This is a genomic window from Brevundimonas sp. UBA4553, from assembly GCF_002387245.1.
GTDB lineage: Bacteria > Pseudomonadota > Alphaproteobacteria > Caulobacterales > Caulobacteraceae > Brevundimonas.
Map to the genome: position 1 here is coordinate 1 of NZ_DGLD01000014.1, position 111,769 is coordinate 111,769.

At 66.7% G+C, this 111,769-nt stretch carries 107 protein-coding genes and 1 tRNA gene (1 of these 108 cut by a window edge); 57 read left to right on the forward strand and 51 right to left on the reverse strand.

What is annotated here, in order from left to right:
- The 10 genes from B4A39_RS09490 to B4A39_RS09535 form a co-directional block, all read left to right on the forward strand.
- Positions 1 to 523 (forward strand): flagellin (locus B4A39_RS09490; protein ID WP_292035873.1); only part of this gene is annotated, 523 nt, incomplete at its 5' end.
- An 86-nt stretch (positions 524 to 609) separates the two neighbouring features.
- On the forward strand, positions 610 to 876 hold the full coding sequence (locus B4A39_RS09495) for a hypothetical protein (RefSeq protein ID WP_292035875.1): 267 nt from the start codon (positions 610 to 612) through the stop codon (positions 874 to 876).
- Positions 877 to 1,009: 133 nt separating this feature from the next.
- On the forward strand, positions 1,010 to 1,891 hold the full coding sequence (locus tag B4A39_RS09500; protein ID WP_292035877.1) for a flagellin: 882 nt from the start codon (positions 1,010 to 1,012) through the stop codon (positions 1,889 to 1,891).
- A 247-nt stretch (positions 1,892 to 2,138) separates the two neighbouring features.
- Positions 2,139 to 4,832: a transcriptional regulator gene (locus B4A39_RS09505; RefSeq protein WP_292035879.1), complete on the forward strand. Its 2,694-nt coding sequence runs from the start codon at positions 2,139 to 2,141 to the stop codon at positions 4,830 to 4,832.
- A gap of 78 nt (positions 4,833 to 4,910) precedes the next feature.
- Positions 4,911 to 5,588 (forward strand): hypothetical protein, encoded by a 678-nt coding sequence (locus B4A39_RS09510; protein WP_292035881.1) that lies wholly within the window; start codon positions 4,911 to 4,913, stop codon positions 5,586 to 5,588.
- Positions 5,585 to 6,013, forward strand: a complete 429-nt coding sequence (locus B4A39_RS09515; protein WP_292035883.1) for a hypothetical protein — start codon at positions 5,585 to 5,587, stop codon at positions 6,011 to 6,013. The genes B4A39_RS09510 and B4A39_RS09515 overlap by 4 nt, the downstream gene beginning before the upstream one ends.
- 90 nt (positions 6,014 to 6,103) lie before the next feature.
- On the forward strand, positions 6,104 to 6,604 hold the full coding sequence (ssb, locus tag B4A39_RS09520) for a single-stranded DNA-binding protein (RefSeq protein ID WP_292035885.1): 501 nt from the start codon (positions 6,104 to 6,106) through the stop codon (positions 6,602 to 6,604).
- A 54-nt stretch (positions 6,605 to 6,658) separates the two neighbouring features.
- Entirely contained in the window at positions 6,659 to 7,069 is a 411-nt protein-coding gene (locus tag B4A39_RS09525; RefSeq protein WP_292035887.1) for a thiol-disulfide oxidoreductase DCC family protein, read from the forward strand.
- A gap of 4 nt (positions 7,070 to 7,073) precedes the next feature.
- Positions 7,074 to 8,381 carry an SDR family oxidoreductase gene (locus tag B4A39_RS09530; RefSeq protein WP_292035889.1) on the forward strand — a complete coding sequence of 436 codons (1,308 nt, stop codon included), beginning with the start codon at positions 7,074 to 7,076 and terminating at the stop codon, positions 8,379 to 8,381.
- Positions 8,381 to 8,848: a DUF2269 family protein gene (locus B4A39_RS09535; protein WP_292035891.1), complete on the forward strand. Its 468-nt coding sequence runs from the start codon at positions 8,381 to 8,383 to the stop codon at positions 8,846 to 8,848. The genes B4A39_RS09530 and B4A39_RS09535 overlap by 1 nt, the downstream gene beginning before the upstream one ends.
- A gap of 10 nt (positions 8,849 to 8,858) precedes the next feature.
- On the opposite strand, the gene B4A39_RS09540 is transcribed toward B4A39_RS09535, so the two are convergent.
- The gene (locus B4A39_RS09540) at positions 8,859 to 9,431 is read right to left on the reverse strand and encodes a nucleoside 2-deoxyribosyltransferase domain-containing protein (RefSeq protein WP_292035894.1); all 573 of its coding nucleotides are present in this window, start codon (positions 9,429 to 9,431) and stop codon (positions 8,859 to 8,861) included.
- A gap of 131 nt (positions 9,432 to 9,562) precedes the next feature.
- On the opposite strand from B4A39_RS09540, the gene B4A39_RS09545 reads away from it, so the two are divergent.
- Positions 9,563 to 10,465: a DMT family transporter gene (locus B4A39_RS09545; protein WP_292035896.1), complete on the forward strand. Its 903-nt coding sequence runs from the start codon at positions 9,563 to 9,565 to the stop codon at positions 10,463 to 10,465.
- Between the two features lie 3 nt (positions 10,466 to 10,468).
- Here B4A39_RS09545 and B4A39_RS09550 read toward each other — a convergent pair whose 3' ends face one another.
- Positions 10,469 to 10,999: a superoxide dismutase family protein gene (locus B4A39_RS09550; protein ID WP_409449571.1), complete on the reverse strand. Its 531-nt coding sequence runs from the start codon at positions 10,997 to 10,999 to the stop codon at positions 10,469 to 10,471.
- 213 nt (positions 11,000 to 11,212) lie between these two features.
- Between B4A39_RS09550 and gyrA the strand changes: the two genes are divergently transcribed.
- The 5 genes from gyrA to B4A39_RS09575 are packed head-to-tail and all read left to right on the forward strand — an operon-like array spanning position 11,213 to position 17,091.
- A complete protein-coding gene (gene gyrA / locus B4A39_RS09555) occupies positions 11,213 to 13,981 on the forward strand; it encodes a DNA gyrase subunit A (protein WP_292035900.1) in 2,769 nt (922 codons plus the stop codon).
- 6 nt (positions 13,982 to 13,987) lie between these two features.
- Positions 13,988 to 14,791, forward strand: a complete 804-nt coding sequence (locus tag B4A39_RS09560; RefSeq protein WP_292035902.1) for an aminotransferase class IV — start codon at positions 13,988 to 13,990, stop codon at positions 14,789 to 14,791.
- A 52-nt stretch (positions 14,792 to 14,843) separates the two neighbouring features.
- Positions 14,844 to 15,326: a pantetheine-phosphate adenylyltransferase gene (gene coaD / locus B4A39_RS09565; protein WP_292035904.1), complete on the forward strand. Its 483-nt coding sequence runs from the start codon at positions 14,844 to 14,846 to the stop codon at positions 15,324 to 15,326.
- A gap of 15 nt (positions 15,327 to 15,341) precedes the next feature.
- On the forward strand, positions 15,342 to 16,184 hold the full coding sequence (locus B4A39_RS09570) for a peptidylprolyl isomerase (protein ID WP_292035906.1): 843 nt from the start codon (positions 15,342 to 15,344) through the stop codon (positions 16,182 to 16,184).
- 25 nt (positions 16,185 to 16,209) lie between these two features.
- Complete coding sequence (locus B4A39_RS09575; RefSeq protein ID WP_292035908.1) at positions 16,210 to 17,091, forward strand: peptidylprolyl isomerase; 882 nt, start codon at positions 16,210 to 16,212, stop codon at positions 17,089 to 17,091.
- Here B4A39_RS09575 and B4A39_RS09580 read toward each other — a convergent pair.
- Positions 17,064 to 18,191, reverse strand: a complete 1,128-nt coding sequence (locus tag B4A39_RS09580; RefSeq protein ID WP_292036325.1) for a Ppx/GppA phosphatase family protein — start codon at positions 18,189 to 18,191, stop codon at positions 17,064 to 17,066. The genes B4A39_RS09575 and B4A39_RS09580 overlap by 28 nt on opposite strands.
- Positions 18,192 to 18,298: 107 nt before the next feature.
- Here B4A39_RS09580 and hspQ point away from each other — a divergent pair, with 107 nt between their 5' ends.
- Together hspQ and phhA are read left to right on the forward strand one after the other, a co-directional pair.
- Positions 18,299 to 18,652 (forward strand): heat shock protein HspQ, encoded by a 354-nt coding sequence (gene hspQ / locus B4A39_RS09585; protein ID WP_292035910.1) that lies wholly within the window; start codon positions 18,299 to 18,301, stop codon positions 18,650 to 18,652.
- Positions 18,653 to 18,724: 72 nt separating this feature from the next.
- Positions 18,725 to 19,600 carry a phenylalanine 4-monooxygenase gene (phhA, locus tag B4A39_RS09590; RefSeq protein ID WP_292035912.1) on the forward strand — a complete coding sequence of 292 codons (876 nt, stop codon included), beginning with the start codon at positions 18,725 to 18,727 and terminating at the stop codon, positions 19,598 to 19,600.
- On the opposite strand, the gene B4A39_RS09595 is transcribed toward phhA, so the two are convergent.
- Genes B4A39_RS09595 through B4A39_RS09615 form a run of 5 tightly spaced genes read right to left on the reverse strand, consistent with a single transcriptional unit; the run spans position 19,597 to position 25,496 of the window.
- Complete coding sequence (locus B4A39_RS09595) at positions 19,597 to 20,427, reverse strand: prolyl hydroxylase family protein (RefSeq protein ID WP_292035915.1); 831 nt, start codon at positions 20,425 to 20,427, stop codon at positions 19,597 to 19,599. The two genes, phhA and B4A39_RS09595, sit on opposite strands and share 4 nt — an antisense overlap.
- 33 nt (positions 20,428 to 20,460) lie before the next feature.
- Positions 20,461 to 21,804: an N-succinylarginine dihydrolase gene (gene astB / locus B4A39_RS09600; RefSeq protein WP_292035916.1), complete on the reverse strand. Its 1,344-nt coding sequence runs from the start codon at positions 21,802 to 21,804 to the stop codon at positions 20,461 to 20,463.
- Positions 21,801 to 23,219, reverse strand: coding sequence for a succinylglutamate-semialdehyde dehydrogenase (astD, locus tag B4A39_RS09605; RefSeq protein WP_292035917.1), 1,419 nt, complete (start codon positions 23,217 to 23,219; stop codon positions 21,801 to 21,803). Before astD ends, astB begins: the two co-directional genes overlap by 4 nt.
- Before the next feature lie 14 nt (positions 23,220 to 23,233).
- Positions 23,234 to 24,241, reverse strand: coding sequence for an arginine N-succinyltransferase (locus tag B4A39_RS09610; RefSeq protein ID WP_292035919.1), 1,008 nt, complete (start codon positions 24,239 to 24,241; stop codon positions 23,234 to 23,236).
- Positions 24,242 to 24,245: 4 nt separating this feature from the next.
- Complete coding sequence (locus B4A39_RS09615) at positions 24,246 to 25,496, reverse strand: hydrolase (protein ID WP_292035921.1); 1,251 nt, start codon at positions 25,494 to 25,496, stop codon at positions 24,246 to 24,248.
- Between the two features lie 170 nt (positions 25,497 to 25,666).
- On the opposite strand from B4A39_RS09615, the gene B4A39_RS09620 reads away from it, so the two are divergent.
- Genes B4A39_RS09620 through arsC form a run of 3 tightly spaced genes read left to right on the forward strand, consistent with a single transcriptional unit; the run spans position 25,667 to position 27,030 of the window.
- Positions 25,667 to 26,134, forward strand: coding sequence for a hypothetical protein (locus B4A39_RS09620; protein ID WP_292035924.1), 468 nt, complete (start codon positions 25,667 to 25,669; stop codon positions 26,132 to 26,134).
- Positions 26,135 to 26,157: 23 nt separating this feature from the next.
- Positions 26,158 to 26,688, forward strand: coding sequence for a hypothetical protein (locus tag B4A39_RS09625; protein ID WP_292035927.1), 531 nt, complete (start codon positions 26,158 to 26,160; stop codon positions 26,686 to 26,688).
- Entirely contained in the window at positions 26,689 to 27,030 is a 342-nt protein-coding gene (arsC, locus tag B4A39_RS09630; protein WP_292035929.1) for an arsenate reductase (glutaredoxin), read from the forward strand.
- Between the two features lie 3 nt (positions 27,031 to 27,033).
- On the opposite strand, the gene B4A39_RS09635 is transcribed toward arsC, so the two are convergent.
- The 4 genes from B4A39_RS09635 to B4A39_RS09650 all read right to left on the reverse strand — a co-directional run bounded on the left by B4A39_RS09635 (position 27,034) and on the right by B4A39_RS09650 (position 34,590).
- Positions 27,034 to 31,266, reverse strand: a complete 4,233-nt coding sequence (locus B4A39_RS09635; protein WP_292035931.1) for a translocation/assembly module TamB domain-containing protein — start codon at positions 31,264 to 31,266, stop codon at positions 27,034 to 27,036.
- On the reverse strand, positions 31,263 to 33,056 hold the full coding sequence (locus B4A39_RS09640) for an autotransporter assembly complex protein TamA (protein ID WP_292035933.1): 1,794 nt from the start codon (positions 33,054 to 33,056) through the stop codon (positions 31,263 to 31,265). The genes B4A39_RS09635 and B4A39_RS09640 overlap by 4 nt, the downstream gene beginning before the upstream one ends.
- A gap of 56 nt (positions 33,057 to 33,112) precedes the next feature.
- A complete protein-coding gene (locus tag B4A39_RS09645) occupies positions 33,113 to 33,388 on the reverse strand; it encodes a hypothetical protein (protein ID WP_292035935.1) in 276 nt (91 codons plus the stop codon).
- A gap of 116 nt (positions 33,389 to 33,504) precedes the next feature.
- A complete protein-coding gene (locus B4A39_RS09650; RefSeq protein WP_292035937.1) occupies positions 33,505 to 34,590 on the reverse strand; it encodes a CaiB/BaiF CoA transferase family protein in 1,086 nt (361 codons plus the stop codon).
- A gap of 260 nt (positions 34,591 to 34,850) precedes the next feature.
- Between B4A39_RS09650 and B4A39_RS09655 the strand changes: the two genes are divergently transcribed.
- The 3 genes from B4A39_RS09655 to B4A39_RS09665 all read left to right on the forward strand — a co-directional run bounded on the left by B4A39_RS09655 (position 34,851) and on the right by B4A39_RS09665 (position 37,743).
- A tRNA-Lys gene (locus B4A39_RS09655) sits at positions 34,851 to 34,927 on the forward strand.
- A 135-nt stretch (positions 34,928 to 35,062) separates the two neighbouring features.
- Entirely contained in the window at positions 35,063 to 36,304 is a 1,242-nt protein-coding gene (locus tag B4A39_RS09660) for a putative DNA modification/repair radical SAM protein (protein WP_292035939.1), read from the forward strand.
- Positions 36,304 to 37,743 carry a UdgX family uracil-DNA binding protein gene (locus B4A39_RS09665; RefSeq protein WP_292035940.1) on the forward strand — a complete coding sequence of 480 codons (1,440 nt, stop codon included), beginning with the start codon at positions 36,304 to 36,306 and terminating at the stop codon, positions 37,741 to 37,743. The genes B4A39_RS09660 and B4A39_RS09665 overlap by 1 nt, the downstream gene beginning before the upstream one ends.
- Before the next feature lie 4 nt (positions 37,744 to 37,747).
- Here the strand turns inward: B4A39_RS09665 and B4A39_RS09670 are convergent, their stop codons facing one another.
- The 7 genes from B4A39_RS09670 to B4A39_RS09700 form a co-directional block, all read right to left on the reverse strand.
- On the reverse strand, positions 37,748 to 37,993 hold the full coding sequence (locus B4A39_RS09670) for a hypothetical protein (RefSeq protein WP_292035942.1): 246 nt from the start codon (positions 37,991 to 37,993) through the stop codon (positions 37,748 to 37,750).
- An 80-nt stretch (positions 37,994 to 38,073) separates the two neighbouring features.
- Entirely contained in the window at positions 38,074 to 38,412 is a 339-nt protein-coding gene (gene mnhG / locus B4A39_RS09675; protein ID WP_292035944.1) for a monovalent cation/H(+) antiporter subunit G, read from the reverse strand.
- On the reverse strand, positions 38,409 to 38,693 hold the full coding sequence (locus B4A39_RS09680) for a K+/H+ antiporter subunit F (protein WP_292035947.1): 285 nt from the start codon (positions 38,691 to 38,693) through the stop codon (positions 38,409 to 38,411). Before B4A39_RS09680 ends, mnhG begins: the two co-directional genes overlap by 4 nt.
- Positions 38,690 to 39,181 carry a Na+/H+ antiporter subunit E gene (locus B4A39_RS09685; protein ID WP_292035949.1) on the reverse strand — a complete coding sequence of 164 codons (492 nt, stop codon included), beginning with the start codon at positions 39,179 to 39,181 and terminating at the stop codon, positions 38,690 to 38,692. Before B4A39_RS09685 ends, B4A39_RS09680 begins: the two co-directional genes overlap by 4 nt.
- Positions 39,178 to 40,776: a monovalent cation/H+ antiporter subunit D gene (locus B4A39_RS09690; RefSeq protein ID WP_292035952.1), complete on the reverse strand. Its 1,599-nt coding sequence runs from the start codon at positions 40,774 to 40,776 to the stop codon at positions 39,178 to 39,180. Before B4A39_RS09690 ends, B4A39_RS09685 begins: the two co-directional genes overlap by 4 nt.
- Complete coding sequence (locus B4A39_RS09695; protein WP_292035954.1) at positions 40,773 to 41,117, reverse strand: Na+/H+ antiporter subunit C; 345 nt, start codon at positions 41,115 to 41,117, stop codon at positions 40,773 to 40,775. The genes B4A39_RS09690 and B4A39_RS09695 overlap by 4 nt, the downstream gene beginning before the upstream one ends.
- The gene (locus B4A39_RS09700; protein WP_292035956.1) at positions 41,117 to 44,032 is read right to left on the reverse strand and encodes a monovalent cation/H+ antiporter subunit A; all 2,916 of its coding nucleotides are present in this window, start codon (positions 44,030 to 44,032) and stop codon (positions 41,117 to 41,119) included. The genes B4A39_RS09695 and B4A39_RS09700 overlap by 1 nt, the downstream gene beginning before the upstream one ends.
- A 249-nt stretch (positions 44,033 to 44,281) precedes the next feature.
- Here B4A39_RS09700 and B4A39_RS09705 point away from each other — a divergent pair, with 249 nt between their 5' ends.
- From B4A39_RS09705 to trhA, 7 genes are read left to right on the forward strand one after another with little or no spacing between them, the layout of a single operon-like run.
- Positions 44,282 to 47,707 carry a response regulator gene (locus B4A39_RS09705; protein ID WP_312217475.1) on the forward strand — a complete coding sequence of 1,142 codons (3,426 nt, stop codon included), beginning with the start codon at positions 44,282 to 44,284 and terminating at the stop codon, positions 47,705 to 47,707.
- Positions 47,708 to 47,715: 8 nt separating this feature from the next.
- On the forward strand, positions 47,716 to 48,540 hold the full coding sequence (locus B4A39_RS09710; RefSeq protein WP_292035958.1) for a CheR family methyltransferase: 825 nt from the start codon (positions 47,716 to 47,718) through the stop codon (positions 48,538 to 48,540).
- Positions 48,537 to 49,112 (forward strand): chemotaxis protein CheB, encoded by a 576-nt coding sequence (locus B4A39_RS09715; protein ID WP_292035959.1) that lies wholly within the window; start codon positions 48,537 to 48,539, stop codon positions 49,110 to 49,112. The genes B4A39_RS09710 and B4A39_RS09715 overlap by 4 nt, the downstream gene beginning before the upstream one ends.
- The gene (locus B4A39_RS09720) at positions 49,109 to 50,248 is read left to right on the forward strand and encodes a hybrid sensor histidine kinase/response regulator (protein WP_292035961.1); all 1,140 of its coding nucleotides are present in this window, start codon (positions 49,109 to 49,111) and stop codon (positions 50,246 to 50,248) included. Before B4A39_RS09715 ends, B4A39_RS09720 begins: the two co-directional genes overlap by 4 nt.
- A 60-nt stretch (positions 50,249 to 50,308) precedes the next feature.
- Complete coding sequence (locus B4A39_RS09725) at positions 50,309 to 50,719, forward strand: MbcA/ParS/Xre antitoxin family protein (RefSeq protein ID WP_292035963.1); 411 nt, start codon at positions 50,309 to 50,311, stop codon at positions 50,717 to 50,719.
- Complete coding sequence (locus B4A39_RS09730; protein ID WP_292036330.1) at positions 50,719 to 51,444, forward strand: RES family NAD+ phosphorylase; 726 nt, start codon at positions 50,719 to 50,721, stop codon at positions 51,442 to 51,444. The genes B4A39_RS09725 and B4A39_RS09730 overlap by 1 nt, the downstream gene beginning before the upstream one ends.
- A gap of 60 nt (positions 51,445 to 51,504) precedes the next feature.
- Positions 51,505 to 52,167 carry a PAQR family membrane homeostasis protein TrhA gene (gene trhA / locus B4A39_RS09735; RefSeq protein ID WP_292035965.1) on the forward strand — a complete coding sequence of 221 codons (663 nt, stop codon included), beginning with the start codon at positions 51,505 to 51,507 and terminating at the stop codon, positions 52,165 to 52,167.
- A gap of 27 nt (positions 52,168 to 52,194) precedes the next feature.
- On the opposite strand, the gene B4A39_RS09740 is transcribed toward trhA, so the two are convergent.
- The gene (locus B4A39_RS09740; RefSeq protein WP_292035967.1) at positions 52,195 to 52,812 is read right to left on the reverse strand and encodes a TetR/AcrR family transcriptional regulator; all 618 of its coding nucleotides are present in this window, start codon (positions 52,810 to 52,812) and stop codon (positions 52,195 to 52,197) included.
- 62 nt (positions 52,813 to 52,874) lie between these two features.
- On the opposite strand from B4A39_RS09740, the gene B4A39_RS09745 reads away from it, so the two are divergent.
- The 7 genes from B4A39_RS09745 (at position 52,875) to B4A39_RS09775 (ending at position 61,890) form a co-directional block, all read left to right on the forward strand.
- The gene (locus tag B4A39_RS09745; RefSeq protein ID WP_292035969.1) at positions 52,875 to 53,669 is read left to right on the forward strand and encodes a Coq4 family protein; all 795 of its coding nucleotides are present in this window, start codon (positions 52,875 to 52,877) and stop codon (positions 53,667 to 53,669) included.
- Entirely contained in the window at positions 53,666 to 54,094 is a 429-nt protein-coding gene (locus B4A39_RS09750; protein WP_292035971.1) for a DUF2147 domain-containing protein, read from the forward strand. The genes B4A39_RS09745 and B4A39_RS09750 overlap by 4 nt, the downstream gene beginning before the upstream one ends.
- A 78-nt stretch (positions 54,095 to 54,172) precedes the next feature.
- Positions 54,173 to 56,668, forward strand: a complete 2,496-nt coding sequence (locus B4A39_RS09755) for an acyl-CoA dehydrogenase (RefSeq protein ID WP_292035973.1) — start codon at positions 54,173 to 54,175, stop codon at positions 56,666 to 56,668.
- Complete coding sequence (locus tag B4A39_RS09760; protein WP_292035975.1) at positions 56,668 to 57,993, forward strand: 3-oxoacyl-ACP reductase; 1,326 nt, start codon at positions 56,668 to 56,670, stop codon at positions 57,991 to 57,993. The genes B4A39_RS09755 and B4A39_RS09760 overlap by 1 nt, the downstream gene beginning before the upstream one ends.
- Positions 57,990 to 58,877: a MaoC family dehydratase gene (locus tag B4A39_RS09765; RefSeq protein WP_292035977.1), complete on the forward strand. Its 888-nt coding sequence runs from the start codon at positions 57,990 to 57,992 to the stop codon at positions 58,875 to 58,877. The genes B4A39_RS09760 and B4A39_RS09765 overlap by 4 nt, the downstream gene beginning before the upstream one ends.
- Entirely contained in the window at positions 58,871 to 60,157 is a 1,287-nt protein-coding gene (locus B4A39_RS09770; RefSeq protein ID WP_292035979.1) for an acetyl-CoA C-acetyltransferase, read from the forward strand. Before B4A39_RS09765 ends, B4A39_RS09770 begins: the two co-directional genes overlap by 7 nt.
- On the forward strand, positions 60,154 to 61,890 hold the full coding sequence (locus B4A39_RS09775) for an AMP-binding protein (RefSeq protein WP_292035981.1): 1,737 nt from the start codon (positions 60,154 to 60,156) through the stop codon (positions 61,888 to 61,890). Before B4A39_RS09770 ends, B4A39_RS09775 begins: the two co-directional genes overlap by 4 nt.
- A 12-nt stretch (positions 61,891 to 61,902) precedes the next feature.
- Here B4A39_RS09775 and B4A39_RS09780 read toward each other — a convergent pair whose 3' ends face one another.
- Positions 61,903 to 62,772 carry a bile acid:sodium symporter family protein gene (locus tag B4A39_RS09780; protein ID WP_292035983.1) on the reverse strand — a complete coding sequence of 290 codons (870 nt, stop codon included), beginning with the start codon at positions 62,770 to 62,772 and terminating at the stop codon, positions 61,903 to 61,905.
- Positions 62,773 to 62,796: 24 nt separating this feature from the next.
- Entirely contained in the window at positions 62,797 to 64,473 is a 1,677-nt protein-coding gene (locus tag B4A39_RS09785) for an FAD-binding dehydrogenase (RefSeq protein ID WP_292035985.1), read from the reverse strand.
- A gap of 223 nt (positions 64,474 to 64,696) precedes the next feature.
- Between B4A39_RS09785 and B4A39_RS09790 the strand changes: the two genes are divergently transcribed.
- From B4A39_RS09790 to B4A39_RS09800, 3 genes are all read left to right on the forward strand, one after another.
- Positions 64,697 to 67,690 carry a TonB-dependent receptor gene (locus B4A39_RS09790; protein WP_292035987.1) on the forward strand — a complete coding sequence of 998 codons (2,994 nt, stop codon included), beginning with the start codon at positions 64,697 to 64,699 and terminating at the stop codon, positions 67,688 to 67,690.
- Positions 67,691 to 67,804: 114 nt separating this feature from the next.
- Entirely contained in the window at positions 67,805 to 68,281 is a 477-nt protein-coding gene (locus B4A39_RS09795) for a hypothetical protein (protein ID WP_292035989.1), read from the forward strand.
- Positions 68,282 to 68,615: 334 nt separating this feature from the next.
- Complete coding sequence (locus B4A39_RS09800) at positions 68,616 to 70,799, forward strand: TonB-dependent receptor (protein ID WP_292035992.1); 2,184 nt, start codon at positions 68,616 to 68,618, stop codon at positions 70,797 to 70,799.
- A gap of 6 nt (positions 70,800 to 70,805) precedes the next feature.
- Here B4A39_RS09800 and B4A39_RS09805 read toward each other — a convergent pair whose 3' ends face one another.
- Positions 70,806 to 71,054: a hypothetical protein gene (locus B4A39_RS09805; RefSeq protein ID WP_292035995.1), complete on the reverse strand. Its 249-nt coding sequence runs from the start codon at positions 71,052 to 71,054 to the stop codon at positions 70,806 to 70,808.
- Positions 71,055 to 71,195: 141 nt separating this feature from the next.
- Between B4A39_RS09805 and B4A39_RS09810 the strand changes: the two genes are divergently transcribed.
- Entirely contained in the window at positions 71,196 to 71,756 is a 561-nt protein-coding gene (locus tag B4A39_RS09810) for a hypothetical protein (RefSeq protein ID WP_292035998.1), read from the forward strand.
- Here B4A39_RS09810 and tgt read toward each other — a convergent pair.
- The 3 genes from tgt to queA form a co-directional block, all read right to left on the reverse strand.
- The gene (gene tgt, locus B4A39_RS09815) at positions 71,753 to 72,868 is read right to left on the reverse strand and encodes a tRNA guanosine(34) transglycosylase Tgt (protein WP_292036332.1); all 1,116 of its coding nucleotides are present in this window, start codon (positions 72,866 to 72,868) and stop codon (positions 71,753 to 71,755) included. The two genes, B4A39_RS09810 and tgt, sit on opposite strands and share 4 nt — an antisense overlap.
- 145 nt (positions 72,869 to 73,013) lie before the next feature.
- Complete coding sequence (locus B4A39_RS09820) at positions 73,014 to 73,481, reverse strand: hypothetical protein (protein ID WP_292036002.1); 468 nt, start codon at positions 73,479 to 73,481, stop codon at positions 73,014 to 73,016.
- Complete coding sequence (gene queA / locus B4A39_RS09825) at positions 73,478 to 74,569, reverse strand: tRNA preQ1(34) S-adenosylmethionine ribosyltransferase-isomerase QueA (protein WP_292036005.1); 1,092 nt, start codon at positions 74,567 to 74,569, stop codon at positions 73,478 to 73,480. Before queA ends, B4A39_RS09820 begins: the two co-directional genes overlap by 4 nt.
- Before the next feature lie 116 nt (positions 74,570 to 74,685).
- On the opposite strand from queA, the gene B4A39_RS09830 reads away from it, so the two are divergent.
- The 5 genes from B4A39_RS09830 to B4A39_RS09850 all read left to right on the forward strand — a co-directional run bounded on the left by B4A39_RS09830 (position 74,686) and on the right by B4A39_RS09850 (position 78,552).
- Positions 74,686 to 75,096 (forward strand): hypothetical protein, encoded by a 411-nt coding sequence (locus B4A39_RS09830; protein WP_292036008.1) that lies wholly within the window; start codon positions 74,686 to 74,688, stop codon positions 75,094 to 75,096.
- A gap of 30 nt (positions 75,097 to 75,126) precedes the next feature.
- Positions 75,127 to 75,597, forward strand: a complete 471-nt coding sequence (locus B4A39_RS09835) for a hypothetical protein (RefSeq protein WP_292036011.1) — start codon at positions 75,127 to 75,129, stop codon at positions 75,595 to 75,597.
- A gap of 109 nt (positions 75,598 to 75,706) precedes the next feature.
- Positions 75,707 to 76,165 carry a MaoC family dehydratase gene (locus tag B4A39_RS09840; RefSeq protein WP_292036014.1) on the forward strand — a complete coding sequence of 153 codons (459 nt, stop codon included), beginning with the start codon at positions 75,707 to 75,709 and terminating at the stop codon, positions 76,163 to 76,165.
- A 49-nt stretch (positions 76,166 to 76,214) separates the two neighbouring features.
- Entirely contained in the window at positions 76,215 to 77,897 is a 1,683-nt protein-coding gene (locus B4A39_RS09845; RefSeq protein ID WP_292036016.1) for a lysine--tRNA ligase, read from the forward strand.
- A gap of 175 nt (positions 77,898 to 78,072) precedes the next feature.
- Positions 78,073 to 78,552 carry an SH3 domain-containing protein gene (locus B4A39_RS09850; RefSeq protein ID WP_292036017.1) on the forward strand — a complete coding sequence of 160 codons (480 nt, stop codon included), beginning with the start codon at positions 78,073 to 78,075 and terminating at the stop codon, positions 78,550 to 78,552.
- A gap of 89 nt (positions 78,553 to 78,641) precedes the next feature.
- Here B4A39_RS09850 and B4A39_RS09855 read toward each other — a convergent pair whose 3' ends face one another.
- The 6 genes from B4A39_RS09855 to B4A39_RS09880 form a co-directional block, all read right to left on the reverse strand.
- The gene (locus B4A39_RS09855) at positions 78,642 to 79,277 is read right to left on the reverse strand and encodes a S24 family peptidase (RefSeq protein WP_292036021.1); all 636 of its coding nucleotides are present in this window, start codon (positions 79,275 to 79,277) and stop codon (positions 78,642 to 78,644) included.
- A 58-nt stretch (positions 79,278 to 79,335) separates the two neighbouring features.
- A complete protein-coding gene (locus B4A39_RS09860) occupies positions 79,336 to 79,770 on the reverse strand; it encodes a hypothetical protein (RefSeq protein WP_292036024.1) in 435 nt (144 codons plus the stop codon).
- 90 nt (positions 79,771 to 79,860) lie between these two features.
- Entirely contained in the window at positions 79,861 to 80,208 is a 348-nt protein-coding gene (locus B4A39_RS09865; RefSeq protein WP_292036027.1) for a hypothetical protein, read from the reverse strand.
- A gap of 115 nt (positions 80,209 to 80,323) precedes the next feature.
- The gene (locus B4A39_RS09870; RefSeq protein ID WP_292036031.1) at positions 80,324 to 80,731 is read right to left on the reverse strand and encodes a PaaI family thioesterase; all 408 of its coding nucleotides are present in this window, start codon (positions 80,729 to 80,731) and stop codon (positions 80,324 to 80,326) included.
- Positions 80,728 to 81,213, reverse strand: a complete 486-nt coding sequence (locus B4A39_RS09875; protein ID WP_292036034.1) for a PaaI family thioesterase — start codon at positions 81,211 to 81,213, stop codon at positions 80,728 to 80,730. The genes B4A39_RS09870 and B4A39_RS09875 overlap by 4 nt, the downstream gene beginning before the upstream one ends.
- 142 nt (positions 81,214 to 81,355) lie before the next feature.
- Entirely contained in the window at positions 81,356 to 82,975 is a 1,620-nt protein-coding gene (locus B4A39_RS09880) for a response regulator (protein WP_292036036.1), read from the reverse strand.
- 208 nt (positions 82,976 to 83,183) lie between these two features.
- On the opposite strand from B4A39_RS09880, the gene queC reads away from it, so the two are divergent.
- The 3 genes from queC to B4A39_RS09895 all read left to right on the forward strand — a co-directional run bounded on the left by queC (position 83,184) and on the right by B4A39_RS09895 (position 85,903).
- The gene (queC, locus tag B4A39_RS09885; RefSeq protein WP_292036039.1) at positions 83,184 to 83,903 is read left to right on the forward strand and encodes a 7-cyano-7-deazaguanine synthase QueC; all 720 of its coding nucleotides are present in this window, start codon (positions 83,184 to 83,186) and stop codon (positions 83,901 to 83,903) included.
- Positions 83,900 to 84,535: a 7-carboxy-7-deazaguanine synthase gene (queE, locus tag B4A39_RS09890; protein WP_292036043.1), complete on the forward strand. Its 636-nt coding sequence runs from the start codon at positions 83,900 to 83,902 to the stop codon at positions 84,533 to 84,535. The genes queC and queE overlap by 4 nt, the downstream gene beginning before the upstream one ends.
- 99 nt (positions 84,536 to 84,634) lie before the next feature.
- Complete coding sequence (locus B4A39_RS09895) at positions 84,635 to 85,903, forward strand: hypothetical protein (protein ID WP_292036047.1); 1,269 nt, start codon at positions 84,635 to 84,637, stop codon at positions 85,901 to 85,903.
- 3 nt (positions 85,904 to 85,906) lie between these two features.
- Here B4A39_RS09895 and B4A39_RS09900 read toward each other — a convergent pair whose 3' ends face one another.
- The 4 genes from B4A39_RS09900 to B4A39_RS09915 all read right to left on the reverse strand — a co-directional run bounded on the left by B4A39_RS09900 (position 85,907) and on the right by B4A39_RS09915 (position 88,998).
- A complete protein-coding gene (locus tag B4A39_RS09900; RefSeq protein WP_292036050.1) occupies positions 85,907 to 86,179 on the reverse strand; it encodes a hypothetical protein in 273 nt (90 codons plus the stop codon).
- 213 nt (positions 86,180 to 86,392) lie between these two features.
- On the reverse strand, positions 86,393 to 87,088 hold the full coding sequence (locus B4A39_RS09905; protein ID WP_292036053.1) for a pirin family protein: 696 nt from the start codon (positions 87,086 to 87,088) through the stop codon (positions 86,393 to 86,395).
- Positions 87,089 to 87,173: 85 nt separating this feature from the next.
- Positions 87,174 to 88,259, reverse strand: a complete 1,086-nt coding sequence (aroC, locus tag B4A39_RS09910) for a chorismate synthase (protein WP_292036056.1) — start codon at positions 88,257 to 88,259, stop codon at positions 87,174 to 87,176.
- A gap of 10 nt (positions 88,260 to 88,269) precedes the next feature.
- Positions 88,270 to 88,998, reverse strand: coding sequence for a DnaJ C-terminal domain-containing protein (locus tag B4A39_RS09915; protein WP_292036061.1), 729 nt, complete (start codon positions 88,996 to 88,998; stop codon positions 88,270 to 88,272).
- A gap of 155 nt (positions 88,999 to 89,153) precedes the next feature.
- Here B4A39_RS09915 and pdxH point away from each other — a divergent pair, with 155 nt between their 5' ends.
- Positions 89,154 to 89,816: a pyridoxamine 5'-phosphate oxidase gene (pdxH, locus tag B4A39_RS09920; RefSeq protein WP_292036064.1), complete on the forward strand. Its 663-nt coding sequence runs from the start codon at positions 89,154 to 89,156 to the stop codon at positions 89,814 to 89,816.
- Here pdxH and B4A39_RS09925 read toward each other — a convergent pair whose 3' ends face one another.
- Together B4A39_RS09925 and udk are read right to left on the reverse strand one after the other, a co-directional pair.
- Positions 89,817 to 90,431: a TetR/AcrR family transcriptional regulator gene (locus B4A39_RS09925; protein ID WP_292036067.1), complete on the reverse strand. Its 615-nt coding sequence runs from the start codon at positions 90,429 to 90,431 to the stop codon at positions 89,817 to 89,819.
- A gap of 87 nt (positions 90,432 to 90,518) precedes the next feature.
- The gene (gene udk, locus B4A39_RS09930) at positions 90,519 to 91,163 is read right to left on the reverse strand and encodes a uridine kinase (RefSeq protein ID WP_292036070.1); all 645 of its coding nucleotides are present in this window, start codon (positions 91,161 to 91,163) and stop codon (positions 90,519 to 90,521) included.
- Between the two features lie 213 nt (positions 91,164 to 91,376).
- On the opposite strand from udk, the gene B4A39_RS09935 reads away from it, so the two are divergent.
- From B4A39_RS09935 to B4A39_RS09950, 4 genes are read left to right on the forward strand one after another with little or no spacing between them, the layout of a single operon-like run.
- Positions 91,377 to 93,008 carry a long-chain-fatty-acid--CoA ligase gene (locus B4A39_RS09935; RefSeq protein ID WP_292036071.1) on the forward strand — a complete coding sequence of 544 codons (1,632 nt, stop codon included), beginning with the start codon at positions 91,377 to 91,379 and terminating at the stop codon, positions 93,006 to 93,008.
- Positions 93,009 to 93,026: 18 nt separating this feature from the next.
- Positions 93,027 to 93,734 (forward strand): DUF1499 domain-containing protein, encoded by a 708-nt coding sequence (locus B4A39_RS09940; RefSeq protein WP_292036073.1) that lies wholly within the window; start codon positions 93,027 to 93,029, stop codon positions 93,732 to 93,734.
- A 52-nt stretch (positions 93,735 to 93,786) separates the two neighbouring features.
- Positions 93,787 to 94,938 carry a YjgN family protein gene (locus B4A39_RS09945; RefSeq protein WP_292036075.1) on the forward strand — a complete coding sequence of 384 codons (1,152 nt, stop codon included), beginning with the start codon at positions 93,787 to 93,789 and terminating at the stop codon, positions 94,936 to 94,938.
- 26 nt (positions 94,939 to 94,964) lie between these two features.
- Positions 94,965 to 96,080 (forward strand): M48 family metallopeptidase, encoded by a 1,116-nt coding sequence (locus tag B4A39_RS09950; RefSeq protein WP_292036077.1) that lies wholly within the window; start codon positions 94,965 to 94,967, stop codon positions 96,078 to 96,080.
- Here the strand turns inward: B4A39_RS09950 and B4A39_RS09955 are convergent.
- The 10 genes from B4A39_RS09955 to ettA all read right to left on the reverse strand — a co-directional run bounded on the left by B4A39_RS09955 (position 95,988) and on the right by ettA (position 107,374).
- Positions 95,988 to 96,893: an MBL fold metallo-hydrolase gene (locus B4A39_RS09955; RefSeq protein ID WP_292036080.1), complete on the reverse strand. Its 906-nt coding sequence runs from the start codon at positions 96,891 to 96,893 to the stop codon at positions 95,988 to 95,990. The two genes, B4A39_RS09950 and B4A39_RS09955, sit on opposite strands and share 93 nt — an antisense overlap.
- A gap of 232 nt (positions 96,894 to 97,125) precedes the next feature.
- Positions 97,126 to 97,530 (reverse strand): TIGR01244 family sulfur transferase, encoded by a 405-nt coding sequence (locus B4A39_RS09960; RefSeq protein ID WP_292036082.1) that lies wholly within the window; start codon positions 97,528 to 97,530, stop codon positions 97,126 to 97,128.
- A gap of 2 nt (positions 97,531 to 97,532) precedes the next feature.
- Positions 97,533 to 98,063: a hypothetical protein gene (locus B4A39_RS09965; protein ID WP_292036084.1), complete on the reverse strand. Its 531-nt coding sequence runs from the start codon at positions 98,061 to 98,063 to the stop codon at positions 97,533 to 97,535.
- 125 nt (positions 98,064 to 98,188) lie between these two features.
- The gene (gene metH / locus B4A39_RS09970; RefSeq protein ID WP_292036087.1) at positions 98,189 to 100,870 is read right to left on the reverse strand and encodes a methionine synthase; all 2,682 of its coding nucleotides are present in this window, start codon (positions 100,868 to 100,870) and stop codon (positions 98,189 to 98,191) included.
- Positions 100,870 to 101,550, reverse strand: coding sequence for a class I SAM-dependent methyltransferase (locus tag B4A39_RS09975; RefSeq protein ID WP_292036090.1), 681 nt, complete (start codon positions 101,548 to 101,550; stop codon positions 100,870 to 100,872). The genes metH and B4A39_RS09975 overlap by 1 nt, the downstream gene beginning before the upstream one ends.
- A 10-nt stretch (positions 101,551 to 101,560) precedes the next feature.
- Entirely contained in the window at positions 101,561 to 102,655 is a 1,095-nt protein-coding gene (locus B4A39_RS09980) for a homocysteine S-methyltransferase family protein (RefSeq protein WP_292036092.1), read from the reverse strand.
- Positions 102,656 to 103,603, reverse strand: a complete 948-nt coding sequence (gene metF, locus B4A39_RS09985; protein ID WP_292036095.1) for a methylenetetrahydrofolate reductase [NAD(P)H] — start codon at positions 103,601 to 103,603, stop codon at positions 102,656 to 102,658. It abuts the gene before it with no gap.
- Complete coding sequence (locus tag B4A39_RS09990) at positions 103,603 to 104,565, reverse strand: ArsR/SmtB family transcription factor (protein WP_292036098.1); 963 nt, start codon at positions 104,563 to 104,565, stop codon at positions 103,603 to 103,605. The genes metF and B4A39_RS09990 overlap by 1 nt, the downstream gene beginning before the upstream one ends.
- Positions 104,566 to 104,678: 113 nt before the next feature.
- Positions 104,679 to 105,608, reverse strand: coding sequence for a 2-hydroxyacid dehydrogenase (locus B4A39_RS09995; RefSeq protein ID WP_292036102.1), 930 nt, complete (start codon positions 105,606 to 105,608; stop codon positions 104,679 to 104,681).
- Between the two features lie 98 nt (positions 105,609 to 105,706).
- A complete protein-coding gene (gene ettA / locus B4A39_RS10000) occupies positions 105,707 to 107,374 on the reverse strand; it encodes an energy-dependent translational throttle protein EttA (RefSeq protein WP_292036105.1) in 1,668 nt (555 codons plus the stop codon).
- Positions 107,375 to 107,551: 177 nt separating this feature from the next.
- Between ettA and B4A39_RS10005 the strand changes: the two genes are divergently transcribed.
- Entirely contained in the window at positions 107,552 to 109,060 is a 1,509-nt protein-coding gene (locus tag B4A39_RS10005) for a serine hydrolase (protein ID WP_292036107.1), read from the forward strand.
- On the opposite strand, the gene B4A39_RS10010 is transcribed toward B4A39_RS10005, so the two are convergent.
- The 3 genes from B4A39_RS10010 to B4A39_RS10020 all read right to left on the reverse strand — a co-directional run bounded on the left by B4A39_RS10010 (position 109,057) and on the right by B4A39_RS10020 (position 111,460).
- Positions 109,057 to 109,974, reverse strand: a complete 918-nt coding sequence (locus B4A39_RS10010) for an alpha/beta hydrolase (RefSeq protein ID WP_292036111.1) — start codon at positions 109,972 to 109,974, stop codon at positions 109,057 to 109,059. The genes B4A39_RS10005 and B4A39_RS10010 overlap by 4 nt on opposite strands.
- Positions 109,975 to 110,049: 75 nt before the next feature.
- Positions 110,050 to 110,661 carry a TIGR02466 family protein gene (locus B4A39_RS10015; RefSeq protein WP_292036113.1) on the reverse strand — a complete coding sequence of 204 codons (612 nt, stop codon included), beginning with the start codon at positions 110,659 to 110,661 and terminating at the stop codon, positions 110,050 to 110,052.
- Positions 110,662 to 110,689: 28 nt separating this feature from the next.
- The gene (locus B4A39_RS10020; protein ID WP_292036116.1) at positions 110,690 to 111,460 is read right to left on the reverse strand and encodes a tRNA1(Val) (adenine(37)-N6)-methyltransferase; all 771 of its coding nucleotides are present in this window, start codon (positions 111,458 to 111,460) and stop codon (positions 110,690 to 110,692) included.
- A 142-nt stretch (positions 111,461 to 111,602) separates the two neighbouring features.
- Between B4A39_RS10020 and B4A39_RS10025 the strand changes: the two genes are divergently transcribed.
- A protein-coding gene (locus B4A39_RS10025) for a polyprenyl synthetase family protein (protein WP_292036335.1) crosses the window boundary here: on the forward strand, positions 111,603 to 111,769 show its 5' end (the start). It continues 808 nt past the right edge of the window; the window shows 167 of its 975 coding nt (coding positions 1-167); its start codon is at positions 111,603 to 111,605; its stop codon lies off the right edge, out of view.

Consider the following 111,769-nt stretch of genomic DNA (forward strand, 5'->3'; position numbering starts at 1 on the left):
GGCGGTTGCGATCGAATCCTCGGTGGCCGGTTCGGCTGCCGAAACGGCCTACCTGGCTGACTTCAACGCCCTCGGCAATGAAATCACCAAGGCTCTGGGCGGCGCCACCTTCGACGGCGTCAACCTGTTCTCGACGGCTGCGGCCGACATCGAGGTCAAGACCGGCACCGGCTCGACGGACAAGTTCGTCCTGAAGGCCACCGGCGCGGCCACGGCTGTCGCCACCGCCGGCGGGTCCATCGCTCGGGCCGCCGCGACCGCCGCCGCCGTTGAAACCGAGATCAAGGCCTTTACGGCCGTGCTCGGCGGCCTCGGCACCAAGTCCAAGTCTCTGGAAAGGTCGCTGACCTTCACCAGCAAGATGCAGGACGCTCTGGAAGTCGGCGTCGGCAACCTGGTGGACGCCGATCTGGCCAAGGAAAGCGCGCGCCTGACCGCGCTGCAAACCAAGCAACAGCTGGGTGTGCAGGCGTTGTCGATCGCGAACCAGTCGAGCTCGGTTCTGCTCGGCCTGTTCCGCTAACAAGACGTGGTCGAGGGCGGGTCTTCGGGCTCGCCCTCGTTCGCACATCCGGAGACAGGAGGCGCGGCTTGGCCGCGTAAGGGGAAATGGCAGATAATGTCGCAAGACTCCCTAGTGTAAGTCTCGTTCAACGCGACGCCCACGGTCAGGGCGTCGAGCTGCGGCAACCCAAGGCCGAACCCGACGCCGGACGCTATCGTCTGACGATCGAGGAAGGTCCCAACGGGTTTGTCTACATGACCCGCGATCGCGTGACGGGCGAAGTCATTCGTCAGTTGCCGCGTGAGGAGGTCGTGAAAATGAGCGCGAGCCCGGCGTACGGGGCAGGCGGAGTGATCAAGACCGAGGCCTGATCGCCGCAAGTAGCTTGGAACGCAGCGCCGCCGGCTTGCCGAGCGGCGCCGCGTTCGTTTCTACGCCGTTAACCATACGCTCAGGAATCAGCGACATTAGTAGCCTTCAGAATTTGAACTGGGGCTAGAAGCCATGACCAACAGCGTTCTCACCAATGCCTCGGCGTTAATCGCGCTCCAGAACCTCAATTCGACGAACAACAAGCTGGCGGCGACCCAGAGCCGGGTGAATACGGGCCTTAAGGTCCAAGGCGCCAAGGACAACGCCGCCACCTGGGCCATCGCCCAGAACCAGCGCGCCGACACGGGCGCCCTGGAATCGGTCAAGACGAGCATGAACCGCGCCACCTCGCTGGCCGATGTCTCGCTGGCCGCTGGCGGACAGATTTCCGATCTGCTGATCGAGATGCGCGAAAAGGCCACCGCCGCAGCGGACCCGTCGTCGACGCCCGCCTCCCGCAAGGCCTACAACGATGAGTTCCAGTCGCTTCTGAAGTCCCTCGATTCCTTCGCCAAGAACGCGACCTTCGACGGCGAGAACATCCTGAACGGCACGGTTACGACGGCCTTGGACTTCCTCGCCAACGTCGGCGCCACCGAAACCATCTCGATGAACCGCCAGAATCTGACCCTGGCTGGCGTAGGGTTGCAGTTGCCCGCTCGTGCAGCAGCGGCCGGTCCGCCTGTCGTGACGGCGCGTCCTGCCGGTCCGCCTCTGCTGGACACGCTGGAGAACGCGCAGGAAGCCTTCACCGCCGTCGTCGGGGCTCTTGATAACGCCAACGCCAAGCTGGCCGAGCTGGGCGCGCAAGCCAAGCAGGTCGAAAAGCACAACATCTTCGTCGGCAAGCTGATGGACTCGCTCGAGGTCGGCATCGGCAACCTCGTCGATGCGGACATGGCCAAGGAAAGCGCTCGCCTGCAGGCGCTTCAGGTCCAGCAGCAACTGGGCGCTCAGGCCCTGTCGATCGCCAACCAGGCGCCGCAGATCATCCTGTCCCTGTTCAAGGGCTGACCTACCTGAAGTAGCGGGGCGCGCCGTGGCCGAGTGAGATCGGCGGCGGCTTGCGCTTCGCGGGGCGCGGCATGAGGCCATAAAGGCTCGCCAGTCTCAGAAACAGCCAACGCACGTACGACATGGGCGCTTGTCCCGCTTGCCTGTGGTTGGCCGGTAACGCCGGCTAACCGTCGCCGTTCCCGTCCGATCTTAAACAGTTCGTTACCAGCTTCGCCGCAAGCTGGACGCAGGAGCGTATCGGTCTGTGATCAACAACAGCTATCTTCTCGGCTTGTACGGCGGGACCTCGACCTTCTCTGGAGGTCTGGGCGCGACGTCTGTTGCTGTGAAGAAGCAGCCGACAGCTCCTTGGGCTACGACGGTCAAGCCGCAGAACCAGTCCGACCTGCTGCGCGCCGCGCTGAGCGGGCGACGCTTGATCAATGAAGATAATGCGACGCTTGACGTCAAGAACGCCTCGTCGGGCGACTATCGCAAGATCTTCGCCATGTATCAGGGCCTCACCATGCTGGAGGCCATCGCCGATCGGGCGGGGCAGAAGAACCTCACCACACTCGAACGGTCGCAACTGACCAAGCGCATGGACGCGGGGCTGGCGGAAATCTCGGCCTACCTGGGCGAGGCCAAGTTCGACGGCGTGCGGATGGTTCAGGGGCTGTCTGCGACCAAGGCGCAGACCGGCGCCGCCGTTCCTCGCGATTCGGCGAAGTATGTGACCGGCGCCGTCCACACCGGGGCCTTGGCCGATGAGGTCGCGGCCTTCCAGGGCGATGTCCAGTTCAACATCACCGTGAAAAAGACGGGCGGCGATCAGGTCGTCGCCATCAACCTGGCCGAGATGGGCTCCGATCCGCGGACGCTCCAGTCGGTGGTCACCTATATCAACAGCAAGCTGGAAGCGGCGGGCGTCGAAACTCGCATGGGCCGCGAACAACTGCCGTCGGAGCCGCGCGTCATCAAGAGCGGGGACAAGACGATCACCTTGCCCGCAGGGCCCGACAAGTGGGCCCTCAACCTCCAGGGCGTGTCGTACGAAAAGGTCAGCTTCACCCCCGTGACGTCATCTGACGCCGTCTACGTGGTTCAGGGCGTTGGCAAGAGTGGCGGTCACGAGGTCCTCAAGTTTCAGGAACGGGCCGGCCAGACGACCAGCGGCGCGGCGTTCTGGGTCGAAGGGCAGGTGGGGCAGTCTGGCCTGCCCGAAGGCGTCGAGACGGTCCGCGCCAGCGCTACGGGGCCGGACGGCTCGATGTGGATCGTCGCCGACGTGAGCGTTGGAACCGCGACCCAGCCCATCAAAGGGCAGGGCGACGTCGTTCTGATGAAGCTGGATTCGGCGGGCAAGGTGGTGCTCAGCCGGGCCTTGGGCGCGGCGTCGACCGCCAGCGGTTACGCCATTGCGGTGGACGATGACGGCCGCGTCGCCGTGGCCGGTTCGGTCGTCGGGGCGCTGACGCCCGGCGTGTCTGGCGCTGACGCCACCGTGGCCGACAGCTTTGTCACTGTCTTTGACGCCAAGGGCGTCGAGCAGTGGACCCAGCGTCGCGGGGCCAAGGCGGCGGATGAGGCGACAGCTGTGTCTTTCGGCGCAGACGGTCGCGTCTATGTGGCAGGGCGCTCTCAGTCCTCCATGCCGGGCGCGCTCGCGTCGGGCGGCTGGGACGGCTACGTCCAGGCCTTCAGCGAGAACCAGATCCACAGCCTGGCGCCGATCACCGCTACGGCGACAGGAATTAATCAGTTCGGGACGGCCGGCGACGACAGCGTCCAGGCCATGACCACGGACGGCGACAAGCTCTATACGGCCGGGATCGAGAACGGTCGCATGATGGTGCGTCAGTTCCAGATCGGCGCCGCCGGATCGCCGGAGTTGTTGTCCTCTCGCGACCTCGGCCACGCCAGCGGCGAGATCGCTGGCCTGTCGGTCGTCAACGGCCAGGTGATCCTGGCGGGCACGACGCGGAACGGCGCCCTGGACATCGGCCAGATCAACACCGCCCATTCCGGCGGCACGGACGCCTTTGTCGCCGTGATTTCCGACGATTTGAGCGCGTCGGCCAGCGATCGTCTGACCTATTACGGCGGGCAGGGCGACGACACCGCCGCCGACGTGAAGATCGTCGACGGCAAGGTCTGGCTGACCGGCGTGTCCGACCGGACGGTCGGCGCCAAGGCCGAGGACCCGACGTCAGGCTATCTCGCGCGGCTGGATCCAATGACCGGCGCGGTCGAGTGGACCCAGACCTGGACCGGCGCGGATCGACAGGCCGCGCCCATGACCATCGCTGTCGCCTCTGGCGGGGCCAGCGTCCTGGATCGCCTGGGGTTGCCGCAGGGCGAAATCCCGCAGTCGGATTCCAAACAGCTGGTCGACGCCACATCCCTGCGGGCAGGGGATCGTTTCTACGTGACATCCGGCACGACCGGACGCTCTGTCGCCGTGACGATCGACGCCAAGGACACGCTGCAGACCCTGGCGCGCAAGATCGAGACGGCTTCCGGCCGCACCCTGACGGTGACGGTCAAGACGGACAAGGACCATGTCACGGGCATGGACGGAGACACCCGCATCACCGCCGGCGGCGTGCAGCGCCTGTCCATCGCCTTCACCAACGGGCGCGAGGGCGCTGTTCTGCGCGCGGGGGAGGCGGGCCGCGACGCCCTGGCCGGTCTGGGTCTGACGCCCGGCTACATTGGTCCCAGCAGCAGCGACCTGAAGACCTTTGGTCTGGATCTGCCCAAGACGCTGAGCCTCAAGGACGCCGAGGCGGCCAAGGCGGCGACCAGCACCATCCAGTTGGCCGTCAAGGCTTTGCGCGACGCCTACAAGGCGCTGGACCCCGACAGCAGCAAGCCCAAGGCGACGGGAACCGTGCCGCCTTACCTGAAGACGCAGCTGGCCAACTATCAGGCGGCGCTGGCACGACTCACAGGCTAGAGGCCTCAAGGCCCGCTTTAGGTTGACGGGCGCGGCGTCGGCGGGGTTATTGGGGCCATCATTGGCGTCGAGTCCCGCATGGCCCTTCCGAAAGACAATCGTACAGTCCTGATCGTCGGGGGCGGCCTGGCCGTTGTCGCGGCCGCCGCCGCAGCCCTGGTGTTCAGCGGTGGCCGGGACCGACCGACAGAAGCGCCGCCGGCGTCGCAGGGCGGACTGACCATTGATCTGGCCGAGGCGCCGACGCTGGAGCCGGCGCGCGAACTGCGTTGTTTCGTCGACGGCCAGTTCGTCGGCCTGGCCACCTTGGCCGATTGCGCCCAGCGCAACGGCGTCGCGACCAGCGCCCTGGACGTGGGGCTGGACGCCACCGGCGCCCTGGCCGCCGCGCCTACCGCCGCCTTCGCCCCGCCACCGGAGCTGCCGGCCGAGCCGACCATCGAGATCGCTCCCGTGGACGAGGGCGCATCCCCTGCGGAGCCTGCGCGTCAGGCGCAGCCTGCGTCCGCCACAGCCTGTCTGCGTCACACCGGTTCGGAATGGCGCTCGATTGGCGGCGGCATGAGCCTGGGCGCCTGCGTGCAGGCGCTCTACGCCGGAACCTGCGTCCGTCCGGGCGAGGCCCAGTATGGGCGTTGGGGCGACACGACCCTGCGTCTGGTGCCGCGCCGCGTCGAGCAGTCGAGCGACAACACACGCTTCCGCACCCTGGCCCAGCAGGACCGCAACTGTCAGTTCCCGGAGCTGGGTCGATGAAACGCAAGATCGTATCCGCCGCTGCGCTGGGCCTTCTGGCCCTGACGGTCGGGGCCTGCGCCCAGAAGGGCGTCGAGGCGCCGACCGAGCCGGGCGTCTGCTACCACGTGGTTCTGGCTGAGGACGGCAAGTCCGCGCCCCTGATCAACGTTGTCGCCCGCGATCAGCCGCAGATCGAGTTCTGCGCTGCGCGACTTGAGGAGATGCGCCTGCGGTTCCTGAGCATGGGCGGCAACAACCGCGACATGATCGGCGCCTATCAGGGGCAGTTCATCTTCATCGACCGGGGTGGGGTGAAGTTCGGCCGCACTCTGACGGGCCAGCGCTTCTTCGCCCTGACGCGCACGGGCGATGGCCGTCTGGCCATTCCGGGCGCCATTCAGCGCGAGATCGACGGTCGCCCCGTCGCCGTCGCCCCCAACTAGAATTCTCGCCCGCTCGGGCGCGAACAAAACTGGAACATTCTGTCGATATCCGCTAGGGATCGGCGGCAAGAACATAAAAGGACATCGGTCATGGCCGGCAGCGTCAACAAGGTCATCCTCATCGGCAATCTGGGCCGCGACCCGGAAATCCGCACCCTGAACAGCGGCGATCGCGTCGCCAACCTGCGCATCGCCACCTCCGAGCAATGGCGCGACAAGGCTACCGGTGAGCGTAAGGAAAAGACCGAGTGGCATGCGGTCGTCATCTTCAACGAAAACATCGTCAAGGTGGCCGAGAACTACCTGAAGAAGGGCTCGACCGTTTACATCGAGGGCTCGCTGCAGACCCGCAAATACACCGACGCGCAAGGCATCGAGAAGTACTCGACCGAGATCGTGCTGCAACGCTTCAACGGCCAGCTGACCATGCTGGGCGGTCGTAACGACAGCCAGGGCGGCGGCGATCGCGGCGGTTACGGCGGCGGCGGCCGCAACGACGACGACTACTCCTCGGGCTTCTCCACCGGCGGCGCCAACAAGCCCTCGGGTCCCAAGGAAAGCTACGACCTGAACGACGACATTCCGTTCTAAGACCTGAAAACTGACGTGGGCCGGGGGGCTTACAGTTACCGCGACGACCCGGCCGTGCCGTCCTTCCCGGACGACCGGCCGCTAGTCCTGTTCGACGGCGATTGCGCCCTCTGTTCCCATTCCGCGCGGACCCTGCTGAAGCATGGTCCGCGTTTTCGTCTGGCGCCGACGCAGTCGGTTCTGGGTAGGGCCCTGCTGGTCCACTACGGCCTGTCGCCCGATGATCCCTCCACTATGCTGGTGATCGAGGACGGGCGCGCCATCAGCCGCTCGGACGGGGTGCTGCATCTGGCGGCTTCCCTGCCGTTTCCCTATCGCGCCGCCGTGGCGGCCAGGCTGATCCCCCGGCCCATCCGCGACGCTGCCTATGGCCTGGTCGCGCGATACCGGCGGCGGTTTTCGGGCCAGACCTGGTGCGCCCTGCCGCCGTCGGGGGCGGACCTCAACGACCGAATTCTGGGATAGACGGATGAGCGACGGGGGACGGGTTCTCGTTCTGGGAGCCAATGGTTTTATCGGCTCGCATCTGGCCGCCGCGCTGTCGCGTGACGGCTGGTCGGTGCGGGCGGGCGCTCGGCGTCCCGTCGAGGCGGCGCGACGCGCGCCGACGTTCGACTGGGTCTGCGCCGACTTCGCCAAGCTGACTTCGGTCGAGGCCTGGGCCCCGCTGCTGGACGGGGTCGACGCCGTTATCAACTGCGTCGGCGTCTTGCAGGACGGGGCGGGGGACAGCACGCGTCTGGCTCATGTCGAGGGACCGCGCGCCTTGATCGCGGCCTGCGAGCGCGCCGGGGTTCGGCGTCTGATCCACATTTCCGCCGTAGGGGCCGATGACGCGGCGGGCACGGCCTATGCCCGCACCAAGGCCGAGACCGAGCGTCTGGTCGAGGCCAGCACGCTGGACTGGCTGATCCTGAGGCCGTCGCTGGTGGTGGATCGTGCGGCCTTCGGCGGCACCGGCTTGATCCGGGCGCTGGCGGCCTTCCCCCTGTTCAGCCCAGTCGTCGGCGGCGACCAGACCTTCCGGCCCATCGCCCTGGGCGACCTGGGCGCGGCCGTCGTCGCGGCGCTGAAGCCGGGTGCGCCGCACCGCGAAACCTTCGACATGCCCGGACCCGAGGCCGTGACCATGGCCGAGACGGTGCGCCTCTATCGCGGCTGGCTGGGCCTGTCGCCCGCGCCTGTGATCCGGGTTCCGCGCCGGCTGGCGGCGCCTGCGCTTGTGATAGGCGATCTGCTGGGCCGACTGGGCTGGTCCTCGCCGATCCGCACCACGGCCATCCGCCAGATGGATCATGACGTTTCAGGTCAGGACAGCGGCTGGGCCGAGCGACTGGGCGTCAGCGCGCGCGGCCTCTCGCGCTTTCTGACCGAGACGCCGGCCTCGGTTCAGGACGTCTGGCACGCGCGGCTGTGGTTTGTGCGGCCTGTGTCGATCCTGACCCTAGGCCTGTTCTGGCTGATCACCGGACTGATCAGCTTCGGGCCCGGCTGGAACGGGGCGCTGGCCATCCTGCACGAAGGCGGCTTCGGGCGCTGGGCCGGGCCGATCGCCTGGTGGGGCGCGCTGCTGGACGTGGTGCTGGGGCTGGCCCTGTTCGTGCGGCCGTGGACGGCGCGGGTGGCGATCTTCATGTGCCTATCGACGGTGGGCTATCTGATCGCGGGAACGCTCAGCCTGCCGCACTACTGGATCGATCCGCTTGGACCGTGGCTGAAGGTCTTGCCGATGATGGCGCTATGCCTGTTCGTGGCAGCGACGGACGCGAGGCGCTGATGACCTATCTGATCCTCAAGATCGTCCACATCCTGTCGGGTGCGGTCCTGTTCGGCACGGGGGCGGGCATCGCCTTCTTCATGCTGAGAGCCCACACGACGAAAGACCCGCGCACCGTAGCCTCGGTGGGGCGGATCGTGGTCCTGGCTGACTTCGTCTTCACCGCCAGCGCCGTGGTGGTCCAGCCGATCAGCGGTCTGGCGCTGATCCACCTGCAGGGCTACAGCCTGACCGAGCCGTGGCTGATGGCGGCCTACGCCCTCTATGTCCTGATCGGCGTCTGCTGGTTGCCGGTCGTTTGGTTCCAGTGGCGGATGGTCAAGCTGGCCGAGGGCGCGGAGGCGGCGGGGACGCAGCTGCCGCCTGCCTATCACCGCCTGTTCAGGGCCTGGTTCCTCCTGGGCTGGCCGGCCTTTGCGGGCGTGATCGGCATCTACGCTCTGATGGTGGCCAAGCCGGTGTTCTAGGTCCGGGCTTCTAACGCGCGAAGCGGCCCTGCGCGGCGGCTGCGGCCAAGGCTTCGCGAACGGCGGCGGTCAGTTCGGGCAGGGACTGTACCTGTCTGACACCGTAAGCCTGGGCCGTGATGTCGACGTTGCCCTTGCGCCAGAAGCCGTCGGGGGCCAGCACGATCAGCTTTCCACCGCGCGCGTGCAGGCCCATTTCCAGCAGGCTGATGGGGCTCTGGGTGCCGGGCGCGAAATACATGACGATGACGTCGGCGGCTTCCAGCGCGGCCAGCTCCCACTCGACCTGACGACGGAACTCCGGCTCATCGGCTTCGGGACGCCAGTTCGGGTTCCAGTCGGGGCGACGCGGGTTGAGGATGACCACGTCCATGTCAGCCAGGGCCGAGGTCATCGCCGCCTGCCAGTCGGGCGCGCCGCCCATGTCGATGCTGCCGCCGAGGAAGACGCGCGGGCGGCTGTCGTCGATGGGCAGGGGCTGGGGCGAAACCACGGCGGTCGGACCCTGGGCGGGCTGCGCCAGGGCGGGCGCGGCGCTGAAGGCGGCAAGGGACATGGTCAGGGCGGTCAGCGTGCGGTTCATCGATCGGCCTCGTTCTCGCGAAGGGGCGGGGCATAGCATCCGGTCGGGCGAAGACTAGGGCGATGATGACGGAAAAGAGCGGTCATCGAACGTGACGGGCCTTTCGTGACCGCCTGTGGCATCAGGTCACGGTGTCCAGCCATCGTCACTCCCCGCTGAGCCTGCTCGAGATCGCCGCCATCATCGCGGTGATGTTGATCTGGGGCGTCAACAACGCAGCCGCCAAGATAGCCACCGAGGTCATGCCGCCGCTGATGGTCGGGGCCCTGCGTTTCGCCGTCGCCGCCGCCTGTCTGGTGTGGTTCGTGCGGCCGCCGTTTCCGAATTGGAAGAGCCTGCTGATCATCGCCGTGGTGGGCGGCCCGATCCACTATGGCCTGATCTATCTGGCCTTCTGGCTGGCCCACGACGTCAGCCCGGTGACGGTGGCGACCCAGCTATGGATCCCGCTGACCTCGCTGTTCGCCTTTATGCTGCTGGGCGAGCGGATCAGTCGGATGGCCACGATCGGGTTGGTCATCGCCTTTGTCGGGGTGGCGTGGATGACGCTGGACCCGCACGCGCTACAGGATTGGAAGGCCATTGCGGTGGGAGCCTTGGGCGCCTCGGCCTGGGCCCTGACCACGGTGGTCGCGCGCCGCACGACCTCCATCCCGCCCCTTAAGATGCAGGGTCTGTTGGCCCTGATGGCCTTCCCGGCCCTGACCATTGGTTCGCTTGTGTTCGAGACGGGACAGTGGGAGGCCGCGCAGATCGCGCCGCCGATCGTCTGGGGGACGGTGGTCTGGGCGGGCGTGATCTCTTCGGTGTTTGCGACCAGCCTGGTCTTCTGGCTGGTGCAGCGCCGCGAGGCGGGGCGGGTCACGCCCTATCTGCTGGGCTCGCCGCTGGTGTCTATCCTGATCGGCTGGCTTTGGATGGGCGACGTGCTGACGCCGCAGATCCTGACCGGGGTGGCCATCGCCCTGATCGGCGTGGTGACAGTCGCCCTGGGGGAGCGCGGCCTGCGCGCCGGCGCCCCCGCCAAGGTCTGATCGTTAGTTCGCGCTGAGGACAGCGCAGGCCACGCGGTCGCCGGCCCCGCCGATGGGCTGGCTGTTGTGATCGTCCGGGTTGGCGTGAATCACCAGAGCCGAACCGTCCGCATCCCATAGCCACTGACCGGGGCCGTCCTGGCTGATCCGTGCCTTGGTCGTGAAGAACTCGCCATGGGCCGAGCCGTCTGCGGCGGCGTAGAGGTTAGGCAGGTCGCCGTCATCCGGGCCCTCGGCGTTCAGCAGGCCGTGCGGGGTCTTCGGATCGGTGTGGTTGATGTGGGCGCCCGCCGAGGTGAAGGGCGCGGCGCACTGGCCCGTGGCGTGGATGTGGATGCCGTGCCAGCCGGGCGTCAGGCCCGTGGCCTCGACCTTGATCAGCAGGCCCGTGGCGCCCTGCGTCAGGGTCGCCTTGCCGATTTCGGCGCCTTGGCCGTTGATGATCGCGGCCTGACCCGTCTGACCCGGCGTGGCGCGAGGGATCATTGCAGAGTGGTCCGCGGCGGCGGCCTGAGCGGTCGCGCCATGGCCCATGGCGGCATGATCATGGGTTTGAGCAGAGGCGCTCGCGGCGATCATCGAAGCGGCGACGAGGGTGGTGACGGTGGCGGCGGTCAGACGCATGGTTTTCCTGTCCTTTTGGGCATGGGGATATCAGCGGCGTTTCTTTGCCACCACGGCCCCCGGATGCTAGAAACCGAAACAGCGGATCACGTTCCGATTCCGGCCATTTAAAGCCTGATTTCCTTGACCGACGACAGCTACGACAACGCCGCACCTTCGGCGCCCGGCGACATCTCCATCATCACGATCGAGGACGAGCTGAAACGCTCCTACCTCGACTACGCCATGAGCGTCATCGTCAGCCGCGCCCTGCCGGACGCGCGGGACGGACTGAAGCCTGTTCACCGCCGCATCCTCTATTCGATGCACGACCTGAACATGACGCCCGAGCGGTCGTATTCGAAGTGCGCGCGCGTCGTCGGTGACGTGCTGGGTCGCTTCCACCCGCACGGCGACGCCTCGGTCTATATGGCCCTGGTGCGGATGGCGCAGCCCTTCTCGATGGGTCTGATGCTGGTCGACGGTCAGGGCAACTTCGGCTCGGTCGATGGCGATATGCCGGCCTCCATGCGTTATACCGAGGCCAGGATGGCCCCGGCGGCCGTGGCCCTGCTGACCGACATCGAAAAAGACACGGTCGATTTCCAGCCCAACTACGACGAGAAGGAGCTGGAGCCCGTCGTCCTGCCGGCGCGGATTCCCAACCTGCTGGTCAACGGCGCGGGCGGCATCGCCGTCGGCATGGCGACCAACATCCCGCCGCACAACCTGGGTGAAGTCGTCGACGCGGCCGTGGCGCTGCTGGACAACCCCGACATGGGCGACGAGGCCCTGCTGGACATCGTGCCTGGTCCCGACTTCCCCACGGGCGGCGAGATCATGGGCCGCACCGCGCCGCGCAATGCGCTGCGCGACGGACGCGGCTCGGTCATCGTGCGCGGCCGCGCCTCGGTCGAGGAGATCCGCAAGGATCGCGACGCCATCGTCATCACCGAACTGCCGTTCCAGGTGAACAAGCAGACCCTGATCGAACGCATCGCCGAAATGGTGCGCGAGAAGCGTCTGGAAGGCATTTCCGACGTCCGAGACGAGTCCGACCGTCAGGGCATGCGGATCGTCATCGAGCTGAAGCGCGACGCTTCGGGCGACGTCATCCTGAACCAGCTGTTCCGCTACACGGCGCTGCAAAGCTCGTTCGGCGTCAACATGCTGGCGCTGAACCACGGCCGGCCCGAGCAGATGGGCCTGCGCAAGCTGCTGGAGCTCTTCCTCGAGTTCCGTGAGGAAGTGGTCGTCCGCCGCGTCAAGTTCGAGCTGGCCAAGGCCCGCGATCGGGGCCACGTCCTGGTCGGTCTGGCCGTCGCCGTCGCCAATATCGATGAGGTCATCCACATCATCCGCAGTTCGGCCGATCCGGCCGAAGCGCGCGAGCGACTGCAGGCCAAGGCCTGGCCGGTCGGGGACATGATGGCTCTGGTCGAGCTGATCGCCGACCCGCGCACGGTGCTGGTTGAGGGCGACAAGATCCGCCTGACCGACGAACAGGCCCGCGCCATCCTGGCCCTGACCCTGTCGCGTCTGACCGGCCTGGGCCGCGACGACATCTTCGGCGAGGCGCGCGGTCTGGCCGACACCATCCAGGGCCACCTGACCATCCTGTCGGACCGCGCCAACGTCCTGGCCATCATCCGCGAAGACCTGTTGCTGGTGAAGGATCAGTTCGCTGTCCCGCGCCGCACCCTGATCGGGGAGGGCGACGCCGAGATGGAGGACGAGGACCTGATCCCGCGCGAGGACATGGTCGTCACCGTCACCCACGGCGGCTACGTCAAGCGCGTGGCCCTGAACGCCTATCGGACCCAGCATCGCGGCGGCAAGGGCAAGTCGGGCATGACGATGAAGGACGAGGACGCGATCACCGGCGTCTTCTCGGCCTCGACCCACACCCCGGTCCTCTTCTTCGCCACCAACGGCAAGGCCTACAAGCTGAAGACCTGGCGCCTGCCGCTGGGCACGCCGCAGTCGCGTGGCAAGGCCTTCGTCAACCTGCTGCCCATCGAGCCGGGCGACAGCATCATGAACGTGCTGCCGCTGCCGGAGAACGAGTCCGAGTGGGACAACTACGACATCATGTTCGCCACCCGGTCGGGCGACGTGCGGCGGAACAAGCTCAGCGATTTCGCCACGGTGAACCGCGCGGGCAAGATCGCGATGAAGCTGGAAGACGACGACCGCATGGTGGGCGTGGCCATCTGCAACGCGGACGACGACATCCTGCTGACCACCAAGCTGGGTCGCGCGATTCGCTTCAAGGCTGACGACGTGCGCGTCTTCAAGGGCCGGGATTCGACCGGCGTGCGCGGCATCCGTCTGCAGGGCGACGACGAGGTCATCTCGATGGCCGTTCTGGGCCGGGTCGACGCCTCTCCGGAAGAACGCGCCGCCTACGTCAAGCACGCCAACGCCATGCGCAAGGCCTTGGCCGGTGCGGACGCGGACGAAGACGTCGCTGTGGTCGAGGCGGATGACGAGGACGTGGGCGACGCCGCCCTGTCGGTCGAACGCATCGCCGAACTGGGCGCGGCGGAACAGTTCATCCTGACCGTCACGGAAACCGGCTTCGGCAAACGCTCCTCCGCCTATGAATATCGCCGCACCGGTCGCGGCGGGCAGGGGCTGACGGCCCATGGTCTGGGCGGTCGCGCGGGCACGCGTCTGGCTGCCGCCTTCCCGGTCGAAGAGTCGGACGACCTGATGCTGGTCACCGACGGCGGCCAGATGATCCGCACCCCGGTCAGTCAGGTCCGCATCGTCGGCCGTTCCAGCCAGGGCGTGACCATCTTCCGCACCGGCAAGGACGAGAAGGTCGTTTCGGTCGAGCGCCTGCCCGACTCGGGCGGCGACGACGACGGCGCTGATGAAGCTGCGAGCGAAGAGGGCGGCGAGGGCTGAGCCTGCATGGCCGTCGTCCATGAACTCTGGGTCGACGGCCAGGCCGCCTCACAGGCGGATCTGACCTATCATGCGCTGTTCAACTACGGCGCCTTCACCTCCTTCGGCTTCGAGAACGGGGGCGTGAGGGGGCTGAACCTGCACCTTGCACGGCTGGAAGCCACGGCCCTGGAGCTGTTCGGCGAGGCTGTGAACGAGGGGCGACTGCGCGCTCTGATCCGCTCAGCCCTTGCCGGGCGACAGGAGGCGTGGCTGCGCGTCAGCCTGTTCTCGCCCGAGGTCTGGACGCGCGAGCCTCACTGGATCGGCGCGCCCAAGGTCATGATCGGCGTCTTCACGCCGCCAACGCCGCTGGCGGGCGGGGTTCGATTGCAGCCTCAGGTCTATGGACGTGAAGCCGCCCATTTGAAGCATGCCGCGACCTTCGGTTTGCTGCGGGCGCGGCGCCTGGCGCGACAGGCGGGTTTCGACGACGCCCTGTTCACCGACCCGTCGGGCCTGATTTCCGAGGGTTCGCTATGGAATATCGGGTTTTGGCGAGGCGATGAGGTGATCTGGCCCCAGGCCTCCATGCTGGAAGGCGTGGCCCAGACGCTGATCCGGCAGGGGCTGGACCACGGTGGCGTGCGCCAGCATCTGCGGCCCGTGGGTCTTGACGATCTGGCTGGCCTCGACGGCGCTTTTCTCTGCAACAGCGCCACGCCTTCCGCATCTATCGCCGCGATCGGCGCCCATCAGTTTGGCGACGCAACGGATCTTTCGCGGATGATCGAAGCCGCCTGGCGATCAAACCCGTGTCAGACGATCTAGGCCGTTGATTTCGCACCTGCTAAACGGGACGAAACGCGGGGAGGCGAAGGCCATGCGCATCGGCTTGTATCCGGGGACTTTTGACCCGGTCACGAACGGCCACATGGACATCATCGGGCGGGCGATCAAACTGGTCGATCGGCTGGTCGTCGGCGTGGCCCAGAACGACGATAAGGGGCCGCTGTTCTCCACTGCCGAGCGTGTCGAGATGCTGAAGACCGAGGTCGCGCGCTTCAACGCCGACATCGAGGTGCGACCCTTCAGCAGCCTGCTGATGCATTTCGCCGAAGAGGTGGACGCCAACGTCATCGTGCGCGGCCTGCGCGCGGTCGCGGACTTCGAATACGAGTTCCAGATGACGGCGATGAACCAGCGCCTCAACAGCGACATAGAGACCGTGTTCCTGATGGCCGATCCGCGCCATCAGGCCATCGCCTCGCGGCTGGTGAAGGAGATCGCCCGTCTGGACGGCGCGATCGAGAGCTTCGTCAGCCCGACGGTCGCCGCCCAGGTGCGCGCCAAGGTGCAGCGCTAGATTTCAGGACAATCAATGAACCTCAATATACTTCTGGCCGCCGCTGCGGTCTCGATGATGGCGGGCGGCGCTGCGGCCCAGACGGCGGAATGGCGCACCGTGTCGCCCGAGAATCTGCTGGTGATCGACACCTCCAAGGGCCGCGTTCTGGTCGAGCTGGAACCGCGCGCGGCGCCGAACCACATCGAACGCATCCGTACCCTGACTAACCAGGGCTTTTATAACGGGCTGAAGTTCCACCGCGTCATCCCGAACTTTATGGCCCAGACCGGCGACCCGGAAGGCACGGGCGCCGGGGGCAGCGAACTGCCGGACGTGAAGGGTGAGTTCACCTTCCGCCGCGGGCGCGACAGCGGCTTCGCCGCGGTTGAGAACAGCGGGCCCGGCGTGCGCGGGATCATGGGCAGCCTGCCGGTCGTGACCCAGCCCGACGCGCAGATGTTCGTCACGGCTGATTTCAAGGTCGGCGCCGGCGGCCTGTTCTGCCCTGGCGTGGCCGGCATGGCGCGCGCAGGATCGCCTGACAGCGCCAACAGCCAGTTCTTCCTGATGACCGGTCAGAACGACAACCTGAACGGCGGCTACACGACCTTCGGCCGGGTGGTTCAGGGTCTGGAGGTGGTCAAGTCGTTGAAGGCAGGCGACGACGCCAGCGACGGGGCCGTCGGCGCCGACGCGGACACCATGACCAAGGTGCAACTGGCCTCGGCGCTGCCAGAGGGCCAGCGCCCCACCGTTCGCGTGGCCGTGCCGGGTTCGGAGCCTTTCAACGCCGCTGTGGAGGCCGCCCGCACGGCGCGCGGCGCCCAGTTTGGTATCTGCGACGTGCAGCCGGTGGTTCAGATCACCGGCGGCTGAGTTTTCTGATCGGGGAGGGGACAGGATGCGCTTTTCAACGGGTTTGGCGGCGGCGTCCGTCCTGATGCTGGCCGGATCGGTCTGGGCGCAGGAGGCGGCGCCGACGGCGACGGCGCCCGTCGCCACGGCCTCGGAATGGCGGTCGGTTCCGGCTGAGAACCTGCTGGTGATCGACACCAGCAAGGGCCGGATCCTGGTCGAACTGGCCCCGGAGGTCGCGCCAGGGCACGTCGAGCGCATCCGCCTGCTGGCTGGCCGAGGCTTCTTCGACGGCCTGCTGTGGCATCGGGTCATCGATCAGTTCATGGCCCAGACCGGCGATCCCCTGGGTACCGGCGAGGGGCAGAGCCCCTATCCGGACCTGAAGGCTGAGTTCACCTTCCGCCGCGACGGACAAACGCCGTTCACGGCCGTGGCCGCGCCTGCGGGGGCTGTATTGGGCTTCCTGCATTCCCTGCCGGTCCAGACCCAGCCGGACGCCTTCAGGGCCACGACGGCCGACAAGAAGGTCCACGCCTGGGGGCTTTACTGTCCCGGCGTCGCCGGCATGGCTCGCGACGAGGCGCCAGACAGCGCCAACAGCCAATTCTTCCTGATGCGCCAACCTTATCCGTCGCTGGACAAGCGCTACACGATCTGGGGCCGGGTCGTGTCCGGTCTGGACGTGGTGCGGACCCTGAAGTTCAGCCCCAACCCTGACGGCATCGTCGCCGACCCGGATCGCATGACGCGGGTGCGGGTGGCCTCGGACCTGCCGGAAGCAGAGCGCCCGACGGTTCGAGTGCTGGATACGGCCTCGCCGCAGTTCCGCGTCCTGGCCGATGCGGCGCGTCAGACCAAGGGTGCGGACTTCTCGGTCTGCGACATCGACCTGCCGGTTCAGGTGGCCGGAGCGCCCGCCGCCTGATTGCCAGCCTGGCCGTTGTTGCGACCCCGGCGACGGCGTCGGCGAGGCTTCTGGCGATCCTCGCGCATCCTTTGCAGCAGCAGACCCTCGCGAAGGCCCCTGTCGGCGACGCGCACGCGTTCGCACGGCCAAGCCCGCTGCACCGCTTCCAGGATCGCAGCCCCCGCCAGGACCAGATCGGCGCGATCGGGACCGATGCAGCTTTCGGCCGCTCGACCCGCCGGACCTAGCTGCTTCAGCCGCGTCGCCGCCGCCTCGCAATCGGCGCGCGTCATCCACAGGCCATCGACCAGATCGCGCTGGTAACGGCGAAGGCCCAGATGGATGCCCGCCAGGCTGGTGATCGCCCCGGAGGTGCCGACCATATGCACCTTGCCGCGTTCGAAGAGGTCGCGCACGCGCGCATCGTTCGGCCCCCCGGCGGCCAGATGTACGCCGACGTCGGCGACCATGGCTTCATACCAGGCGGCGGTGTCGCCTGACGGTTCCGGGTGGCGCTCGGCCAGGGTGACGACGCCCAGCGGCGCCGACATCCAACCCTTGCTCTCGAAGCCGCGCGCGCTGCGCGTCATCCACGACAGTTCCGTGGATCCGCCGCCCACGTCGATGACCAGAACCGCCTCGGCCCTTGGGTCAAACAGATTGAGACAGCCAGCGACCGAAAGGCTGGCTTCCTCGGCAGGGTCGATGATCTTGAGCTTCAGGCCAGTGCCGCGACGCACGCGCTCGATAAAGGCCTCGCCATTGTCGGCGGCGCGACAGGCCTGTGTCGCGACCGCCGTGAGACGGCTGGCCTCCAGACCCTTGCGGGCCACCCGCTCGGCGCACAGAGCCAGGGCGTCATAGGCCCGGTCCATGGCCCGGTCATCGAGGCGTCCGGTTCGAGACAGGTTTTCGCCCAGCCGGACGATGCGGCTGAAGCTGTCGACCACCCGGAAACCGTCGCGCGACGGACGCGCGATCAGCAGGCGGCAATTATTGGTCCCCAGGTCGAGCGCGCCGTAGAGGGGCGCATCGCGACCGGAAGCCCCTGAATCGCGGGACTTCGTGGGCTGGGACCTCGCGTCGCGCCGTGCGGGCGCGCCAGGGGTCTCCGGCATGGGCCGTGCTTTCATGTGGGCGGTCCGAACCGGCGCCCGTCCCTGTCAGGTTAGACCGGTCGGTGCGATCAAGCCAAGACATTCTGTCACATAGATGAACGGGGCGTATGCATCCGCTTCAGGCGAGCGAACGTATCTGTTGCATCATGACCCAGGTTCACAAAGCCAGGTTCGGCCTCGGACAGATCGTCCGGCATCGTGATCACGCCTTCCATGGCCTGGTCATGGATGTGGATGCCCGTTACGCAGGCCCGGCCGCAGAGACGGGTATGGTCAGTGCCGATCAGCCCTTCTATCGCATCCTGATCGCCGACAGCGAAGGCGGACTTCTGGCCTACGCGGCCGAAGACGCCCTGGTCGCGACGCCGGAGATCGAGCCCCTGTCGCCGGACGACGAACGCCAGTGGTTCACGATCGACGCCCAGGGCCGTCACGCGCCGCGCTCGCAAACGTTGCAATAGACGTGCGTGACGACGGCCAGTCGGCGCGCTAATCTGCCCGCAACGGCCGTCAGAGCCGCGAGGAGCGTTCCCATGTCCGATTTCGAACACGTCTTTGAAGCCCCGCCGGAAGGCGCCGCCGCTGATTGGACCATTCCGCAGAACTGGGCGGCCTACACCGACGTCGAGCACGAGACCTGGAACACCCTCTACGCCCGGCAGATGAAGATTCTGCCCGGCCGCGCTTGCGAGGCCTTTATGCGCGGGCTGGACGCGCTGGACCTGAACATGGGCGGCATCCCCGACTTCGAGGTGATGAACCCCAAGCTTCAGGCCCTGACGGGATGGACCGTGGTCTGCGTGCCCGGACTGGTGCCGGACGAGGTGTTCTTCGACCATCTGGCCAATCGTCGCTTCGTCTCCGGTCAGTTCATCAGGAAACCGGACCAACTGGACTACCTGCAGGAGCCGGACATCTTCCACGACGTCTTCGGCCATGTGCCGATGCTGACCGACCCTGATTTCGCCGCCTATATGGAGGCCTACGGCAAGGGCGGCCAGCGGGCGCAGTCGCTGGGGATGTTGAAGAACCTGGCTCGCCTCTACTGGTACACGGTGGAGTTCGGTCTGATGAAGGAGGCCGACGGCCTGCGCATCTATGGTGCCGGCATCGTGTCGTCGGCGACCGAGAGCGTGTTCAGCCTGGAGGACGCCTCGCCCAACCGTCTGGGCTTCGATCTGGAACGGGTGATGAAGACCCTCTACCGGATCGACGATTTCCAGCAGGTCTATTTCGTCATCGACAGCATCGAGGCCTTGAAGGCGGTGACCCTGCAGGACTTCGGACCGATCTACGACCGGCTGAAGGGCACCGACGACCTGGCTATCGAGGCCATCCTGCCGAGCGATAAGGTTTTCACGCGCGGCACCCAGGCCTATGCCACCAAGGGCGGACGGTTCGCGGCTTAGTCGTTTCGAGGCGCCCGATCACGGATCCACTGTGAAAGCACCCATTTCCGTCCGGAAGTAGGAGGCAGGCCGGCATGCACCGTGTGACGATCCACCTGTCCATTTGGCAGGACGTTGGACCACATAAGCGCTTCGCCCTTCCGCCCGCGGTGGCGAAGGTCCGGCGTCGCGAAAGCGGTCTCGCCCCCTTCAAAGTCGTTATTCAGGTAGATGAGGCAGGTGACGATGCGCTGGCCGCGCTGGCGTAGATCCGTTGCGAACCCGGGGATGGCGGGGTCGAGAAAATCGACATGCCAATCAAAGGATTGCCCGATCTCATAGGTTAGGACCTGGGTGTGTTCAAACCCCACGACCGGCACGCCGCTGGCTTGCGAGATACGCCTTCGCGCCAAGCCTACGATCATATCTGCGTCAGGGCCGACGAATTTACCTGAGCTGTTCGTTCGGCCGCTGTCGGCGCGACCCGTGCCGGTCGTTTCATCATAGACCTGCGCTGGACGAACTAGCTTTTCAGCGCGTTCCACGAGCCATTGGCACATTGCTGGCGGTAGCAAATCGGTCAGGACGAGTATGACGGGCGCACCGCAAAGAGGACGCGGTTCAGGCGTCTGAGGCCAAAGATGTTGATCGGTCCATTGGTCAAGAAGCGCCATCTGGGTGGCTGCATCCCGATGCCCCATGGCGACGGCTTTTCCCAGCCAGCCCATTCCAGCCCGCCATGATTCAGCATCGCCGTGGCTCACGACTAGATCGACGGCGCGCTGATAAGCGGTGGCTGCGTCGATTCCGGTCGGGTTGTTCGGCGGGATCGAAGTGGACGACATCATGCGTTCAGTGTGTGTTGATCTCGAGTGTTCCCGTCAAGCCAAGGCCCGTTGGAACGGATAGAAGCCGTCCCCTAGCCCCAGGATCCCCGTCAATTCATCCAAGGCGCCGCGCGTTTCGTCGAGCAGGGCTGGGTCGGCGAGGTCGCTAGCGGTCAGGCTGTCGCGATACCAGCGCGCGGCCCAGATGCTGAGGGTGCCGTGGAGTTCGTCGGTCAGGCGCATCGACGGGTTGGTAGCGGCCAGTTCGTCGTCGGTCAGAACGACGCGCAGACGCAGACAGGCCGGACCGCCGCCGTTGCGCATGGACTGGCGCACATCGACATATTCGACCCGGCCGATGGGACCATTGGAGGCGGCGAGACGTTCGGCGACCGCGTGGCTGCGGGCGTTGTCGCGGGTCTCGGTGGGGCAGATCAGGGTCAGACGATCCTCGCCCGGGATCTGGATCAGCATGGAGTTGAACAGATAGGAGCTGATCGCGTCGGCCAGCGGCAGGTCGGCGGCGGAAACCTCGACGAACTTCGGCTCGAACAGGCCGTCGGCGGCGCGGCGGATGGCGGCCTTGGTCGCGTCGGTGTCCTCGAACGCCAACTCGTGGAAGAAGAGGGTGTCCAGGGCGCCGACGCAGACCACGTCATTGTGGAAGGTGCCGCCGTCGATGGCCGCGCGCGACTGCTGGGCCAGAACCGGGCGACCGGCTTCGTGGCGACGGACGATGGCTTCGGAGGCCTCGCGTGTCTGGCGGGCGGGGAAGCGGCCGTCCCAGGGCTCGAAGGCTTCGCGGCCCCAGACCAGAAGATTGACCCCGCGCGCGCCATGCTCGGCGCACAGGCGGACGTGGTTGGCGGCGCCCTCGTCGGCCAGATGGGCGACGGCGGGCAGGGCGTCATGGACCGCGAACCGGCGGGCGTCAGGGAAGAGGGCGTCCAGCGCCCGCTTCGTCTGGGCGTGCTCCAGCGAGCGGTGCAGGTTGGTGTGCAGGTTGGCGGGGGTGAAGTGGACCCGGCCGTCGGCGGCGTCGGCGCTGGGCGTCACGGTCGCTGCGTTGGCGGCCCACATCGGCGAGGCCGAACAGGCGGCGGCGGCGAAGGCGGGCGCGTCACGCCAGGCCTTGGCCAGCACGGTCTTGTCCGAGCCGGTGAAGCCGAGGCGGCGCAGGAAGGGGATGTCGGGCCGTTCGTGCGGGGGCAGGACGAACTGAGGCAGGCCCAGGTCCGCCAGCCGCTTCATCTTGTCGAGGCCCTGCAAGACCGCCGAGCGCGGATTCGACGCCTCGCCCTTGTTCAGGCTGGAGGCGAGGTTGCCCGGCGACAGGCCCGCATAGGAATGGGTCGGCCCGATGAGGCCGTCTGCGTTGGCTTCGATAGCGGAAATCATCCCCGCAAGCCCTTGATCTCGCTTTCGATGTTCTTAACCGCGCCGGCCTCGAAACTGGCGACGGGGTAGGCGCAGTAGTCGGCGGCGTAGTAGGCGCTGGGGCGGTGGTTGCCGCTGGCGCCGAGGCCGCCGAAGGGCATGTCGCCCGCTGCGCCCGTGGTCGGGCGGTTGAAGTTCACCACACCCGCGCGAATGCGGTTGATGAAGCGGTCCCAGTTCTTCGCATCGTCCGAAATCAGACCGGCGGACAGGCCGTACTTGGTGGCGTTGGCGGCGGCGATGGCGGCGTCGAAGGTGGGGACGCGAATGACCTGGAGGAAGGGGGCGAACATTTCTTCGTCCTCGACAGCGACCCCGGTGACGTCGATGATGGCGGGCTTCACGAAGGCGCCGGGCAGGTTGTCGACTGGGCCGGAGGCGCGGATCACGCGCGCGCCCGCGTCGATGCGCTGTTGCAGGGCGGCCAGCGCGTTGCTGGCGGCCTTTTCCGAGATCAACGGTCCGGCATAGGGTTCGGGATCGCTGTCCCAGGGGGCGAAGTTCAGGCGGTCGGACATGGCGGCCACGGCTTCGACGATGGCGTCGCCCGCCGCGCCTTCCGGCAGGATCAGGCGGCGCGCGCAGGAGCAGCGCTGGCCGGTGGTGACGAAGGCGGACTGGACCACGATGCCTGCGACGGCCTCGGCGTCGGCGGCGTCCCAGACGACCAGAGGGTTATTGCCGCCCAACTCCAGCGCCAGGATGATGTGGGGATCGTCAGCGAACTTGCGCCGGAAGTGCGCGCCCGCCGCGCCCGAGCCAGTGAACATCAGGGCGTCGATGGGTTGGTCCAGCAGGGCGGCGCCGGTGTCGCGTCCGCCCTGGACCATGTTGAACACGCCCTTGGGCAGGTCGGCGGCGTCCAGGCATTCGGCCATCAACTGACCGGTCAGGGGCGTTTCCTCGGACGGCTTGAACACGACGGTGTCGCCCGCCAGCAGGGCCGGGACGATATGGCCGTTGGGCAGGTGGCCGGGGAAGTTGAACGGGCCGAGCACCGCCGAGACGCCGTGCGGGCGGTGACGCAGGACGGCGCGCCCGAAGGCGGTGTCGGCGGTGCGCTCGCCGGTGCGCTCGTCATAGGCGCGGATGGAGATGTCGACCTTGCCCGCCATCGAGGCCAGTTCGGTTTTCGTCTCCCAAAGGGCCTTACCGGTCTCGCGGCTGATGGCCTCGGCCATTTCGGGGGCGCGGTCTTTCAGGACGGCCTGATAGCGTTTCACCGCATCGATGCGCTCCTGACGCGGGCGGTCGGCCCAGTCGGGGAAGGCGGCGCGGGCGGCCTCGACGGCGGCCCCGACCTGTTCCGTGGTGGCGGCTTCGCCTTCCCAGACGGTTTCGCCGGTGGCGGGGTTGGTGGAGGCGAAGCGGGTCATGGCGGCTACTCGGTTCAGGATTTCACGCGGACGACAGCGCCGTCCTTGATCTTCAGGGCGGCGGCGACGTCGGGCGTCATGCGAGCCAGGTCGCCGTCGATCAGGACGCGGGCGCGGACGGCGCGGAAGGCCGAGACGCTGTCGGTCGAGACGAGGGAGGGCAGTTCGACCTCGACCTCCTTCTCGATGCGGGCGGTCAGGACACGGGCGTCGCGGACGGTGCGGATGTTGTCGCGGCCGCATGCCACGGTGGGGCCGGCGTCGAAGATGTCGACCAGGCCGTTCGGGCGGAAGCCTTCGCTTTCCAGCAGGGCCATGGCGGGTACGCCTTGGGGGTGAACCTTGCCGATCACGGCGCGGGCCGGTTCGGGCAGCAGGTCGATGTAGATCGGGTGGCGCGGGGCCAGGTCGAGGATGAACTGCTTGTCGGTCGAGCCGCTCATGCGGTCGGCGTCGTCGAAGTCCATCGGGAAGAACTTGTGCGCCACATGGTCCCAGAAGGGGCAGTAGCCGTCTGGGGTGAAGACGCCGCGCAGTTCGGCCAGGACGTTGTCGGAGAAGAGTTCCGGCTGGGCGCCAATGAGCATGTAACGCGACTGGCTGAGCAGGCGCCCGGCGCCGCCCTTGCGGCGGTCGGCCTTGAGGAAGAGCGAGCCGACCTCGGTCCAGCCGGTGCACTCGTTGACCAGAACCAGGGTCTGATGGTTCAGCTTCATGCCCAGCGAGGGCGACTGCACCGTGTTGTTGACCACGCGGAAGCTGAAGAAGGGCCGCTTCAGCCCGACCGTCGCCTTGACCGAGCCGATGCCGTCGATGTCGCCCGTGTCGCCGTCCTCCAGCATCAGGGTATACCAGGCTTCCTGCGGCGGGACGCGGCCCTCGAAGCTGGCCTGACTTAGTTCCAGACGTTCGCTCAGGACGTCGGCGTCTTCGGGCAGGCTGGTGAAGCCGGGGCCGGACAGGATGGCCAGTTCAAGCAGGTGATGAAGGTCGGCGGGACCGGCGGGGCGAACAACGAGCATGCGGTTACAGGGTCTCCAGTCGGAGCTGTTTCAGTTTCAATGCATCAATCTCGCCAGAGGCGATCTTGCACAGGATCAGGGCGGACAGTTGCGCGCGTTCGACGAAGCTGGCGGGCCAGGCGAACTCCTGATCCGAATGGATTTCGCCGCCGACGACGCCGAGGGTGTCGACATTGGGCAGACCCGCAGCGTGCAGATTGTTGCCCTCGCACACGCCGCCCGAGGGCTTCCAGGCGATGGTCTGGCCCAGCAATGCGCCCGCGTCACGCACGGCGTGGAACAGGGCGGTCTGCGACGCGTCCATCGGCTTGGGCGCGCGGGTCATGCCGCCGTGCAGATCCAGCGTCAGGCCGGGGAAGGGGGGCTCGGCGGCGATGGCGCGCACGGTCTGGTCGATCCAGGCGGCGCTCTGGGCGTCCGGCACGCGGACGTTGAAGCGAACGACCGCATTGTCGGCTACGACGTTCAGCGGACCGCCGCCGGCGATCCTGGCCACGTTGACGGTGACGCCCTCGCGCTGGCCGTTCAGAGCGTGCAGACGGGCGGCGATGATGGCGGCGCCCGCGACGGCGTTGGCGCCCTCGTGGAAGGCGCGGCCCGCGTGGGCGGCCTTGCCGGTGACGATCAGGTGGAAGTTGCCGCTGCCCTTGCGCTCGCCCGCCAGGGTCCCGTCGGACAGGGCGGGTTCATAGGTCAGGCCGACATGGCCCCGCGCGCCGAGTTCGGCCAGCACGGGCGCCGAGGCGGGCGAGCCGATCTCTTCGTCGGGGGAAAGCAGCACGGTCCAGCCCACGCGGGCCTTGTCCGGGTGAGTCTCGAAGGCTCTCAGCGCGGCCAGCATGACGCTGATCCCGCCCTTCATGTCGGCCACGCCAGGGCCGTTCAGGGCACCATCGGGGCGGGTGACGACCGTCTGGAAGGCGCTGTCGGCGGGGAAAACCGTGTCGTAGTGGCCGGTCAGGACCACCTGGATCGGGGCCTCGGGCCGGGCGGTGATGGTCAGGCAGTCGGCGTAGGTTTCAGGGATCACAGCGCCGCTGTCGGACACGGTGGTCGAGGCCCTGGTGGGCACGCGCACGACGGTGGCGGGCAGGCGCCGCGCCTCGGCCTCCAGCACGTCCAGCATCCGCGCCAGACCGGCGGCGTTGCGGCTGCCGGAGTTGATGTTGGCCCAGTCGATGGTCCGCGCGACGATCGCGTCGCCCTGGGCCGCGACGTGGTCGAGAACGGCCTGGTCGTGAGGTTCGATCCGCATGGAGGCGACCCTAGACGGGGCCGGGGCAAAGGTGAAGGCGAGGCGGTTTCTCGCTCAAGGCCTTGGGAAAGGTCGTCCGGTCGGGCTAGCTTTGCCTTCAGACTGATGATTCAGGAAAAGTCCCTTTGCTCAGACGCTTGAACCCTTTCGCACGAATCGAATCCCGTCCCATGGCGACCCGCTTCGCAAGATGCAGCGCCTGGGCCTTTCTGCTCGGCTCCATCATGCAGCTCGGATACGCCGGTGCGATCTGGCTCCATTTCGATCATGTCTATGCAGTGATGCTGGAGAGCGCAGCCACTCGCGATGCAGCACCGGTCCCCTACGAGCAAACCCGCAATCTCATCGTGGTCTCAACGGTTGTAGTCGCCGGAATCTATATGGCGCTGGCTGCCATTCAGTGGCGCTGGCCGAACCGCGTGTTCAGCGTTCTGGGGTTGGCTTCCACCGGCTACTATTTTTCCTCGGCGGCCGTATCTCTGGCTCTCGGCGTCGCCGGCAGCATCTACTATCCGATGTGGGTGGCCAGCATCGGTTATATGTTGCTGCTGGTTGAGTTGCCCCTGCATATCGCCGGCTTGCGCGGCGCGGCGGCGAGGGCGCGGTTTGCCAAAGCGCCGGTTGTTTCCAAGAGATAAGACTTTCCAGCCGGGACGCGACGATGAATCAAACGGTGAACCTGTGGCTGCGCGCAGCCAACCCCTTTGCGCCGCCGCGCGGCATGGCGGAGGCGCAGAGAGCGGCCAAGGTCGGGGCTTTGGCCTTGGTGATAGGCGCCGTGCAGGGTCTGGCGACCGTGCCGCTGATGCCTGGCCGCATGACCCTGGTCAACGACATGATGGCGCAGGGAGCGGATATTCCAGCCGAAAGCCAGGCTTTCACCGAGGCACTGGTCATGGCGATGACGCCCATGATGATGATCGGCGTCGTGGCGTTTTCGTTCCTCTATCTGGTTCTCGCGGTGGTGCAGTGGCGCAAGATGACTTGGGTGATCCCGGTCACCATGCTCGCCATCCTGGGATATAGCCTGCTCAGCGCCGTTAGCGGGTTTCTGATGCTCGGCGGCGGGGCGGCAAGGTTGTATACCGGTGTCACGATCGTCCAGTGGATCATCATGCTGGCGACAGTCTTTGTGTATGTGGCCGCCTTCCGGGGCGGGCGCATGCTGGATCGGCTGAAACGGAGCGCCTGAATGACCGTCACCCTCTTTCACAATCCGAAATGCTCGACCTCGCGCAAGGCGCTGGAGCTGCTGCAGGAGAAGGGCGTTCAGCCGACGGTGGTCGAGTATCTGAAGACCGGCTGGGACGCGGCGACGCTGGACCGCCTGGCTGGCGAGACCGGCCTTGGCCTGTCGGGTCTGTTGCGCAAGCGAGAGGCGAAGACGGCGGAACTGCTGGCAAGCGGCGCATCCGAAGAGACGATCCGCGCCGCCATGATCGCCGACCCGGTGCTGGTCGAGCGTCCCATCGTGCAGACGCCGAAAGGTGCCCGGATCGGACGGCCGGTCGAGAACATTCTGCACATCCTCTAGCGCTTAGCGGCTGCGGTTGCGGCGCCTGTCTGTCGGGGCGCCGCCGCCGGGGCGATCGCTTTCGCGACGCCAGCGCACCGACAGGCTGGCGTCGCCCTCGCCGCCGAACTTGGAACTGACGGCCAGGTTGCGGCGCACCTGCCACTCGACATTGACCGCCGCGCCGCCTTCGCCGCCGCCGATGACCTCCAGATAGACGTCGTCGGTGATGTAGCGCCCGCCCGCCACGGTCAGGCTGGACGCCTCGCCGCCGAAGGACAGGCGGTCCAGACCCGCCAGTTCGCGCAGGTTGCCGATCACATCGAAGCCGCCGCCGCCGGCCAGAGAGGCCACGGCCGAGGCCAGTTGGGCGGCCTCGAAGCCCGACAGTTGCGACGCCGAGCGGCCGAACAGGACCTGGGACAGGATTTCGTCCTGGGGCAGGGCGGGGGTCGATGTCAGTTCGATCTTGGGCGCCGCCGCCGTGCCGGTGACCTTGATGGTCGCCGTCAGGGCCGGATCCTCGCGCACGGCGGCCAGGTTCAGGCGGATGCGGGCGGGATCGGTCGACAGGGTGACCGAGCCGGTGTCGCCGAAGACGAACCGCTTGCCCGCGAACTCATAGTCGCCCCGCACCACATTGGCCGTGCCGGACAGTTCGGGACGGGTGATCGTACCGCGGACGCGAGCATTGGCGGTCAGTTCGACGTTCAGGCCGCGGCCGCGCACATGGATTTCGCGTCCGCTGAGATTGAGGTTCAAGCCGATCTGCGGGCCACGCGCCTGGGTCGGGGTCTCCACCGGGTCGCCGCCCGGGCGATTGATCTCGACCACGTCCATCTTCACCACGCCGTTGGAGCCGGGGAGGTTGGGCGAGATGTTGGCTTCGTCGATGTTCAGGTCGCCGCTGAGCTGGATGTTGCCGTCGGCGCCCCGCACCGCCGTCAACACGCCGTTGGCGCGGGCCTCGGCGATGTCGTTGTCGATGACGCGGAAGCGGGTGAGTTCCAGCCGGAGCGTGGAGCCCGAGCCCTGACGCAGGCCGAGGTTGCCGTTGCCGGTCACCGTGCCCTTGATCCCGTCGGCGGCTTCGAACCGCTCGATCACGGCCTGACCGTCGTCGAAGCGGCTGGCCAGGGTGACGGCTTCCAGACGCAGGCCCGTGGCGCTGTCGCGGAAGGCGCCTTGGGTCAGGTCGAGGCGGCCGTTGAGGCGGGGGGCGTTCAGCGTTCCGGCCAGGGTGGCGCGTCCCGCAACTTGGCCCGAGAGCGACTGGGCGCCGCCCAGGAACAGGTCCCAGATGGGCTGGATCTGACCATTGATGGCGATCTGGCCCGACATGTCGCGGGTCCGGGCGATGGCCAGTCTCAGCGGCGCGGCGGAGGCTTCGACCGGCAGGCTGACATCGGCGGAGGCCTGAACCGCCGTTCCATCATTGGCCTGGGCGCGAATGCGCAGGACGCTGTCGGTGAGGTCGGCGTTCAGCGACCCGTCCACGGCCAGGCCGCGGGGCGCATCGACGCTGCGCAGTTGCTTGAGGTCGATGTTGGCCGACCCGTTCAGGGTGTCGCCCGAGCCTTGCAGCGAGACGCGGCCTGTGACCTGACCGCGCAGGTCGGGGGCGAGCGATCCCATCTCGATATTGGTCAGATCGACCTGGATGGCGCTGCCGTTCTTGTCCTGCCGAAGCTCGCCGGCCAGGACGCCGCCCCCGACGCCCAGATCGACGCGGACCACGCGGCCGTCGCCGTTCAGGGCCACGATCGCGGGGGTGCGAGTGGTGAAGGCGATCTCACGGACACGGCCGCCGCCACGCAGGGTGACGCTCTGGGCGGGCCCTTGGCGCGAATATTCCCCGGTGCCGTTGAACTGGACCGGCGTGGCGCCGCCGACGTCGGCGGCCAGGGTGAAGGGCAGGCGCTCCAGCGTGCCCTGTCCCTTCAGCGACAGGTTGCGCACAACCCAGGTCGAACCCGGCAGCCGGACGTTGCGGCCAGTGACGTCCAGCACAGCGCTCTGGTCGCCGCCGCCGTCGGTCAGCCGCACCCGGCCATTGGCTTCGCCCAAGGCCAGGAACGCGCCCTGACGCGCGGTGAAGGTCAGGTCGGCGCTGGAGGGGAAGTTGTTGGACAGGGCGACCGCGCCCTGTGCCGTCACGCCGCCGGCGTTGAGGTCCACCTCGGTCAGGCGGATGCGTCCGCCGCCCAGGAAGAAGTTGCCTGACGCTCGGGCGGGACCGTAGTTCGAGCCGGAGTTGAGCACGATGCGCCCGTCCGAGGCGTCGACGCCCTTGCGGAAGCTCAGGATCAGGTCGGCGTTGGTCAGGATCAGGCCGCTGGCCGAGACCTTGTCGAAGGAGGCGCGCAGGTCGGCCCGGGGCTGGGCCAGGGTGCCGGTCAGGGCGCCGTTGCCGTCCATGGCCCCGTCGATGGCGACCGGACCCACGCCAAAGGGACCGCGAGCGGCCCAGTCCAGGGCCAGGCGCAGTTTGGACCCTTCGATCAGACCCTTGGCGCCCATCCGGCCGGCGGCGCCCGTCAGTTCGCTGCGGTCAATGGAGATGACGCCTTGATGGAGAGAGCCTGCGGCCTGAAGGCGCGGCGTCTGGCCGAGCAGGCGATCCAGTTCGTCCATGCCGATGGCCATGCGGGACCCGCGCCCGTCGAAGCTGAGCGTCCAGGGCGCGCCGGGTCGCGCCGAGGCGGCGCGGATCGGTCCTTTGAAGGAGCCCTTGGCGCCCTTGCGGATGCGCGAGATGTCGGTCAGGTCGGCCTGGCCGGAGAAGGTCAGGCCGCCGGTGATGCTGCGTCCGCCCGATCCCGTCAGAACCAGGCCCTGGCCGCGGCCGTCGATCTTCTTGAGCAGGAAGGCGCCGTCGGTGGTGCGGGCGGCCTCCAGCTGGATGCGCGGCGTCGGACCCAGCAGGGCGCCGATGATGCCGGCGCTCGATCCGCCGGCCGCGCGAATGTCGGTCGTGACATCGATGCGCCCGCGATTGGCCGCGATGTTCAGCGGTCCCGAAATCCGCGTGGCGCGATAGCTGGCGATGTCGGTCGCCAGCAGGCTGGCCGAGCCGTGCAGGGTCCAGACATTGGCGTCGCCCTTGAACACGCCGGTGTAGGCCGAGGCGCCCGCCAGGGGGCGGCCGATCAGGCGGCTGAGGGAGGGCGTGGTGAGTTCCAGACTGACGCCGTCGGGGGCGGTCCGGTCCTTGAGCCGGATCAGGCCCTGGGCGCGCGACTGGATGTTGTCCGCGCTGAGATTCCACGCCATGCCCTGGAAACCGTCGCGGTTCCTGTCGGGCACGGTGGCGAAGCCGAAGCGGGCGGTGCGGCCGATCCGTTCGACGAAGGGCGCGAGCAGGTCGGAGCCCGAGAAGTCGGCGGCGCCCGCGATGCGCGAGCCGTCCTTGCTGTAGCGGCCCTTGACCGACAGGGGGGTGAAGTCGCCCGTCCGCATTACGACGTCGACAATCTCGCCGTTCACCAGGGCGACGGCGGAGAAGGGTTGATCCGGGGAATAGCCCAGGGTGCCGGCGATAGGCCCGCCTTGGGCCTCGTTGGCGCGCAGGTTGACGCGGAGGTCTTCGGGCTTCTTGCCGATGACGGCGGCCAGCCGCAGGTAGTCGCCCTTGCGGCTGAGGCTGTAGGCGTTGACGTTGGCGATCTTGTCGCCCTTGCGCGGCAGCTCGGCGTCGCCGCTCAGGGTCCAGCGACCGTATTCCTTCGAGAAGTTCTCCATCAGTTCGACGTTGGCGCTGAAACGGTCGATGTCGATGGTCAGGGCCTGCGGGCCGCCCGGCTCGGTGCGCGGCTCCAGCAGCGGCCGGCGGATCAGGCGGATCTGGTCGGCCGTGATTTCCTTGGCGTGGAAGCGCCGCGCCAGAAGCGGCCAGTATGACCAGTCCACGCGGACATTGGTCGCCTCCAGCCAGACGCCGTCAGCATCCGTCACGGTGACGCGGCCCAGCGTGAAGTCGTCGAAAAGGTCGCCCTTCAGGCCCTCGACGTTGATCCGGCCGTAACGGCTGATCTTCTTGCCGGCGACGAAGCTGGTGATCAGCTCACGCCCGGAATCCGAGACCAGATACATCCGTCCGCCCACCGCGGCGATGATCGCCAGCGCCACCAGGGACGCCACCACGATGCCGGAGATGAAGGCGATCCATTGAAGGCGCGTGCGCTTGCGCCTGGCCTTCTTCGCCGGAGTTTCGGCGGGGGCGTCCGTTTCGGGCTCGGTGGGCGGGAGGTCGGTCAAAACGCTTGGCCGATGCTGATGTAGAGCTGGAAGTCGGCGTCGCCCTCGCGCTTGTCGAGCGGGACGGCGATGTCGGCGCGGACCGGGCCGAAGGGCAGCTTGTAGCGAACCCCCACCCCGGCGCCGTAGCGAAGATTGTTGAAGTTCGGCGTCTCCTGGAAGCCGACGGCGCCGGCGTCGATGAAGGCTACAGCCTGGAATTTCGCGCCGATGTCGCGACGCACCTCGAACGAGGTCTCGAACAGCGACAGGCCGCCGCGCGGGGTGTTGTCGGGCAGGCGCGGGTTGATGCTCTGATAGGAATAGCCGCGCACCGACCCGCCGCCACCGGAGTAGAAGAGGCGGTCCGATGGCACCGTCAACTCCTCGCCGCCGATGATCGAGCCGATGCGCAAGCGCCCGGCCAGCACGGTCTTGGCCCCGTCCTGCAAGGGGAGATAGGCGGTGGCCTGTCCCTCGGTGCGCACGAAGAAGACGCTGTCTTCGCCGGCCACTGCCGTCGGCTGGGCCGAGACGTAGAGGCGGTAGCCCTGCGTCGGATCCAGCGGATCATTGGAGCGGTCCATGTAGGCGGAGCCGCGGGTGGTCAGGATGGCCAGGTCGCGATCGAAGGTCACCGGTTCCTGGGTGTCAGGATCGAAGCGGTTTTCGGTATAGCGGCCCGCGTCCAGCCCCACGCCATAGGTGAAGAAGGAGGTCTTGCCGATGCGCTGGGACAGGTCGGCGTTCACAGAGACGGCGCTGCGGTCGTAGGCGTCCGTCTGTTCGTTGACGAGGTAGGACGACAGCTTGAGGGTGCGCCCTGGCCGCCGCCAATGGGGCAGGCTGACCTCGCCGCCCAGACGGCTGTCGATGCTGGCGAAGCGGCCGCCGTACTTCAGCGTGGCGGCCCGGCCGAACCGGTTGTAGCGCGTCTGGAACACGTCCACGCCGGCGCCCTCGGCGGTCGAATAGGTGGCGCCGGCCTCCAGCAGGCTGCGAGGGCGGTCGGCCAGGGTGACCATGACGGGACGCAGACCCTCGGGGGTGATCTGATCCAGCGGCGCCAGAGAAACGCCGACGCCTTCATAGACCCCCGTGTCGAGCAGTCGTCGCTCCAGTTCCGCGACATCCTCGGGATCGTAGCGATCGCCGGAGGTCCACGGCGCCAGACCAGCCACCCAGTCGGGATTGGTGGGGCCGCGCGTGCGCACGAGAACGCCATCCAGTCGCACCAGGGCTCCGGAGGAGATGTTGAAGTTGGGCTGAACGGTGAAGGTCGCGTGATCGACCACGACGCGGCGAGGCTCGGCCTTAGCGTCGGCGTAACCCTCGCGGGTCAGGCCCGCCACGATCCGCCCCTCGGCGGCCAGGACCTCGGCGGCCCGGCCCGGATCGCCGGGTTTCAGGGCGAGATCCTTCGTGACCGTCTGCTCGGTGACCGCGTCGGGGACGGGAGCGATCCAGTTGATCTGGGTGTCGGCGAGCACGAACCGGCGGCCGGGCGTGACGGTGATCACGGCGACGGGCGTCTCTTCGCCCTCCACGTCGTCCTGCAGCGTGGGTTGGTAGTAACCTTCCGAGCGCAGGAGGGCCTGAGCGGCCTCCATGGCGCTGCGGGCGCGCCGACGCGCCTCGAAGCGATTGGCCGGGGCGGCGTCGACCTGGCCCACGGCCTGTTCCAGTTGGCGACGCAGCTCAGGGTCGACCTCGCCGCGGATCTGGGCTTTCGGCACATCCGCCAGGACGGCGTGGCCGCAAAGGGCCCAGAGCGCCGCACTGGCGAAAAGGAGGTGGGACCTCGACGTCAAGCTGGAGCCTTGGTTCAGAGTGGAAGAGCCGGAGAGGGACGCCGTCCGGGCCGAAGTCAGTAGAACAGCGTCTCGCTTTCAGGCTGCACCGTCTGTTCCGAGGTGCGTTGTTCCGGCGGCAGGGTGTCGACCGGGGCGGGCGCTTCCGTCGCAGCAGGCGCGGGGGCCTCGGCCACGGTCGGAGCAGCGGCCTCCTCGGCGGCCGGAGCCGCCGGCGCTTCAGTTTCAATCTCGACCGATTCGTACTGGCGCGGCTCGTCGCAGGCGGAGAGGAGGGCGGCGGCGCCAAGCGACGAGGCCAGCAGCAAACGTTTTACAATCAACCGGTTCATATGCATTTCTTCCCCCTATGGGGTGGCAAACGCCGACTTTGGCGCAGGGTTCCGTCCCTTTGTTGACTGAACGCCAATGAACCGCAACTGAACCCGTCCCGCGGTATGGCGGAATGTCACTTTCGCCATTCGATCAGGGCCTGATCCAGCGACAGATCGGGTCGATCTGACGCCGTCGCAGGAGCGTCGCCGTCGAAACGTGGCGCGGGCGCGGGTTGACGGATTCCCGCATTCAGGAAGGTCCCGCGCGCCTGATTGTGGGGGTGGTCGGGGGCCTCGGCCATTGTCAGCACCGGCGTGACGCAGGCCTCGGTTCCGGCGAAGTGAGCGGCCCAGTCGTCGCGGTCGCGTGTGGCGAACCGGGCGGCGAAACGGGCCTGAAGGGCGGGCCAGTCGCTGCGATCGAACTGCGGCGCCTCTTCCGGCGTGAGACCGAGCCCGACGAGCAGGGCGGCGTAGAAGCGGGGCTCCAGCGCGCCAACGGCGACAAACCCGCCGTCACGGCAGGCGTAGCAACGATAGAAGGGGGCTCCGCCGTCCAGCAGGTTGGCCTGACGCTCGTCATTCCACAGGCCCCGCGACTGGAGCCCGTGGAACAGACCGGTCAGCAGAGCCGAGCCGTCGGTCATGGCGGCGTCGACGACGCGCCCGCGCCCGGTGGTCCGGGCTTCCAGCATCGCCGCCAGTACGCCGCTGACCAGCATCATGGCGCCGCCGCCGTAGTCGCCGACGAGATTCAGGGGCGGGCTTGGCGGCTGGTCGCCCGGCCCCATCGGGTGAAGCGCGCCGGACAGGGCGATGTAGTTGATGTCGTGCCCCACCTGATCGGCCATCGGCCCTGTCTGTCCCCAACCGGTCACGCGGCCGTAGACCAGACGTGGGCTGCGCGCGGCGCAGGTCTCGGGGCCAAGGCCCAGCCGTTCCATCACGCCGGGACGAAAGCCCTCGATCAGGGCGTCGGCGCTGTCGATCAGGCCCAGCACCTTGTCGCGCTCCTCGGCGGATTTCAGGTCCACCGGCACGGCGCGGCGGCCGCGATGTAGCACCGCGCCCCCGACCTCGTCGAAGACGGCGGCCGTCGCGCCGCCGCCGCGGGTCAGTCGCAGGACCTCCGCCCCCATGTCAGCCAGCATCATGCCGGCGAAGGTGACCGGCCCCAGGCCGTCGATTTCGATGATGCGCAGTCCGGCGAGTGGTCCCATGAGCGAGAAGCTAGACCGGAACGGGGCGGGGGCGACACGAGATTCTCGGCGTTCGCCACGCCGATCGAGGTCGCAAACCCATTGATCGGCCTGGAAAGCGGTTTTCTGAGGAGGCGAGACGGATTTCCTCAGAAATACCCCTCATCTCTCGGTCCAGCCCCTTGACCTGCATTCACGAATGAACCAGAAACCGCCTCCGCAAACAGGCGCTGCGCCGGTTCGCGGAAAAGCAATCCAAGTGGTTGTTTTCAGAAAAATGTGCGCCCCTAGCTCAGTTGGTTAGAGCATCTGACTTTTAATCAGAGGGTCCTCGGTTCGAGCCCGAGGGGGCGTACCATTTTCCCCCTACAATCTGGCGATCTGCGATGCTGGCGCGATGCGCTCAGCGTCTATGTCTGACGAACGCAGCTCCGCCGTGAAAACCTCAATAGCTACGCTGGACTGCGCATTTTTCGGAACATATCATGAACGAATGGCGCGTATCGAACTCCGGCGAAAGCTGTCCGTCTTGTCCGACGCGGCCAAATACGACGCTTCATGCGCGTCATCGGGAGCGACAAAACGCAATTCCCTGAATGGCAAGGGCGTGGGCTCGACCGAGGGCATGGGCATCTGTCACGCCTATACGCCGGACGGGCGGTGCGTCAGCCTGCTGAAGATCCTGCTGACGAACTTCTGCATCTATGACTGCGTCTATTGCATCAACAGGACGTCCTCGAATGTGGAGCGGGCGCGGTTCACGATCGAGGAAGTCGTCGACCTGACCCTGGCCTTCTACAAGCGCAACTATATCGAGGGGTTGTTCCTGTCGTCGGGGGTCATCCGTTCGGGCGACTACACGATGGAGCAGTTGGTGGAGGTCGCGCGCCGGCTGCGCGAGGACCACGATTTTCGCGGCTATATCCACCTCAAACTCATTCCCGAGGCAGACGAACGGCTGGTGGCCCTGGCCGGCCGCTATGCGGATCGATTGTCGGCCAATATCGAGTTGCCGCGAGACGAGGCCCTGGGGCGGCTGGCGCCGGAGAAGGACGCGCGGCTGATCCGCAAGACCATGGCCCAGGTGCGTCTGGGGCTGGAGGCGGCCAAGCCGGAGAAACGCGACCGTCAGCGGCCGCCCGCCTTCGCCCCGGCCGGACAGTCGACCCAGTTGATCGTGGGCGCCGACGGGGCGCCGGACACCGAGATCCTGGATCGAAGCGCGTCCCTGTACGGCGGATACGGCCTGCGTCGGGTTTATTATTCTGCCTTCAGCCCCATCCCCGACAGTTCCAGCGTCCTGCCTCTGTCGAAACCGCCGTTGATGCGGGAACACCGGCTGTATCAGGCGGACTGGCTGATGCGCTTCTATGGGTTCAGCGCGCCGGAGATCGGCGAGGGCGCATCGGACGGCATGCTTGATCTGGCCATTGATCCCAAGCTGGCCTGGGCTCTGAAGCGGCGCGACAGCTTTCCTGCTGACGTCAACGCCGCGTCTCGCGAAGTCCTTTTGCGCGTGCCGGGTCTGGGCGTGAAGGCGGTGGATCGCATCCTGTCCGTTCGTCGCTATCGCACGCTGAGGCTGGAGGATGTGGCCCGGCTGACGCGGTCGATCGACAAGGTGCGCCCTTGGATCGTCGCCCTGGACTGGACGCCGGGCGGTTTGACGGACGCCATGGACCTGCGCGCGCGCCTGGCGCCCCCGCGGGCGCCCGAGCAGTTGAGCCTGTTCTGATGCGCACGATCACGCTGAACAGTGAGATCGATCTCGATGGCTGGAAGGCCGCGGCGCGCGCTTTGCGGATGTCCGGGATCGCTCCCGCCGAGGTGCGCTTCGTGACGGGCGAGGCGGTCCAGACCACCCTGTTCGGCTCGAACGAGGAGGCGTCGGAGGCTGGAGAAGTCGCAGCCTTTGTCGTTCCGCGCGCCTTTGTGGAAACGGCCGCCGACCTGATCCTGCATCGCGCGGCGGACCGGTTCGACCTGATGTATCGTCTCTTGTGGCGACTGCGCAACGAGCCCGACCTGATGCGAGTGGCCTCCGATCCCGATGTCGCCGCCGCGGCGGAGCGCGTGAAGAACGTCCACCGCGCCGCGCACAAGATGAAGGCCTTCGTCCGGTTTCGCGAGACCACGGACGAGGCGGGCGAGCGCTGGGTGGCCTGGTTCGAGCCGGCGCACCGCGTGCTGGAGAAGACCGCGCCCTTTTTCGCCAGGCGGTTCAGCACCATGCGGTGGTCGATCCTGACGCCCGACGGCGCGGCGCACTGGGACGGCGGCCGCCTGAGTTTCGGACCGCCCGCGCGTCAGGACGAGGCGCCCCAGGAAGACGATGTCGAGGACTTCTGGCGCACCTACTACGCTTCGACCTTCAATCCGGCGCGTCTGCGGACGCGGATGATGCAGTCGGAAATGCCCAAGCGCTACTGGAAGAACCTGCCCGAAGCGTCGCTGATCCCTGAACTGGTTGCTTCGGCGGGCTTGCGCACCGAGGGGATGGTGTCCCGGGCAGCGCCTCAGCCCAATGAGAAGTTCGCGCGTCTTCGCGCCCCGGCGGTCGATCGGACCGCGACTGATGACATGGTTCCGGCAAACCTGCCGGCGCTGGCGAGCGGCGTCGAAGGCTGCCGTCGGTGCCCGCTATGGCGCGACGCGACCCAGGCTGTCTGCGGGCAGGGACCGGCCGGGGCGCGGCTCATGATAGTGGGCGAGCAGCCCGGCGATCAGGAGGATCTTGCGGGGCGACCCTTTATCGGCCCCGCAGGGCGCGTGTTGAGCGATGCGTTGAACGCCGCGGGCATCGACCGGGCAGAGGCTTACCTGACCAACGCCGTCAAACACTTCAAGCACGAGCCTCGGGGCAAGCGGAGGTTGCACAAGACGCCGAATGCGGGCGAGGTGCAGGCCTGCCGATGGTGGCTGGATCACGAAAGAAAACTGGTCAAACCGCGCCTCATCCTGGCGCTGGGCGCAACGGCCGGCCTGGCGGTGCTGGGAAGAAAGCCGGCCGTTCAGGCAGAACGGGGCAAGGTGATCGAGACCCCTGACGGCGACCGTGTTCTGTTGACGGTTCACCCGTCCTATCTGTTGCGTCTGCCCGATCCGGACCTTCGTCGGCGCGAGCAGGCGGCCTTCGCCGCCGACCTGCAACTGGCCCGCATCGAGGCGCGCTAGACTCTTATTCCAGGTCCGCGGCCCTGGGCGCCGGAGCAAGGTTCAGGTCGGGGCCTTCCTGCGGATGGTCCCTCAGCCCGTTCGACGTCAATTCATCCAGTTCGGCGGCCTCGACGAAGATCACGGTTTCGTCCCCTTGCAGCAGGGGCTCCGCGGCCTGGCGGGCCTCGGATTCGCTGGGCGCATTGATCCTGATCGTCCTCGACGCGCCGTCATCGTCGCCCACCGTCACCTCGAAAACCTCAGCCATGTCCACTCCCTGCGTCAGGTCGTGAAAACGCGGGTCGTCCTGCGGCGTTGCGCGCTGGGCCGATCGGCCGCAGGGCGTCTCTATTCCGGCGGAATGTGGTCATCGCCCTCGACTCGGTCGCGATAGACAGCCGCGCGGGCGAGCAGGATGAGGGTGACGGGCGTGGTGACGGTCAGGAAGACCCCGATCAGCAGATCCCGCAGCGCCAGGCGACCTTCCGACATGGACCAGAACATCACGGAGGCGATGACGATCAGCGCCATGCCCAGGGTGGCGCCGAGCGTCGGGGCGTGCACGCGCTCGTAGAAGCGCTTGAGGATGACGAGGCCGACTGAACCGACAAGGGCCAGGGCGCTGCCGCAAACGGTGACGGCGACAATGAGCCAGGCCGCCCAGAGCGGCAGTTCGGTGGGAGTCATTCGATCACCTCGCCGCGCATCAGGAATTTGGCCAGGGCGACGGTGGCCGTGAAGCCCAGCATGCCGATGATCAGCGCGGCCTCGAAATAGAGGCCGACGCCGCTGCGCATGCCCTGGACGAGGATCATCAACATGGCGTTCAAGTACAGGGTGTCCAGACCGAGGACCCGGTCCTGGGCGCGAGGGCCGCGCATCATGCGCCATGCCGCCAGCAGCATGGCCAGCAGCAGCATGGCCTGGGCCGCGCCCAGCCCCCAGTAGAGGACGGCGGAGGCGGTCACGGGAAGATCTCCAGCAGCAGGCGTTCGTACCGGCCCTTGATCAGGTCGATCCACTCCTGCTCCTCAATCAGGTCCAGAACGTGCAGCAGCAGACGGCCCGTCGGCCGGTCGTACTGGACCCACAGCGTTCCCGGCGTGCTGGTGAGGATGATGGCGAGCACCGCCAGGCCATAGCGATTCCGCAGGTCCAGCGGCACGTGCATGAAGCCCGATACGCGCTCGCGTTTGCGTCGCCCCAGAATGATGGTGGCGACGGCATAGTTCGACCGCACCACGTCGACAGCGACATAGCCGACCAACCGGAGCAGGGCGCCGGGCGCTCGCACGCCGGACCGGTCCGGCTCGAGCAGGCGCATGACATGGGGGATGGTCAGGGCTGCGATCAGGGCCACAACGATGTCCCCCGCCGAGACGGGCTCGCTCAGCATCAGCCAGGCGGCGAACAGTCCGGCCGCCAGAAGCGGGTGAGGAAGGACGGCGCGGATCATGACGCGCCTCCCAGGACGGCGGTCATGTAGGCGGCCGGCGAGGCCAGCCATTCGCCGGTCTTTTCAGCATAGGTCAGGCCCCCGGCGGCGCCGGCGCTGAGCCATAGACAGCACAGGACCAGGCCACCGATGGCCAGGAACTCCGGGCTGCGGACCTTCGGCGCATCCGCCTCCTCACGCCGCCAGAAGCCGGACACGCCGAAGCGCGCCAGGGTGATAAGGGCGGCGAAGCTGGACAGGGTGAGAACGCCGATGATCAGCCAGTGGGTCGGCGACAGGACGCCGTCGCCCGCCAGCAGCGCCGCGAATATGCTCAACTTGCCAGCGAAGCCCGCCAGCGGCGGCAGACTGATCGTGACCAGGGCCACCAGGATGAAGGCTCCGCCGAGGAAGGCGGTGGAGGCGGGCAGGACCCGCCCGACCTCATGCACGTCGTCGGCGGCGAAGGGATCGTCGTACTCATCGTCGAAAACGGCGTCCTCGGGGGACACGGCCTGATCCTCGCCTCGTCCCAAGATTTCGGCGATCAGGAACAGGGCGCCGGCCGCCAGGGTCGAGGCGGCCATGTAGAACAGGGCGCCGCCGATCGCGTCGGGCAGGGCGGTTCCTGCCAGGGCGAGAACCGTGCCGGATGAAACCATGACGGCGTAGCCCGCCGCCTGCTCCAGGCGTCGCGAAGCCACCATGCCGGCTGCACCGAACAGCACGGTGGCGATCCCAGCCGAGAGCAGCCAGACATCCCCGAACCCGGCCGAGGCGCCCGCATCGGCGCCGAACAGCAGGGTGGCGAGACGCAGGATCACATAGACGCCGACCTTGCTCAAAATGGCGAAGACCGCCGCCACGGGAGCGCTGGCCGCGGCATAGGCGCCTGGAAGCCAGAACCCGAGCGGCCATGCCGCCGCCTTGACCAGGAAGGCCACGCCCAGGATGGCGCAGCCGATATGGAACAGGGCCCGATCGTGCTCGGGAATGGCGGCGACCTTGCTGGCGATGTCGGCCATGTTGAGCGCACCGGTCACGCCGTAGATCAGGCTGACGCCGATGAGGAAGAAGAGCGACGCCGTGAGGTTGATCGCCACATAGCCCAGGCCGGCGCGCACCCGCTTCTCGCCCGAGCCGTGCAGCAGGAGGCCATAGGAAGCCGCCAGCATGACTTCGAAGAAGACGAAGAGATTGAACAGGTCGCCGGTCAGGACCGCGCCGTTCACCCCCATGACCAGCAGCAGATACAGGGCGTGGAATCGCGGTCCGGCGCGGTCCCAGCGGGCGTAGGAAAACAGCAGGCCCCCGGCCGCCAGCGTGGCGGTCAGGGCCAGCATCAGGGTCGAGAGCCGATCCGCCACCAGGGTGATGCCGAAGGGCGCCGACCAGGCGCCCAGATTATAGATGCGCGCTGTGTCGTCACCCGCAGGTCCGCCGATGGCTGCTTCGTGCAGCAGGGCGTAGGCGACCCCGACCAAGGCGACCAGGCATAGCAGGCTGATCAGCGCCTTGAGACCGTAGCGCTGCTCCTTGAGCAGCAGCATGGCGGCGGCTGCGATCAGCGGCAGCACGACAGGAACGACGATGAGATGGTCCTGCCAGTCGATCATTCGCCCGGCTCCCGTCCGTCGATGTGGTCGCTGCCGGTGATGCCCCGGCTGGTCATCAGCACCACGAGGAAGAGCGCGGTCAGGGCGAAGCTGATGACGATGGCCGTCAGCACCAGGGCCTGGGGCACAGGATCGGCGTAGGCGGCGGGATCGGCCGGGAGATCGTCCCGCAGCACGGGCGGCGATCCGGCGCGCAGTCGGCCCATGGCGAAGATGAAGAGATTGACCGCATAGCCCAGCAACGACAGGCCGATGATGACCTGGAAGGTTCGGGGACGCAGGAGCAGCCAGACGCCGGCGGCGGTCAGCACCCCTATGCCGAGAGCAAGCACCAGTTCCATCAGACGGTCTCCTCTTCGACGGGGGGCGGGACGACCTGACGGGACTTGCGAAGCGACTGGTGGGCGATGGCGACCAGCATCAGGACGGTGGCGCCCACGACCAGCAGGGCCACGCCTGCATCGAAGACGACCGCCGAGGCCAGCGGCGTCTTGCCGATCAGAGGCAGATCGACATAGCTGAACCAGGAGGTCAGCAGGGGATAGCCGAAGAGCCAGGAGGCGACCCCCGACAGGGCGGCGATCAGCAGCCCCCCTCCGATCCAGACCAGGGGACGGATCTCGAGCCGCTCTTCCACCCAGCGCGCGCCGGACGCCATGTACTGCAGGATGAAGGCGATCGACAGCGCCACTCCGGCGGCGAATCCGCCGCCCGGCAGGTCATGCCCACGCAGGAACAGGTGAAGCGCCAGCAGGACGATGAAGGGGAAGAGCCAGCGCATCACCACGCGCGGGATCAGCATGGTTTCGGACAGGGTGTCGCCCAGCTTGCGGTCTTCGCGCCGGTCGTCGCTGTCGTCCTGTATGCGCTTCTGCTCGGTATGCCCGAGGCTGTCGGAGGCCGGACGGAAGCGGCGTAGCAGCGCCCATATCGTCAGGCCCACGATGCCCAGGACCGTGATTTCCCCTAGGGTGTCGAAGGCCCGGAAGTCGACCAGAAGGACGTTGACGACATTCCGCCCGCCGCCTTCGGAATAGGCGTGTTCGAGGAAGTATTTCGCCAGCGGGGATGTCGACGGCCGGGTCATGACGGCGAAGGCGAGCGCGGCGACGCCCAGCCCGGCGGCGGCGGCGATGGCCAGGTCGGTCAGGCGGCGACGTCTGGCCCTGGCCTCTTCACGGGGAGACGCCAGATTGGGGAGGCGCTTGGGCAGCCACCGCAGGCCCAGCAGCAGCAGGACCGTGGTGACGATCTCGACCAGCATCTGGGTCGTGGCGAGGTCCGGAGCCGAGAACCAGACAAAGGTCAGGCAACTGACCAGACCCGCGCCGCCCACCAGCACGACGGCGGCCAGGCGGTGATACTTGGCCTGCCAGGCCGCGGCCACGGCGCACGACGCGCCGATGATCCAGAGCAGGGTGAAGCCGAGGCCCGGGCGCTGGATGGTCAGCCCCGCGTCGTCGAAGCCGAGGCCGGCCAGGCCGCTGGCCAGGACCGCGGCCAACAGGCAAGTCAGGATGATGACACGCAGCCGCGCCTGCTGGCGGGAGGCGCCCAGGCGACGCACGATCCACTCGGCGCCCAGATTGAAGCCCCGCATGACGCGATCATAGGCCCGGGCGCCGTTGACGCGCCCGATCACCCAGGGGCGTTCGCTGGCGTTGATGCGCGGGCCGAGCAGCCTGTAGAGCGCAACGCCGCCAACCAGCGCGATCATGCTCATCAGCAGCGGCAGGTTGAAGCCGTGCCACAGGGCCAGGCTGTAGTAGGGCACGTCGTCGCCCAGCACTGATCGAACGGCCACGGCGAGAACGGGGCCGATCGTGATCGCCGGCAGGACCCCGACGATGATGCACAGGCCGACCAGAACCTCGATCGGGAAACGCATCCAGCGCGGCGGTTCGTGGGGAGGCTTGGGCAGATCGACCGGCTCGGGACCGAAGAAGGTCTGGTGGATGAAGCGCACCGAGTAGAGGACGCTGAGCAGGCTGGCCACGGTGGCCAGGACGGGCAGGGCGAGGTTGAGGTGGCGCCCGCCGGTGTGGGCCACCGCCTCCGCCAGGAACATCTCTTTGGACAGGAATCCGTTCAGCAGGGGGACGCCGGCCATGGCGGCGGCGGCGACGATCGCGAGGGCGGCCGTGACCGGCATGGGGCGCCTGAGGCCGCTGAGCTTGCGCATGTCGCGCGTGCCGGTCTCGTGGTCGATGACACCGGCGGCCATGAACAGGGAGGCCTTGAAGGTGGCGTGGTTGACGGTGTGGAAGATGGCGGCCACCGCCGCCAGCGGACTGCCGAGACCGAGCAACAGGGTGATCAGCCCCAGATGGCTGATGGTCGAATAGGCCAGAAGCCCTTTCAGGTCGTTCTGGAAGACGGCGCTCCAGGCGCCGAACAGCAGGGTGGCCATCCCGGCCGAGCCGACGATGACGTACCAGGCGTCGGTTCCCGCCAGCACAGGCCACAGCCGGATCAGCAGGAAGACGCCGGCCTTCACCATGGTGGCGGAATGCAGATAGGCGCTGACCGGCGTCGGCGCGGCCATGGCGCGCGGCAGCCAGAAGTGGAAGGGGAACTGGGCGCTCTTGGTCAGCGCACCCGCCAGGATCAGGATCAGGGCGGGACGATACCAGGGGCTGTTCTTGATGACGTCCCCTGAGGCCAGGACCACGTCCAGATCAAAGCTGCCGACGATGCGCCCCAGAACCACCATGCCGGCGAACAGGCAGAGCCCGCCGGCGGCCGTGACGGTGAGCGCCATCCGTGCGCCGTCGCGCGCCGCCGCATTGTGGTGCCAGTAGCCGATCAGCAGGAAGGAGAAGAGGCTGGTCAGTTCCCAGAACGTCGCCAGGACGATCAGGTCGCCAGCCATGACCACGCCGGTCATGGCGCCCATGAAGGCCAGCAGGAAGGCGAAGAACCGAGGGACCGGGTCCGCCGCCGACATGTAGTAGCGGGCATAGAGCACCACGAGGGCGCCGATCCCCTGGACCATGACCGCGAACAGCCAGGCCAGGCCGTCTAGGCGAAGGGTGAAATTCACGCCCAGGCTCGGCAGCCAGGGCGTGGACCAACGGACCGCCTCGCCGGCGGCTATGTTTGGAAACAGCGCCAGAAGGCACAGCAGCCCCGCCAGTGACGCCAGCCAGGCCAGCGCCGCTGCCGCGTTCCGCGCGTGTGACGGCAAGAAGATCGCCATCAGGGCCGCGATGAACGGCGCCGCAAACGGAACAAGCAGCAGGAAGGCGGCAAGCATGCGTGGGCGAAATCCTGTTGAAGCGTCGGAGATTCCCAGCCTAACGGCCGAAACGCGTGCAAACCATACCGCATGCTGCGGCGATCCGACCCAATCGGCGGTGATTTGGATCGAAACTCGCAGGATGGACGGCACGGGACCGCTTCAAGGGCACGACCGAGCGAGAAGAAAAACGGGCCAAGGTTATTGCGCTTCCCCGCAGCCTCTCTACGCAAGGGCCTCCATTCGTTTGCCGGGGCCAGATCTTTGATGACGTCGAACCGCCGCCCGAAGTCGGGCTCGAAGATGGAAGCCTGGGCGTCCGCTGGACTGGCTCTGGTGCTGGCCTTCTTCCTCGCGACGGGTCTGGTGGCCTATTTCAACGTCGAGGTGCTGCGAGCGAACAATCAGGAAATCATCCATACGCACCGGGTGATCGTTGCGGTCGACGAACTGTTGTCGACGACCCAGGACGCGGAGACGGGACAGCGCGGCTATCTGCTGACGGGCAATCCCCAGTATCTTCAGCCCTATGAAACGGCGACGGCCGCCGTCGCCCGGCGGTTGGACGACGTGGCCACGTTGACGAGCGACAACCCCGTGCAGCAGGCGCATCTCCAGCAGGTGCGGCGTCACGTCGACGCCAAGATGGCCGAGCTTGAGGGCACGATTCAGGCGCGTCGTTCGGAAGGCGTCCAGGCGGCTCTTACCCGTATGGCCACGGATCGCGGCAAGGTCGAAATGGACGCGATCCGCACGGAAATCGGACTGATGCGGCAGGAAGAGCAGCGGCAGCGTACGCAGCGTCTCGCCGAAATGAGCGAGGCCTATCGGACCGCTCTGATCAGCGGCGTCCTGTCGGGCGTTCTCGGGGCTGTCCTTACCATCGTCGTCTTCACCTTGATCCGCCGCAGCGCTCGCGCTCGCGCCCGGCAGGAGTGGCTGCACAAGGGCCAGGTGGGTCTCGCCGACGCCATGATGGGCGACCTGTCCATGGCGCAACTGGCCGACAGGATTCTGGCCTATCTGGCTCGCTACGCCGACGTTCAGGCGGCCGCGCTGTTCAAGGGCGAGGGCGGCGTCTATCGGCGCATCGCCACGCTGGGCGTTCCGTCCGACGCCACGATCCCCGAGCGTTTCGGTCATCGCGAGGGTTTGCTGGGACAGGTGGCCGCCGAAGGCGCCGTCCTGACGCTGTCTGAGGTGCCTGAAGGCTATCTGACCATCGGGTCGGCCCTTGGGCGGGACCGCCCCCGGCACCTGATGATCGCCCCCGCCCGCGCTGATGGCGAGGTCAATGCGGTCATCGAACTGGGCTTCCTGCATCCCGTGGACGAGCGTCTGCAGACCCTGCTGGAAGAGGTGGGGCCGGCGATCGGCACGGCGCTACGGTCCGCGCGCTATCGCGCCCAGCTGCAGAATATGCTGGAGGAGACCCAGAGGCAGGCCGAGGAGCTGCAGGTCCAAAGCGAAGAACTGCGCGTCTCGAACGAGGAACTGGAAGAGCAGGGACGGGCGCTGAAGGAATCGCAGTTCCGGCTCGAGCAGCAGCAGGCCGAACTGGAGCAGACGAACAGCCAGCTCGAAGAGCAGGCGCAGATGCTGGAAGTCCAGCGCGACGACCTCGAACGCGGCTCCGCCGCCCTGGGTCTGAAGGCGCGCGAACTGGAGCAGGCCAGCCAGTACAAGTCCGACTTCCTTGCGAACATGTCGCACGAGCTGCGCACGCCGCTCAACTCCCTGCTGATCCTGTCGAAACTTCTGGCAGACAACCCGGACGGCGCCCTGTCGGACGAGCAGGTGAAGTATGCCCGGACCATCCAGTCATCTGGCAATGATCTGCTGACGCTGATCAACGACATCCTCGACCTGTCCAAGATCGAGGCCGGCCATATCCAGGCCCGACCTGAAGCGATCTCGCTCCAGCGCCTGAGCGAGGATGTGCGACAGCTGTTCCAGCCGGTGGCCGACGACCGCGGTCTGGCCTTTGAGATCGACCTGACCGCGGCCGGCGAAGATGACCTGGAAACGGATCGTCAGAGGCTGGAGCAGATTCTCAAGAACCTGCTGTCGAACGCCTTCAAATTCACTGAGAGTGGAAGCGTCAAGCTGGCGGTCACGGCCGCTGGCCCGGGGGAAGTCGCGTTCGCCGTCTCGGACACCGGCATCGGCATCTCGCCGGATCAGCAGAAGAGCGTGTTCGAGGCCTTCCAGCAGGCGGACGGCACCATCAGCCGTCGTTATGGCGGCACCGGGCTGGGCCTTTCGATCTCGCGCGAACTGGCGCGGTTGCTGGGCGGCCGGATCACGCTGGAAAGCCGTCCGGGGGAGGGCAGCGTTTTCACCCTGATCCTGCCTCGGACCTACGACGCCGCGCGTGTCGCGCCGCGAGAGACTCCTGTGGCAGCGTCGTCAGCTCCTAGCGCTGAAGCTGCGACCACGCCCGAACCCCACTCAGAGCCGACGCATCGGACGGTGGAGGATGATCGCGATCAACTGGCCGGAAGCCGGCGTCTGCTGCTGGTGGTGGAGGACGACGACCGTTTCGCCGCCATCGTCCGCGACCTGTCACGCGAACTGGGCTTCCAATGCATTGTGGCCGGCACGGCGGAAGAGGCGCTCAAGCTGGCCAAGCGCTATCGCCCCAGCGCGGTGGTGCTGGACATCGGTCTGCCTGACCAATCGGGCCTCACGGTGCTGGACGTCCTGAAGAGGGATGACGACACGCGCCATATTCCCATCCACGTGGTTTCGGCCGACGACCACAGTCAGACCGCTCTGTCGCTGGGCGCCATCGGCTATGTGGTCAAGCCTGTGGGGCGCGACGAGTTGGCCAACGTCCTGCGGTCGTTGGAAGAGAAGCTGACGCGCACCGTGCGTCGGGTGCTTATCGTCGAGGACGATGCGGTCCAGCGTGAGGCGGTCAGCAAGCTGCTGGAATCGGGCGATGTCGAAACTGTGGGGGTCGGCACGGCCGCTGAATGTCTGGAACAGCTGAAGAGCCAGACCTTCGACTGCATGGTGCTGGACCTGACTCTGCCGGACGCCTCGGGCTTCTCGCTTCTGGAGACGCTCAGTCGCGAAGGCGGTCACGCCTTCCCGCCGGTCATTGTCTACACCGGTCGCGACCTGTCGCCCGAACACGAGCAGCAGCTTCGTCGCTACTCCAGTTCCATCATCATCAAGGGGGCCAAGTCGCCGGAGCGGCTGCTGGACGAGGTCTCGCTGTTCCTCCACCAGGTGGTGTCGGAGCTGCCGGCCGAACAGCAGAAGATGATCCGCAAGGCGCGCAATCGCGACGCGGTGCTGGAGGGACGGCGGATCCTGATCGTCGAGGATGATGTCCGGAACGTCTATTCCCTGACCAATGTGCTGGAGCCGCGTGGCGCCATCGTCGAGATCGCTCGCAACGGCAAGGAGGCGATCGAGGCCCTGGATCGGTCTCACGGCGATCCCGCCAAGGCCATCGATCTGGTTCTCATGGATGTGATGATGCCGGTCATGGACGGCCTGACAGCCACGCGCGAACTGCGGCGAGATCCGCGATGGAGCGGCCTGCCGGTCGTGATGCTGACCGCCAAGGCCATGCCCGACGACCAGGAGCGCTGCATGGCGGCGGGCGCCAACGACTACATGGCCAAGCCGCTGGACGTCGATAAACTGCTTTCGCTGGTCCGCGTCTGGATGCCCCGTTGAAGCCGGCCATGACCCACGAGGTCGAGGACATCGAGATCCAGCTGCTGCTGGAGGCGCTGTTCCAGCGATATCACTATGACTTCCGTCACTACGCGCGGGCGTCGATCAAGCGACGTCTGTTGCAGGCAAGGAGCCATTTCGGCCTGCCGAGCATAACCGCTCTGCAGGAGCGCGTGCTGCATGATGCGGAGATGTTGCCGCGCCTGCTGGGCTTCCTGACCGTCCAGGTCAGCGAGATGTTCCGCGACCCGTCCTATTTCCGGGCCCTTCGCGAGCAGGTCCTGCCTCACCTCAGGACCTTTCCGTCGCTGAAGGTCTGGATCGCCGGGTGCAGCGCTGGCGAAGAGGTCTACTCGCTGGCCATCCTGTTCCGGGAGGAGGGCCTGCTCGACCGCACCCTCTTCTACGCCACGGACATCAATCCCGACGCCTTGCGCGCGGCGGAGGCGGGCGTCTATCCGCTAGACCGCATCCGCAAGTTCACCGAAAACCACCAGAAGTCGGGCGGTCGTTCCTCACTTTCGGACTACTACACGGCCGACTATGGACGCGCAGTCTTCGATAAGTCGCTGCGCAACAACGTCGTGTTTTCCGACCATAGCCTGGTCACCGACGCTGTGTTCGGAGAGATGCATCTGATCTCGTGTCGGAACGTGATGATCTATTTCGATCGGGATCTGCAGGACCGCGCGGTCGGCCTGTTCAGCGACTCGCTCATTCGCAACGGTTTTCTCGGCATCGGCTCCAAGGAGAGCTTGCGTTTTTCCCGCCATGCTGGCGCCTTTGTCGACTTCGTTCCCGAAGAGAAGATCTACCGGAGGCGTGACGCATGAGTTCGTCTTCCCCGCGCGCCGTCGTGATCGGCGCTTCCGCAGGAGGGGTGCAGGCGCTTCTTGCGCTCCTGCCTGCGCTGGCGGTCGATTTTCCGCTGCCTGTTCTGGTCGTGCTGCACGTTCCCGCCGACCGCAGCAATGTGCTGGCCCCTCTGTTTGAAGCGCGCTGCAGCGTGACCGTCAAAGAGGCGGAGGACAAGGAAGCGGCGCGCCCGGGCGTGGTCTACTTCGCGCCGTCCGACTATCACCTGCTGGTGGAGGCCGACGGTCATCTGGCCCTCTCGTCCGATGAGGCCGTCAACTATTCCCGTCCATCGATCGACGTGCTGTTTGAAAGCGCGGCTGACGCCTATGGGGCGGGATTGACCGCCGTGATCCTGACGGGCGCCAACGACGACGGCGCCCGAGGACTGGAAGCGGTCGCCGCGGCCGGAGGCGTCGCCCTGATCGAAGAACCGTCCACCGCCTATGCCCGGACGATGCCGGAGGCCGCACGACGGGCCTGCGCCTCGGCCGTCGTCATGCCCTTGGAGGGCATAGCCGAGCACCTGAAAGGTCTCGAAAAACAATGAGCAGCGTGGAACAGCCCATCAATCTTCTGCTGGTCGACGACCTGGAAGAAAACCTGCTCGCCCTCGAAGCCCTGCTGAGACAGGACGGCATCGTCTGCCTGAAGGCCCGGTCCGGCGACGAAGCGCTGGAACTGTTGCTGGTGCACGACGTCGCCCTAGCTCTCGTCGATGTGCAGATGCCCGGCATGGATGGCTTCGAGCTGGCCGAGTTCATGCGCGGCGCGGCCAACGCCCGTCATGTCCCGATCGTCTTCGTCACGGCGGGCAGCGCCGATCAGCAGCGCCGGTTCCGAGGCTATGAGGCGGGGGCGGTGGACTTCATCCAGAAGCCGGTCGAGCCCGACATCCTGCGGAGCAAGGCGAAGGTCTTCATCGAGCTTTACCGTCAGCGACTGGAAATCCTCTCGCACCGTGACGAGTTGAAGGCTTACGCCAAGGCGCTTCGGGCGGCCGATCGTCGCAAGAACGAGTTCATCGCCATGCTGGGGCACGAGTTGCGCAACCCGGTCATGGCCTTCCGGGCCGGCCTCCAATTGCTGGAGCGTCAGACAGACCCTGCGCGCAAGGCAGACATCCAGGCGCGGATGGGGATTCAGGCGCACCACCTGTCGCGGCTGATCGAGGACCTGCTGGATGTGGCCCGGATCGACCAGGGGAAGATTTCCCTGAAGCGGGAGCGGGTCACGGTTCAGAGCATCATCGAGTCCGCCGTGGACACAAGCCGGCCCAAGATCGACGCAGGCCGCCACGCCCTGACGGTCAATGTGCCCGGCGGTCCGGTGTGGCTGGACGGCGACTTCACCCGCCTGTCTCAGGTGGTCAGCAACCTTCTGACCAATGCGGCCAAGTATACGCCGGCGGAGGGGCGCATCCGGCTATCTGCCGACGTCGAACGCGACCGGATCAGGATCGAGATCGCCGACAACGGGGTGGGCGTGCCGCAGGAGATGCAGGCCAGCATCTTCGAGCTCTTCACCCAGTCGAAGGGGCCGGATGATCGGTCCCGCGACGGCCTCGGTATCGGCCTCGCCCTGGTGCGGCAACTGGTCGAGATGCACGACGGCGCGATCGAACTGGAAAGCGCCGGTCCTGGCGCGGGGAGTTGTTTCAGGCTCTGGCTCCCCGCCGCGCGTTAGGTTGGCGACATTGCCATATGGCATCATAAACATTAAATGATGCCATAAGGAGCGAGGTTGATGCACGTCACGCTTATAGATACGCGGGCACAGGATTTCCGCCCCGGCCCAATCACGGACGCCGAAGCCGCCGCCATGTTCCGCGCTACGGTGCGACTGTTCGATAAGTGGGCGTTGACCGACGAGCAGGCCTCCATCCTGCTGGATATGCCGCTGCGAACCTATCGTCGCTGGAAGGCCGGCGATCAGGGGCGGATTGATCGGGACGGCAAGGCGCGGTTGTCCAACCTGATGGGAATCCACAAGGCGCTGCGTCACATGTTCAATGAGCCGGAGCGGACCTATCGCTGGATCGGGGCCGCGAACACCGCCTTCGGCGGGCAGTCGGCGCTGGACGTCATGCTGGGCGGCGAACTAACGGATCTGATGCGGGTGCGCAGGTATCTGGACGCCGAACGCGGCGGCTGGTGATGGATCCCCGCCAGGTCGCACAGGTCGACGTTCAGTGGCCCGACGCCCGGCGCATCATCCGCAGCCTCTATCCGCCGATTGACCTGTTCGAGGACATCGCCGACCCGGCGGACTGGCCCCTGCTTATCGCCGCGGAACAGAAGACCAATCCGCGACTGATGGTGAACCTTGGCGCGCTCGATCTCGTCCCGGAGGCGCGGCGGGTGGGCGGACCGGGCGCCAGCTATCTGATGTCGCCGTTCACCCACGTGAGTCCTGATAGGCCGAGCCGGTTTTCGGCCGGGAACTACGGCGTGCTCTATGTCGCCGACCGGTTCGACACCGCCCTGGCGGAGACCATGCACCACCACGCGCGGTTCATGGCGCGCACTTCGGAACCCGCAGGCTGGACATCCCAGTTCCGCGAGATCGTTCTGGAAGTCGCGGTTCGGGCGCACGATCTGAGAGATGAGGTCGCCTATGCGCCCGCTCTGGACCGAGTCGACTATGCGCCCGCCCAAGCCCTGGCTGCGCAACTGATAGCAGCCGATGCGGAGGGCGTCCTCTATCCCAGCCGCCGGGCGGATGGCGGGTTCTGCCTCGGGCTCTTCTATCCGGACCTGGCCGCCAACCCTCGACAGGGACGACACCTCGACTACCACTGGAACGGACGTCGGGTGGACTTCTACCGAGAGCCGGCCACCGGCGCGGTGTACCGGGTGGATGAGGTCGAGGGGCGAATGTGACGACACAGGGCGCGAGATCGTCATCGTGCCGGGCGCACGGTTTGTGTTAGGCTGCCGCACGTGACCGAACAGATCGTACCCCCGAGGCATTATCCGACGTCGCGCGCCAAGTGCGCGGACCTCGTGGTGCATCTTGTGGGCCTGACCTTCGCCTTGTTCGGCGGTGGCGTTCTGCTGGGTCTGTCGGTCGCCAAGGGCAGTCTTGGCCTGGTTCTGGCCGTCTGCGTCTACGCCGTGGGCATGCTGGCGATGCTGGGCTTTTCGACCGCCTACAACTTCGCCTCGGCGCGGTGGCGGCCCCTGTTGCGGCGTCTGGACCACGCCGGCATCTTTCTGATGATCGCGGGATCCTATACGCCGTTCACCACGCAGAACCTGACCGGCGCCTGGGCCTGGGGCATGACGGCGGCGGTGTGGGGGCTGGCCCTTCTCGGCGCCCTGGGCAAGCTCTTCCTGCCCGGCATCGGTCGGCGGTTCTGGGTCTTTGTCTATATCGCCCTGGGTTGGCTGGTGGTCATCGCCTTCAAGCCGATGATCGCGCATGGCTCATGGATCGCCCTGATCCTTCTGGCCGTGGGCGGCGGGCTCTACATGTCCGGCGCCGCCTTCTATGTCCGCAAGAAGCTGGCCTGGTTCAGGGCGGTCTGGCACGGCCACGTCGTGGCGGCCGCCAGCGTGCACTGGACGGCCGTCCTGATCGGCGTGGTGTTGGCCACCGCCTGAAGACAGGCGCGCTTTGGCGATGAAGCTCTAGGCCAGTTCGTTTCGCACCAGGAAGCGGGGCAGGAGGCTGGCCACCACCTTGCGTCCGGCGTCGTCCGGCTGATCCAGCATGTCGCGCAGCGGCGGGCCGATCAGGGCTTCGCCGAAGGCGCTGAGCGCGATGAAGAGAACCGCGGATCCGATCCGTTCGCGGGCTTCCCCATCGTCGCCCATCTTCTCGGCGATCGCGTCCACCAGGTCGCGCACAGCGGCGCGCACGGGTTCCAGGTGAGACAGGTCGCCAGACATGGCGATCCAGGCGGCCAGGCGCCCGGCGCCGCCCTCGGCGAAGGCGTCGAACACTGCGTTGACCAGTTCCAGAGGCGCGCCTTCGTCGGTGCGAAGCCGCACCACGGCCGTGCCCAGGGCCTCGTTCAGATCGGCCACCATCGAACCCATCAGCGCCGACTGGAGGCCAGCCGCTGAGCCGAAGTGATGGATCAGGTTGGCGTGGGTGACACCGATGTCGGACGCCACCGCCGACAAGGTCACCGCTGTCGGTCCGCCTGAAAGCAGCAGGGCGCGGGCGGAGACGACGGCCTCGCGGCGCGCCTCATCGGGCGAGCGACGACGACGACGCGGTTTTTCAAGGGCGGCAATTGACATATGTGTAAATGACATTCATGTAGATAGTTATTCGTTCTAGGCTTCCGCAGAGGAACCCGCAAGTGCAAGCCGCCTCGACGTTTCCCTCATTCGAGCTTTCCTCCGGCGGCGCTGTGCGTCAGCCGTCGCAGCTGAACGCCCATCGGTTGCAACCGATCCGCGCCCTGCGCGCCATGCGGCGTCTGGTGGCGGACAAGGACGACACCGAACAGGTCTTCGAGATCATGAACGCCCTGTCCGGGCGTTCGCCCGACTGGGGTTACAGCCGCCTGCTTCAGACGCCGGAGGGCGGGGTCCAGGCCTATAGCCGGCCTGAATTGGCCGATCGCCTGCAGGATCGCGCCTGGCTGGAGCAGTTTGAACGGGGAACCGTCGGCGCCGCCTATAGGGACTTCATCGACGCCCAGAATTTCTCCGCCTACGGGCTGGCCGACGAGAGCCGCAAGATCGCCGACAGCGAGATCGAGGCCGCCCACCCGCGCGCCTGGTTCGCGCGCCGGATGCGCGACGTGCACGACATCTGGCACGTCCTGACGGGCTATGAAGCCGACGCGCTGGGCGAGGCTTGTCTGGTGGCCTTTTCGTTGCCGCAGACGCGCAGCGCGGGTTTCGGCCTGATCGCTTCGGCCATTGCATTGCAGTTCATGCGCGCCCGCACCGGCTATCCTTGCGCGCGGGCCGTGTTCCAGGCCTGGCGCGACGGCCGACGCGCCGCCTGGCTGCCGGGCGAGGACTATGAGCGTCTGTTCGCAGAGCCTCTGGCTGTCGCGCGGCGACGGCTGAATATCGCGACGCCGACCCTCTATCAAAGCGTGCCGTCTTCGATGCGCAACGCCTATCAGGGCGGCAAGGGGTGAGGCGAGGCGGCCTGGCGGCGGTTGCGGTTCTGATGGCGTCAGGCTCGCCGGCTCTGGCGCAGGACGACGTCCTGCTGGGGCGCTGGCGCACGCCGGCGCAGAACGGCGTGGTCGCGTTCGAGCGATGCGGCGCGGCTCTGTGCGCCCGCGTGGTCGACGCTGCGGCCCTGCGCGCCAATCCGGATCAGCGCGACGTGCGCAATCGCGACCCTGCGTTGCGCCATCGCCGTGTCCGGGGGCTGACGGTGGTTCGGGCCGTCTCTGGCGGGCCGCAGGTGTGGCGGGCTGGGCCGCTCTACGATCCCGACAGCGGTCAGGGGGCGGCGACGGGAACCCTGACGCTGATCGATGCGGATCGGCTGGCGGTGCGAGGCTGCGTCGCCCGGATGCTGTGCCGGACCCAGACCTGGACCCGGGCGCGCTGATCGCAACCCACCTCGAGCCGCAAGGCTTGTAGCGAGGAAGACCGATGGGAATCCCTGTCGGCGATGAGGAAACAGACGATGCTGTTGTGGATTACCGCGCTGGCCCTGGGGGGCTTCATCCTGACCCTGACGCAGGCCCGGATGGCGGTCTGGACCGTCGCCGTCGCCCTCTGGATCGCGGCCGGCTGGGGGGCGGGCGTGATCTCGGCGACGGCGACGGGGATTCTGGCGGCGATCGTCGCGCCAGTGCTGTTGCTGCTGACCGTCACGCCCCTGCGCCGCGCGATCCTGTCGCGCCCCGCCATGGGGGCGTTCCGTCAGATCATGCCGAAGATGAGCTCGACCGAGCAGGCGGCCGTCGAGGCGGGCAACGTCTGGTGGGACGCCGAACTGTTCGCGGGCAAGCCCGACTGGGCGCGCCTTCTGGCCACGCCCGCGCCGTCTCTGACGGCCGAAGAGCAGGCTTTCCTCGATCATGAGGCCGAACGTCTTTGCGACCTGGCCAACGACTGGGAAACCACGTCGGTCTGGCAGGACCTGTCGCCGGAGGCCTGGGCCTACGCCAAGGAGAAGGGCTTCCTTGGCATGATCATCCCCAAGGCCTACGGCGGTCTGGGCTTCTCGGCCTATGGCCATAGCCAGGTGATCCAGAAGCTGTCGACGCGTTGCTCGGCGGCGGCGGTTTCGGTCATGGTGCCCAACTCGCTCGGCCCGGCGGAACTGCTGCTGCACTACGGCACCGAAGAGCAGAAGAACCACTATCTGCCGCGTCTGGCGCGCGGCGAGGAAATCCCCTGCTTCGCCCTGACCAATCCCTACGCCGGGTCGGACGCCGCCTCGATCACCGATACGGGCGTGGTCTGTAAAGGCATGTGGAAGGGCAAGGAGACCCTGGGTTTCCGCATCACCTGGCGCAAGCGCTACATCACCCTGGCCCCCGTTGCGACGGTGCTGGGTCTGGCCTTCCGGGCTGTCGATCCTGACGGCCTGCTGGGCGATGAAGCCGAGCCGGGCATCACCTGCGTTCTGATCCCGCGCGATCATCCGGGGGTGGAGATCGGACGGCGCCACTGGCCGCTGAACGCGGTCTTCCAGAACGGCCCGACCAGCGGCGACGACGTCTTCGTGCCGATGGAGATGGCCATCGGCGGACGCGAGCAGGTCGGCAACGGCTGGCGGATGCTGATGGAATGTCTGGCGGCGGGCCGCGCCATCTCTCTGCCGTCGTCCAACGTCGGCATGTCCAAGCTGGCCGTCGGCATGGTCGGGGCCTACGTCGCCATCCGTCGTCAGTTCAATCAACCCATCGGCGCCTTCGAGGGCGTGCAGGAAGCGCTGGCCCGTATGGCGGGGCATCTTTACGCGACGGATTCGGTGCGGCGCCTGGCGGCGGCGGCGCTGGATCAGGGCGAGAAGCCCTCGGTCGTCTCGGCCATCGCCAAGTATCACGTCACCGAGCGCGCGCGCTTGATCATCAACGACGGCATGGACGTGGTCGGCGGCAAGGGCGTCTGCATGGGGCCGGGCAACTTCCTGGCCCGCGCCTATCAACAGATTCCCGTCGCCATCACCGTCGAGGGCGCCAACATCATGACCCGGACCCTGATCATCTATGGTCAGGGCGCCATCCGCTGCCACCCCTACGTCCTGACCCTTATGCGCACGGCGGGGGCGGGCGATCTCAAGTCGTTCGATGCGGCCCTGTTCGGCTATGTCGGCTTCATGTTCCGCAACATGGCGCGAGCCCTGAGCTTCAGCCTGACCGGCGGGGTGCTGATCGGCGCGCCGTCGGGAGCGGCGCCGCAACTGAGGCGCTACTACCGGTCGGCCACCCGGTTCTCGACCCTGCTGGCTCTGGCGTCTGACCTGTCGATGGCCACGGTAGGCGGGGCCTTGAAGCGCAAGGGCGCGATGACCGGGCGGATGGGCGACATCCTGTCCCAGCTCTTCATCCTGTCCAGCGTGCTGAAGCGGTTCGAGGACGAGGGACGTCCGGTCGAGGATCTGCCCTTCGTTCACTGGGCGGCGCAGGATGCTCTGGCGCGGGCCGGTGCGGCGTGGCGCGATCTGCTGGTCAATCACCCCAACCGGGCCGCCGCTCTGTTCCTGAAGCTTGTCGGGGCGCCGTTCGGCATCAGTACGCCGGGGCCGAACGACGCCTGCGCGGCCGCCGTCGCGGGCTTGATCCAAAAGCATGGCCCGGCGCGCTATCGCCTGATCGCCGACTCGTGGACGGCGCGGATCGAGGTCGATCCCATCGCGGCCACCATCGCCGCCTTCGATCTGTATCCGCAGGTCGAGGCCATCGAGCGGCGGCTGAAGGGCGCGATCCGGTCCGGCCGCATCGCCCGCGCGCCGCAGAACCTGACCCTGCTGAACGACTGGGCCGCCGAGGCCGAGGCGCTGAGCCTGATCAGCGCCGACGAGCGCGCGGCGATCGCCCGCTTCGCCGCCTACGCCGATCAGGCGATTCAGGTGGACGATTTCCCCGCAGACTTCGACATCGCCGCCGGCCTGGAGCGGCGTCAGGCGGCGGAAACGGCAGGACGCAAGACGACGAAGAAGGCGGCCTGATGAGCGACCGTTATCTGGAGTTCGCCAACTCGGGCGTCGGCGGTTGGCTGACAGGGACGTTGGGGCTGCCGCGTCCGACGCCGCTGCGACGTCGCGCCGAGGCGGGAGCGGGCATGGTCGGGCCTCTGCTGCTCGGCCCGGTCGGCAGCGGGCGCATGGCGGCGACGCTGGAGCGGTTGGCCGGAACGGCGGGGCAGACGCTCCATGCCGAATGGTCGCCGGACGTGCGCTATGGCGGGCTGGTGTTCGATGCTTCGGCCTGCGCCGATACGGCCTCGGCCCAGGGCCTCTATCGCTTCTTCCATCAGGCCATCCGTTCAGTGGCCGAGCATGGTCGGGTCGTGGTGATCGGAACCCCGCCCGAGTTGATGGCCGACGCCGAGGGCGAGGCGATCCAGCGGGGGCTGGAGGGCTTTGTCCGCTCGCTGGCCAAGGAGGCGCGGCGCAGCATCGCCGTCCACCTGCTCTATGTCGCGCTGGGGGCGGAGGACGCCGCCGACAGCACGCTGGCGTTTCTGCTGTCGCCGCGCTCGGCCTATGTTTCGGGCCAGCCGATCCGGGTCGGCGCCGCTGTGGCTGCTGCCGATCAGGCCGGGCACAAAGGGCGGCGGGTGCTGGTCACCGGGGCCTCGCGCGGTATCGGCGAGGCCATCACCCGCCTGTTCGTCGCCGAGGGCGCACAGGTCGTCGCCCTGGACGTGGCGGGTGCAACTGAGGGCCTGTCGGCCCTGTCGGCCGAACTGGGCGTGGAAACGCTGGCGCTGGATATCACGTCCCCCGACGCGGCGGAGACCCTGCTCGCCGACGCCCGGTCGCGCGAGGGCTATGACGTGGTGATCCACAACGCCGGCATCACCCGGGACCGCACCCTCGCGCGTATGGAGCCGCGCGAGTGGGACAGCGTCATGGCGGTCAACCTCTCGGCGCCCCTGGCCATCACCCGCGCCCTGGTCGAAGGCGGAGGCATGCGCGCCAACGGTCGGATCGTCGCCGTATCATCGCTGAGCGGCATCGCCGGCAACATGGGCCAGAGCAACTACGCTCTGTCGAAGGCCGCCTGGATCGGCGCGGTCCGGCGGCTGGCGCCACAACTGGCGGCGCAAGGGATCACCATCAACGCCGTGGCCCCGGGCTTCATCGAGACGCAGATGACCGCCGCCATTCCCTTCGCCATTCGCGAGGCCGGTCGCCGCATGAACAGCATGGGTCAGGGGGGGCATCCGGTCGACGTGGCCGAGACCATCGCCTGGCTGGCGGATCCGGCGTCGGGTGGGGTCAATGGACAGGTGGTGCGCGTCTGCGGTCAGAGTTTGCTGGGCGCATGACGGCGACAGGGGGGATCGAGCGCTTCGACGCGCCGCTGTCTGGCGCTGCCGTGATCGGTGGAGCCTTGCGCGGCATGCTGCGCGCCAAGGGGGGCGAGGCAGTGCTGCCGCAGCGCGCCTTGCAACGCGAGGCGGGGCTGGAGGCCGAGGCCATCGGCGCCTACGCTGATCTGTGCGGCTTTGCGCCCGAGCAGGGCGTGCCGATCACATGGCCGCACATCCTGGCCTTTCCGTTGCAGATGCGGCTGATGCTGGGAAGGGACTTTCCCTTTCCGGCCATGGGTCTGGTGCATCTGCATAACCGCATCCGCCAGCAGGCACGGCTGAACATCGGGGACCGGCTGACGCTGACGGCGCGGCCAGGGCGGTTCCTGAGCCACGACAAGGGTCAGGCCTTTACGCTGGAGACTACGGCGACGCGCGACGGGGCGAAGGTGTGGGACGGGACCAGCCTCTATTTGCATCTCGGGCGTCGCGGGCAGGGCGATCCCGCCCCGGTCCTGAGCGGCGACGAGGCCGACCGGCCGGTCGAGATTTGGACGCTTCCGGCGAATCTGGGCCGTCGCTACGCCCACATTTCGGGTGACGCCAATCCTATCCATACCTCGGCCCTGGGCGCTCGGCTGTTCGGGTTTCGCCGCGCCGTCGCGCATGGGATGTGGACCAAGGCGCGGGCCGTCGCCGCCCTGTCGCCGCCAGCGCCGCTGAACGTCGCCGAGGTCGAGGTGGCTTTCCGCGCGCCGCTTTTTCTGCCCGGACAGGTCGGCCTCTACGCCGGGCCTGCTGGCGACATCCGTGATTTCGAGGTGCGCGACGCCACGGGGGCGCGCGCCCATCTGCGGGGTCGGTTGACCCCTTCGTCTGGGGGTATCGTTGCATGCTGACTGCGTCTGCGCCGCGCCGGGTCGCCATTCTTGGCGGCAACCGTATCCCTTTCGCGCGGTCCAACACCGCCTATGCCGAGGTCTCCAATCAGGAGATGCTGACGGCGGCGTTGCAGGGTCTGGCCGACCGCTACGACCTGCACGGTCTTAGGTTGGGCGAGGTGGCGGCGGGGGCGGTGCTGAAGCTGTCACGCGACATCGCCCTGACGCGCGAGAGCCTGCTGGACACCACCATCGGCCACGACACCCCGACCTATGATGTCAGTCAGGCCTGCGGCACCGGGTTGGAGGCGGCCATTCTGGTGGCCAACAAGATCGCCCTGGGCCAGATCGAGGTGGGGATCGCCGGCGGGGTGGACACCACCTCGGACGCGCCGATCGGGCTGAACGAGAAGTTCAGGAAGGCCCTGCTGGCCGCCAATCGCGAGAAGACCAATGGCGGGCGGATCAAGGCCCTGCTGGGGGCGGGTCTGAGCGCCCCTTTCAGGCCCGAGCCGCCGCGCAACGCCGAGCCGCGCACCGGCCTGTCGATGGGGGAAAGCTGCGAGGTGATGGCCAAGCGCTGGGCCATACCGCGCGAGGATCAGGACGCCCTGGCCGTCGCCAGCCACCGCAACGCCGCCGCCGCCTGGGAGGCCGGGCTGTTCGACGATCTGGTGACGCCCTTCCAGGGACTGAAGCGCGACAACAACCTGAGACCCGACATCGACCCTGCGAAACTGGCGACGATGAAGCCGGTGTTTGATCGAGCCAACGGCACGCTGACGGCGGCCAATTCGACGCCTCTGACCGATGGGGCCTCGACTGTGCTGCTGGCCAGTGAGGACTGGGCCAGGGCGCGCGGTCTGCCGGTTCTGGCCTACCTGCGCACGGGCGAGACGGCGGCGGTGGACTTTGTGAAGGGCGACGAGGGGCTGCTGATGGCGCCTGCCTACGCCGTTCCGCGGATGCTGGCCAAGCTGGGAATCAGCTTGCAGGAGTTCGACCTCTACGAAATCCATGAAGCCTTTGCGGCCCAGGTCCTGTGCACGCTGAAGGCCTGGCAGGACGAGGATTACGCCCGCACCCGCCTGGGACTGGAGCGGGCGCCGGGCCGCATCGACATGAGAAGGCTGAACGTCAACGGCGGCTCGCTGGCCGCAGGGCATCCCTTCGCGGCGACCGGCGGGCGCATCCTCGCCAACCTGGCGACCATGATCGACCGGCGCGGCGGCGGGCGCGGCCTGATCTCGATCTGCGCGGCGGGCGGACAGGGCGTGGTCGCGGTGGTGGAGAAATGAGCGGCGCGAGCGCCGCCAGCGTTGCGGCGGCCGCTGAGGCGGACCGCCTGTGGGCCGAGCGTTTCTGGGCCAAGCACTATCGCCCCGGGGTGCCCACGCGCATCGACGATGAACTGGCGCGCTGGACCTCGGTGCAGCAGATGTTCGAGGCGGACTCTCGCCGGTTTTCTGAGCGGCCCGGTTATGTCAGCCTGGGCACGGCCCTGACCTATGGCCGGGTGCTGAACGAAGCGAAGGCCTTCGGCGCCTGGCTGCAGTCAGTGGGGATCAGGCCTGGCGACAGGGTGGCTCTGATGATGCCCAACTGCCTGCAGTATCCGACGGCCTTGTTCGGGGTGCTGTTCGCTGGCGCTGTCGTGGTCAACGTCAACCCGCTCTACACGGCGCGCGAGTTGCAGCATCAGTTGAAGGACAGCGGCGCCGTCGCCATCGTGGTGATGGACATGTTCGCCCGCACGCTGGAGCAGGCGCGCGAGGGGACCGAGGTCCGCCACGTGATCGTCACGGCGATGGGCGACATGATGCCGGGCCTGAAAGGCGTCGCCGTCAGCGCCATGATGCGCCATGTGCAGAAGCTGGTTCCCACCTACCGGTTAGCGGGAGCGCACCGCTGGACGGCGATGATGCGCCGGGCGCGGCGTCTGACGCTGAGACCGGCTGCGACCAGGCCGGAGGATATCGCCTTCCTGCAATATACCGGAGGAACGTCGGGGGTGGCCAAGGGGGCCATGCTGACCCACCGAAACATCCTGGCCAATACGCTGCAGGGCCGAGCCTGGGTGCTGGATCAGATCGACCATGACGAGGTCGTCGGCAACGTCACCATGCTGCCGCTCTATCATATCTTCTCCCTGACGGCGAACCTGATGATGTTCACGGGGGCAGGGGGGCGTAACATCCTGATCGCCAATCCGCGCGACGCCAATCGGGTGGAGTGGATTCTGAGAAAGGAGCGCTTCGTCGGCATGACCGGGCTGAACACCCTGTTCGCCAGCCTGCTGAAGACCGAGGCGTTTCGGAACCGCGACTTCTCGGACCTGAAGTTGACCATCGCCGGGGGCATGGCGACCCAGAAGGCGGTGGCAGAGGAGTGGGAGGCGGTGACCGGCGCGCCTCTGGTCGACGGCTATGGTCTGACCGAAACCTCGCCGGTGGTCTGCATCGGCAGGGTCGATCTGGAACATCCCGAGACCATGGGTTTCGACGGAACCGTGGGCCTTCCGGTTCCCTCGACCGAGGTGCGGATGCGGCGCGACAACGGCACCTGGGCCGGGATCGACGAGCCAGGCGAACTGTGCGTGCGCGGCCCCCAGGTCATGCTGGGCTACTGGAAGCGGCCTGACGAGACGGCGAAGACGATTTCGCCCGAGGGCTGGCTGGCCACTGGCGACGTAGGGGTGATGCAGGCCAATGGCCGGGTGCGGCTGGTGGACCGGATCAAGGACATGATCCTGGTCTCGGGCTTCAACGTCTATCCCGGTGAGATCGAGGCGGTGGTCGCCAGCCATCCCCTGGTCGAGGAAGTCGCCGCTGTCGGGGTGCCCGACCCGGTGCAGGGCGAACGCGTCAAGATCGTGGTGGTCCCGCGCTCAGCCGCGCTGACGGCGGAGGCGCTGATCGCCCACTGCCGCGAGCACCTGACCGCTTACAAGGTGCCGCGTCTGGTGGAATTCCGTGATGCCCCTCTGCCCAAGACCGCTGTCGGCAAGGTGCTGCGGCGGGACCTGCGTTGATGCGGCGACGCCTTAGCCCGTCGTCCCGGGTGATCGCTTGCCCGTGATCAGCATCCCGAACACCGCCGCCAGCGGGAACATCAGCACGCCGTAGACGGCCGCGGGCAGGGACATGTCTGGCACCGCCAGCACCGACTCGGCGATGACGATGGCCAGGGTGGCGTTGTGCAGGCCGACCTCGAAGGCGCTGGCGATCGACTGCTCGCGGTTGATGCGGAACAGGCGCGGCACGATGAAGCCTATGCCCAGGCTGAGGATGCAGAAGCTGACGACGATGCCGGCCAGGGCGATGAAGTCATCCTTCAGCACGGCGAAGTTGGACACGACCGCGCCCGCGATCACCAGGGTCAGGATGACGACTGAGGCCAGACGCACCGGCTTGTCCATGGCGCGGGCGAACCCGGGCCTGAAGCCACGCACCAGCATGCCCAGCCCCACGGGGGCGAGCACGATCATGAAGACCTCGATGGTCTTCTTCAGTTGCAGGCCCACGGTCATGTCGCCTGGCTGGAACCAGGCGATCGACAGATTGACGATGACCGGCAGGGTCAGGACCGCGATGACCGAGTTGATCGCCGTCAGGCTGATGTTCAGGGCCACGTCGCCGCGGAACAGGTGGCTGTAGAGGTTGGCCGTGGTCCCGCCGGGCGAGGCCGCCAGCAGCATCATCCCCACCGCCAGAACCGGCGGCAGACGGAACAGCAACACCAGCCCGAAACAGACGGCGGGCAAAAGCAGCAGCTGACAGGCCAGGGCGATGGCGACGGCCTTGGGCCGCTTGCCGATGCGCGCAAAGTCGCCCGGCGTCAGGTCCAGCCCCAGCCCGAACATGATGACGCCCAGGGCGATCGGCAGACCGATCATGGCCAAAGGTGAATCCATGGTCTCTTCCTCCCCCGAGAAAACTCAGATTTGACCGGCGAGAGCCTGCCCCGCCGCCCGACCCGAGAAGATGCACCCGCCCAGGAAGGTGCCTTCCAGAGCATTGTAACCATGGATTCCGCCGCCGCCGAAACCCGCAGCCTCGCCTGCGGCGTATAGCCCTTCGAACGGCGTCCCGTCGGCCCTCAGCACCCGACTCGACAGATCGGTTTGCAGCCCGCCCAGGGACTTGCGCGTCAGGACGTGTAGCCTGACCCCGATCAGCGGCCCGACCTTGGGGTCCAGCAGGCGATGCGGCGTCGCCGTCCGCGCCAGTCGGTCGCCCAGATAGCGGCGGCTGTTGTGGATGCTCATGACCTGGAAATCCTTGGAGTAGGGATTGCCCATCTGGGCGTCGCGATCCTCGACCTGACGACGGACCAGGGCCGGGTCCAGCAAGGGGCGCTCGGTCAAGGCGTTCATCCGGGCGACCAGGGTCTCCAGATCATCGGCGACGACGAAGTCAGGGCCCTTGTGCTTGAAGGCGTCGACGGCGGGCGGCGCGCCCTTGCCCAGTCGCGACATCAGGACCTTCAGCAGCTTGCGCTCGGTGATGTCGAGGTTCTGCTCGGAGCCCGAAAGCGCGAACTCCTTTTCGAGGATCCTCTGGCTGACGATGAACCAGGAATGGTCATGTTCGGCCAGATCGGGCGTGGTCCGCAGATATTTCAGCGTCGCCATGGTGTCGTGGCCGGGCAGTGCGGGCGCGGGCAGTCGTCGCCCCAGCGCATCCAGCCACAGCGGTGACGGGCCGGGAAGGATGCGGATGGCGTGCCGGGGCCAGACGGGCGCCCAGTTCTGAACCCCCTCGACGTAGTGCCACATGCGGTCGCGGTTCACGAGCCGGCCCCCGGCCTCGCCCGCGATGTCCAGCATCCGTCCGTCGACGTAGGCGGGCACGCCGGTGATCATCGACTTGGGCGGTGCACCCAGCCTATCGGGCCAGAAGCGCCGCACCTTGTCATGGTCTCCGCCGATGCCGCCCGAGGCCAGAACGACCGCCTCGGCCCTCAGGGTGAAATCGCCGATGACGTCGCGGTTCGAAGGGGCGCCGCGCGGGGCGTCGTCGGGCGAGAGGATCGCGCCGGACACCCCGACGACGCGTCCTCCCGCGATCACCAGCCGATCCACGCGGCGGCGGTGATAAAAGGTCAGGCGCCCGTCTTTCGCCGCCTGTCGCGCGCGATCGACGAAGGGTTCCGACACCCCCGTGCCCGTACCCCACGCCACGTGAAAGCGCGGCGCGGAATTGCCGTGGCCGAAGGCCTGCCCGGCGCCCCGCTCGGCCCAACCGACCATGGGGGTCAGGCGGATTCCGTGCCTCTTCAGCCAAGCCCGCTTTTCGCCGGCAGCGAACTCGACGTAGGCCTGAGCCCACCGGATGGCCCATTCGTCTTCGGCCAAGGGCCCGTCCAGACGGTCCCAGCCCGCGCTGCCCCGCCAGTCGCGCCAGGCCAGATCGAAGCTGTCGCGCACGCCCAGCTTCCGCTGCTCGGGCGAGTCGATCAGGAATAGTCCGCCGAACGACCAGAAGGCCTGACCGCCCAGATTCGCGGGGTTTTCCTGATCGACCAGGGCCACGCGTTTGCCAGCCCTGATCAGTTCGTTCGCGGCGACAAGGCCGGCCAGCCCGGCGCCCACAATGATGACGTCCGCGTCCATCGCGTGTTTCTCCCTGCCAGACAAGGCTAACATGGATGTCAATATGAAACGAGCGTTTCCTTGGCGAACATACCTGTTAATACGTATTGACAGCCCAGTGAGTAGCGTGGTGGTCTGGGGTCAACCGCAGCCGGCGCCGCCCCGGCTGACGGAACCATATCGGCGGCGTGGAAACGTTGCGGAATCCGTTGGGGAACGGACCGCGCCCTGGGGAGGGATTTAAATGGCGACATCCGTCGTTCATGCGCGCTTGGCTGCGACTGTATCCGTTATCGCCCTGTCTATCGCGGCGCCGTCGCTGGCGCAGACAGCCGGGGGGAACGAGCCGGTGTCGGCGGTCGACGACATCATTGTCACGGCGCAGAAGCGCGAGGAATCCATTCAGGACGTGCCGATCGCGGTCTCTGCCTTTTCCGCCGAGAACCTCGACGCGCTGAAGATCGAGGGCGGCTCGGAGCTGATGCGGGCCATCCCGAACGTCAGCTTCTCGAAGTCCAACTTCAGCATGTATAATTTCTCGATCCGGGGCATCGGGACCAAGGCGATCTCGGCGTCCTCCGATCCGGCGGTGGCGGTCAGCTTCAACAATACGCCTCTGACCCGGAACCGCCTGTTCGAGCAGGAATACCTGGATGTGAACCGGGTCGAGGTTCTGCGCGGACCGCAGGGCACCCTGTACGGCCGCAACGCCACAGGCGGCGTGGTCAACATGATCCCGAACCTGCCGCAGCCCGACTTCGACGCCATGATGAAGGCCGAGGTCGGCAACTACGGCACCATGCGCGGCCAGATGATGGTCAACATTCCGCTGACGGACACCTTCTGGGTGCGCGGCGCGGCCAGCGTGACCAAGCGCGACGGCTTCGACTACAACACCTTCACCGAACGCGACGTGAACAATCGCGATCTGTTCACGACCCGCCTGTCGGCGGCGTGGGAGCCGAACGATCGCTTCAACGCCAACCTGATCTGGGAGCATTTCGGCGAGGACGACGAACGGTCGCGCACTGGCAAGCAGCTCTGCACCAAGGATCCGGGACCGACCCGGATCGGCAACACTGCGATCACCTCGAGCCTGGTTCAGAACCGTCTGAGCCAGGGCTGCCTGCCGCGCACCCTGTTCAGCGACGCCGCCTATGATTCACCGAACGGCGGCGCCTTCGGTCACATCTTTATGGCGGGCACGATCCAATATGGCAGACCGGCATCAAACCGTAACACCACGATTACTGCCGTTGACTATCGCGTCGACCCCTACGCTGGCGTCACCCAATCGCGTGATCTTCGTGAGATTGCGAGCGCCTATGACCCCAAGTTTCGCGCCGAAAACGACGTCGTTCAACTGAATATGGAGTTCAAGATTTCTGATACCTTGTCTCTGTTTTCACAGACCGCCTACGCCAAGGACGATTTCTGGTCGACGCAGGACTATAATCGCTTCGTCAGTAATCCGATATTCGGGGATTCAACTCAGCCTTATGTCGACACTCGTGGACGGCCTTCCATCGGCCCTGGGCCGCGGGTATCGCCAGGTGGAGTTTACACCGACCCACAACTCGGCGCGTCTGACCGAATGATCAGCGCCGATTTGAGTGTGTCGGACAATAGGCAATGGTCGCAGGAGTTGCGCCTACAATCAAGTTACGATGGAGATTTCAACTTCAGCCTTGGCGCCAACTACCTGGATTTCAAGACGGAAGACAATTATTACGTCTTCAACAACCTGTTCAGCCTGATAGCTGAATACTTCTACAATGTTAACCCAAATGTGACGACCACTCAGGGCCTGGTGACGCAGAATTGCGACAGCACCAATGTGACTCGCTGGAAGGAATGCGTCTACGTCGATCGCACGCCGATCAGCCAGCTGGCGGGTGACGGCCACAACTATTTCCGCAGCAAGAACGCGGTGAAGGTTCGGTCCTGGGCGCTCTTCGGCGAAGGCTACTGGGATCTCCGTCCGGATCTGCGTCTGACCGTGGGGCTGCGCTATACCGATGATCAGAAGATCACGACCCCCTATCCCAGCCAGTTGCTGATGGGGGCGACCCTTGACGGCAGTGAGTCGGTTCAGTCCGGCGGCTATGTCAGTCAGGGCTATCCGGCCCAGCCCGACGTCAAGCAATCCTGGGGGGCGATGACCGGCCGCTTCGTGCTGGACTGGAAGCCTGACCTGTCCTTCACCGACGACACCCTGATCTACGCCTCCTATGCGCGGGGCTACAAGGGCGGGGGCACCAACCCGCCGCGCGTGGATATCAATCCCAAGGTTATTCAGTATCAGCCGCTCGCCGAAGATTTTGATCCCGAATACGTCAACGCCTTTGAGATCGGGTCCAAGAACACCTTCCATGACGGCCGTTTCCGGCTGAACGCCAACGCCTTCTATTACGATTACAAGGATTACCAGGTCTCGCAGATCGTCGACCGCATCTCTCTGAACGAGAACTTCGATGCAAAGATCTGGGGCGTTGAGCTTGAGGGCATCTTCCATGTGACCGAGAGGTTCCGGGTCGACTCCAACATCGGCTACCTGAACACCCGTATCGGCGACGGGGAGGGGTCGATCGACGTGATGAACCGCACTCAGGGCAATGCCGACTGGACCGTCCTGCGTCCCTGGGTTCAGGTGCCGTCGAACTGTATCGCCCCGACCAAGCATGTTGAGACGATCATCAAGGCGAACCGCGGGGAGGACGCGATCCTGTTCGCCTTGCAGGGGCTGTGCTCGGGATCGAAGCGGTATGGATCCTTCAACCCGGCGTTCGAGACCTTCCTGCCGCTCTACTCCATGTACGGCTTCACCTATGACGGCCTGACGGAAGCGCCGAATGGCGGTCGCGGCTTCATGGCGGATCTGGGCGGAAACGAGCTGCCGAACTCGCCGAACTGGACCGTGAATGTGGGCGCGCAATACACCTTCCTGGTCGGGGGATGGGATCTGACCGTCCGTGGTGACTACTATTGGCAAGATCGCAGCTATGCGCGGATCTTCAACACCGAGTACGACCAGCTCGAGGCGTGGGATAACGCCAATATTTCTGTGTCGCTCGAGAATGCATCGAGAGACCTGATCTTCTCGGCCTATGTCAAGAACGTCTTCGATGAGACGCCAATCACCGACATGTTCACGAACAGCGATGACACGGGCCTGACAGCAAACGTGTTTACCCTAGATCCCAGGTTGTTCGCCTTCAGCGTAAGGAAGCTATTTTAAATTTTGAGTTGTATCTTTTCCATGTTAGGTTGAGGTAGTAGCAAGCGTGAGTGCCTTTATTGCAAAAGTGTGCAGGCAATAATGCCTGTGCAGTAAATAATGGAGGAAGCTGACATGAATAAGTTTCGTTTGACTGCTCTGGCTTCGGCTATTGCTCTGGCGTCGCTGTCCGCAGCGCCGACCATGGCCTCGCCCTTCCCGTCGTCGGGAACTGTGACCGGCGTCATCAATTTCAGCCAGTCGATTACTATCGATTGCAACTTCTCGGCGACCGCCACTGTCGTAGGCAGTGATGTGCATCTGACGGGTATGACCTTTAGCGGCGGCGGCGGGGCCAGCTTCCTCTGCGGCAGCGTGGTGAATCCCAATAGCGGCCCATGGATCGCCGTGGGCGCTGCCTCGCACCCCAGCACCACGGTCACCATCACCGGCGTCGGCGCCACGACGGTGCTCGGTGGCAACTGCCTCGGCAACATCACGGCCAGCGTGACCGACAACGGTTCGGGCCATGACATCGACATCATTAACCAGGTCGTGCCGGGCACCCCAAGCAGCTGTACGATTAACGAGGCGCTGCTCTCTGCCTCCTGATCGCGTCAGGTTGCCCGACAAATGGGAGAAGGCGCCGCAGGGCGCCTTCTTTCTCCCGCCGGCTTATCGATCCCAAGGCGATACGCGGGCGTTTCGTGGTGCGGACCATGCCGAGGTGGGCGTCCTGTGCGCCGGCCACGCCGTGGGGCCGTCCGAGCATTGCTATCCCGTTCCTGAACTGACCGGGCGCCTTCGGGCTCCCGGTTCTTCTTGTCTCTGAAGGTCGGCTTCTGGCCCGGACCGAGCTGCGACCTGCACCGACCAGATGAGGCGCGCGGGCGAGAATCTGTTCTAGTCATGGGTACAGGCAGCGTCACGCTGTGGCGGAGTAGGCATGTTGTGGCTTTCGCTCGTCAGTCTAGTCGCCGTGGAGGTTCCGGCGGCCCGGCCGACCCCTGACCCGGCTGCGGCCCAGGTCGCAGCGCCCGATCTGGACGATCCGGTCCAGGTCGATGACGTCGATGTGCGCATTCGGCGCGGCGCGGCGCGCCTGCCGCCCGAAACGGAACTGGACGGCGCCGAAATCGACGCCCTCGGAGCCTGGGATATCGGTGAGGTTCTGCAGCGCATGAATGAGACGCTGGGCGGCGGGGCCCAGACCATGGTGATCATCAACGGAAAGCGGGTCGCCAATCCGAGCGTCTTTTCCGGCTTTCCGCCCGACGCCCTGGAGCGCGCCGAGGTCCTTCCGCCGGGTGCGGCCGCGCTCTATGGCGGCGCGCCCGGCCAGCGCGTCATCAATCTGGTTCTTCAGCGGCGCTTTTCCAGCCACGACGCCCGCGTCATCGGCGGGCGGCCGACACAAGGGGGAACATCGTCCCTGTCCGGCGATCTGCGTCGCTCGGCCATCAGCGGCGAGAGCACGCAGCAATGGGGCGGACGGCTGGCACGCGACACTGCATTGAGGGCGGAGGAAAGGGACCGCGGCCTGGAAGCTGTGGGCGGGGCGGGAGGCGAACATGGCGCTGTCACCGTGAAACCTCGCGTCGATCTGGTCGCCGCCAACCTGAACCTGACCCGGCCTCTTGGAGACTCGTCCGCCGTCTTCAGCCTGAACGGTCAGGCCCGGAACGCCTATTCCGTCGTCCCGTTCGGGGCCGATGTTGTCGACAGCCGCCTTCGCGCCGAAACGATTGGCGCCGCCTTTGGCTTGAACAGTCAGGTGGTCGGCTGGTCGGTGCAGGCCAACCTGAACGCCCAGGCGTCTCGCGCCCGGGAGGAGGGGCTCGCCGATCGACGAAGCGAGAACCGCTCAATCGGCCTGGCGCTCACAGCCAATCGCACGCTGATGGAGCTTTTTGCAGGACCCATGGTGGCCAATGTCGCGGCCAACATCTCTGAAACGCGGTCCGTCGTGGACCGGGAGCAGAGCCGCAGCATCCTGGACTTCAACGCCCGCGAAGCCCGCGGTTCGCTGACGGCCACCCTGTCAAAGGCCGACGTCGACAGTCGGATGGGGCGCCTGGTCGGTGATCTGCTGGCTACGGTGGGCGGCGGCGTGCGGGCGTCCAGCGCCGGAAGCGGTGACGAGATCAACGGCGCCATCGCCTGGACGCCGCGCAAGGGCGTGCTGCTCAACGGAACCTTGACCGCCTCGACGGACGGCGTACCGGATGCGCAGAGGTTCGAGCCTGTCTACTACGGCGCGCCGACGGTGGTGTTCGACTTCAGCACGGGAGAAGCGGTTGAAGTGCTGCCGTTGCGGGGCGGCAATCCGGATCTGCAAGCGCCGCGCTCGCAAAGTCTGGCTCTCAATGCCGCCCTGGGACCCTTCACGCGATGGAGCCTGTCGGCGAACCTGGGCTATCAGCGCCTGGAGGCGGAGGACGGGATCGGCGCGCTCCCCGACCTGACGGCTGAGGTTGAAGCGGCCTTTCCTGACCGGTTTCTGCGGGATGAAGACGGGCGCCTGATCAGCGTCGACTACCGCCCCATCAATCTTCGCTCGTCACTGGCGGAAGGCCTGAACACCAGTCTGAACTTCAATCTGCCGCGGCCGACAGGGGCGGCGGCGAGCGAGGCGACGGTGTTGCGGGTGGCGATCAGCCACACCTTCCGCCTGCGGAACACGGTCGCCCTGTTGGCGGGTCAGCCCGATCTGGATCGCCTGAAAGGGGATGGCGGCGGGATCTCCGGCCAGGACGCCCGGGTCATGGTGGACGCGCGGCGAGGGCGATGGGGCGTCAATGCTTCTGCCAGGTGGCAGAGCGGCTTTCGCACGCGCAGCGTCAGCGGGCAGGACAGCGCGCGCGACCTGATCACCGAGCCGTATACGGCGACGGACCTGAAGGTCACGTTTCAGATCACCTCGTCCGCAGGCCGCGCTTCGCAGGGGGAGGAGGGGGGCGCGCCGCGCCGCAGAAGCGGCGGGCTGCAACTGGCGCTCGAGATCGATAATCTTTTCGATGCGCGGCCCGGCGCGCACATGGGCGACGGCTCCCCGGCGCCTGGCTATGTACGGGACATCCAGGACCCGATCGGTCGCAGCGTGCGGCTGAGCCTGCAGCGCCGCTTTTGAACCGCGTCAGGCAGCCTTGTCCCAGTGGGCCGGCGCACCCGCGAGCAGACTGTCCTGGGGGAAACCGAGGTGGGGGTTGCTCGTCACCTCGATGAGCCGCTCGCCCTGGTAAAGAAGAATGGTGTCGAAGCCGATCCATTCGGCGGCGACGGAGGCCAGACCATCGCGCGCGTCGGCGTCGTTTCCGGCATTCAAGACGCAGATTTCGCGAGCCGGAACGCCCGGCATGTTCACTATACAGAAGTATGAATTCACGAAACTTTCCTCGAACTTGGCGCAACAAACGACGCAGGGGCGTTCGGGTTCCTGTCATGACGAAAGAAACGGGTGCGACCGGATGTCCTGCGGTCGCGGCGCAAGCCTTCACCGGTCGGAGCTGGTATGGTTTAAGGCGGCATGCGCTCTGATATTTCCTCCGCCGCCGTCGTGTCCTTATCGCTGATCCTCGCCGGGTGTAACGCTGGCGCCTCGGCGCGGGGTGGAGCGGAGCAGGTGGGCGCAGGCCTGGGCGTCGCCGTCACGGCGCCGCTGGACGACCTGAACCTGCGTCGACAGGAAGTCCCCACCATCCTGCTTCAGGCCGAGGCCAACCCTTATGATCTGCGCAATCTGAACCAGTGCCGCACCATCGCCGCAGAGATTGCGCGGCTGGATGAGGCGCTGGGGCCGGATGCCGATGCGCCGCCGTCGCAGGATGGATCCTACATGAGCGAGCGCGCGGCGGACGCCGCCGCCTCTGCGACGCTGGACGCCGTGCGGGACACCATGACCGACTTCATTCCTGCGCGAAGCTGGGTGCGCCGGCTCAGCGGCGCCGACGCCCACAGCAAGCACGTGCAGGCGGCCATTCAGGCGGGGCTGCGGCGTCGATCCTTCCTCAAGGGCGTGGGAATGCAGCGCAACTGCGCCCCGCCGGCGGCCCCGGCCGGTTTCGTTCCCCGTCAGGCGCGGCCTTAGGCTTTCAGGTGGCGGGCGCGGAAGTCGCGGCGAAACTGCTCGAACCGCCCCTCGCTGATCGCCTCGCGCATGGCCGCCGTCAGGGCCTGGAAGAAGGCGATGTTGTGCCAGCTCAACAGGATCTTGCCGAGAATCTCGTCGGCGCGGATCAGGTGGTGCAGGTAAGCCTTTGAATAATCATTGGACGCGGGGCATGGCACGCCCATGTCCAGCGGGTCCTGATCCTCAGCGAAGCGGGCGTTCTTGATGTTGATCGGCCCATCCCAGGTCCATGCCTGACCATGGCGCCCGGCGCGGGTGGGCAGGACGCAGTCGAACATGTCGACGCCGCGCCAGACAGCCTCGACCAGATCAATCGGCTTGCCGACGCCCATCAGGTAGCGGGGGCGATCTTTCGGCAGGAACTCGGGGGCGAAGTCCAGAACCTCGCACATGGCTTCATGGCCTTCTCCGACGGCCAGGCCGCCGATGGCGTAGCCGTCGAAGCCGATCTCCTGCAGTCGCTCCGACGATTCGCGTCGCAGGTTCTCATAGGTCGAACCCTGCTGGATGCCGAACAGGGCCTGTGTGTCGCGGGTGCCGAAGGCGTTCTTGGAGCGCTGCGCCCAGCGGGCCGACAGCTCCATGCCCTGGCGGGCGCGCTTTTCCTCGGCGGGCCAGGCCACGCATTCGTCCAGCTGCATGACGATGTCGGAGCCCAGGCGGTCGGCCTGGATCTGGATCGAGCGTTCCGGCGTCAGGACATGCTTGGAGCCGTCGATGTGGCTGGAGAAGGTCACCGCCTCCTCGGTCAGTTTGGAGATGCCCGACAGGCTCATGACCTGGAAGCCGCCCGAGTCCGTCAGGATCGGTTTGTCCCAGCGCATGAAGTTGTGAAGGCCGCCGAGGCGCTCCATCCGCTCCGGGCCGGGGCGCAGCATCAGGTGATAGGTGTTGCCCAGCAGGATGTCGGCGCCGGTCTGCTTGACCTGATCCACCGCCATGGCCTTGACGGTGGCGGCGGTGCCGACGGGCATGAAGGCGGGGGTGCGAATGTCGCCGCGCGGGGTCTTCAGCACCCCGGTGCGGGCGCGGCCTTCAGTAGCGTTGATCTGGAAGGGAAAGGGCAACAGGTCACTCCGCTCATCCCCGCGGAGGCGGGGACGTAAGGCTTTAGCCATGCCCATGCGGCTGGCTTGTGGCTCTCAAGCATATGGGGGTCCGCTCTGTCACCCAAAGAACTGCTCGGCTCCTCGGAGATGAGCGGTGGAAGCAAGCCTAGCGCAGGCTTTCCAGCATTTCGGCGCGTTGCAGGTCCTTGGGGCGGCCGAACAGGCGGCAGGTCTCGATCTGCTCATTGATCGACGGCGTGAAGACGGAGAAGTCCTCCAAGGCGATCGGCACACGGGTGGAGAAGGTCACGGGCACCCAGTCGCCGCCGGCTCGCACGTCCATATTGGCCATGACGTCGAGCGGCACCGGCGTGGTCAGGATCTGACCGAAGACCTGAGACCGGAAAAGGCCCTCGCCGGGATCAGGCGTGACCTCGCCGTGCAGGGCCTCGATCAGGCGACGCGCGTCGCGTGGGCTGCACAGGACGTCGATGTCCGGTGCACGCCAGTCGCGCAGGCCCCACAACACCATGGCCGCCCCGCCGAAGATCCACCACGGATCCTGCATCTCGCTCGCCGCCGAGGCGAGGATGTCCAGGGAAGCGGCGAAATCGTCGGGCAGGTCGTCGGTCATGCATCCTTCCTGAACAGCAGGCTCCCATCGCCATAAGAATAGAAGCGGTAGCCGCTGTCGATGGCGTGGGCGTACGCGGCGCGCATGGTCTTCAGCCCGGCGAAGGCGCTGACCAGCATGAACAACGTCGACTTCGGCAGGTGGAAGTTGGTCATAAGCACGTCGCAGGCGCGGAAGCGGTAGCCGGGCGTGATGAAGATGGCCGTGTCGCCGTGGAAAGGTTGGACCACGCCGTCCTCGGTCGTGGCGCTTTCCAGCAGGCGCAAGCTGGTGGTACCGACGCAGACGATGCGGCCGCCGGCGGCGCGGACGGCGTTCAGGGCGACGGCGGTCTCGGGCGAGACCTCGCCCCACTCGCTGTGCATCTTGTGGTCGTTGGTGTCGTCAGCCTTGACCGGTAGGAAGGTGCCGGCGCCGACGTGCAGGGTCACGGCGTGGGTGCTGACGCCGCGCGCGCGGATCGCCTCCAGCAGGGCGGGGGTGAAGTGCAGACCAGCCGTCGGCGCGGCGACCGAGCCGTCATAGGTCGCGAAGACCGTCTGATAGTCCTTCAGGTCGCGGTCGTCCTCGGGCCGCTTGGCCGCGATATAGGGGGGCAGGGGCATGACCCCCACGTCGCGAATGGCGTCGTCCAACGCCGGACCCGCCAGGTCGAAGCGGAGGGTGATCAGGCCGTCTTCATCCTTGGCCTCGACGGTGGCGTCGAGGCGGCCCAACTCGCAGGCGCCGTCCGCCTGGCGGCCGAACCTCACCCGGTCGCCGGCCTTCAGCCGCTTGCCCGGCTTCATGAAGGCGGACCAGACGTCGGGGGCATCACGGTGGTGCAGGGTGGCCTCGACCTCTACGGTCAGGGTCTCGCCTTCCGGTCCGATCCGCTGACGCACGCCCGACAGGCGCGCCGGGATAACTCGTGTGTCATTGAACACCAGGGCGTCGCCCGGTTGCAGGAAGTCCGGCAGGTCGCGGATGATCCGGTCGTCCAGCGCGCCGTCCTTCACCACCAGCAGGCGGGCGGAATCTCGCGGCTCGGCGGGGCGCAGCGCGATGCAGTCATCGGGCAGGTCGAAGTCGAAATCTGAGGTCAGCATGAGGTGGGGCAAAGGCCACGAGGCGGGCTCCGGGTCAAGACAGACGGCGGATGCGCCGTGACCTTGTGTCCGACTGACGCCGACGGCGCGGCGAGAGATAAGAGGGCATGAAAGCCATGATCCCGTTTGCCGTTTCCGCCCTGACCCTGTTCGTTTCCGGCTGCGAGGTGGACACCTCCGCCCTTCAGGAAATCCAGGACACGGCCGCCCAGGCCGAAGCCGCCGCTCAGGCGATTAACAATCGCACGTCCCAGGCCCAGCAGATCATGGAGAACCCGGCCAGCGCCTTGCAGATGGTGGTCGGCGCCCGCCTGGCGAAGACGGAAACGGATCAGCCGGGTGTCTATGTGCTGACTGATCTGCAGACGGGTTGTCAGTTCCTGGCGACCTATGCGGCGGACGGGACGACCGTCAGCTCCGTGGCGCCGCGTGTCGAACCGGCGGCCACAGGCGGCACGCGTCAGCGATGCGTGGCCGTGCCGGGCGTCGGGGGCGATGGGGCCGGCCAGGCCGAAGCCGAGCGCTGAACCTTCAACCGGCTGCGGTGTTGGACGAAGATGAAAGCTCCGTCCCTGCTTCCTTCCGTCCTGATCGGCGGCGTGGCCAGCGCCCGCTCGATGACACCCATGGCGGCTCTGGCCGCGGCGCGCCTCGCGCATCGACCGACCCCGGGTCGGCTCTTCCTGCTGAACCATCCCGTGTTCAAGTTCGGCGCGCTGGCCATGGGCGTGGGTGAACTGCTGGGCGACAAGATGAAGTCCGCGCCGGATCGAACGGTCTTCCTCGGCCTGCTGGCGCGCGTGATGAGCGCGGGCATCGCCGGCGCGGCCTTGGCGCCGCAGGGACGCGAGCGGACCGGCGCAGCGCTGGCGGTGTCGACCGCCGTGCCGCTGGCCTATCTGACTCTTAACGGACGCAAGCGGGCGATGGCCCGGATCGGCCAAACCCGCAGCGGCCTGATCGAAGACGCTCTGGTGGTGTCGGCCGGTCTTGCCGTGGTCGCGCTGACGCTCGGCGTGCGGCGCTGATCACTGTTTTCCGTTCGCCGCTCTGGTGATCGGCCGCGACCTTCCTGTACGAGGCGCTGGTCAGGTGGTCCTGGTCGCCTGACGATGCCGCCAAACACGGAGCCGCCCCATGACCGATCGCTATCTGGATGACCTGAGCGTCGGCGAAACCTGGACGGGTGAACCCTTCACGATCACGGAGGCGGAGGTTATCGCCTTCGCGACCCAGTTCGATCCGCAACCCATGCATATCGATCCGGTCGCCGCCGCCGAGGGTCGTTTTGGCGGTCTGATCGCCAGCGGCTGGCATGTCGCCTCACGAGTGATGCGCGAATTCGTGGACGCGGGCTATTTCGGTGCGACCCCCTTGCTGGGCATGAACATCGACGCGCTGTGGTGGGTGCGGCCGGTGCGGCCCGGCGACACGCTGACCGCGCGCCGCGAGATCATGGAGATCCGCCCGTCGAAGAGCCAGCCCGATCGCGGGGTGGTTCGCACCAAGACCTGGGTGACCAATCAGGACGGCGATCTGGCTTTGAGCTTCGAGAACCAGATGCAACTGCCCAGGAACGCCGCCGCACGGCTCTGATCCGCCCGCTGCGGTTGACCGCGGGCGTTCAAGGCGTCAAAGCCCGTGGATGCTTCAGAACCTTGAAACCCTGTCCCGTGAGGCCCGTTCGTGGCCGTTTGAGCAAGCGCGCAACCTGCTGGCCCACGTGCTCAAAAAACGGCTGTCGGACGCGGAGCGCGATGCGGCGAAGCTGCTGATCGACGCGGGCAAGACGGATGAGGCTCTGGCGACCTTCGAGGCGCTGAACCGGCCGGTGATCCTGGAGACGGGTTACGGCCCGTCGGGCCTGCCGCACATGGGCACCTTTGGCGAGGTGGCGCGCACGACCATGGTGCGCAATGCGTTTCGCGCCCTGACCGGCGACCACTGGCGCACGCGCCTGATCGCTTTCTCTGACGACATGGACGGCTTGCGCAAGGTGCCCGAGGGCGTGCCGAACCCGGAGATGCTGCGCGAGGACCTGCACCTGCCGCTGACCAAGGTGCGCGATCCGTTCGGCACGCATGACAGCTTTGGCGCGCACAACAACGCTCGACTGCGCGCCTTCCTCGACAGCTTCGGCTTCGACTACGAGTTCATGTCCTCGACCGAGACCTATCGGTCGGGCCGGTTCGACACGACCCTGCTGACCCTGCTGGAACGCTTCGACAAGGTCATGGGCATCATGCTCCCGACCCTGGGCGAGGAGCGCCGCGCGACCTACTCGCCTTTCTTGCCGATCAGCCCGATCACCGGCCACGTGCTGCAGGTGCCGACGCTGGAGCGCAACGTCGAGCGCGGGACCATCGTCTTTGTCGATCCCGCCAAGAGCGAGGATGGCGGGCGCACCGAGGTTCCCGTCACCGGCGGCCATGTGAAGCTGCAATGGAAGCCCGACTGGGCCATGCGCTGGACTGCGCTGGACGTCGATTACGAGATGTCGGGCAAGGACCTGATCGAGAGCGTGCGCGAGAGCGGCAAAATCTGTCGCGCCCTGGGCGGCACGTCGCCGGAAGGCTTCAACTACGAGCTCTTCCTCGATGTCGAGGGCAAGAAGATCTCCAAGTCCAAGGGCAACGGGCTGACGATGGACGAGTGGCTGCGTTACGGCACGCCCGAGAGCCTGAGCTGGTACATGTTCCAGTCGCCGAAGTCGGCCAAGAGCCTGCACTTCAACGTCATTCCGCGCGCGACGGACGACTATCTGTCCTTCATCGAGCAGTACAAGACGCAGGAACCGGCCAAACAGATCGACAACGCCGTCTGGCACATCCACTCGGGTCAGCCGCCCGAGAGCGCCTCGCCGGTATCCTTCGCCCTGCTGCTGAACCTGGTGGGCGTGGCCAACGCGTCCAGCAAAGACCAGTTGTGGGCCTATTTCGCCAAATACCTGCCGGAGGCCACGCCCGAGAACGAGCCGGTATTGGATCGGCTGATGGGCTATGCGCTGAACTACTACGAGGACTTCGTGAAGCCCTCGAAGACCTATCGTCTGCCCGACGACAAGGAGAAGGCGGCGCTGCTGGATCTGGCCGAACGTTTGAAGGCTCTGCCCGCGGACACGACCGACGGCGAGGCCATTCAGGGCGAGATCTATGCCGTGGGCAAGGCGCATGAGTTCGAGCCCCTGCGGGCCTGGTTCCAGGCGCTGTATGAGGTGCTGCTGGGCGCCTCGCAGGGCCCGCGCTTCGGGTCGTTTGCGGCTATCTATGGCCTGCCGCAGACCATCGCACTGATCGAAGCGGGCGCGAACGGCGAACTAGCCGCCTGATCGGGAAGAGAGCCGCCGCAACTGCGGCGGCTTTTTCTTGGCGTCTGGGCCTCAAGTAGCCCGAAGGGCGGTAGGCCCTAACAAACATGAACCGAATATAACGGCGAGGCCGGGGGAGCCTTCAGCTTCGCCGGCGCATTCTCCTCCTCACGACACTCGATGACAGGAGAGAGACATGTCGAAATTCTTCAAGGCGGGTCTGGCCGCCACCGCTATGTTCGCTGCTCTGGGTTCGGCCGCCGTGCCGATGACCGCCAGCGCCATGCCGCAAGCCAACGGTGTCACAAACTGTGATGCGCCGGGCGGCCGTCAGCGCGCCGGCGCCGCGATCGGCGCTGTGCTGGGCGGCCTGGCCGGCAGCCAGGTGTCCAAGAACGAGCGCGCCCTAGGCGCCGTGGTGGGCGCCGGCGCTGGCGCCGCCGCCGGCTCCTACATCGGCTGCAACCAGCAGCGCGCGCGTTCGGCCAACCAGGCGGCCGCCAACTCGTACCGCGCCACGTCGAACCTGCGGATTCGATCGGGTCCTGGCACCAACTACCGTCAGGCCGGCACTCTGTCGGCGGGTCAGCCGTTCACGGCGATCGGTTCGCAGGGTGAATGGGTCCAGATCGCCGGCGGCGGTTGGGTGAACGCCCACTACGTCGCTCAGAACTAAGGGCGTCGCATCGCGCGTAAACGAAGAGCCGTCCCTGAGAAGGGGCGGCTTTTTGCTGCCTTGTCGTGCGGGAGCGGAGCGCCGTCCGGCTATTGGCTGACCCAAAGGATGCGGGCCATCCACGCAATGTCGTGGCGAGGCAGCACCCGTGGCGGATAGTTCGGGTTGATCGAGGACAGGGTGACATCGCGGGCGTTCATGGCCGCGATTTCCTTGGCCAGGGTTTCGCCATGGGCGGTTCGCACGACCGCGCGGTCTCCGCGTCGGACATCGGCCGCCTCTAGGTCCACGATCACGCGATCGCCGGGGCGATACAGGGGGGCCATGGAGTCCCCGTCGATGGTCAGGCTGAAAAGGCTGTCCTTGTGAGCGGGCAGTTCAGTCTGATCCCACCCCTCGGCCAGGGGCAGGCCGGCGTCGTCGAAAAAGCCGTCCGCGCCGGCCTTGGCCAAGCCTAGCAGGGGAATGGAGCGGGCCTCGCGCGGCCCCTCATCGGCCAAGGCGGCGAAGGCCCCCAATGAAAGGCCGGTCGCCTCCAGAACCCGTGTCAGGCTTTCAGTCGACGGCCAGCGCGGGCGGGGCGGCTCGCCGGGACCAAAGCGCTTGGACGGATTGAAGCTGGTGGCGTCAAGGCCAGCGCGGCGCGCCAGGCCAGACGGCGACGTGCTTTCGCGACGGGCCAGTTCGTCCAGAGCTTTCCAGAGCTTGGCGTGGGAGAGGGGCACAGGCGATTCCCGAAAGGCGGCGCCTGACGAATTATCCCATCCCGATAGGAATATCCACCTACTCGGCGTCTGCGCCGATTGCGCGCCGCTCCTGCCAGGCCCAGAAGGTTCCGATGGCGATAGCCAGCATGATGCCGTAGCCGGTCATGTTGACGACGGTGTAGAAGGCCGAGACCGGCGTACGCAGATCCAGCATGATCATGACGTGGCTGGTCACCGTCAGAAGCTGCAAGGCGCACGCCCACACCGGCCAGGACCGGGGCGCCTTCCAGACCATGGCGATGAAGACCAGCAACACCGCTACATCGATCGCGAACATGGCCCACTGCACGCCCGTGAGGCCCGCATTGCTCTGGACCAGCACGGATGCGAACCAGGCCATCAGATAGGTCCCGGCGCCGATGCGTTCCGGTTCGCCACCCTTGAGCAGGGCGAACATGCCGACAATGACCATGAAGGCGGCGCCGATATAGGCCGCTACCGTCTCAAACATGAATCGCCCCCACTGTCGTAAGACAATGGGGGCGAACATAACTCAGAGTCACCAGGAACCGGAGAGCCGATCCTCTAGGTTACCGTAATTTCACGCAACGCGCAGGTGGCGGTCCTGGCGGGTCATGGGGCGGTCGTCCCACTCGTCAGGCTTGTTGACCGGGCCGGCGGCGTAGACGCCGTAGCCGAGGCGACGGTGGTCTTTTTGCAGCTCGGCGTGGCAGGCCACGACGGCGTCACGGGCGGTGCTCAAAGCCATGATGGCCTCGATAGCCTTGGCTTGAGACGCGGCGCCGGACACCGGCGAGATCGACAAGGCGGCGCGGGCGCCGATCATCGATTGAACCAGGGTGGTGGCGTGGGTGATGGCGTCATCCACCGCTTTTTCGGTGGCGTAGAGTTCGCCGGCAACGCCAGCAATCACTTCAGTGCGGTCCATGACTTTACCCCTCAATAAAGAAAAACACCGCCGTTTCTTAACGCGTATTAAGGGTGTTTGATAGCGTTTTGTTTACCAGAAGTTATATTCAACCCCTGGTAGATTTTCGTCCTTGTCAGGTTGTGTCCTCTCCGGCGTCGAGCAGGAAATGGGCGGTCAGGGCGGCGATGGGTTGGTCGCGGCCCTGCTGCCAGGCTTCGGCTGTGACATAGGCGACTCGTCGCCCCGCCTTGCTGATGCGGGCCTGGGCGAAGACGTCGCTGGGTCGGCCCGACCGCAGGTAGGCGACAGTCACATTGATCGGCCGAGGGAGTCGCAGGCGCGGGTAGCTGAGCGATACCTGGGCCACCGCGGTCATCTCCAGCAAGGCGGCGGTGGAGCCCCCGTGAAGGGCTGGCAGCATGGGGTTGCCGATCAGGTGTTCGGCGAACGGCATGACGACCGTCAGATCGTCGCCGTTGAGCTGCGTCTGAAGCCCGAGGAAGCGAGCGTAGGGCAGACGGTCCAGCAGGGCAGCGGTCATGCGGCGTCTCCGGTCTGGCTGGCCCTGGCGCGGAGATTGGCGCCGGCGCGGTGGTCTCCCTCGGCGCTGATGACATAGGCGGACTGGGCGGCGGCGACGGGATCGGCCGGGTCGTCCTCGAAGGCCCAGGCGCGCACGAAGCCGATGCTGCGCGTCAGCCGATAGCAGCGCGCCTCGGCGATCAGGTCATGCCCGGGACTGGCGGCGCGCATATAGTCCACCCGCAGATCCAGGGTGGCGATGGGTTGATAAGTCTTCAATCCAACCCAGACGGCCAGCCCGCCGACGTGGTCCAGCAAGGTCGTGACAAGGCCGCCAGCCAGAACACCCGTCTCGGGATCGCCGACCAGGTCGTCGCGATAGGGCAGGCGAAGGCGGACGCGATCGCCCTCAAGTCCTTCATATCGAAACCCGAGAGCGTGGGTGTGGGCGGCGCCAGAGGCAAGTTGAGGCAGAAGGGTGGTGAGGAACTGATCCGTCATAGACACGTCCTTGTTCAGGCGGCCTGCGGTCGTCAGCGGCCGCAGCCCCCTCTTGGTGGAGCGCGGCGTGGGGGCTTGTCCATAGTTGAGGTTCGTCCCAACCGCGCGAAGCGGTCCTGCCTATGCGGACGAGCGGCGGAACTCAGGCCGCGGGGCGGCTTCGCGAGGCTTGGACTTCGCTGGTGGCGGCGGCGGTCGGCGTGGCGAGGGCCGCGTTCATCGCCATGCGCAGGCGCTCGGGCTTGATCGGCTTTTCGACCACGGCCGCCATGCCGACGGCCAGGTAATGTTTCGCGTCGTCGGGATCTGCGTTGGCGGTCAGGGCGACGATCGGGATGTTGCGGCTGTCGCCGGGCAGGGCGCGAATGGCCTGTGTGGCCTGGACCCCGTCCATGCGCGGCATCTTGATATCCATCAGGATCAGGTCGAACGGGCGAGACTGGACTGCTTCCAGGGCTTCCTGACCGTCTTCAACCGTTTCCGACGTGCAACCGAACATTTCGCACAGGGCCTGAGCCACCACGCGGTTGGTGGCGTTGTCGTCGGCGATCAGGATGTGCGGGCGGGCCTGCAGATCCAGTTCGTCCAGGCTGGAGACGTTCGACGGCTCATCCTGCTGGATGATGGCGCGAGGCGCCGACAGGTCGAACGCGAAGGTGGCGCCGCGGCCGGCGTTGTTCTCGGCCCAGATGCGGCCGTTCATCTGTTCGACGATGTGGCGGCAGATCGAAAGGCTGAGGCCGGCGCCGTCCGGAGCGGAGGCTGCGTCGAAGACCTGATCGATGCGCGTGTCGTCCAGGCCAGGGCCGTCGTCGCGAACGCGGGCTTCCAGACGTACCTGATCGCCGATGACCAGCGCCTTCAGGCTGGCCTCCACCATGCCGTTACGCGCGAACTTCAGGGCATGGCCGATCAGGTTGTTGAAAACCTGGGTCAGGCGTGGGCCATCCAGGACGCTCGCCAGTTCGGTGTCGCCTTCGTAGCCGACGAGCAGGGTGACGCCGTCCTGAGCGGCGCGCGGCGCCCACTGGGTCTGAACCTGATCCATGACGGCGCGCAGCGGCGTCGGGGCCATCGTCAGATCCAGTTCGCCCGCTTCGGCCCGTGCCAGATCGAGGGCGTCCTGCAAGGTGTCCAGCAGGGTTTCGGAAGAATCGACGATGGTCTGAACATGGGCGATGGCCGCGTCGTTCAGCGGTTGGCGGCGCAGCAGTTCGGCGACGGCCAGGACGCCGTTCATTGGCGTTCGCAGTTCGCGGCTCATCAGGCCCATGAACTGGCTCTTGGCGCGGGCGGTCGCCGCGGCCTGGATTTCGGCGTTGCTCAGGACGCGGACCTGTTCGGTCAGCTCGAGGTTCTGTTCGCGTTGGATGGCGTTGACGGCGCGCAGCAGGGAGACGGCCGTACCGACCCCGCGATAGGCGCCGTTGCGGGTGACGATGAAGCCGCGCATCAGCGCGCCAGGCCCGCTCTTCAGGATGATGTCGGAAAAGGAGTCGATGCGAACGCCGGCTTCGACCACCGCCGGCTCGTCGGCCATGATGTGGGTGACTTCGCGCGCGCCGTAGAGGCTCTGGCCCAGGGGGCCGGCCAGCTTCATCAGGAAGTCGGCGCGTTCGATCAGGCCCAGGGGGCGGTCACCATCAACGACCGGGATCACCAGGGTGTCGGGCTCGCGCTGGAAACGCGCAAAGACCTCGCCCGCCATGGCGGTGGCGGAGACAGGCTCTACACGCTCGGTCAGCACTTCGATCGTCGGCATACGGCCGGCACTCCACAGTGGAGTTTTACACTGGCCGGGAATCCTTTGCATAAGGGTTAAGGCGAATCAAAAATGCTCAATCTGACGAAAAGGGGTTGAGCGCTCTTGTTTTGCGACACGGCGCCGACTGGCGTATAGAGCGCTCTGATCCGATCTTTCCCTGTTTCTCACTGGATGCGCGCGGCCGCCGGCCGACCGCAGGTTTGTCATGAGCGTTCCGTCGCAAGCTTCTGAAAAGTCGGCCCTTGTCCTGTTTTCGGGCGGGCAGGACAGCGCCACCTGCCTGGCGTGGGCGCTGGAACGGTATGACCGCGTCGAGACCATCGGCTTCGACTATGGCCAGCGTCATGCGGTCGAGATGCAGGCGCGCCAGACGGTGCGCGAAGAGATGGTGAATGTCCTGCCGCAATGGGCCGGGCGGCTGGGGTCGGACCACGTCGTCGATCTGACGGGTTTCGGGGCTATCGGCGAGACGGCCATGACCACGGACCGAGCCATCGAGGCCGACGCGCGGGGCTTGCCCAACACCTTCGTGCCGGGACGCAACCTGATCTTTCTGGTCGCGGCGGCGGCGCTGGCCGACCGGCGAGGGCTCGAGGTTCTGGTCGGCGGCATGTGTGAGACCGACTTCTCCGGCTATCCGGATTGCCGCAACGACACGATCCAGGCCATGGCTCAGGCCCTGACCCTGGGCTTGGCCAAGCCGTCGCCGATCGAGACGCCGCTGATGTTCCTCACCAAGGCCGACACCTGGGCTCTGGCCGAGCGCATCGGCGGGGCGGCGCTGGTCGAGATGATCGTGGAGGCCAGCCACACCTGCTATCTGGGCGACCGGACGCACCGCCATGACTGGGGCTACGGCTGCGGAACGTGCCCGGCGTGCGACCTGCGGGCCGCCGGTTACGCCGAATGGGCGGCGCGCGCGTGACCTATTCGGCCAAGGAAGTCTTTCTGACAGTGCAAGGGGAAGGCGGTCAGGCTGGGCGGCCCGCCGTGTTCCTGCGCTTCGCCGGCTGCAACCTGTGGAGCGGGCTGGAGCGGGACCGCGCCACCGCCGTCTGCTCCTTTTGCGACACGGATTTCGTCGGCGTGAACGGCGACGGCGGAGGCAAGTTCAAGACCGCCGACCTGATGGCCGACCATGTCGCGGGCATGTGGCGGGGCCGCGAGGGCGATCCGAAACTGGTCGTCTGCACCGGCGGCGAGCCCCTGATGCAGCTGGACGCGCCTCTGATCGAGGCGCTGCACGCGCGCGGGTTCGAAGTCGCCATCGAGAGCAACGGCACGCTCGTCGCGCCGGAGGGCGTCGACTGGATCTGCATCAGCCCCAAGGCCGACGCGCCGGTGGTCCAGGCCTCGGGCCAGGAACTGAAGCTGGTGTTCCCTCAGCCGCTGGCCATGCCTGACCGGTTCGAGAGCCTGGATTTCGAGCGTTTCTGGCTGCAGCCCATGGACGGCCCAGACCAGGTCGCCAACACCGCCGCGGCCATCGAATACTGCCTGACCCATCCCCAGTGGCGTCTCAGCGTCCAGACGCACAAGTATATCGGGGTGCGATAGGCGAGGCGTAGCAGGGACGGTCGAACTCAAGCGCGCCCCGAGCCGGCCTGCGGGTTTCTCCCGATAGCTGCATCCAGTCTGTTCGCGTTCAATGAACAGGTGAAGAACGCTCGCCAGACAGACAGCAGGCAGGCTACGCTGGGCATCCAGCGATGGGCCTGGTCGGCGGTGGTCGCGCTTCTACTGTCGACTATGGCCGGCGTCGGCTCCATTCGTGCGCAAGAGGCTCCCCAGGCGAACACTGGGGAGGAGACGGCGTCGGACGCGCTGGTACAACCCGCCGTCCAGGACGACGCATCTCAGCCGCACAAGCCCAGATTTCGCGACCGCTTCTTTGACGCCCAGGACGGCTATCTGGATTTTTCGACCATTCTGGCCAATGGCGGATTCATCCCGGTTCCGATCATCATCACCGAGCCCGCTGTCGGCGGCGGCGGCGGTGTGGCGGCGGCCTTCCTGTCCTCATCTCCCGACCATCCGCGACAGATCACTCGCCGTGTCCTGGCCGCTTTCAAGACAGGAAACGGTTCCAGCGGCGTCGGCTACCTCCAATCCGGCTACGCCATGGACGGACGCCTGAGTTACAGGTTCGCGATTGGCCGAGGCAAGGTGACGCTTGATAGCTATCCCGGCTTCGCGCCTGAGGGGATCGAGTACACCAGCCGATATGATTATGGGGTCGTGGGCTCAGCCCAGTGGCGTTTCAGCGACGACCGTATCTCGTTCGGGCCGCTGTTCGATTTTCGAAAATTGCGTTCGACCCTGGACGTGCAGGGCTTGCCTGACGCGTTCGCCGGAGAGTTCGGTCAGGACATGCAGACGGGCGCTCTGGGATTGGGGCTGCACTTCGACTCTCGCGACAACCCCCTGACGCCGACCAAGGGCGTGAACGCTCTGGCCGAAGCCAAATACAATCGCGACGCCTTCGGCAGCGACCGCGACTATGAGGAGTATGCGGGATCAGCCTATGTGTTCGGCGAAGCCTCCCAGCGCCTGCACTACGGCGTGAAGTTTGAAGCCGACGCCATCCGGGGCGATTTCCCCATCTATTATGCCCCTGCAGTCAATCTGCGCGGCACGCCGGCGGCGCGCTATCAGGGCATGAACACCTACGCCTCCGAAGCCGAGGTGACGTGGCGTAAGGACGAGCGTTGGGCGTTCCTGGCCTTCGCCGGAGTGAGCTTCGCCGATGCCCGATCGTCCAGAATCTACAAGGATTCCGGCGCGCTCTATACAGGCGGCGTCGGCTTTCGATACCGCATCGCGCGCCAGTTCGGCCTCGATGCCGGAGTGGACGTCGCCTATGGCTCAGACGGCGTTGTCTTCTATCTGCAGTTCGGCCACGCCTGGTCGTTCGGCATGGATTAGACGCTAGCAGTCCTTGCCCTGGCGCTGGCGTTGTTCACAGCGGCGCTGTTCGCGTTCGTAGTCGCGTTGCTCGCGTTCGCGTTTGGCCTTGGTTTCCTCGTCGGACGTGGTGACGGCGTCAAAGCCCGCGCCGACCACCGCGCCGGTCGCCTTGGCCGTGCCTCCGACGACGGCGGCCCCTGCGCCCACCACGGCGCCGACGACGCAGCCTTGCAGCAGCAGCGTGCCGCCGACGACGGCCAGAAGGGCGGTCGCCCGCGCGAAGGGTTTGGTCATGAGAAGCTCCCGAAGCGCTGATCCTACGCGTCAGAAGTGAACAGAGGCTGACGGCGGGATGATGGCCCGCACCCTCCGGCCGTCATCCCGGGGCCGCAAAAAGCGGAACCCGGGACCTAGACGGTGGAAGCGAAAGGGGCAGGAGGCGACATGAGCCGCCGCCTGGGTCCCGGACAACGGCTGCGCCGCTTCCGGGATGACAGAGGTGGCCCTCTACAGGCTGTCGACCATGACCAGTTCAGCGTCTTCGCTGGCCGTGATGGTGATGGTCGGCTCGTCGACGATGCCGGCGCCGTCACGGGCGTTGAGCGTGGTTCCGTTGACGTCCACCCGGCCCACGGCGGGCACCAGATAGGCGCGGCGACCGGCGGTCAGGTCATAGGTCAGGCTCTCGCCCGCCTTCAGCGTCGCCGCCAGAATCTTGGCGTCGGCGTTGATCGACAGGGCCTCGTCAGCCGGATCGCCCGAAGCGACGACGGTGAAGCGGCCCGAGCGGTCGTTTTTGGGGAATTCGCGCTGGCCCCACGACGGTTGGGCGCCCGGCTTGTCGGTCTCGATCCAGATCTGGAACAGGGTAGTCGTCTCGTTCTCGAGGTTGAACTCGGAGTGACGCACGCCCGTGCCCGCGCTCATCACCTGAACGTCGCCCGCGCCGGTGCGGCCCTTGTTGCCCATCGAGTCCTCATGGGTGATGGCGCCGGTGCGGACATAGGTGATGATCTCCATGTCGGCGTGGGGGTGGGGCGGAAAGCCCGAGCGAGCGCCGATCTCGTCGTCGTTCCAGACGCGCAGACGGCCCCAGCCCATGCGCTTGGGATCATAGTAGTTGGCGAACGAGAAGTGGTGTTTGGCGTTCAGCCAGCCGTGGTTGGCGCCGCCGAGGGTGTTGAAAGGTCTGACGTCGATCATGGTTCGGTCTCCCGTGCGAGAAATGCTTGAGACCTAGATAGGATCGCCAAATCCTATTTGCAACTGTCTTGGTTTCAGTTTGCTGTCAGCCCATCTGCGCCCGGTGGCGCAGCATGGCGTCGGCCAGGACGATGGCGGCCATGGCCTCGACCACGGGCACGCCGCGCAGGGCGACGCAGGGGTCGTGACGGCCCTTGGTGCGCAGATCGACCTCGGCACCGTCGCGGTTGATGGTCTGGCGCAGGGTCAGGATAGAGGAGGTGGGCTTGAACGCCACGCGGGCCGTCAGCGGCTGGCCGGTAGAAATGCCGCCCAGGACGCCGCCCGCCTTGTTCGACAGGAAGACCGGCAGACCATCGTCGCCCAGGCGCATTTCGTCGGCGTTGTCCTCGCCCGTCAGTTCGGCGGCGCCGAAGCCCGCGCCGATTTCGACGCCCTTGACCGCGTTGATAGACATCAGGCCCGAGGCCAGTTCGGCGTCCAGCTTGGCGTAGAGAGGCGCGCCCCAGCCAGCGGGAACGCCCGTGACCTCCAGCGCTACGACGGCGCCGATGGAGGAGCCGGCCTTGCGCACGCTGTCGAGGTATTCCTCCCACGCGGGGACAACGTCGGCGGAGGCGGCGAACAAGGCGTTGTCATAGACGGCATCGAAGTCGAGGGCTTCGTCGGCGATGCGGTGCGGGCCCAGTTGGACCACACCGGCGCGGATGCGGATGGTCTCACCCAAGACCTTGCGGGCCACGGCGCCCGCCGCCACGCGGCTGGCTGTTTCGCGGGCGGACGAGCGCCCGCCGCCGCGGTGATCGCGGACGCCATACTTGGCCTGATAGGCGAAGTCGGCGTGGCCGGGGCGAAAGGCGCGGGCGATCTCGCCGTAGTCCTTGGAGCGCTGGTCGGTGTTCTCGATCATCAGACTGATCGGCGTGCCGGTGGTGACCGGGCCGTTGCCGTCGTCGAAGACGCCGGACAGGATGCGGACCTGATCGGCCTCCTGCCGCTGGGTGACGAAGCGGCTGCCGCCGGGCTTCCTCAGGTCGAGCAGGGGCTGGATGTCGGCCTCGGTCAGCGGGATCAGCGGCGGGCAGCCGTCGACGACGCAGCCGATCGCCGGGCCGTGGCTTTCGCCCCAGGTGGTGACGCGGAACAGATGACCGAAGGTATTGTGCGACATGAAATACGGCTTAGGCCGCGATGCGCTCTGGCGTCCAGACCCGCGTGAAGCGAAGCAGCAGGTCTTCGGCCGCCGAGGGCAGGTCGGCCGAGGCCTCCAGCTTGACGAACAGGTCGCCGGCGGGGCGGCTGCCGCGTGCGGGCAGGCCCAGGCCCTTGAGGCGCAGACGCACCGGCTCGACCATGTCGGGCACCAGCCAGGACGAGCGCAGACCGGCGTGGGTCATGATCTCGATGCGACCGCCGTCGTCCATCATGCGCTGCGGCACCGCCCAGGACATGAACAGATCGCCGCCGAGCACCGACAGGCCGTCGGCGGGCCGGATCAGGACGGGCAGGAAGAGGTCGGCTCCCTCGGCGCCGCCGCGCTTCAACCGGATCTTGTCGCCCGTGCGGACGCCGGGCGGGGCGTGGACCAGAAGAACGCGGGCGCCGACCGCGACGCGAACGCAACCGCCGCTGATCGCCTGCATCGGCGTCAGGGTCAGAAGCGGCGCGGGCGCGGGCGGCTGAACGAAAGGTCTTGCGTTCGTGGGGGCGGGCAGGGCCAGGGTCTGCGCCTGCAGCAGACGATAGGCGGCGATGACGCGGCGGAAGGTCTCGGCGTCGCCGCCGGGCAGGTCCGGCCGCGCCGTCTTGACCGCAGCTCGGAACGCCGCCCTCAGGCTGTCGCCGCCGACGGCGCCGGTCAGACCCAGCAGGGTCCGGGCGTTTTGGAGGGTGAGAGCGTCCGCGCACATGGTCGCCAACCTCGACCGGATATGGTCAAGACCGGGTTAACCCTGGGGCGTTTGGCGCAAATGACACGGCCGAAAATCTGCACGGTGAAGCTTGATGTCGCGGGTTAGTCCACACCTGATGACGTAGAGGAAATGCGGGTGTAGAGATTCGCGCCATGACCCAGTCCGTGATCCCGCCCAGCCCCTCCGTTGAGGATTACGCCGCCCAACTGGCGGCCAACGGCGACGAGAGCATCTTCCAGCGCGACGATCCCTTCGCCCTGTTTGTCGACTGGCTTCAGGCGGCCAAGGCGTCGGAGCCGAACGACGCCAACGCCATGACGCTGGCCACAGTCGACGCGGACGGCCTGCCGGATGCGCGCATGGTCTTGCTGAAGGATGTCGACGCGCGGGGCTTCACCTTCTTCTCCAACCAGGAAAGCGCCAAGGGCGAGCAGTTGTGGGCGCATCCCTCAGCCGCCTTGCTCTTCCACTGGAAGAGCCTGCGCCGACAGGTCCGTATTCGCGGCGTTGTTGAAGCGGTGTCGGAGGCGGAAGCAGACGCCTATTTCGCCAGTCGGGCCCGTGAAAGCCGCATCGGCGCCTGGGCGTCGGATCAGTCGCGCCCGCTGGAAAGCCGAGCCGTTCTGGAAACGCGGGTGGCCGAGCAGACGGCGGGCTTCGCGGATCGGGACGTGCCTCGGCCTGATCGCTGGACCGGCTGGCGGGTAACGCCGCAGCAGATCGAATTCTGGCGTGATCGGCCGTTCCGGCTGCACGATCGCCTTCGCTTTGATCTTCAGGGCGGGGCCTGGACGCGGACACGCCTCTGGCCCTGATCAGGCGGCGTAGCGCGCCAGGAAGGTTTCAACGGCCTCTTCCGCGATGGCGCGCGGCGTTCGTTCAGACACGACGTCCCCCCCGGTGACCAGGGGAACGAAGAAGACGGGGTGCTCGACCATCCCCATCAACTGGCCCGCCGCCCATGAGGGCTTGCTGACCTTCATCTGGCCCTCGGCGGTCATTTCGCTGAGCATGCTCATCAGCACGGCGCCGAAGTCGTTCCGGCCGCGTTCGAAAAAGTGCATGGCGATCGCCTCGAAGCGCGGCCGCTCGGCCAGAACCAGGCGGAAGACCGAACGCACGAAGCTATCGCTCATGAACTCGGCATAGGCGCCGATGAAGGCGTTCAACCGTTCGCGAGGCGTTCCTGACGCCACGGTGACGGCGCCCATGTGGCGGGCGAAGTCTTCCGACGCGTCGTTGATCACGGCTTCGAACAACACGGCCTTGCTGTCGAAGAAGGCGTAGAGCGTGGCCGTCGAGACGCCGGCTTCCCGAGCGATCGGCTCCATTCGGGTGCCGGCGTATCCCTCGTTGATGAAGTGCGACCGCGCCTGCCGCACGATGGCGGCGCGTCTAGGGTCGTCAAGCTCGTGGACCAAGGCGGTCATCGGTGGATACCCCGAAAGCGTAGGGTGACCGTGCCTTCAAATTGCCGTCTTTGCAAGGGGTAACGAGGTTCTGCGACCCGAAATCAACTAATGATGCCAAGCGGCTAGGAGTGGATGGGCCAGAACCGGAGCGGCCAGACGGATGACCGCCTGCGGATCTTCCAGCCGAACCGCCGCCGTCGCGTCGGCGACGATGAAGTCGGCGTGGGTGCGGGAGGGCTCGGTCAGACGCTCATGTCCTGGCCGCACCGTCAGAAGGTATTGGTGGATCACGGATTCCGCCGTACGGCCGCGCTCCGTCTGATCGCGCAGCAGGCGTCGGATGAACCGGATGTCGGCGGGGGTGTCGACGAAGACCTTGATGTCGAACAGGGCGGTCAGGGCCGGGGTGCACAGCACATGGGTGCCCTCAAGGATCACCACTTCGGCCGCAGGGATCGGCTCTCCGCCCGGATCGCGACCGTGATGAATGAAGGAATATAGTGGCGCGACGACAGGTCGGCCCGCCTTCAGTTCGGTCAGGTGTTCAATCAGCAGGCCATGATCGCGCGCGGCTACGTCGTCGAAGTCGTGGGTGTCCGCGTCGAACCCGGGCACGCTTGCGGCGTCCAGATAGTAGGAGTCTTCGCGCATGAGCACCGCCACCCCGGGCGGCAGAGACGTGACCAGGGCCTCGGCCAGGGTGCTCTTGCCGGAGCCGGAGCCCCCGGTGATGGCGATCAGAATGGTCATGGGCGGTCTCCGTGCGGCGGCAGCGCCTTCTAGGCCGCTCGTGCGCGATTGACCATGTCGCCGGCATCACCGGGGTGTCATGGCGCAGGGACGTCGGAACGCGCCGAGGTCCTGCGACCTTGTTTCCCTAACGGCACGTTGCTTATCGCCGTTCACCTAGATAGCGTCGCTGAAAAGCGCCACGTTCTAGAGGGCGCAACACGAGGGAATGCGATGCTGGGTTTGATGCAGGACTGGCCGCTGACGGTCGACAAGATTCTCGATCACGCCAGGAACTGGCACCCGAACCGCGAGGTCGTGACGCGATCGGTCGAGGGGCCGATCGAGCGCACGACCTATGGCGCCATCCACGGGCGGGCCAAGCGGGTGTCGAACGCGCTGAAGGCCTGGGGCGTGCAGCCTGGCGATCGCATCGCCACCTTGGCTTGGAATACCTCCGACCACATCGAGACCTGGTACGGCATCATGGGCATCGGCGCCGTGTGCCACACCCTGAACCCGCGCCTGTTCCCGGAGCAACTGGTCTACATCATCAATCATGCGGGCGACCGCATCATCTTCGTCGACCTGACCTTCGTGCCGCTGCTCGACGCCATTCTGCAGCACTGTCCGTCGGTCGAACGCGTGGTGATCATGACCGACGCCGACCATATGCCGCAGACGAAGCTGCCGGTCGTCGAGTGCTATGAAAGCGTGCTGGAGCAGTCGTCCGAGGACATCGAGTGGGGCGGCTTCGACGAGCAGACCGCCTGCGGCCTCTGCTACACCTCGGGCACGACGGGAAACCCCAAGGGCGTCCTGTATTCGCACCGTTCGAACTTCATCCATACCCTGCTGGGCCTGCAGTCGACGGTTCTCGGGGCCACGCCGAAGGAAGTCATCCTGCCGGTCGTTCCGATGTTCCACGCCAACGCCTGGGGCATCGCGTTCGGCGGACCGGCGGCGGGATCCAAGCTGGTCATGCCCGGTGCGCGCATGGATGGCCCGGCCATCTATGAACTGCTGGAGACCGAAGGGGTCACCTTCTCGGCCGCCGTCCCCACGGTCTGGCAGGGTCTGCTGAACCACCTGCGCGAGAACAAGCTGAAGCTGTCGACCGTGACCCGTGTGCTGATCGGCGGCGCGGCGGTGCCCGAGAGCATGATCCGCGCCTTCCATGACGAGTTCGGCGTCGAGGTGCTGCAGGGCTGGGGCATGACCGAGACCTCGCCCATCGGCACTCTGTCCAACATGACGCCCGAACTGGCCGCCCTGCCGTTCGAGGAGCAACTGAAGTGGCGGGTCAAGCAAGGCACGCCGCCTCTGGGCGTCGAGCTGAAGCTGAAGAACTACGCCGGTCAGGAGATGCCGCACGACGGCTCGACCTACGGCCGCCTGATGATCAAGGGCCCGACCATCGCCCGCGCCTATTTCCGCGACGAAGGCGGCGAGATCCTGGACAACGAGGGCTTCTTCGACACGGGCGACGTCTCGACCATCGACGACCACGGCTTCATGCAGATCACTGATCGGGCCAAGGACGTCATCAAGTCTGGCGGCGAGTGGATCAGCTCCATCGAGATCGAGAACCTGGCCGTCGGCCACCCCAAGGTCGCGCTGGCCGCCGTTATCGGCTCGGCGCACCCGAAATGGGATGAGCGGCCGGTCCTGCTGATCAAGCTGAAAGAGGGCGAGACCGAGGACAAGCAGGAGCACCTCGACTTCCTGGTTGGCAAGATCGCCAAGTGGTGGATGCCCGACGACGTGGTCTTCCTGGCGGACATTCCGCTGGGCGCGACGGGCAAGATCGACAAGAAGCTGCTGCGCGAGCAGATGAAGGATTACCGTCTGCCGACCGCAGGCTGATCTTTCAGGAGGAGCCGTATGGCAGACCCGACCCGGACCCAGGCGCGAACGGCGGACGTTCGTCTGCGGGGGCTGACGCTGGCGGCCTTTGTGGCGCCGCTAGTGGTGCTGGCCGCCGTCTTCGGGACCCGCTTTGGCCTGTGGAGCGCCGGGTTCGGGCTGGAAGTCCTGACGCTGAAGATAGGCCGCATCCTGGCCTTCGCCGGCCTGGCGGCGGCGCTGGTCGCCGTGATTATCGCCTTGAAGGACGTCCGGCGACGGGGGCTTTACGCGGCCGTATCGCTGGCCGTAGCCGGGGCGACCGTGGCTCTGTTCCTGGTCCAGCAGCAGCGTTTTGCGGTCCCGGCGGATAACGACGTGACGACCGACCCCACCGAGGCTCCGGCCTTCTCGCGTGCGGTCCTGGCCATGCGGGGCGGGGCGGGCGCAGGAGGCGGCGGAGCCTCCGTCGCCTGCCCCGATCTTGTTTCGGTTCCGCGTCAGGTGGCGCCGGAAACGGCGGCGGCGGCGCTGTCGGCGGCGGGCTTCACCGTGCGTGGCGCCGCCCCCTTCCGGGCCGACGGCGCTCAGGAAGGGTTCTGGTTCGGCCTGACCTACGACGCCGCCATTCGCATCCGTCCGGGGCGCACCGACGTGCGCGTGGCCCAGCGCGAGGGCGTGAGTGTGGGCGACGAGGCCTGCCGCCTGGCGCAGGCGGTGGTTCAGGGGCTGGCGCCGCAAGGTTGACATTGCCTGGTTCAGCTACGCTCCAGTAAGGTCAGGAAAACCGGGGGGTCAGATGACAGACGCAACGCTGAATGGCGGACCGATCAACGACGGTCTGGGGCCGCTGCACGGGGTCTATCCTGTGAACGAGGAGGCGGGCGAGGTCCTGCGCTTCCAATCGACGCTGCAGCCGAAACAATTTCTGGGCCTCAGTCTGCGCTACGGCCTGCTGAACATCGTCACCCTGACCCTCTACCGGTTCTGGGGAAAGACCGAGGTGCGGCGTCGGGTCTGGCAGGGCGTGCGACTGAACGGCGACGCCTTTGAATACACCGGCCGCGGCAAGGAGCTGTTCATCGGCTTCCTGCTGGCTCTGGTGGCCCTGGGTCTGCCCATGCTGCTGGCGGTGTTCGCTATCCAGTTCGGCGGACCCGCGGCGATCGTGATCCTGTATCCGATCCTCTATCTCGGCCTGTTCTGGCTGTGGGGCTTCGGGCTCTTCACCGCCTTCCGCTACATGGCCAGCCGCACCACCTGGCGCGGCGTGCGCTTTCGGCTGGGCGGGTCGGCGCGGAGCTACGGCTTCAAGTATCTGGGCGCGATCTTCCTCAGCGGCCTGACGATGGGCTGGTTCTGGCCAGTGGCGCATCGCGGGCTGGCCGAGAAGCTGTGGGACGAGCTTCGCTTTGGCGATCGCCGCATCCGCTTTCGCATGGGGCGTGCGGAGAAGGTCAGCGTCTACGGCTGGTACGCCCTGGGCTGGATCGGCACGGCTGTCGGCTATTTCGTCTTCGTCTTCGGCATGGTCGGCCTGTTCGCCGCTCTAGGAATGCTGGACGCGCCTGCGGGGCAGGCGCCCGGGCTGGCCTTCACCCTGGGGCTTTACGGCATGATGCTGCTGCTGGCCCCGTTGTTCCTGTTGATCTGGTCGCCCTATCACGCCGCCATGCTGCGCTCGATCAGCGCCGGGGTGACGCTGGACGGGGCCGGTTTCCATCTGGATGTCCAGCCGATCCCGCTGTGGTGGCTGACGGTCTCGAACATGGCGGTCCTGATGCTGTCACTGGGCTTCCTGACGCCATGGGTTCAAGCCCGGACCGCCCACTTCATGGTGTCGCGGTTGAGTTCGGCGGGGCTGGCGCATCTGGACTTGGCGCGCCAGGCAGGCCGAGGCCCCGGCTCGGGCGAGGGTCTTGCCGACGCCTTCGGCTTCTCAGCCATCTGAACATGCAGGGACGGTTTCACGACGGATTGAGCGCCAGACCCGCGACCGTCGAGGTCGAGTGGGGCGACGACGGTCTGCGCTTCGCCGCCGACGACGGCGAGCCCCGTTTCTGGCCGCGCGACGGTCTGAACGTAACACGCGAGGGCGATCAGGCCCGTCTGTCGCATCCGCTCGAGCCTGACGCCCGCCTGGTGCTGGCCGAAGCCGATTGGATCGCTCTGGGCGGATCGGTCGCGGTGGAGAAGCGGGGCCGAGCGAGGGAGACCCGGCTGGTCATCGGCTTGGCCGCGGCGGGTCTGTCGGTCACGGCCTTTGTCTTCTGGGGCGTGCCGGTATTCGCCGGACCTCTGGCGCGGGCCACGCCGATCCAGATGGAAAAGGACATGGGGCGCAGCTTCGACGCTCAGATGGGGGCGATGTTCCGCCGCTGCGAGGGCGAGGCGGGGCAGGGCGTTCTGGACGAATTGGGCACGCGACTGGCGGTCCAATCCGACACGCCTTTCGACGTCCGCGTGCGGGCGGTTGAAGCCCCCTTCGTCAACGCCTTCGCCCTGCCAGGGGGATCCATACTGGTCACCGACGACCTGATCCGCGAGGCCGAGACGCCAGATGAACTGGCCGCCGTCGTGGCGCACGAGGTCGCCCATATCGAGAAACGCCACGTCATGCAGGCGGTCTGGCGCAGTCTGGGCGTCGGCCTGTTGCTGGACGCCGTGGTGGGCGGCGGGACGGGGGCCGGCCAGCAGGCGGTGCTGCTGGCGGGACAGGCGACCGATCTGCGCTACGGTCGTGACGCCGAGCTGGAGGCGGATCAGCGCGGGCAGGCCCTTCTGGTGGCCGCCGGACTGTCGTCGCAGGGCATGGCGCCCTTTTTTGAACGGATGCACGCCGAGGGCGAGGACAAGCGTTTGACGACGGCCGCCGAGTTCGTCTCTACCCACCCGGATTCCGGACGACGCGCCCAGCGGGCCAGGGATGCGGCCAAGCCGGGAGCGTCTGCTCTTTCGCCGTCCGAATGGGCGGCGGTGCGAGCCAGTTGCGGCGCAGGGTCAAAGGATCCGGTAACGCGCCTCAAGGACCGGCTGCGGCGACGCGGCGACGACGCCTCGGTCCACCAGGGCGACCAGATGCGCCAGGACTGACAGACTGGCCGCCGGCCATAGCCGTTGATCGACAGCCGCGTAGAGCGCCGGGACCATCTGGGCGATGGTCTCGTCGCCCGCCGCCAGCCGCGCCAGCACCTGGGCTTCGCGTTCAAGCCGATGGTGGCGATAGGCTTTAAGGAACGGTGCGACCTGGGTGATGGCTGGACCGTGCGTTGGCCAGATGGTCGAGAAACCGCGAGCCAGCACACGGTCGAGGCTGTCCATGTAGGCGGCCATGTCGCCGTCAGGCGGCGCGACGACGCTGGTGGACCAACCCATGACATGGTCCCCGCTGAACAGGGCGTTCTCTTCGCGCAGGACAAAGGCCATGTGGTTTGACGCGTGCCCGGGGGTCGCCATGGCCTCCAGCGTCCAGTCGTCACCCTCGACCATGTCTCCATCGCTGAGGATAATGTCCGGCGCGAAGTCCGCGTCGTCGTCTTCGTCGAGCGCGGCCGAGGCGTGAACAGTCTTCTGCGGCGGTTTCGCCGCGAGGATGGGCGCCCCCCCGACGGCCTGGGCCAGCCCGCGCGAGAGAGGGGCGTGGTCGCGGTGGGTGTGGGTCACCAGGATATGGCTCACACGTCGACCGTTCAGCGCCCGCACCAGAGCATGCAGGTGGCGCTCGTCATCGGGACCTGGGTCGATGACCGCCACGCCTGCGCCCGGCATGTCGCGTCCGACAATGTAGGTGCCGGTCCCGGTGAAGGTGAAGGGGCCGGGATTGTCCGCGATGACACGCTGAATCAGCGGCGAGACCTGATCGCGGCGGCCATAGGCGAAATCGAACTGTCGGACATAGGGGATCACGGGCGTTCGTCCTGCAAGAGCCGCGGTCGGCGTGGCGCCAACCTTGCGTTCAACGCCTGTAACCTATTCGGGAGCCTTCGCCGTGATCCGAACTGCTGTTTTTTCTGCGCCAAATCGGCTTGCAGCCGTGACCTTCACCATCGCCTGTCTCTTGGCGGCGCAATGGGTGGTGGCGTCCTGCACGCCCGAGCCCGTCGCGCCCTACGCCGCCCGCGCCATGATCGTGCGCTGATCAGAGCGGCACGCGACTAAGATCGTAGCCGGCGGCCAGGGCTTGCTCACGCAGATCGTCGGCGGGAACGCCGCGAGCCCGCTCGGCCATGGCCCAGGTCACGGCAGAGCGCATGCCTGAACGGCAGAACAACAGCGTCGGTTCGCCATCTTCCAGAAACTGCCCGACCCGGTCGACGGTTGCCGGATCTGGCAGGCCGCGCACCGGCGCGTCGAGGAAGGCCAGTCCGGCCGACTCTGCGGCGGCGCCGATTTCGGCGCTGGTCGGCTGGCCCAGATCTTCGTGATCGGGGCGATTGTTCACTACCTTGCGGACGCCGAGGCGCGCTGCCGCGTCAGCCAGGTCTTCAGCCGCGATCTGGCCGGATATCCAGATGCGATCATTCAGGGCGACAGGATCGATCATCTCTATTGTCTCTTTACGCGAACCGCCCGGCTGCGTCCTGCGGTGAGCTGATAGCTGCCCAGGGCCGCGCGGCGCACCCGAATTTCCGTGCCTTCCCGGTTCTGGAACCGAACGGGGCCAGAATCGATCTGACGCCACTCCGAGTTGTCAGCCAGCCGGAAAATCCACTTGCCGTCCGCGCTCTGACTGGCGCTGACGAGAGCGGTTTCAACAGCGTCCAGCTTCTCCTCTTCCGCCCCGCGCGTGAACATTGGCGGGAGCGACGGGAGTTCAAATCCGAATAACTGCCGGCGGGCTTCCTGGATCTGACCGCGTTCGACAACGACAACCTCACCCTGGCGCTCGGCCGTATCCAGATCACCTGCGGCCCGGTCAAAGCAGCTGAGGCGCTCAGCGTCGGACGTGATCTGGCGACAGCGAGCGACCTGTTCCAGCAGTGGAGATCGTGCAACGGTAGAGCTTTGCGCAAATCCGGGGCCGGCAAGGGATGAAATGGCGGCGATCATGACGGATCGCGCGATGATAATGCGCACATTGCTCTCCATGGGAACTAACGCATTGAAGCTGTTCCCTTAATGCCACGCTATGTCCTTTTGAGCCAGACAAGATGGCGTCGAGGGCGCCTCGACGCCGGGTGTCTTACACGCTCCCTTATGACTCAGGCCGCCGTATCGCGCGCCACGGCGCCGGGGTCGTAGTTGAGGATCGGAGCCAGCCAGCGTTCGGCGGTCTCCACGTCCCAGCCCTTGCGAACCGCGTAGTCCTCGATCTGATCCCGATCGATCTTGCCGACGCCGAAGTAGTGGCTGCCCGGATGGCCGAAATAGAGGCCGCTCACCGAGGCTGGAGGCGTCATGGCGTAGCTCTCGGTCAGGGCCATGCCGGCGTTGTTCCCGGCGTCCAGCAGGCGGAATAGCGTCGCCTTTTCAGTGTGGTCGGGCTGGGCCGGATAGCCGGGGGCGGGACGGATGCCCTGATACTTCTCTTCGATCAGGTCCTGCACCGAGGTGGCTTCGTCGGCGGCGTAGCCCCACAGCTCGGTCCGCACCTTCTTGTGCAGGGCTTCGGCGAAGGCTTCGGCCAGGCGGTCGGCCAGGGCCGTGGCCATTATCGAGGAATAGTCGTCGCCGGCATCCTTGAACTTCTTGGCGATTTCCAGTTCGCCATGACCAGCCGTGACGGCGAAGGCGCCGATGTAGTCTTGGCCTTCCCCATTCTTGTTGAGGGGGGCGATGAAGTCGGACATGGCCAGGTTGGGCTTGCCGTTCGATTTCTTGATCTGCTGGCGCAGAGTGTGGAAGCGGGCGATTTCCTCGGCCCGGGTCTCGTCGGCATAGACCGCGATGTCGTCACCCACGGCCTGGGCGGGCCAGAAGCCGACGACGCCTTTCGCCGTGAACCACTTCTCGTCGATGATCCGTTTCAGCATGGCCTGGGCGTCCTTGAACAGGTCCCTGGCCGCCTCGCCGACGATCTCGTCTTCGAGGATCAGCGGGTAGCGCCCGATCAGCTCCCAACTGGCGAAGAAGGGCGTCCAGTCGATGTGGTCGGCCAGATCCTGCAGGTCCCAGGCGTCGAATGAACGCACGCCGAGGAAGGACGGTCTGCCCGCCATGGTGGCGGCCGGATCGGCGTTGAAGCGGTTCTCGCGCGCCTGCTGGAGGGTGGCGCGGGCCTTCACTTCCTGGCCGCGTGCATACTGCTCGCGGATACGAACATACTCGTCGCGGGTGGCCTGCTCGTTCCTGGCCTTTTCGGTCGGCGACAGCAGGCCCGACACCACGCCGACGGCACGGCTGGCGTCGATGACATAGGTTGTGGAGCCCTTGCGATAGCCCGGTTCGATCTTGACCGCCGTGTGGGTGCGGCTGGTCGTGGCGCCCCCGATCAGCAACGGAATGTCGAAGCCGCGCCGCTCCATCTCGCGGGCGACAAAGACCATCTCGTCCAGCGACGGGGTGATCAGGCCGGACAGGCCGACGATGTCGACCTTGTGCTCGACGGCGGCGTCCAGGATGCGGTCGGCTGGGACCATGACGCCCAGGTCGATGACTTCGTAGTTGTTACACTGAAGCACGACGCCGACGATGTTCTTGCCGATGTCGTGGACGTCGCCCTTGACCGTCGCCATCAGGATGCGGCCCGCCTGCTCGCGCGGCTTGCCGGCCTTCTCGGCCTCCATGAAGGGTTCCAGCCAGGCGACGGCCTGCTTCATCACGCGGGCGGACTTGACCACCTGCGGCAGGAACATCTTGCCCGAGCCGAACAGGTCGCCGACCACGTTCATCCCGTCCATCAGCGGACCTTCGATGACGTGCAGCGGCCGTTCGACCGACAGGCGAGCCTCTTCGGTGTCGGCCTCGATGAACTCGGTGATGCCGTGGACCAGGGCGTGGGCGATGCGGGCGGCGACGGGCTGCTCGCGCCATTTCAGATCGACGACGCGCGCCGCGCCTTTCTCGCCCTTGTAGTTGGGCGCCATGTCGACCAGCCGCTCGGTGTTGGAGACGTTGGTCCGCTGCGGCCGATTCAGGATCACGTCCTCGACGGCCTCGCGCAGCACCGGGTCGATGTCGTCATAGACCGGCAGGTCGCCGGCGTTGACGATGCCCATGTCCATGCCGGCGTTGATGGCGTGGTACAGGAAGACGCTGTGGATGGCCCGGCGCACCGGCTCGTTGCCGCGGAAGCTGAACGAGACGTTCGACACCCCGCCCGAGATGCGGGCGTAGGGCAGGGTGGCCTTGATGACCTTGACCGCTTCGATGAAGTCGACGGCGTAGTTATCGTGCTCCTCGATCCCCGTCGCCACGGCGAAGATGTTGGGGTCGAAGATGATGTCCTCGGGCGGGAAGCCGACCTCGTTGACCAGGATGTTGTAGGCGCGGGTGCAGATCTCGATCTTGCGCGCGGCGGTGTCGGCTTGGCCCACCTCGTCGAAGGCCATGACCACGACGGCGGCGCCGTAGCGCAGGCATTTGATCGCGTGCTCGCGGAAGGCGGCTTCACCCTCCTTCATCGAGATCGAGTTGACGATCGGCTTGCCCTGAACGCACTTCAGACCCGCCTCGATGACTTCCCACTTGGAGCTGTCGATCATGACCGGCACGCGGGCGATGTCGGGCTCGGCGGCGATCAGGTTGAGGAAGGTGCGCATGGCGACGGCGCCGTCGAGCAGCCCTTCGTCCATGTTGATGTCGATGACCTGGGCGCCCGCCTCGACCTGCTGACGCGCGACGTCGAGGGCGGCGGTGTAGTCGCCGTCCACCACCAGTTTACGGAACTTGGCCGAGCCGGTGACATTGGTCCGCTCGCCGACGTTGATGAAGATCGGGCGCATCAGGCGTAGGCCACCCATCCGCGCCACGACAGGCCTTGGAAGACCTGCTCGATCTCGCGGAACCCTGCCTCACGCAACAATGCCTCATCGCGTGCAGGGCCGACGCAGTTGAGCTGCGTGCGCACGCGCTCATGCGCCTTGGCCAGAATTTCCGGATCCAGACCACTGTCGCTGGAGAAGCGGATGTAGCGGTCAAAATCGCGGTCGGACGCGGGATCGTTCTTGTCGACGCTGATATGCGCCATGACGAAGGGCGCGCCGGGTTTCAGACGGCTGTGGATGGCCCTGAGCGTCTCCAGTTTCGCACGGTCGTCGGGCACGAAATGCAGGGTCAGCATGCAGGTCGCGGCGTCGAAACGGATGTCCGGAGCGTCGAACACATAGCCTTCGACCCAATCGACCGACGCGGGATCTCCCAGGTAGGCCTTGCCCTGAGCGATCATTTCAGCCGAGGGATCGACGGCGCAGAACCGGCCATCGGGCAGGGCGTCGATCAGGGTCTTCAGCTCCAGACCGCCGCCGCCGCCAACCACCAGCGTGGTCTCGGGCGACGCTTCGCCGATCAGTTGCGCCATGATGCGATGCAGGCCGTCGAAGCCGGGGACGATCTTCTTGGGGCGCTCGGCGTAGGTCCTGACGTGTTCCGGGTCCTTGAACAACTCGGCCATCTTGTCGGTCATCGTCTCGTCCTCACGCCACCAGTTCGAAGGGTTCCAGCCCCGAAAGGCGCATGGCCACGGGGCGTTCGGGGATCTCACGCGGCTTCAGCGGCGCGACCTCTTCGGCGACGTGCTTGATGTGGTCGGGCGTGGTGCCGCAGCAGCCGCCGACGATGTTGACCAGACCGGAGGCGGCCCATTCCTCGATGAAGTGGGCGGTTTCGTGGGGCTGTTCGTCGTACTGGCCCATGGCGTTGGGCAGGCCTGCGTTGGGATAGGCGGCGACCAGGGTGTCAGCCACCCGGCTCAGTTCGGCGATGAAGGGCCGCATCAGGTCGGCGCCCAGGGCGCAGTTGAAGCCGACCGCAAACGGCTTGGCGTGGCGCACGGAGTTCCAGAAGGCCTCGGCGGTCTGGCCCGACAGCGTCCGGCCAGAACGGTCGGTGATGGTGCCGCTGATCCAGATGGGCAGAGGCTCAAGTCCCTCGTCCTCGAGGTCCTTGATGGCCTTGATGCAGGCCTTGCAGTTCAGCGTGTCGGTGATGGTTTCGATCAGATAGAGGTCGACGCCGCCCTCGTTCAGGGCCTTCACCTGATGGCGATAGGCCTCATAGACCTCGTCGAAGGTCACCAGGCGCGCGCCGGGGTCGTTCACGTCCGACGACATGGACAGCATCTTGTTCAGCGGGCCGATGGAGCCCGCGGCGAAGCGCGGCTTGTGCGGCTCCCTAGCGGTCCAGCGGTCGGCGGACGCGCGGGCCAGTCTGGCGCCTTCCAGATTGATGTCCCAGACGGCCTGGGCGTCCAGTTTATAGTCGTCCTGGGCAATGACGGTGGCCGAGAAGGTATTGGTCTCGCTGATGTCCGCGCCTGCACCGAAATACTGGTCGTGCAGGTCGGCGATCACGTCGGGCCGGGTGATGCAGAGGATGTCGTTGTTCCCCTTCATCTGGTCCCTTTCGTCATAGCCGTTCGACGCGACGAAGCGATCGCCGCGGAAATCGACCTCCTCCAGGCCGCGCCGCTGGATCATCACGCCCCAGGAGCCGTCGAGGACCAGAATGCGTTCCTTGGCCGCCGCGTGCAGGGCGGCGATCCGTTCAGGACGGGAAAGCGGAGAAGTCATTTACGCAACAGCCTTGGTTTCACGTACGCCCAGCACCCGGCAGATCGCATAGACCAGCTCGGCGCGGTTCAGGGTGTAGAAGTGGAAGTCCGAGAAGCCCTCTTCCTGCAGTCGCGCGCAGGTCTCGGCGGCGATGGAAGCGGCCAGCAGCTTGCGGGTCTCGGGATCCTCGTCCAACCCGTCGAAGTGGGCCGCCAGCCAGTCGGGGATGGAGGCGCCGCAGGCGGCGCTCATCCGGCTCAGGCCCTTGAAGTTGGACACGGGCATGATGCCGGGGATCAGGGGAATGGTCACGCCCGCCGCCCGCACCCGGTCGCGGAAGCGCAGGAAGGCCTCGATGTCGAAGAAGAACTGGCTGACTGCGCGCGTAGCGCCGGCGTCGACCTTGGCCTTCAGCACATCGATGTCGTGGTCGATCGAGGGGCTTTCCGGGTGGCGTTCGGGATAGACGCCGACGGTGATGTCAAAGCCGCCGACGCTGTTGATGGCCTGGGACAGCTCGGTGGCGTTGGCGTAGCCGTCGGCGCGGGGGACATAGGCGCCGCCGATTCCGTCTCCACCCGGGGGGTCGCCGCGCAGGGCGACGATGTGATCGACTCCAATGGCCTTGTAGCCCTCGATGACTTCATCGACCTCGGCCCGGCTGGCCTCGACGCAGGTCAGGTGGGCGGCGGGGCGCAGGGTGGTCTCGCTGATGATCCGCTGCACGGTGCGGTGCGTCCGCTCGCGCGTCGAACCGCCCGCGCCATAGGTGACCGAGACGAAGGCCGGGTTCAGCGGCTCCAGCCGACGAATGGCGGACCACAGATTGGCCTCGGCTTCATCGGACTTGGGCGGGAAGAACTCGAAGGAGACGTTGACCGCGTTCTGGTTCGAGCCCGCGCGGGCGACGGGACCCAGCGGCGACAGCAGCAGGGCGCGGGCTTCGGCGAGAGAGGAAGGAGCCATCAGGCAGTCTTTCGAGCAGAGGCGGCGGGACGTTCGGCGGCCCAGATGTGGACGGTCAGGCCTTCGGTGTCGGGCGGCAGGGCGATGGGCGCGCTCGCAGTCAGGCCGGCGCTTTCGAGCCAGCCCCGAATTTCCTCGTCGGCGAAGCCCAGCCGACGGTGCTGGTGTTCCTCGCGCAGTTGCTCCAATTGGTGCGGAGCAAAGTCCACGATCAGCAACTTGCCGCCGGGCATGACCAGACGCGCGGCCTCGGTCACGGCGGCGGCGGGATCGGTCAGGTAGTGCAGAACCTGATGCACGATCACCAGATCGGCGCTGGCTTGCGGCAGCCGGGTCGAGAAGATGTCGCCATGGCGCAGCTCGACCTTGTCCAGTCCGGCCCTGGAGACGTTGGCGCGGGCGATGTTCAGCATGTTCTGGCTCAGGTCGAGGCCGACCGACATCTTCGCCTTTTTGCCGAACAGGGTCAGCATCCGGCCTGAACCGGTGCCCAGATCTACGACCCGCTGGAACGGCCCCGGACCGGCCGCCTGCTCGACGGCGGTCTCGACTGCGCTCTCGCAGACATAGAGGCTGCGCATCTGGTCCCACTGTGGCGCGACCTGTTCAAAATAGCGGGCGGCGTCGATGGAGCGCTCCTTGCGCACCTCATCCAGGCGGCGATGGTCGGCCTCGCCCTCAGCGTCGTCCAGCAGGTCGAGCACCGTGTCGATCAGGCGGCGCGACAGGGCGTCATGAGACAGGCGATAGAAGACTCGCGCGCCGTCCGGGAATCGTTCGATCAGGCCGGCGTCCGCCATCAGCTTCAGATGGCGCGACACGCGGGGCTGGCTCTGGTCCAGAACCCGAGACAACTCCATGACCGACAGCTCCTCTGCGGCCAGCAACGACAGCACCCTCAAACGGGTCGGTTCGCCAGCGGCGCGCAGCGCTTCGACGGTCTGGTCAGCAGTAAGAGTCATGGGTCGTATAAAGATATCCTTATACGATTATGCAAGCGAAAACTGACCGCAAGCGCGAGCAATAGGGCGGTCAAGCCGCATGGATCATTCAGCGATCCCTGAAATCGTGCGCTCTAGGTCGCGACGGGCGTTTTCAGCGGTTCGCCCGCGAAATGGGCTGACAGGTTCTGTAACAGCAGCATCAGCATGCCCTGCACCGCCTCGGCCGTGGCGCCGGCCGTGTGGGGCGTCAGGACGGTGTTGGGCACGGTCGCCCAGCGCGGTGCGTCGGTCGGCTCGGTCTCGAAGACGTCCAGCGCAGCGGCCCCAAGCCGCCCGTCGCGCAAGGCGGCGATGACGGCGTCTTCGTCCACCAGTTGACCGCGCGCGACGTTGACCAGCAGGCCGGCGGGGCCGAGCGCCTCGATCACCTCGGCGGAGATCAGCCCGCGATTGGTCTCATCCGCGCGGCAGGCGATGACCAGAATGTCCGAGGCGCGGGCTAGGTTGAGCAGGCTGTCGGCGCGGGGCCAAGCGGCCTCCTTGGCGCGCGGCGCCCACCACTGGACGTTCATGCGCATGACCTCTGCGCGACGAGCGATGGCCTCGCCGATAGCGCCCAGGCCGACGATGCCCAGGGTCTGCCCGCCCATCGACGGGGTGATGGTCTTGGAGGCTGGGGTCCAGCCGCCAGCGCGGACCTGCCGGTCGCCCTCGGCGATCTGACGCCGGGCGGCCAGGATCAGGCCGATGGCGTGGTCGGCCACGTCCTCATGGTTGATGGCGGGGGCGTGGGTGACGGGCAGGCCGCGCGCGCGGCACCACTCCACATCGATGCCGTCATAGCCCGAGGTGAAACAGGCGATCAGCGACAGGTTGGGCAGGCGTTCGATCAGGTCCTTGTCCAGCTCGAATTCGCCCGCCACGACCAGAACGCGCACGTCGTGCGCCGCCTCGATCGGCGGACCCTCCCAGAAGCGATAGACGTCATAGGCGCTTTCGAGGAAGGCGCTGAGCGGTCCGAGGTGCCGCTGCATGATCAGGAGGGCGGGGCGCTGGGTCATGCGGGCAGACTAACCCGGTTCCGCCGGAGCGTCAGCGGCCAAAGAAAAACGGCCCCCCGATCGCTCGGAGGGCCGTTTTCATTCAGATCAGCGTCGGATCAGCGACCGAACTTCTGGTGCTGGATACGCTTCGGAATGATGCTGTCCGCACCCAGGCGGCGCATCTTGTCCTGCTCATAGGCTTCGAAGTTGCCCTCGAACCATTCCACGTGGCCGTCGCCTTCGAAGGCGAGGATGTGGGTGGCCAGACGGTCAAGGAACCAGCGGTCGTGGGAGATGACCACGGCGCAGCCGGCGAACTCCTCCAGGGCCTCTTCGAGGTTCTGCAGGGTTTCGATGTCCAGGTCATTGGTCGGTTCGTCGAGCAGGATCAGATTGCCGCCCGAGGCCAGGGTCTTGGCCAAGTGCACGCGGTTGCGCTCACCGCCGGACAGTTGGCCGACCTTCTTCTGCTGGTCGCCGCCCTTGAAGTTGAACGAACCGACATAGGCGCGGGTGTTGATCTCGCGCTTGCCGACCATCATCACGTCGGTGCCGCCCGAGATGGCCTGCCAGATGGTTTCGTCCGGCTTCAGATCGTCGCGCGACTGGTCGACATAGGCCAGCTTGACCGTTTCGCCGACCTTGATCGTGCCGCCGTCCGGCGTTTCCTGACCGGTGATCAGTTTGAACATGGTCGACTTGCCGGCGCCGTTGGGACCGATGACGCCGACGATGCCGTTGGGCGGCAGCTTGAAGGTCAGGTTGTCGAACAGAGTCTTGTCGCCATAGGACTTCTTCAGGCCCTCGACTTCCAGGACCACGTTGCCGAGACGCGGACCAGGCGGGATCTGGATGTGGGCGTGCGTCTGCGCGCCGCGCATCGATTCCTGCTCGTCGACCATGCGCTCATAGGCGGCCAGACGGGCCTTGGACTTGGCCTGGCGGGCCTTGGCGCCCGAACGGACCCATTCCAGTTCGCGGGTGAGGGCGCGCTGGCGGGCTTCCGATTCCGACTGTTCCTGAACGACGCGCTTCTGCTTGGCTTCCAGCCAGGAGGAGTAGTTGCCCTCGTGCGGGTGGCCCTTGCCGCGGTCCAGTTCCAGCGTCCACTTGGTGACCTGATCCAGGAAGTAGCGGTCGTGGGTCACCAGGATGACGCAGCCCGGGAAGTTCTCCAGGTGATGCTGCAGCCAGGCGACAGATTCGGCGTCCAGGTGGTTGGTCGGTTCGTCCATCAGCAGCATGTCGGGCTTGGACAGCAACAGGCGGGCCAGGGCCACGCGACGCTTCTCACCACCCGACAGGCTGGTGACTTCCCAGTCGTCCGGCGGGCAGCGCAGGGCGCCCATGGCCATTTCGATGCGGCTGTCGATGTCCCAGACGTCGCCGGCGTCGATCTTCTCCTGGAGGGCGGTCATCTCCTCCATCAGTTCGTCGGTGTAGTTTTCGCCCAGTTCGTTGGCGACTTCGTTGAAGCGGTTGACCCACTGCTTCTCTTCGCACCAAGACTCGACGTTCTGGCGAACGTTCAGGCTGTCATCCAGCTTGGGTTCCTGTTCCAGGTAGCCGCGCTTGATGCCGTCGGCGGCGCGGGCTTCTCCCGTGAACTCGGTGTCCAGGCCAGCCATGATCTTCAGCAGGGTCGACTTACCCGAGCCGTTGACCCCGACAACGCCGATCTTGGCGTCGTTGTAGAAGCTCAGCCAGATGTTCTCGAAGATCTTCTTGCCGCCGGGGAAGGTCTTGGTCAGACCCTGCATCTGGAAAATATATTGCTGCGCCATGAGGTGCGGTTTCGCCCTGTCGTCTGATCTGATGGGGAGGTTGGCGCGGGATGTAGCCGTCGCAGACCCTTTGGGCAAATCTCTAGACGTAACGCAGGGCGGTTTGAAGGCGCTGCATCCGTTCGGGCCTGTTGCGGCCTCTACCCGTCAGCCCGCTGGGGGCGGGAGTGCGATTTCATGCAATCACGGTCGATGGGGATGCTGTTGGCGGCGGTAATCACTGGCACGGCGGGCGAGGCCGGGGCGCAGGATCGAGCGGCCTTTGGCGCAGCGATGGACGCCTTCCTGCAAAGGGCGATGCAGCGCGTCGAGGCGGCGCCGGGCCTGGCCGTGGCTGTCGTGGACGAGGAAGGGCTGGTCCACGCCGCGGGCTTCGGCGTGGCGGATGTGGCGACCGGCGCAGCCGTCACGGCGGACACCCGATTCTACATCGCTTCGGCCACCAAGTCCTTTACCGCCCTGTCGTTTGCGGCCATGGCGCAACGGGGCGAGGTGGATCTGGACGCGCCCCTGGCCGACTGGGCGCCGCCGTCGGGCGTGCCTGCCGACATCGCCACGCGGATTACTCTGGCCGATCTGCTCAGCCATCGTTCAGGCGTGGACAATGACCCCATCGCGTTTCGTCTTGCCTATTCCGGCGACTGGAGCCCCGAGGTCCTATGGCGGCTGACTGCGGAGACGCGGCCGCGCGACACCTCCTATGGCCAGTTCGTCTATGACAACTCCGGCTACAACCTCGCCACCGTCCTGAGCGACCGCCACTGGGGCCGCGACTGGCGCGAGATGGTCGAGGACGAGGTGCTGACGCCGCTGGGTATGAGCGCCACGACTGCGCGCATCGACGAAGCGCGGGCGTCGGGGGTGGTGGTCGCGGCCGGTCATTTCGGTCGCATTCCCGGCCAGCCCGAGCGGTCGCCGTTGCAGAAGACTGACGCGACCATGCAGTCGGCGGGCGGGCTGATCTCGACCGCCAGAGACATGGCGATCTGGCTGGAGGCGCAGATTAACGACGGTCGGGTCGATGGGCGGCAGGTGTTTCCGGAAGGGCTCGTCGCCTCGACCCATGCATCGCGGGTGGCGCAGGAGGCGAGCTTCGGCCTCTATGTCCGCACTGGCTATGGCCTGGGTTGGCAGGTGGGACGCTATGGCGACGACGTGCTGATCCACCACTTCGGCAACTTCTCCGGCTCGCGCGCCCATGTCTCCTTCATGCCGGAGCGCCGCGTGGGCGTGGCGGTGATGGTCAATGAAGACGCCTTCGTCGGCGATCTGGCCGATGTGGTCGCCAACTACACCTATGACTGGTTCGCAGGTCTGCCCGACATTGACGCTGTCTATTACGCCAGGCTGGCCGCCCTGATCGCCGAGCGCGACCGCCGCCGCGCAGGCATCGGCGGGGCGCTGGAGGCGCGGGCGAAACGACCGCGCACCCTGTCGCTCGCCAACGCCGCCTACGTCGGCGACTACGTTAACCCGGCCTATGGAACCCTGACGATCCGCGAGACGGGCGAGCGTCTGTCAGTCGCCATCGGCGTACAGCAGGCCCTAGCCGACTACCTGACCGAGCCTGAGGGTCTGCGCGTCGAACTGACCCCGTTCCGGGGCGAGGGCCTGGTGTTCAAGCTGGACGCCGATGGCCGCCCGAGCGCGCTGGTCTATCAGGACGCGGTCTTCGTGCGTAACTAGGGCCTGGCCGGCAAGACCGCCATCAGGGCGCGGGTGAAGCCGACCGGTGCGACGGTCAGGTGGTCCTCGTTTTCCAGCACCGTCGACTGGATGCTGATGCCCGGATAGGCGCGCGATTTCAGCGCCCGCTCCATCGTGTGCATGTCGCCGACCATGTCGGCGTCGGTGCTGTGGCGAGCGGTGGGGCCGGGGCCTTCGAAGCCGCCGACGTACATGAAGACCTCGGCGGGCAGGTCGCGATGGGTGCGGGCGTAGTCCGCCTCGACCTTCATCATGTGGCGCTTGTCGTACCAGAAGGAGGGGCTGCCCAGCACGTAGCTGCTGAACATCGTCGGATCAGTGAACATGATCTGGGCGCCCAGCAGACCGCCATAGGAATGGCCCAGCAGGACGCGGCGCGCCGGATCGGCGCGGAACTTCTGCTCCACGAAGGGCAGGGCCTGGGTCTTCAGATAGGTCTGATAGGCCGCGCCTCCACCATGTACGGAGCCGGCGGAATTGCGGGGGCCGTTCGGCGTGGGGGTGTAGTCGCGGCGGCGGCTGTCGGCGCCGCCGTAGCCCTTGGCGTAGGACAGGCCGACCAGGATGAACTCCTCGATCACCGGCCCCTCCAGGTTCACCCGCCGTGCGATCTGACGGATGATTGGAAAGGCGTAGTCGGCGTCGGTGACATAGAGGACCGGGTAGCGACGATTCGGCTGGGTCTCATAGCTGGCGGGCAGGCTGACGAAGACCTGATAGTCGCGACCCGAGACCGGATCGGGCACGGACCAGACCTGGGTGCCCGTCAGCACATAGGGCGCGCCCTCGCCGGCGGCGGCGGCGTTGGCGGTGGTTTGGGCGTCCGCTCTCTCGCCGCAGCCCGCGACGAGGCTCGTCGCCACCAGAATCGTCGCCAGTCCCAATGCCCGCATGGACGCCCCCTCAAGCTTCACCAGAAAGGCAGACTTGAGGGCAAATGGGGCGAGGAAAGGGCAGCCAAGGTTGTCTTAGGCGTAGTTGAAACTGATCGAGATGCGCTGTTCCTCGGCGCGGTTGGCCGGGACCTCGTGGCGCAGCCAGCTTTCCCACATCAGGATCGTGCCTGACGCCGGTTTCAGATAGACGAAGGGCTTCTCGGCCTCGGTCGCCTCGGCGGTCAGGCCGGGGCGCGCCATCATCATCGTCAGGCGGGGGTCCTCGATCTTCAGCGACGAGGCCCCGTCTGGCACGTGGACATAGATGGTGCCGGATATGATGGCGTGCGGATGGATGTGCCCCGTGTGTCCGCCGCCGGGCATCAGGACATTGACCCACAGATTGTCCAGCCGAGGCTTGCGCGCCAGATCGAAGTGAAGCGCCTTGGCGTAGGCGGCGGCGTGCTTGTCCAGCAGTCGCTTCAGTTCCGCGAACTCGGGGAAGCGATGCGGCAGGTCGTTGATCGAGCCGTAGGAGGTGTAGCCGGGATAGTGGTTGGTCTTGCACCATTCGATGCCGGCCTCGTCTTCCTCGGCCATGACCAGGCAGAGATCGAGGATTTCCTCGTGCAGTTCCGGCCAGGCGGGCGCCGCGGCCAGCGAGGCTTCGTAGACCTGGGTCGGAAAGAGGGGGCGCAGGGACATGGCGGTTCCATAGGCCAAGCAGGCAACTTCAGAAAGGCAGAGCCGCTTCCCCCCGCAAGATCGCCTCCGCCTCGGGGCTGTGCTTGGCGTCGGTGCGGTCGTGCAGGATCAGCGGCGGCAGCAGTCGCAACGGCGCCTTGCCGGTCTTGATGGCCTGCACCAGCACGCGCTTGGCCGGCTGGTCGGCATAGGGGTGGACGGGACGGACGGCGAAGGAGCCGGCCTTCTCGCCCAGCAGCGCCAGCAGATCGGCCAGGCGGTCGGCGCGGTGGATGACCACGATCTTGCCGCCCTCGCGCACGGCCTTCAGCAGGAAGCCGGTCCAGGCCTTCAGCCCGTCGTCGGCCATCCAGGCGCCGACCTTGCCGGGGGCGGGCGTCCGCAGCGCGCCGGGATCATCGAAGAAGGGGGGATTGCTGACGGCCCAGTCGAAGGTCGGCAGGTCCAGCGCCCGAAAGCCGTGCGCCACATCGCCGCTCAGGATGGCGGTGCGATCTTCGACGCCGTTCAGGACGGCGTTCTCACGCGCCAGTCCTGCAGCAATCGCGTCGCGCTCCAGCCCGGTCAGGCCTGCACCGGGACAGCGCCCGGCGATCTGCATCAGCACGCCGCCGGCGCCGCAACCGGCTTCGATCAGACGTTCGCCCGGCCTGGCGGCGACGGCGGCCGCCAACAGGGCGGCGTCCATGCCGGCGCGATAGCCCTTCACCGGCTGGCGCAGGCGCGCGCGGCCGCCCAGCAGGGCGGATTCCGCCACATCGGCGGCGACAGTAAGGGCGGACTCGGCTTGACCCGTCATGACGCCGCCACCATTGTGCGCCGCGTCGCGTCCGGGCAAGCGGGTGTGGTGGTTTTTCGAGCGAATCTCCCCCTTCGCTCCTGTGTTGAAAGAGATTTTCGTGGACGCAGCATTCGTCGCCGCTCCCCGCCCCAAGGGCGATGTGGACGCTCTTGTCCGTCTGGCCAAGGACGACATGGCGGCGGTTGACGCCCTGATCATCGCCCGGATGCAGTCGGACGTGCCCGTCATCCCCATGCTGGCCGAGCACCTGGTCTCGGCGGGCGGCAAGCGTCTGCGGCCGTTGCTGACCGTCGCCGCGGCGCGCGC

Bases quoted from the DNA above. Each gene is read 5' to 3' on its own strand.
- B4A39_RS10015 (WP_292036113.1), bottom strand. From the start codon at position 110,661: ATGTCCCTGCGCCCCCTCTTTCCGACCCAGGTCTACGAAGCCTCGCTG.
- B4A39_RS09610 (WP_292035919.1), bottom strand. From the start codon at position 24,241: ATGCTCGTTGTTCGCCCCGCCGGTCCCGCCGACCTTCATCACCTGCTT.
- B4A39_RS09785 (WP_292035985.1), bottom strand. From the start codon at position 64,473: ATGGACGCGGACGTCATCATTGTGGGCGCCGGGCTGGCCGGCCTTGTC.
- B4A39_RS09915 (WP_292036061.1), bottom strand. From the start codon at position 88,998: ATGTGCGCGGACGCTCTCACCCTCCAAAACGCCCGGACCCTGCTGGGT.
- B4A39_RS09840 (WP_292036014.1), top strand. From the start codon at position 75,707: ATGACCGATCGCTATCTGGATGACCTGAGCGTCGGCGAAACCTGGACG.
- B4A39_RS09560 (WP_292035902.1), top strand. From the start codon at position 13,988: ATGGCCGTCGTCCATGAACTCTGGGTCGACGGCCAGGCCGCCTCACAG.
- aroC (WP_292036056.1), bottom strand. From the start codon at position 88,259: ATGTCGCACAATACCTTCGGTCATCTGTTCCGCGTCACCACCTGGGGC.
- B4A39_RS09625 (WP_292035927.1), top strand. From the start codon at position 26,158: ATGAATCAAACGGTGAACCTGTGGCTGCGCGCAGCCAACCCCTTTGCG.
- B4A39_RS09900 (WP_292036050.1), bottom strand. From the start codon at position 86,179: ATGACCAAACCCTTCGCGCGGGCGACCGCCCTTCTGGCCGTCGTCGGC.
- phhA (WP_292035912.1), top strand. From the start codon at position 18,725: ATGTCCGATTTCGAACACGTCTTTGAAGCCCCGCCGGAAGGCGCCGCC.
- mnhG (WP_292035944.1), bottom strand. From the start codon at position 38,412: ATGACTCCCACCGAACTGCCGCTCTGGGCGGCCTGGCTCATTGTCGCC.
- B4A39_RS10020 (WP_292036116.1), bottom strand. From the start codon at position 111,460: ATGACGGGTCAAGCCGAGTCCGCCCTTACTGTCGCCGCCGATGTGGCG.
- B4A39_RS09550 (WP_409449571.1), bottom strand. From the start codon at position 10,999: ATGGGCCATGGCGCGACCGCTCAGGCCGCCGCCGCGGACCACTCTGCA.
- B4A39_RS09995 (WP_292036102.1), bottom strand. From the start codon at position 105,608: ATGACCCAGCGCCCCGCCCTCCTGATCATGCAGCGGCACCTCGGACCG.
- B4A39_RS09845 (WP_292036016.1), top strand. From the start codon at position 76,215: ATGCTTCAGAACCTTGAAACCCTGTCCCGTGAGGCCCGTTCGTGGCCG.
- B4A39_RS09700 (WP_292035956.1), bottom strand. From the start codon at position 44,032: ATGCTTGCCGCCTTCCTGCTGCTTGTTCCGTTTGCGGCGCCGTTCATC.
- queC (WP_292036039.1), top strand. From the start codon at position 83,184: ATGAGCGTTCCGTCGCAAGCTTCTGAAAAGTCGGCCCTTGTCCTGTTT.
- B4A39_RS09615 (WP_292035921.1), bottom strand. From the start codon at position 25,496: ATGCGGATCGAACCTCACGACCAGGCCGTTCTCGACCACGTCGCGGCC.
- B4A39_RS09945 (WP_292036075.1), top strand. From the start codon at position 93,787: ATGACAGACGCAACGCTGAATGGCGGACCGATCAACGACGGTCTGGGG.
- B4A39_RS09645 (WP_292035935.1), bottom strand. From the start codon at position 33,388: ATGAACCGGTTGATTGTAAAACGTTTGCTGCTGGCCTCGTCGCTTGGC.
- B4A39_RS09820 (WP_292036002.1), bottom strand. From the start codon at position 73,481: ATGACCGACGACCTGCCCGACGATTTCGCCGCTTCCCTGGACATCCTC.
- B4A39_RS09850 (WP_292036017.1), top strand. From the start codon at position 78,073: ATGTCGAAATTCTTCAAGGCGGGTCTGGCCGCCACCGCTATGTTCGCT.
- B4A39_RS09830 (WP_292036008.1), top strand. From the start codon at position 74,686: ATGATCCCGTTTGCCGTTTCCGCCCTGACCCTGTTCGTTTCCGGCTGC.
- ssb (WP_292035885.1), top strand. From the start codon at position 6,104: ATGGCCGGCAGCGTCAACAAGGTCATCCTCATCGGCAATCTGGGCCGC.
- B4A39_RS09715 (WP_292035959.1), top strand. From the start codon at position 48,537: ATGAGTTCGTCTTCCCCGCGCGCCGTCGTGATCGGCGCTTCCGCAGGA.
- arsC (WP_292035929.1), top strand. From the start codon at position 26,689: ATGACCGTCACCCTCTTTCACAATCCGAAATGCTCGACCTCGCGCAAG.
- B4A39_RS09905 (WP_292036053.1), bottom strand. From the start codon at position 87,088: ATGATCGACGTCAGACCTTTCAACACCCTCGGCGGCGCCAACCACGGC.
- B4A39_RS09690 (WP_292035952.1), bottom strand. From the start codon at position 40,776: ATGATCGACTGGCAGGACCATCTCATCGTCGTTCCTGTCGTGCTGCCG.
- B4A39_RS09740 (WP_292035967.1), bottom strand. From the start codon at position 52,812: ATGTCAATTGCCGCCCTTGAAAAACCGCGTCGTCGTCGTCGCTCGCCC.
- astD (WP_292035917.1), bottom strand. From the start codon at position 23,219: ATGACCCGCTTCGCCTCCACCAACCCCGCCACCGGCGAAACCGTCTGG.
- B4A39_RS09980 (WP_292036092.1), bottom strand. From the start codon at position 102,655: ATGACTTCTCCGCTTTCCCGTCCTGAACGGATCGCCGCCCTGCACGCG.
- B4A39_RS09860 (WP_292036024.1), bottom strand. From the start codon at position 79,770: ATGTTTGAGACGGTAGCGGCCTATATCGGCGCCGCCTTCATGGTCATT.
- B4A39_RS09775 (WP_292035981.1), top strand. From the start codon at position 60,154: ATGAGCGGCGCGAGCGCCGCCAGCGTTGCGGCGGCCGCTGAGGCGGAC.
- B4A39_RS09960 (WP_292036082.1), bottom strand. From the start codon at position 97,530: ATGATCGATCCTGTCGCCCTGAATGATCGCATCTGGATATCCGGCCAG.
- B4A39_RS09500 (WP_292035877.1), top strand. From the start codon at position 1,010: ATGACCAACAGCGTTCTCACCAATGCCTCGGCGTTAATCGCGCTCCAG.
- B4A39_RS09660 (WP_292035939.1), top strand. From the start codon at position 35,063: ATGGCGCGTATCGAACTCCGGCGAAAGCTGTCCGTCTTGTCCGACGCG.
- B4A39_RS09730 (WP_292036330.1), top strand. From the start codon at position 50,719: ATGGATCCCCGCCAGGTCGCACAGGTCGACGTTCAGTGGCCCGACGCC.
- B4A39_RS09925 (WP_292036067.1), bottom strand. From the start codon at position 90,431: ATGACCGCCTTGGTCCACGAGCTTGACGACCCTAGACGCGCCGCCATC.
- B4A39_RS09695 (WP_292035954.1), bottom strand. From the start codon at position 41,117: ATGGAACTGGTGCTTGCTCTCGGCATAGGGGTGCTGACCGCCGCCGGC.
- ettA (WP_292036105.1), bottom strand. From the start codon at position 107,374: ATGGCGCAGCAATATATTTTCCAGATGCAGGGTCTGACCAAGACCTTC.
- B4A39_RS09530 (WP_292035889.1), top strand. From the start codon at position 7,074: ATGAGCGACGGGGGACGGGTTCTCGTTCTGGGAGCCAATGGTTTTATC.
- metF (WP_292036095.1), bottom strand. From the start codon at position 103,603: ATGGCTCCTTCCTCTCTCGCCGAAGCCCGCGCCCTGCTGCTGTCGCCG.
- B4A39_RS09770 (WP_292035979.1), top strand. From the start codon at position 58,871: ATGCTGACTGCGTCTGCGCCGCGCCGGGTCGCCATTCTTGGCGGCAAC.
- queA (WP_292036005.1), bottom strand. From the start codon at position 74,569: ATGCTGACCTCAGATTTCGACTTCGACCTGCCCGATGACTGCATCGCG.
- B4A39_RS09870 (WP_292036031.1), bottom strand. From the start codon at position 80,731: ATGACCGCTGCCCTGCTGGACCGTCTGCCCTACGCTCGCTTCCTCGGG.
- B4A39_RS09580 (WP_292036325.1), bottom strand. From the start codon at position 18,191: ATGCCGGAGACCCCTGGCGCGCCCGCACGGCGCGACGCGAGGTCCCAG.
- B4A39_RS09725 (WP_292035963.1), top strand. From the start codon at position 50,309: ATGCACGTCACGCTTATAGATACGCGGGCACAGGATTTCCGCCCCGGC.
- B4A39_RS09935 (WP_292036071.1), top strand. From the start codon at position 91,377: ATGCTGGGTTTGATGCAGGACTGGCCGCTGACGGTCGACAAGATTCTC.
- B4A39_RS10005 (WP_292036107.1), top strand. From the start codon at position 107,552: ATGCAATCACGGTCGATGGGGATGCTGTTGGCGGCGGTAATCACTGGC.
- B4A39_RS09720 (WP_292035961.1), top strand. From the start codon at position 49,109: ATGAGCAGCGTGGAACAGCCCATCAATCTTCTGCTGGTCGACGACCTG.
- B4A39_RS09650 (WP_292035937.1), bottom strand. From the start codon at position 34,590: ATGGGACCACTCGCCGGACTGCGCATCATCGAAATCGACGGCCTGGGG.
- B4A39_RS09800 (WP_292035992.1), top strand. From the start codon at position 68,616: ATGTTGTGGCTTTCGCTCGTCAGTCTAGTCGCCGTGGAGGTTCCGGCG.
- B4A39_RS09780 (WP_292035983.1), bottom strand. From the start codon at position 62,772: ATGGATTCACCTTTGGCCATGATCGGTCTGCCGATCGCCCTGGGCGTC.
- B4A39_RS09670 (WP_292035942.1), bottom strand. From the start codon at position 37,993: ATGGCTGAGGTTTTCGAGGTGACGGTGGGCGACGATGACGGCGCGTCG.
- B4A39_RS09760 (WP_292035975.1), top strand. From the start codon at position 56,668: ATGAGCGACCGTTATCTGGAGTTCGCCAACTCGGGCGTCGGCGGTTGG.
- B4A39_RS09790 (WP_292035987.1), top strand. From the start codon at position 64,697: ATGGCGACATCCGTCGTTCATGCGCGCTTGGCTGCGACTGTATCCGTT.
- B4A39_RS09515 (WP_292035883.1), top strand. From the start codon at position 5,585: ATGAAACGCAAGATCGTATCCGCCGCTGCGCTGGGCCTTCTGGCCCTG.
- B4A39_RS09865 (WP_292036027.1), bottom strand. From the start codon at position 80,208: ATGGACCGCACTGAAGTGATTGCTGGCGTTGCCGGCGAACTCTACGCC.
- B4A39_RS09665 (WP_292035940.1), top strand. From the start codon at position 36,304: ATGCGCACGATCACGCTGAACAGTGAGATCGATCTCGATGGCTGGAAG.
- coaD (WP_292035904.1), top strand. From the start codon at position 14,844: ATGCGCATCGGCTTGTATCCGGGGACTTTTGACCCGGTCACGAACGGC.
- B4A39_RS09940 (WP_292036073.1), top strand. From the start codon at position 93,027: ATGGCAGACCCGACCCGGACCCAGGCGCGAACGGCGGACGTTCGTCTG.
- B4A39_RS09810 (WP_292035998.1), top strand. From the start codon at position 71,196: ATGCGCTCTGATATTTCCTCCGCCGCCGTCGTGTCCTTATCGCTGATC.
- B4A39_RS09710 (WP_292035958.1), top strand. From the start codon at position 47,716: ATGACCCACGAGGTCGAGGACATCGAGATCCAGCTGCTGCTGGAGGCG.
- B4A39_RS09570 (WP_292035906.1), top strand. From the start codon at position 15,342: ATGAACCTCAATATACTTCTGGCCGCCGCTGCGGTCTCGATGATGGCG.
- metH (WP_292036087.1), bottom strand. From the start codon at position 100,870: ATGCGCCCGATCTTCATCAACGTCGGCGAGCGGACCAATGTCACCGGC.
- B4A39_RS09880 (WP_292036036.1), bottom strand. From the start codon at position 82,975: ATGCCGACGATCGAAGTGCTGACCGAGCGTGTAGAGCCTGTCTCCGCC.
- B4A39_RS09795 (WP_292035989.1), top strand. From the start codon at position 67,805: ATGAATAAGTTTCGTTTGACTGCTCTGGCTTCGGCTATTGCTCTGGCG.
- B4A39_RS09755 (WP_292035973.1), top strand. From the start codon at position 54,173: ATGCTGTTGTGGATTACCGCGCTGGCCCTGGGGGGCTTCATCCTGACC.
- astB (WP_292035916.1), bottom strand. From the start codon at position 21,804: ATGATTTCCGCTATCGAAGCCAACGCAGACGGCCTCATCGGGCCGACC.
- B4A39_RS09975 (WP_292036090.1), bottom strand. From the start codon at position 101,550: ATGACCGACAAGATGGCCGAGTTGTTCAAGGACCCGGAACACGTCAGG.
- udk (WP_292036070.1), bottom strand. From the start codon at position 91,163: ATGACCATTCTGATCGCCATCACCGGGGGCTCCGGCTCCGGCAAGAGC.
- B4A39_RS09990 (WP_292036098.1), bottom strand. From the start codon at position 104,565: ATGACTCTTACTGCTGACCAGACCGTCGAAGCGCTGCGCGCCGCTGGC.
- B4A39_RS09705 (WP_312217475.1), top strand. From the start codon at position 44,282: ATGACGTCGAACCGCCGCCCGAAGTCGGGCTCGAAGATGGAAGCCTGG.
- B4A39_RS09495 (WP_292035875.1), top strand. From the start codon at position 610: ATGGCAGATAATGTCGCAAGACTCCCTAGTGTAAGTCTCGTTCAACGC.
- pdxH (WP_292036064.1), top strand. From the start codon at position 89,154: ATGACCCAGTCCGTGATCCCGCCCAGCCCCTCCGTTGAGGATTACGCC.
- B4A39_RS09540 (WP_292035894.1), bottom strand. From the start codon at position 9,431: ATGAACCGCACGCTGACCGCCCTGACCATGTCCCTTGCCGCCTTCAGC.
- B4A39_RS09595 (WP_292035915.1), bottom strand. From the start codon at position 20,427: ATGATGTCGTCCACTTCGATCCCGCCGAACAACCCGACCGGAATCGAC.
- B4A39_RS09835 (WP_292036011.1), top strand. From the start codon at position 75,127: ATGAAAGCTCCGTCCCTGCTTCCTTCCGTCCTGATCGGCGGCGTGGCC.
- B4A39_RS09510 (WP_292035881.1), top strand. From the start codon at position 4,911: ATGGCCCTTCCGAAAGACAATCGTACAGTCCTGATCGTCGGGGGCGGC.
- B4A39_RS10010 (WP_292036111.1), bottom strand. From the start codon at position 109,974: ATGCGGGCATTGGGACTGGCGACGATTCTGGTGGCGACGAGCCTCGTC.
- B4A39_RS09575 (WP_292035908.1), top strand. From the start codon at position 16,210: ATGCGCTTTTCAACGGGTTTGGCGGCGGCGTCCGTCCTGATGCTGGCC.
- B4A39_RS09875 (WP_292036034.1), bottom strand. From the start codon at position 81,213: ATGACGGATCAGTTCCTCACCACCCTTCTGCCTCAACTTGCCTCTGGC.
- B4A39_RS09620 (WP_292035924.1), top strand. From the start codon at position 25,667: ATGGCGACCCGCTTCGCAAGATGCAGCGCCTGGGCCTTTCTGCTCGGC.
- B4A39_RS09765 (WP_292035977.1), top strand. From the start codon at position 57,990: ATGACGGCGACAGGGGGGATCGAGCGCTTCGACGCGCCGCTGTCTGGC.
- hspQ (WP_292035910.1), top strand. From the start codon at position 18,299: ATGCATCCGCTTCAGGCGAGCGAACGTATCTGTTGCATCATGACCCAG.
- B4A39_RS09535 (WP_292035891.1), top strand. From the start codon at position 8,381: ATGACCTATCTGATCCTCAAGATCGTCCACATCCTGTCGGGTGCGGTC.
- B4A39_RS09685 (WP_292035949.1), bottom strand. From the start codon at position 39,181: ATGATCCGCGCCGTCCTTCCTCACCCGCTTCTGGCGGCCGGACTGTTC.